This window comes from Streptomyces flavidovirens DSM 40150 (assembly GCF_000429085.1).
GTDB classification, from domain to species: Bacteria; Actinomycetota; Actinomycetes; order Streptomycetales; family Streptomycetaceae; genus Streptomyces; species Streptomyces flavidovirens.
The window spans coordinates 1-114,029 of record NZ_AUBE01000007.1 but is presented as its reverse complement, the minus strand read 5'-3'; the positions used below and the strand labels follow the sequence as shown (position 1 = coordinate 114,029).

At 68.7% G+C, this 114,029-nt stretch carries 103 protein-coding genes and 10 pseudogenes (1 of these 113 running past the window's edge); 68 read left to right on the top strand and 45 right to left on the bottom strand.

Translation table 11 applies throughout. From position 1 onward, the window contains the following. The 5 genes in view from G412_RS0113650 to G412_RS0113630 are tightly spaced (at most 44 nt apart) and all read right to left on the bottom strand, a layout consistent with a single transcriptional unit that may run on beyond the window. Nucleotides 1–822, bottom strand: the 5' portion of a protein-coding gene (locus G412_RS0113650) for an MFS transporter (RefSeq protein ID WP_028812583.1). Its footprint begins 456 nt before the window's first position; only the first 822 of its 1,278 coding nucleotides appear in the window; it begins with the start codon at nt 820–822; the stop codon falls past the left edge of the window. Beyond that, the gene (locus G412_RS0113645) at nt 819–1,877 is read right to left on the bottom strand and encodes a mandelate racemase/muconate lactonizing enzyme family protein (RefSeq protein ID WP_028812582.1); all 1,059 of its coding nucleotides are present in this window, start codon (nt 1,875–1,877) and stop codon (nt 819–821) included. Before G412_RS0113645 ends, G412_RS0113650 begins: the two co-directional genes overlap by 4 nt. Beyond that, nucleotides 1,874–2,917: a PLP-dependent cysteine synthase family protein gene (locus tag G412_RS0113640; protein ID WP_051338358.1), complete on the bottom strand. Its 1,044-nt coding sequence runs from the start codon at nt 2,915–2,917 to the stop codon at nt 1,874–1,876. Before G412_RS0113640 ends, G412_RS0113645 begins: the two co-directional genes overlap by 4 nt. Nucleotides 2,918–2,961: 44 nt before the next feature. Beyond that, nucleotides 2,962–3,795, bottom strand: coding sequence for a Rossmann-like domain-containing protein (locus G412_RS0113635; protein WP_028812580.1), 834 nt, complete (start codon nt 3,793–3,795; stop codon nt 2,962–2,964). Beyond that, on the bottom strand, nt 3,792–5,048 hold the full coding sequence (locus G412_RS0113630; protein ID WP_028812579.1) for an ATP-grasp domain-containing protein: 1,257 nt from the start codon (nt 5,046–5,048) through the stop codon (nt 3,792–3,794). Before G412_RS0113630 ends, G412_RS0113635 begins: the two co-directional genes overlap by 4 nt. 298 nt (nt 5,049–5,346) lie before the next feature. Between G412_RS0113630 and G412_RS0113625 the strand changes: the two genes are divergently transcribed. Next, a complete protein-coding gene (locus G412_RS0113625; RefSeq protein ID WP_028812578.1) occupies nt 5,347–5,895 on the top strand; it encodes a GNAT family N-acetyltransferase in 549 nt (182 codons plus the stop codon). 46 nt (nt 5,896–5,941) lie between these two features. On the opposite strand, the gene hpnR is transcribed toward G412_RS0113625, so the two are convergent. Beyond that, a complete protein-coding gene (hpnR, locus tag G412_RS0113620) occupies nt 5,942–7,453 on the bottom strand; it encodes a hopanoid C-3 methylase HpnR (protein ID WP_028812577.1) in 1,512 nt (503 codons plus the stop codon). Between the two features lie 370 nt (nt 7,454–7,823). Here hpnR and G412_RS0113615 point away from each other — a divergent pair, with 370 nt between their 5' ends. The 5 genes from G412_RS0113615 (at nt 7,824) to G412_RS0113595 (ending at nt 12,637) form a co-directional block, all read left to right on the top strand. After that, nucleotides 7,824–8,252 (top strand): VOC family protein, encoded by a 429-nt coding sequence (locus G412_RS0113615; RefSeq protein WP_028812576.1) that lies wholly within the window; start codon nt 7,824–7,826, stop codon nt 8,250–8,252. Between the two features lie 150 nt (nt 8,253–8,402). Then, entirely contained in the window at nt 8,403–8,651 is a 249-nt protein-coding gene (locus G412_RS0113610; RefSeq protein ID WP_028812575.1) for a hypothetical protein, read from the top strand. A 19-nt stretch (nt 8,652–8,670) separates the two neighbouring features. Then, on the top strand, nt 8,671–8,793 hold the full coding sequence (locus G412_RS41400) for a hypothetical protein (protein ID WP_279626771.1): 123 nt from the start codon (nt 8,671–8,673) through the stop codon (nt 8,791–8,793). Nucleotides 8,794–8,877: 84 nt separating this feature from the next. Continuing rightward, nucleotides 8,878–11,265, top strand: coding sequence for a SpoIIE family protein phosphatase (locus G412_RS0113600; protein ID WP_028812574.1), 2,388 nt, complete (start codon nt 8,878–8,880; stop codon nt 11,263–11,265). Nucleotides 11,266–11,389: 124 nt separating this feature from the next. Continuing rightward, complete coding sequence (locus G412_RS0113595; RefSeq protein ID WP_028812573.1) at nt 11,390–12,637, top strand: alginate lyase family protein; 1,248 nt, start codon at nt 11,390–11,392, stop codon at nt 12,635–12,637. A gap of 5 nt (nt 12,638–12,642) precedes the next feature. Here the strand turns inward: G412_RS0113595 and G412_RS0113590 are convergent, their stop codons facing one another. Then, on the bottom strand, nt 12,643–13,632 hold the full coding sequence (locus G412_RS0113590) for a LacI family DNA-binding transcriptional regulator (RefSeq protein ID WP_078606980.1): 990 nt from the start codon (nt 13,630–13,632) through the stop codon (nt 12,643–12,645). Nucleotides 13,633–13,911: 279 nt separating this feature from the next. Here G412_RS0113590 and G412_RS0113585 point away from each other — a divergent pair, with 279 nt between their 5' ends. The 6 genes from G412_RS0113585 to G412_RS0113560 all read left to right on the top strand — a co-directional run bounded on the left by G412_RS0113585 (nt 13,912) and on the right by G412_RS0113560 (nt 21,764). Then, entirely contained in the window at nt 13,912–14,838 is a 927-nt protein-coding gene (locus G412_RS0113585) for a carbohydrate ABC transporter permease (protein ID WP_028812571.1), read from the top strand. Nucleotides 14,839–14,841: 3 nt separating this feature from the next. Further along, a complete protein-coding gene (locus tag G412_RS0113580; RefSeq protein ID WP_028812570.1) occupies nt 14,842–15,801 on the top strand; it encodes a carbohydrate ABC transporter permease in 960 nt (319 codons plus the stop codon). Nucleotides 15,802–15,846: 45 nt separating this feature from the next. Then, on the top strand, nt 15,847–17,184 hold the full coding sequence (locus G412_RS0113575; protein ID WP_028812569.1) for an ABC transporter substrate-binding protein: 1,338 nt from the start codon (nt 15,847–15,849) through the stop codon (nt 17,182–17,184). A 10-nt stretch (nt 17,185–17,194) separates the two neighbouring features. Further along, a complete protein-coding gene (locus tag G412_RS0113570) occupies nt 17,195–19,237 on the top strand; it encodes a beta-galactosidase (protein ID WP_028812568.1) in 2,043 nt (680 codons plus the stop codon). Between the two features lie 31 nt (nt 19,238–19,268). After that, complete coding sequence (locus G412_RS0113565; protein WP_028812567.1) at nt 19,269–21,365, top strand: RICIN domain-containing protein; 2,097 nt, start codon at nt 19,269–19,271, stop codon at nt 21,363–21,365. A 186-nt stretch (nt 21,366–21,551) separates the two neighbouring features. Next, nucleotides 21,552–21,764, top strand: coding sequence for a hypothetical protein (locus tag G412_RS0113560; RefSeq protein ID WP_028812566.1), 213 nt, complete (start codon nt 21,552–21,554; stop codon nt 21,762–21,764). Between the two features lie 59 nt (nt 21,765–21,823). Here G412_RS0113560 and G412_RS34325 read toward each other — a convergent pair whose 3' ends face one another. The 12 genes and pseudogenes from G412_RS34325 to G412_RS0113505 all read right to left on the bottom strand — a co-directional run bounded on the left by G412_RS34325 (nt 21,824) and on the right by G412_RS0113505 (nt 33,200). After that, nucleotides 21,824–22,957: a cytochrome P450 family protein gene (locus G412_RS34325; protein WP_051338357.1), complete on the bottom strand. Its 1,134-nt coding sequence runs from the start codon at nt 22,955–22,957 to the stop codon at nt 21,824–21,826. Continuing rightward, complete coding sequence (locus G412_RS34320; RefSeq protein WP_028812565.1) at nt 22,939–24,363, bottom strand: cytochrome P450; 1,425 nt, start codon at nt 24,361–24,363, stop codon at nt 22,939–22,941. Before G412_RS34320 ends, G412_RS34325 begins: the two co-directional genes overlap by 19 nt. Then, nucleotides 24,360–24,968 carry a GTP-binding protein gene (locus G412_RS0113545; RefSeq protein WP_028812564.1) on the bottom strand — a complete coding sequence of 203 codons (609 nt, stop codon included), beginning with the start codon at nt 24,966–24,968 and terminating at the stop codon, nt 24,360–24,362. The genes G412_RS34320 and G412_RS0113545 overlap by 4 nt, the downstream gene beginning before the upstream one ends. After that, complete coding sequence (locus G412_RS0113540; RefSeq protein WP_037648742.1) at nt 24,946–25,305, bottom strand: DUF742 domain-containing protein; 360 nt, start codon at nt 25,303–25,305, stop codon at nt 24,946–24,948. The genes G412_RS0113545 and G412_RS0113540 overlap by 23 nt, the downstream gene beginning before the upstream one ends. Further along, nucleotides 25,302–25,736, bottom strand: a complete 435-nt coding sequence (locus G412_RS0113535; RefSeq protein ID WP_028812562.1) for a roadblock/LC7 domain-containing protein — start codon at nt 25,734–25,736, stop codon at nt 25,302–25,304. Before G412_RS0113535 ends, G412_RS0113540 begins: the two co-directional genes overlap by 4 nt. Continuing rightward, nucleotides 25,733–27,133, bottom strand: a complete 1,401-nt coding sequence (locus tag G412_RS0113530; protein WP_028812561.1) for an ATP-binding protein — start codon at nt 27,131–27,133, stop codon at nt 25,733–25,735. The genes G412_RS0113535 and G412_RS0113530 overlap by 4 nt, the downstream gene beginning before the upstream one ends. A gap of 216 nt (nt 27,134–27,349) precedes the next feature. Beyond that, nucleotides 27,350–27,592: pseudogene (locus tag G412_RS41750) on the bottom strand (endonuclease); the annotation flags it as partial. Nucleotides 27,593–27,836: 244 nt separating this feature from the next. Continuing rightward, the gene (locus G412_RS34315; RefSeq protein WP_051338331.1) at nt 27,837–29,063 is read right to left on the bottom strand and encodes a serine hydrolase domain-containing protein; all 1,227 of its coding nucleotides are present in this window, start codon (nt 29,061–29,063) and stop codon (nt 27,837–27,839) included. Between the two features lie 357 nt (nt 29,064–29,420). Further along, nucleotides 29,421–31,832 (bottom strand): ATP-binding cassette domain-containing protein, encoded by a 2,412-nt coding sequence (locus G412_RS0113515; protein ID WP_028812559.1) that lies wholly within the window; start codon nt 31,830–31,832, stop codon nt 29,421–29,423. Between the two features lie 285 nt (nt 31,833–32,117). Next, nucleotides 32,118–32,303: a YybH family protein gene (locus G412_RS37160; RefSeq protein ID WP_051338330.1), complete on the bottom strand. Its 186-nt coding sequence runs from the start codon at nt 32,301–32,303 to the stop codon at nt 32,118–32,120. Between the two features lie 68 nt (nt 32,304–32,371). Beyond that, on the bottom strand, nt 32,372–32,791 hold the full coding sequence (locus tag G412_RS37155) for a hypothetical protein (protein WP_157839094.1): 420 nt from the start codon (nt 32,789–32,791) through the stop codon (nt 32,372–32,374). Between the two features lie 94 nt (nt 32,792–32,885). Then, nucleotides 32,886–33,200, bottom strand: coding sequence for an SDR family NAD(P)-dependent oxidoreductase (locus tag G412_RS0113505; RefSeq protein ID WP_028812558.1), 315 nt, complete (start codon nt 33,198–33,200; stop codon nt 32,886–32,888). Nucleotides 33,201–33,793: 593 nt separating this feature from the next. Between G412_RS0113505 and G412_RS34305 the strand changes: the two genes are divergently transcribed. Continuing rightward, the gene (locus G412_RS34305; protein ID WP_425274477.1) at nt 33,794–35,668 is read left to right on the top strand and encodes a transglycosylase domain-containing protein; all 1,875 of its coding nucleotides are present in this window, start codon (nt 33,794–33,796) and stop codon (nt 35,666–35,668) included. A 47-nt stretch (nt 35,669–35,715) separates the two neighbouring features. Here G412_RS34305 and G412_RS0113495 read toward each other — a convergent pair whose 3' ends face one another. Both G412_RS0113495 and arfA read right to left on the bottom strand, forming a co-directional pair. After that, nucleotides 35,716–37,032 (bottom strand): polysaccharide deacetylase family protein, encoded by a 1,317-nt coding sequence (locus G412_RS0113495; RefSeq protein WP_078606955.1) that lies wholly within the window; start codon nt 37,030–37,032, stop codon nt 35,716–35,718. Between the two features lie 376 nt (nt 37,033–37,408). Beyond that, on the bottom strand, nt 37,409–38,923 hold the full coding sequence (gene arfA, locus G412_RS0113490) for an arabinosylfuranosidase ArfA (RefSeq protein ID WP_028812556.1): 1,515 nt from the start codon (nt 38,921–38,923) through the stop codon (nt 37,409–37,411). 339 nt (nt 38,924–39,262) lie between these two features. Here arfA and G412_RS0113485 point away from each other — a divergent pair, with 339 nt between their 5' ends. The 4 genes from G412_RS0113485 to G412_RS0113470 are packed head-to-tail and all read left to right on the top strand — an operon-like array spanning nt 39,263 to nt 43,430. Beyond that, entirely contained in the window at nt 39,263–40,615 is a 1,353-nt protein-coding gene (locus tag G412_RS0113485) for an extracellular solute-binding protein (protein WP_028812555.1), read from the top strand. Then, entirely contained in the window at nt 40,612–41,559 is a 948-nt protein-coding gene (locus G412_RS0113480) for a carbohydrate ABC transporter permease (protein ID WP_028812554.1), read from the top strand. Before G412_RS0113485 ends, G412_RS0113480 begins: the two co-directional genes overlap by 4 nt. Beyond that, entirely contained in the window at nt 41,556–42,431 is an 876-nt protein-coding gene (locus G412_RS0113475) for a carbohydrate ABC transporter permease (protein ID WP_037648737.1), read from the top strand. The genes G412_RS0113480 and G412_RS0113475 overlap by 4 nt, the downstream gene beginning before the upstream one ends. A 27-nt stretch (nt 42,432–42,458) precedes the next feature. Further along, complete coding sequence (locus tag G412_RS0113470) at nt 42,459–43,430, top strand: arabinan endo-1,5-alpha-L-arabinosidase (RefSeq protein ID WP_037648734.1); 972 nt, start codon at nt 42,459–42,461, stop codon at nt 43,428–43,430. Here the strand turns inward: G412_RS0113470 and G412_RS34300 are convergent. Together G412_RS34300 and G412_RS0113460 are read right to left on the bottom strand one after the other, a co-directional pair. Next, nucleotides 43,349–44,007, bottom strand: a pseudogene (locus G412_RS34300) (SigE family RNA polymerase sigma factor). The gene G412_RS0113470 and the pseudogene G412_RS34300 sit on opposite strands and share 82 nt — an antisense overlap. Further along, entirely contained in the window at nt 44,004–45,713 is a 1,710-nt protein-coding gene (locus G412_RS0113460) for an RNA polymerase sigma factor (protein WP_028812551.1), read from the bottom strand. The pseudogene G412_RS34300 and the gene G412_RS0113460 overlap by 4 nt, the downstream one beginning before the upstream one ends. A gap of 244 nt (nt 45,714–45,957) precedes the next feature. Here G412_RS0113460 and G412_RS39085 point away from each other — a divergent pair. The 12 genes and pseudogenes from G412_RS39085 to G412_RS0113400 all read left to right on the top strand — a co-directional run. Continuing rightward, nucleotides 45,958–46,254, top strand: a pseudogene (locus G412_RS39085) (hypothetical protein); the annotation flags it as partial. A 187-nt stretch (nt 46,255–46,441) separates the two neighbouring features. Beyond that, nucleotides 46,442–47,566: a PP2C family protein-serine/threonine phosphatase gene (locus tag G412_RS0113450; RefSeq protein ID WP_051338328.1), complete on the top strand. Its 1,125-nt coding sequence runs from the start codon at nt 46,442–46,444 to the stop codon at nt 47,564–47,566. Between the two features lie 196 nt (nt 47,567–47,762). Then, nucleotides 47,763–49,322: an ABC transporter substrate-binding protein gene (locus G412_RS0113445; protein WP_028812548.1), complete on the top strand. Its 1,560-nt coding sequence runs from the start codon at nt 47,763–47,765 to the stop codon at nt 49,320–49,322. A 2-nt stretch (nt 49,323–49,324) separates the two neighbouring features. Then, nucleotides 49,325–50,272 (top strand): ABC transporter permease, encoded by a 948-nt coding sequence (locus G412_RS0113440; protein ID WP_028812547.1) that lies wholly within the window; start codon nt 49,325–49,327, stop codon nt 50,270–50,272. Next, a complete protein-coding gene (locus tag G412_RS0113435) occupies nt 50,269–51,087 on the top strand; it encodes an ABC transporter permease (protein ID WP_051338327.1) in 819 nt (272 codons plus the stop codon). Before G412_RS0113440 ends, G412_RS0113435 begins: the two co-directional genes overlap by 4 nt. Then, nucleotides 51,084–52,682 (top strand): ABC transporter ATP-binding protein, encoded by a 1,599-nt coding sequence (locus G412_RS0113430; protein ID WP_028812545.1) that lies wholly within the window; start codon nt 51,084–51,086, stop codon nt 52,680–52,682. The genes G412_RS0113435 and G412_RS0113430 overlap by 4 nt, the downstream gene beginning before the upstream one ends. 60 nt (nt 52,683–52,742) lie before the next feature. Further along, nucleotides 52,743–53,510: a class I SAM-dependent methyltransferase gene (locus tag G412_RS0113425; RefSeq protein WP_051338326.1), complete on the top strand. Its 768-nt coding sequence runs from the start codon at nt 52,743–52,745 to the stop codon at nt 53,508–53,510. Nucleotides 53,511–53,530: 20 nt separating this feature from the next. Beyond that, nucleotides 53,531–54,565 carry a pyridoxal-phosphate dependent enzyme gene (locus G412_RS0113420; RefSeq protein WP_028812543.1) on the top strand — a complete coding sequence of 345 codons (1,035 nt, stop codon included), beginning with the start codon at nt 53,531–53,533 and terminating at the stop codon, nt 54,563–54,565. Between the two features lie 61 nt (nt 54,566–54,626). Next, nucleotides 54,627–55,406 carry a phytanoyl-CoA dioxygenase family protein gene (locus tag G412_RS0113415; protein WP_028812542.1) on the top strand — a complete coding sequence of 260 codons (780 nt, stop codon included), beginning with the start codon at nt 54,627–54,629 and terminating at the stop codon, nt 55,404–55,406. A 56-nt stretch (nt 55,407–55,462) separates the two neighbouring features. After that, nucleotides 55,463–56,308, top strand: coding sequence for a Rossmann-like domain-containing protein (locus G412_RS0113410; RefSeq protein WP_425274473.1), 846 nt, complete (start codon nt 55,463–55,465; stop codon nt 56,306–56,308). Continuing rightward, nucleotides 56,305–57,573: an MFS transporter gene (locus G412_RS0113405; protein WP_037648730.1), complete on the top strand. Its 1,269-nt coding sequence runs from the start codon at nt 56,305–56,307 to the stop codon at nt 57,571–57,573. The genes G412_RS0113410 and G412_RS0113405 overlap by 4 nt, the downstream gene beginning before the upstream one ends. A gap of 40 nt (nt 57,574–57,613) precedes the next feature. Further along, entirely contained in the window at nt 57,614–57,997 is a 384-nt protein-coding gene (locus tag G412_RS0113400) for a Fur family transcriptional regulator (RefSeq protein WP_051338325.1), read from the top strand. Between the two features lie 72 nt (nt 57,998–58,069). Here the strand turns inward: G412_RS0113400 and G412_RS0113395 are convergent, their stop codons facing one another. Continuing rightward, on the bottom strand, nt 58,070–59,218 hold the full coding sequence (locus tag G412_RS0113395) for an alkaline phosphatase PhoX (protein WP_028812538.1): 1,149 nt from the start codon (nt 59,216–59,218) through the stop codon (nt 58,070–58,072). 152 nt (nt 59,219–59,370) lie between these two features. Then, nucleotides 59,371–59,535: pseudogene (locus G412_RS38000) on the bottom strand (pirin family protein); the annotation flags it as partial. Nucleotides 59,536–59,657: 122 nt separating this feature from the next. Between G412_RS38000 and G412_RS0113385 the strand changes: the two are divergent. From G412_RS0113385 to G412_RS40140, 12 genes and pseudogenes are all read left to right on the top strand, one after another. Beyond that, nucleotides 59,658–60,788 carry a tyrosine-type recombinase/integrase gene (locus G412_RS0113385; protein ID WP_037648726.1) on the top strand — a complete coding sequence of 377 codons (1,131 nt, stop codon included), beginning with the start codon at nt 59,658–59,660 and terminating at the stop codon, nt 60,786–60,788. 107 nt (nt 60,789–60,895) lie between these two features. Next, complete coding sequence (locus G412_RS41615; RefSeq protein WP_341860588.1) at nt 60,896–61,819, top strand: competence protein CoiA family protein; 924 nt, start codon at nt 60,896–60,898, stop codon at nt 61,817–61,819. Nucleotide 61,820: 1 nt separating this feature from the next. Next, nucleotides 61,821–62,330: pseudogene (locus G412_RS41610) on the top strand (tyrosine-type recombinase/integrase); the annotation flags it as partial. Further along, the gene (locus tag G412_RS41605; RefSeq protein WP_341860585.1) at nt 62,327–62,824 is read left to right on the top strand and encodes a transposase; all 498 of its coding nucleotides are present in this window, start codon (nt 62,327–62,329) and stop codon (nt 62,822–62,824) included. The pseudogene G412_RS41610 and the gene G412_RS41605, both read left to right, overlap by 4 nt. A 52-nt stretch (nt 62,825–62,876) precedes the next feature. After that, the gene (locus tag G412_RS37150; RefSeq protein ID WP_051338324.1) at nt 62,877–63,740 is read left to right on the top strand and encodes an alpha/beta hydrolase; all 864 of its coding nucleotides are present in this window, start codon (nt 62,877–62,879) and stop codon (nt 63,738–63,740) included. Next, nucleotides 63,737–68,071 (top strand): AAA family ATPase, encoded by a 4,335-nt coding sequence (locus G412_RS0113365; RefSeq protein WP_028812536.1) that lies wholly within the window; start codon nt 63,737–63,739, stop codon nt 68,069–68,071. The genes G412_RS37150 and G412_RS0113365 overlap by 4 nt, the downstream gene beginning before the upstream one ends. A 292-nt stretch (nt 68,072–68,363) precedes the next feature. After that, a pseudogene (locus G412_RS34275) lies at nt 68,364–69,024 on the top strand (M15 family metallopeptidase). Further along, entirely contained in the window at nt 69,021–69,170 is a 150-nt protein-coding gene (locus G412_RS39650; RefSeq protein WP_157839093.1) for an endonuclease/exonuclease/phosphatase family protein, read from the top strand. The pseudogene G412_RS34275 and the gene G412_RS39650 overlap by 4 nt, the downstream one beginning before the upstream one ends. A gap of 77 nt (nt 69,171–69,247) precedes the next feature. Further along, nucleotides 69,248–69,373, top strand: a complete 126-nt coding sequence (locus G412_RS41395) for a hypothetical protein (RefSeq protein ID WP_279626770.1) — start codon at nt 69,248–69,250, stop codon at nt 69,371–69,373. Nucleotides 69,374–69,411: 38 nt separating this feature from the next. Continuing rightward, complete coding sequence (locus G412_RS40830; RefSeq protein WP_244282949.1) at nt 69,412–70,044, top strand: hypothetical protein; 633 nt, start codon at nt 69,412–69,414, stop codon at nt 70,042–70,044. After that, nucleotides 69,933–70,304: pseudogene (locus G412_RS41600) on the top strand (tyrosine-type recombinase/integrase); the annotation flags it as partial. The gene G412_RS40830 and the pseudogene G412_RS41600, both read left to right, overlap by 112 nt. Before the next feature lie 278 nt (nt 70,305–70,582). Next, on the top strand, nt 70,583–71,281 hold the full coding sequence (locus G412_RS40140) for a hypothetical protein (RefSeq protein WP_244283001.1): 699 nt from the start codon (nt 70,583–70,585) through the stop codon (nt 71,279–71,281). A gap of 75 nt (nt 71,282–71,356) precedes the next feature. Here the strand turns inward: G412_RS40140 and G412_RS0113335 are convergent, their stop codons facing one another. After that, entirely contained in the window at nt 71,357–72,847 is a 1,491-nt protein-coding gene (locus G412_RS0113335; protein WP_028812533.1) for a SulP family inorganic anion transporter, read from the bottom strand. A gap of 429 nt (nt 72,848–73,276) precedes the next feature. Between G412_RS0113335 and G412_RS0113330 the strand changes: the two genes are divergently transcribed. Then, entirely contained in the window at nt 73,277–73,684 is a 408-nt protein-coding gene (locus G412_RS0113330) for a MerR family transcriptional regulator (protein ID WP_028812532.1), read from the top strand. Between the two features lie 13 nt (nt 73,685–73,697). Here the strand turns inward: G412_RS0113330 and G412_RS0113325 are convergent, their stop codons facing one another. Further along, nucleotides 73,698–74,045, bottom strand: a complete 348-nt coding sequence (locus G412_RS0113325) for a hypothetical protein (protein WP_028812531.1) — start codon at nt 74,043–74,045, stop codon at nt 73,698–73,700. Nucleotides 74,046–74,133: 88 nt separating this feature from the next. Here G412_RS0113325 and G412_RS0113320 point away from each other — a divergent pair, with 88 nt between their 5' ends. Next, complete coding sequence (locus tag G412_RS0113320) at nt 74,134–74,562, top strand: heavy metal-responsive transcriptional regulator (protein WP_028812530.1); 429 nt, start codon at nt 74,134–74,136, stop codon at nt 74,560–74,562. An 87-nt stretch (nt 74,563–74,649) separates the two neighbouring features. Continuing rightward, nucleotides 74,650–74,961, top strand: coding sequence for a DUF427 domain-containing protein (locus tag G412_RS34265; protein WP_244282945.1), 312 nt, complete (start codon nt 74,650–74,652; stop codon nt 74,959–74,961). 14 nt (nt 74,962–74,975) lie between these two features. Here G412_RS34265 and G412_RS0113310 read toward each other — a convergent pair whose 3' ends face one another. After that, a complete protein-coding gene (locus tag G412_RS0113310) occupies nt 74,976–75,647 on the bottom strand; it encodes a CDP-alcohol phosphatidyltransferase family protein (protein ID WP_028812529.1) in 672 nt (223 codons plus the stop codon). A gap of 149 nt (nt 75,648–75,796) precedes the next feature. Here G412_RS0113310 and G412_RS0113305 point away from each other — a divergent pair, with 149 nt between their 5' ends. Together G412_RS0113305 and G412_RS0113300 are read left to right on the top strand one after the other, a co-directional pair. After that, nucleotides 75,797–76,366 (top strand): SRPBCC family protein, encoded by a 570-nt coding sequence (locus tag G412_RS0113305; RefSeq protein WP_028812528.1) that lies wholly within the window; start codon nt 75,797–75,799, stop codon nt 76,364–76,366. A gap of 146 nt (nt 76,367–76,512) precedes the next feature. Continuing rightward, nucleotides 76,513–77,475, top strand: coding sequence for a sigma-70 family RNA polymerase sigma factor (locus tag G412_RS0113300; protein WP_051338323.1), 963 nt, complete (start codon nt 76,513–76,515; stop codon nt 77,473–77,475). A 39-nt stretch (nt 77,476–77,514) separates the two neighbouring features. On the opposite strand, the gene G412_RS40820 is transcribed toward G412_RS0113300, so the two are convergent. Together G412_RS40820 and G412_RS34260 are read right to left on the bottom strand one after the other, a co-directional pair. Next, nucleotides 77,515–77,988 (bottom strand): hypothetical protein, encoded by a 474-nt coding sequence (locus G412_RS40820; protein ID WP_244282943.1) that lies wholly within the window; start codon nt 77,986–77,988, stop codon nt 77,515–77,517. Next, nucleotides 77,871–78,932 carry an FAD-dependent oxidoreductase gene (locus G412_RS34260; RefSeq protein WP_244282941.1) on the bottom strand — a complete coding sequence of 354 codons (1,062 nt, stop codon included), beginning with the start codon at nt 78,930–78,932 and terminating at the stop codon, nt 77,871–77,873. The genes G412_RS40820 and G412_RS34260 overlap by 118 nt, the downstream gene beginning before the upstream one ends. A gap of 268 nt (nt 78,933–79,200) precedes the next feature. Between G412_RS34260 and G412_RS0113290 the strand changes: the two genes are divergently transcribed. From G412_RS0113290 to G412_RS0113280, 3 genes are all read left to right on the top strand, one after another. After that, complete coding sequence (locus tag G412_RS0113290; protein WP_028812526.1) at nt 79,201–79,656, top strand: MauE/DoxX family redox-associated membrane protein; 456 nt, start codon at nt 79,201–79,203, stop codon at nt 79,654–79,656. A 325-nt stretch (nt 79,657–79,981) separates the two neighbouring features. Then, nucleotides 79,982–81,556 (top strand): radical SAM protein, encoded by a 1,575-nt coding sequence (locus tag G412_RS0113285; protein ID WP_028812525.1) that lies wholly within the window; start codon nt 79,982–79,984, stop codon nt 81,554–81,556. Further along, on the top strand, nt 81,553–82,356 hold the full coding sequence (locus G412_RS0113280) for a class I SAM-dependent methyltransferase (RefSeq protein WP_028812524.1): 804 nt from the start codon (nt 81,553–81,555) through the stop codon (nt 82,354–82,356). Before G412_RS0113285 ends, G412_RS0113280 begins: the two co-directional genes overlap by 4 nt. 34 nt (nt 82,357–82,390) lie before the next feature. On the opposite strand, the gene G412_RS0113275 is transcribed toward G412_RS0113280, so the two are convergent. Beyond that, on the bottom strand, nt 82,391–82,714 hold the full coding sequence (locus G412_RS0113275; RefSeq protein WP_028812523.1) for a TfoX/Sxy family protein: 324 nt from the start codon (nt 82,712–82,714) through the stop codon (nt 82,391–82,393). Nucleotides 82,715–83,393: 679 nt separating this feature from the next. Between G412_RS0113275 and G412_RS0113265 the strand changes: the two genes are divergently transcribed. The 3 genes from G412_RS0113265 to G412_RS39645 all read left to right on the top strand — a co-directional run bounded on the left by G412_RS0113265 (nt 83,394) and on the right by G412_RS39645 (nt 85,499). After that, a complete protein-coding gene (locus tag G412_RS0113265; RefSeq protein ID WP_028812522.1) occupies nt 83,394–83,876 on the top strand; it encodes a hypothetical protein in 483 nt (160 codons plus the stop codon). 188 nt (nt 83,877–84,064) lie between these two features. Then, a complete protein-coding gene (locus G412_RS0113260; protein WP_244282938.1) occupies nt 84,065–84,784 on the top strand; it encodes a Crp/Fnr family transcriptional regulator in 720 nt (239 codons plus the stop codon). 334 nt (nt 84,785–85,118) lie between these two features. Beyond that, entirely contained in the window at nt 85,119–85,499 is a 381-nt protein-coding gene (locus G412_RS39645) for a hypothetical protein (protein ID WP_157839092.1), read from the top strand. A 257-nt stretch (nt 85,500–85,756) separates the two neighbouring features. On the opposite strand, the pseudogene G412_RS34250 reads toward G412_RS39645, so the two are convergent. Together G412_RS34250 and G412_RS0113240 are read right to left on the bottom strand one after the other, a co-directional pair. Beyond that, nucleotides 85,757–86,562, bottom strand: a pseudogene (locus tag G412_RS34250) (NAD(P)H-dependent glycerol-3-phosphate dehydrogenase); the annotation flags it as partial. Between the two features lie 200 nt (nt 86,563–86,762). Then, entirely contained in the window at nt 86,763–87,272 is a 510-nt protein-coding gene (locus G412_RS0113240; RefSeq protein WP_157839091.1) for a DUF2238 domain-containing protein, read from the bottom strand. 258 nt (nt 87,273–87,530) lie between these two features. Between G412_RS0113240 and G412_RS0113235 the strand changes: the two genes are divergently transcribed. Continuing rightward, nucleotides 87,531–88,043 (top strand): gluconokinase, encoded by a 513-nt coding sequence (locus tag G412_RS0113235; protein WP_028812519.1) that lies wholly within the window; start codon nt 87,531–87,533, stop codon nt 88,041–88,043. 689 nt (nt 88,044–88,732) lie between these two features. Here the strand turns inward: G412_RS0113235 and G412_RS0113230 are convergent. The 7 genes from G412_RS0113230 to G412_RS0113195 all read right to left on the bottom strand — a co-directional run bounded on the left by G412_RS0113230 (nt 88,733) and on the right by G412_RS0113195 (nt 96,252). Beyond that, nucleotides 88,733–89,158, bottom strand: a complete 426-nt coding sequence (locus G412_RS0113230) for an SPW repeat domain-containing protein (RefSeq protein ID WP_078606953.1) — start codon at nt 89,156–89,158, stop codon at nt 88,733–88,735. Between the two features lie 264 nt (nt 89,159–89,422). Next, nucleotides 89,423–89,623 carry a hypothetical protein gene (locus G412_RS39640; protein ID WP_028812517.1) on the bottom strand — a complete coding sequence of 67 codons (201 nt, stop codon included), beginning with the start codon at nt 89,621–89,623 and terminating at the stop codon, nt 89,423–89,425. 36 nt (nt 89,624–89,659) lie between these two features. Further along, nucleotides 89,660–89,962 carry a hypothetical protein gene (locus G412_RS39635; protein ID WP_157839090.1) on the bottom strand — a complete coding sequence of 101 codons (303 nt, stop codon included), beginning with the start codon at nt 89,960–89,962 and terminating at the stop codon, nt 89,660–89,662. Between the two features lie 333 nt (nt 89,963–90,295). Further along, nucleotides 90,296–90,787: a 2'-5' RNA ligase family protein gene (locus tag G412_RS0113215; protein WP_244282936.1), complete on the bottom strand. Its 492-nt coding sequence runs from the start codon at nt 90,785–90,787 to the stop codon at nt 90,296–90,298. A gap of 1,280 nt (nt 90,788–92,067) precedes the next feature. Beyond that, nucleotides 92,068–93,081 (bottom strand): PP2C family protein-serine/threonine phosphatase, encoded by a 1,014-nt coding sequence (locus G412_RS0113205; RefSeq protein ID WP_051338355.1) that lies wholly within the window; start codon nt 93,079–93,081, stop codon nt 92,068–92,070. Nucleotides 93,082–93,423: 342 nt separating this feature from the next. Next, entirely contained in the window at nt 93,424–94,647 is a 1,224-nt protein-coding gene (locus tag G412_RS0113200) for a cation:proton antiporter (RefSeq protein ID WP_028812512.1), read from the bottom strand. Nucleotides 94,648–95,205: 558 nt separating this feature from the next. Further along, nucleotides 95,206–96,252, bottom strand: a complete 1,047-nt coding sequence (locus G412_RS0113195) for a glucose 1-dehydrogenase (RefSeq protein ID WP_028812511.1) — start codon at nt 96,250–96,252, stop codon at nt 95,206–95,208. A gap of 1,098 nt (nt 96,253–97,350) precedes the next feature. On the opposite strand from G412_RS0113195, the gene G412_RS40815 reads away from it, so the two are divergent. From G412_RS40815 to G412_RS41390, 4 genes and pseudogenes are all read left to right on the top strand, one after another. Beyond that, nucleotides 97,351–98,010: a hypothetical protein gene (locus G412_RS40815; protein WP_244282935.1), complete on the top strand. Its 660-nt coding sequence runs from the start codon at nt 97,351–97,353 to the stop codon at nt 98,008–98,010. Between the two features lie 363 nt (nt 98,011–98,373). Then, nucleotides 98,374–98,535 (top strand): annotated as a pseudogene (locus G412_RS41745) (DUF2188 domain-containing protein); the annotation flags it as partial. 705 nt (nt 98,536–99,240) lie between these two features. Next, entirely contained in the window at nt 99,241–99,684 is a 444-nt protein-coding gene (locus G412_RS0113185) for a DUF6328 family protein (protein ID WP_244282987.1), read from the top strand. A 713-nt stretch (nt 99,685–100,397) separates the two neighbouring features. Continuing rightward, nucleotides 100,398–100,520 carry a hypothetical protein gene (locus G412_RS41390; RefSeq protein WP_279626768.1) on the top strand — a complete coding sequence of 41 codons (123 nt, stop codon included), beginning with the start codon at nt 100,398–100,400 and terminating at the stop codon, nt 100,518–100,520. A 325-nt stretch (nt 100,521–100,845) separates the two neighbouring features. On the opposite strand, the gene G412_RS0113180 is transcribed toward G412_RS41390, so the two are convergent. Continuing rightward, nucleotides 100,846–102,177 (bottom strand): DUF2254 domain-containing protein, encoded by a 1,332-nt coding sequence (locus G412_RS0113180; RefSeq protein WP_028812509.1) that lies wholly within the window; start codon nt 102,175–102,177, stop codon nt 100,846–100,848. Between the two features lie 737 nt (nt 102,178–102,914). On the opposite strand from G412_RS0113180, the gene G412_RS0113170 reads away from it, so the two are divergent. Continuing rightward, entirely contained in the window at nt 102,915–103,328 is a 414-nt protein-coding gene (locus tag G412_RS0113170) for a hypothetical protein (protein WP_157839089.1), read from the top strand. Between the two features lie 305 nt (nt 103,329–103,633). Here G412_RS0113170 and G412_RS0113165 read toward each other — a convergent pair whose 3' ends face one another. Further along, nucleotides 103,634–104,074, bottom strand: a complete 441-nt coding sequence (locus tag G412_RS0113165; RefSeq protein ID WP_028812507.1) for a PRC-barrel domain-containing protein — start codon at nt 104,072–104,074, stop codon at nt 103,634–103,636. After that, complete coding sequence (locus G412_RS0113160) at nt 104,074–104,640, bottom strand: PRC-barrel domain-containing protein (RefSeq protein WP_028812506.1); 567 nt, start codon at nt 104,638–104,640, stop codon at nt 104,074–104,076. The genes G412_RS0113165 and G412_RS0113160 overlap by 1 nt, the downstream gene beginning before the upstream one ends. A 324-nt stretch (nt 104,641–104,964) precedes the next feature. On the opposite strand from G412_RS0113160, the gene G412_RS0113155 reads away from it, so the two are divergent. Beyond that, nucleotides 104,965–105,849 carry a universal stress protein gene (locus G412_RS0113155; protein WP_028812505.1) on the top strand — a complete coding sequence of 295 codons (885 nt, stop codon included), beginning with the start codon at nt 104,965–104,967 and terminating at the stop codon, nt 105,847–105,849. Nucleotides 105,850–105,909: 60 nt separating this feature from the next. Here G412_RS0113155 and G412_RS37975 read toward each other — a convergent pair whose 3' ends face one another. Further along, complete coding sequence (locus tag G412_RS37975) at nt 105,910–106,116, bottom strand: DUF2180 family protein (RefSeq protein ID WP_078606951.1); 207 nt, start codon at nt 106,114–106,116, stop codon at nt 105,910–105,912. A gap of 391 nt (nt 106,117–106,507) precedes the next feature. Between G412_RS37975 and G412_RS0113150 the strand changes: the two genes are divergently transcribed. Both G412_RS0113150 and G412_RS0113145 read left to right on the top strand, forming a co-directional pair. Further along, complete coding sequence (locus G412_RS0113150; protein WP_028812504.1) at nt 106,508–106,939, top strand: PRC-barrel domain-containing protein; 432 nt, start codon at nt 106,508–106,510, stop codon at nt 106,937–106,939. A 464-nt stretch (nt 106,940–107,403) separates the two neighbouring features. Then, nucleotides 107,404–108,627 carry a cation:proton antiporter domain-containing protein gene (locus tag G412_RS0113145; RefSeq protein WP_037648718.1) on the top strand — a complete coding sequence of 408 codons (1,224 nt, stop codon included), beginning with the start codon at nt 107,404–107,406 and terminating at the stop codon, nt 108,625–108,627. A 178-nt stretch (nt 108,628–108,805) separates the two neighbouring features. On the opposite strand, the pseudogene G412_RS41740 reads toward G412_RS0113145, so the two are convergent. Beyond that, nucleotides 108,806–109,244 (bottom strand): annotated as a pseudogene (locus G412_RS41740) (helix-turn-helix domain-containing protein); the annotation flags it as partial. A gap of 44 nt (nt 109,245–109,288) precedes the next feature. Between G412_RS41740 and G412_RS0113135 the strand changes: the two are divergent. The 7 genes from G412_RS0113135 to G412_RS0113100 form a co-directional block, all read left to right on the top strand. Next, entirely contained in the window at nt 109,289–109,813 is a 525-nt protein-coding gene (locus G412_RS0113135) for a DUF421 domain-containing protein (RefSeq protein WP_028812502.1), read from the top strand. A 112-nt stretch (nt 109,814–109,925) separates the two neighbouring features. After that, the gene (locus G412_RS0113130) at nt 109,926–110,591 is read left to right on the top strand and encodes a hypothetical protein (RefSeq protein WP_037648796.1); all 666 of its coding nucleotides are present in this window, start codon (nt 109,926–109,928) and stop codon (nt 110,589–110,591) included. Nucleotides 110,592–110,668: 77 nt separating this feature from the next. Then, nucleotides 110,669–111,160, top strand: a complete 492-nt coding sequence (locus G412_RS0113125) for a YflT domain-containing protein (protein WP_028812500.1) — start codon at nt 110,669–110,671, stop codon at nt 111,158–111,160. Between the two features lie 990 nt (nt 111,161–112,150). After that, nucleotides 112,151–112,603, top strand: a complete 453-nt coding sequence (locus G412_RS0113115) for a DUF4383 domain-containing protein (protein WP_028812499.1) — start codon at nt 112,151–112,153, stop codon at nt 112,601–112,603. Between the two features lie 265 nt (nt 112,604–112,868). Beyond that, entirely contained in the window at nt 112,869–113,516 is a 648-nt protein-coding gene (locus G412_RS34235) for a cobalamin-dependent protein (RefSeq protein WP_028812498.1), read from the top strand. Beyond that, entirely contained in the window at nt 113,441–113,725 is a 285-nt protein-coding gene (locus G412_RS40475; protein WP_244282979.1) for a radical SAM protein, read from the top strand. The genes G412_RS34235 and G412_RS40475 overlap by 76 nt, the downstream gene beginning before the upstream one ends. Beyond that, the coding region (locus G412_RS0113100; RefSeq protein WP_106964092.1) for an IS5 family transposase at nt 113,725–114,029 on the top strand (305 nt) is incomplete at its 3' end. The genes G412_RS40475 and G412_RS0113100, both read left to right, overlap by 1 nt.

Genomic DNA, 114,029 nt, shown 5'->3' with positions numbered 1-114,029 from the left:
TCTGCTGCCCCGCTCCTTCAGTGCGCGGGTGATGCGTAGCTGAAGCCAGAGGTGGGTGAGGGTGCCGACGAGGAAGATGAGCCCGGCCGCGCCGTCCCAGCCGGTGGCCCGCCGGGCGCCGTCCGGCAGCAGCAGGTAAAGCTGGTTCTCCATGGTGAACAGGCCGACCATGGCCAGGGCGAACGCCATGAATCCCCGGTTGCCGACCACCTCCCGCCAGTCGGCGACGACGCTGTTCCCGCTCGGTACGGCCTTCCGGGCCGGGAGCACCATCGCTTGAGCGACCGTGAGTACGGCGAATATCCCGGCCGCGATGAGCGCGGAGGCACGGAAGCCGACGAGGAGCAGGGCGCTGCCGAGCAGCGGCCCGATGAGGGCGCCGGTGGAGGCGAAGACGTTGAACAGGGCGAACGCCTCCGCCTTGCGCTCCCCCGCCTCCAGGGCGAGATACGCCCGCACGGCCGGGTTGAACAGCGCCCCGGCCAGTCCGCTGAGCACGGAAGCGGCGAGGAGTACGGGCAGTCCGTCGCCGAGCGCGAACAGCCCGAAGCCGACGGTGCGCAGGGCGCATCCGGCGATGATGACGCCGCGCGCTCCCAGCCTGTCCGATGCCGATCCGCCGATGAGGAACAGCCCCTGCTGGCTGAGGTTGCGTACGCCGAGCACGATGCCGACGACGGCCGCCGACATTCCCAGGTCCTCGCTCAGGTGCAGCGCGAGGTACGGGATGAGCAGGTAGAAGCCGGTGTTGACGCCGAGCTGGTTGACCAGGAGGAGCCGGATCGCGACCGGGAAGCCGCGTATCTCGTGCCACGTCTTCACGCCCGCGCCTCCTCGCCGCCGTACGGACGCACTCCGAGACCGGGGTTCCGGCTCGCCCGTACGGTGCCGTCGGTCCCGCCGATACCGGTCCACGGGTCCTTGGCGAGCAGCAGATGCCCGTCGAGGTCGACCCAGCGGGCACGGTCGGCGAGGTGGACGGCGGGGGCGATGCCGAGCGTGCTGGCGGTCAGGCAGCCGAGCATCAGCCCGGTGCCCGTGCCGGAGATCAGTTCGGCGATCCGCAGAGCGGCGCTCACCCCGCCGCACTTGGCGAGTTTGACGTTGATGCCCTGGACGCGTCCGGCGAGGCGGCGGGCGTCCTCGTAGTCGACGGCGTCCTCGTCGGCGATGACGGGAAGCGGTGAGCGTTCCGCGAGCTTCGCCAGTGCCTCGGGGTCACCGGGCGGCAGGGGCTGCTCGACGGCCTCGACGCCCAACTCCGCGAAGCGGTCAAGCAGTTGCTCCGCCGTGTCGGTGCTCCACGCTCCGTTGGGGTCCAGCAGCAGCCGTGCGTGCGGAGCGGCGGCGCGTACGGCTCGTACGCGTTCCAGGTCGTCGGCCGGGTCCGGGGCGCCGGCCTTGAGCTTGAGGACGGAGAATCCGTCCCGTACGAGCCGGGCGGCCTGGGCTTCGGCCCGCCCCGGTGTGGTGATGCCGATGGTGCGGGCGGTCGCGGCGGCGGGCGGGGCACCGCGCGCGCCGAGGAGCTGGTGGACCGGGACGCCCGCGCGCTTGCCCACGAGGTCCAGCAGCGCGGACTCCACGGCCGCCGTCACGGCGGGCGGAGCGGCGCCCTCCCGGTCTCCGCCCCGGAAGGCTTCCAGCGCGGTCTCCGGGTCGGTGAAGCCGGCCAGCCACTGGGACTCCACCTGCAGCAGCCGCCCCAGCGTCACGGCGTCGAGGCCGTAGTACACGCTGGTGACCGCTTCTCCGTGGCCGCGCTGCCCCTCGTGCTCGACGGACAGCCACACGGCCTGGCGGGACGCCATGGTGGAACGGGAGATGCGCAGCGGCTCGGTGAGTTCGAGATGTACGGTACGCCGGCCTGCCTTCACGGGTTCTCTTTCCCAGGGGTGTCGAGTGGATCGGTGACCGCGCCGCACCGGGCCCATCCGGTGGCCTCCACCGCCCGCGGGTGCGGAATCTCGACGGGGCGGGTGACGGCGGTGGCCGGGTCGATGCCGTGGGTGGCGGCGAAGTCGTCGTCGTACACGCTGCCGAGATAGCGGTGCGGTCCGTCGGGGAAGACGGTGGCGACGACGGCCCCCGGGTGGACGCGGGCGGCCCAGGCCGCGACGAGCGCCGCCGCCCCGGAGCTCCAGCCGCCGCTGACGAAGTTGCCGACGGCCATCCGCCGGCAGGCGTCGGCGGCCTCGGCGGGGCCGACCCAGTGCACCTCGTCGAAGGCGTCGTAGGCGACGTTGCGCGGGTGGATGCTGCTGCCCAGGCCGCGCATGAGCCGTGATCTGGCGGGCTGTCCGAAGATCGTCGAGCCGGTGGCGTCCACGCCGATGAGGCGCAGCTCCGGCCAGTGCCGCCGCAGCGGTCCGATGATGCCCGCGCTGTGGCCGCCGGTTCCGACGCTGCACACCAGTACGTCGAGGTGGTCGAGCTGCGTGGCCAGTTCGGCCGCCAGGGACGCGTAACCGGCGGTGTTGTCGGGGTTGTTGTACTGGTCGGGCCAGTACGCGTCCGGGAGCAGCGCCAGCAGTTCCCGCAGCCTGGCGAGTCTCGCGGCCTGCCAGCCGCCCTCGGCCGCCGGGCGGTCGACCAGCTCCAGGCGGATGCCGTACGTGCGCAGCAGTTGCCGCATCGAGGGCTCCAGCTCGATGTCGCCGACCAGCACGATCGGGTGGCCCAGGGCCTGCCCGGCGAAGGCGAGGCCGATGCCGAGCGTCCCGGACGTGGATTCCACCACCGGTGCGCCGGGCCGCAGTTCGCCGCGTTCCTTGGCGCCGAGCAGCATGGAGACGGCGGCCCGTGCCTTCATGCCGCCGACGCCGAGTCCTTCGAGCTTGGCCCAGAAGCCGGGCTGCGGGCACGGCAGGTCGACGGTGACGCGGGCGAGCGGGGTGCGGCCGAGCAGGCCGAGCATTTCCCGGTTGCCGGAGGTGCTTGCGGAGCTGAGGACGGCCGTGGTCACAGGGCGGCTCCGTAGCGGTGGATGGTCCCCGGCCCGCCGTCCAGCCAGAAGAAGGGGTACGGCTCCGCGCACACCGCGCTCACCCCGGCGCCGATCAGGCGGGGCAGCACGGCGCTGCCGGTCTGCGCGAACATCACCAGCGGTGTGCCGTGGCGCTGTGCGTGTTGCCGCAGGGGCTCGAAGCTGCCGTTGCCGAGGGTCATGCCGGAGGCGAGGACCGCGTCGCAGCGCTCCAGCTCCGCCAGGGCGTCGGTGCGTACCGGCTCGCCCCACTCGGTCGTGCCGCCCTTGAGGTCGCAGGGTACGTACGCCAGGCCGCGCGCCCGCAGCGCCTCCAGCAGCGAGTTGACCACACCGACCACGAGCACGGTGGCGCCGGGCGCGGCGTCGATCAGCTCGACGACGGCCTTGGCCCTCGCCCGCGACTTCTCCAGCGACGTACCGGCGGGCAGCGGGCAGGACCGCGCTCCGTTGACGGGGGTGTGGGGCAGGGCGTGCATCAGGTACGCGTCGAGGGCGGCGACCCGTACCGGCAGCAGTTCGTGTTCCAGGAGGCGGGCGATGTCCGCGCCGACACAGTCGTCCACGGCGCCGTCGGGCAGCCCGCCCGGCTCGACCGCGCAGGAGCCCACGGCTTCGGCCAGGCGCAGGCTCAGCACTTCGTTGCGGTAGCCGCCGCTGCGCCCCTCGTGCCGTACGGCCTGACGGGTGGTGAACGCCACCGCGATCCGCTCGGTGCGCGGGTCGGGGCCGATGGCGCCGCCGAGGACGAGTGCGACGAGTTCGTCGTACGAGGGGGCCGTGACGCCTATGTCCGTGAGGGTGGTCATCGGGTCACCACCCGGGGACGAAGCCCGGCGAGGAGGGCTTCGACGCGGTCGCGGGCCCCCAGGCCCCGCGCGTCACCGGCCATGACGTGGCCGAGGTACTCGTTGTTGCTGCCCGCGGCCTTGACCGCCTTACCGGGGTCGGCGAGCTGGAGTTCCAGCAGGCCGTCCGCCGCGCGCACCGTGTCGGCGCCGTCGATGGCCTCCAGCGCGCCGTCCGTGTCCGGCACCAGGAAGCCGATGGCCGCACTGCTCAGGCCGGTGGGCCGGCGGCGCAGGTCCGGTTCCCGGCCGATCGCGACGTCCACGCAGGCGGCGGCGAGGTCGATGCCGGTCACATGACGTACGAGCTCGGTGATGCGGTTGCCGGCGGGGCGCGGGTTGACCTCGACCACGCGCGGCCCTTCGGCCGTCAGCTTGATCTCGGTGTGGGCCACGACCCCGTCGAGACCAAGGGCCTTGAGGGCCAGGCGTGCGGTGTCCACGGCGGCTTCGGTGTCCGCCGGGGGCAGCGCGGCGGGGAACATGTGGCCGGTCTCGATGAAGGCCGGGGCCCCGCCGACGCTCTTGTCGGTGACGCCGACGACATGCGCCGTACCGCCGTACGACACGGTCTCGACGCTGACCTCCGGTCCTTCGAGGAGTTCCTCCAGCAGCACAACGGGATCGCGGCGCTGTCCGCGGGCGTTGACGGGGAAGCCGGCGAGCGCCCGGTAAGCGTGCGCCAGCGCGGGCTCGTCGTCGACGCGGCGTACGAACATGCCGGCGCACAGGTCCACGGGCTTGAGCACCAGCGGGTAGCCGATCTCGCGGGCCGCGTCGGCGGCCTCGGCCCAGTCCGCGCACACCGCGAAGCGCGGTCCCGGCAGACCGGCCTCGGCCAGGACCCGGCGGGTCACATCCTTGCGGCACGCGTTCTCGACGGCCTCGGGTGCGGGGCCGGGCAGCCCCAGACGGCCGGCGATCCGCGCGGCCGTCCGCAGGTAGTAGTCGCAGGACGTGATCACTCCGTCGAAGCGGAGCAGTTCATGGGCCCGCTCGGCGAAGGACAGCAGCGCCTCGGTGTCGTTGGTCTCGGCCGTCAGCACATGGCGGGCCGCGAGCAGCGGATGCGAGGCGCCCTCCGGCGCGGAACGCAGGTAGTGGTGCAGGTCTCTGGTCAGGAACGTGAACTCGTGACCGGACTCGCGAATGGACCGCGGCAGCAGTCTGCTCATCGATCCGACCCAGCTCTCGACCATCAGCAGATGAGCCACAAATCCCCCTTCTGACAGCACGGTTGAAGCCCTGTCGCGCGGCGGCGCCCCGAAAGGGGCAACCCCGCTTGACCGAGGAGGACCTTATCGGCAATCGTTTTCATTGTCAGCTGATGTGACGTCGCTTCTCCGAATGTGAGACTCGTGCCTCCCGCCGTACGCCCCCGAAGTGCGCTGTGCGCCCCTGCCACCACCGTCGCCTGAGCCGCCCTGGCCGGCGGAACGATGCCGGCGGCAAGTTCATCGCGCCGGGCCGGACTGCCCACTCCCTGACCCCCTGAGCAACAGGAGAATCACGATGAGCCACCCCACGCACCTGTCCCACACCGTGCGCCCCGCCACCACGGCCGACGTGGACGGCGCACGGCGACTCATGCTCGACACCTTCTACCGGGACTTCGGATACGGCTACGTACCCGCATGGCACCGTGACGTCGTCGACATCGAGAACACCTACCTGAACGACCCCCGCCACCTGTTGCTGGTCGCCGTGCACGACGGTGAAGTGGTGGCGACGACCGGCGTACGGTCGGCGGGGCCGGCGCATCCGCCGCACCCCCGCTGGCTCGCCGAACGCTACCCCTCCAAGACCACCGCGCAGCTCGTCCGGGTCTACGTACGGCCGGAACACCGGCGGCACGGCCTGGCACGGACACTGGTGCGCCGGGCATGCGACTTCGCCGCCGCGACGCCCGGCTACGACAGCATCTACCTGCACACCAACGTCGACGTGGAGGGCGCCGAGGCCTTCTGGCGCAGCATGGCCAAGGAGATCTTCGACGCCCGCACGACGGGCGAACACGGCCCCGGCGTCGGCACCGTGCACTTCGAGATCCCGATGCCGTAGCGCGGCCGCGCCGGCCCGCCCCTGGCCCACCGCCCGGCAGGCTGCCTCAGCCGGGCTCGGGCTCGGGCTCCGCCTGCTTGCGCGCGTGGGTGGCCGCCTTGGTGTGGATGTACAGGTCCTGCCGGCCCGGAGGGGCTTCGCGGCGCGGCGGCAGGGGCAGTTCGTACCGCACATGCCGCCGGTGGTCCGCGAGCTGACGCTCGACGTTGTAGACCCTGCCGAACTTCCAGAGCATGCGGGCGAAGTTGGTCTGACCGTGCATGAGGTTGCGGCCGAGCACCCCGAGCGCCCCGAAGGCGGTCCGCAGGCCGAGGTGCTTGCGGTTGATGACCGCCTGGGTGCGTACCAGCTCCCGGTAGAAGACGTCGAGCGGAAGCTTGGTGGGAACGACGGCGTGCTGGATGTCGAAAAGCCGGTAATCACGCGTCGTGAGCTGGCGGGCTTCCGTGTGCCAGATTTCCGTGCCCGGATACGGCGTCATGACGGTGAGGTGCACGATTTCCGGCACGGCGAGCGCGAATTCGCGCACCACGCGGAACCGTTCCTCGTCCCACGCCGGGTCCACGATCAGGTTGATGGCCACCATGATGCCCATACGGCGTGCCAGTTCCAGGGCCCGGAAGTTGTCGTCGGGGGTGACTCGCTTGCGGTAGAGGTCCAGCCCCTCGGCGTCGATCGCCTCCATACCGAGGAACATGTACCGCAGCCCGAGCCGGGCCCACCGTTCGAAGACCTCCTGGTTGCGCAGCAGGACATCGCTGCGGGTCTCCAGGTAGTAGCGCTTACGGATCTTGCGGCGCTCCAGCTCGGCGGCGATGCCGTGGCCGTGTTCGGGCCGGATGAACGCCACGTCGTCGACGATGAAGACGTTCGGTTCCCGGATCGACGCCATCTCCGCCCCGGCGGCCTGCGCGGACGCCTTGCGGTAACTGCGACCGTAGAACGTCCACGCGGAGCAGAACGAGCAGTCCCAGGGGCATCCGCGGGTGAACTCGATCGAGGCGCACGGGTCGAGCTCGCCGATGAAGTAACGGTTGCGCTTTCGCATGAGTTCGCGGGCCGGCCGCGGCTCGTCCAGGGTGTCCAGCAGCTTGGGGGCAGGTCCCCGGCCTTCGGCGCAGACCACGCCGGGGACGCTCTTCAGCCCGCCGTCGCGTGCCGCCTCCAGCAAGGGCGCGACGGCCGGTTCGCCTTCGCCTCGTACGATCGCGTCGACCGCGCCGTCGGCCTGTTCCAGGACGTGTTCGGCGATGAACGAGATGCTGTGCCCGCCGAAGAAAACGAAGCACTCGGGCAGCATCGCCTTGGCCTGGTGGGCGATTTCGATCGCCTCGGGAATGTTCGCGAGGTAATTCAGCGACAGGCCCAGGGCCTCCGGGGCGAATTCGGCCATCTCGCGGTCGAGCAGGGAGCGGGAGAGCACCTGCAGGTCCACCACTCGCACTTCGTGGCCCGCGTCGCGGGCCGCCGCGGCCACACGTTCCAGACCCAGCGGCTCCAGCCGCAAAAAGATCTCCGAATACATCAGCGCACTCGGGTGAACGAGCATCACGCGCATCTCAGTCTCCAGCCGACGGCAGCAAAATGGCCCCTCCGGTACATTTCACCCCTTTACGGCCGCCTTCCCTCCGGCGGCGCGCCGCATCCCGCACACGCGCCGCAAACACCTTCATCCGGCCCCGTAGGCAGGCGCCTTCCTTACGGCAAGCGCGCGAGCCCACGCCGCCGTTGCCCCGCGCCCATGGTGGCCACTAGGGTCGTTCGGGTGACTGCCGGGTCGGCCATGGGCCATGAGCGAGTGAGGGTCCCGGCCTCGGCGTGAGCGCGAGGCGGGCAAGAGCCCCGCCGTCGCCCCGTGTCTTTGCTGCCGGCGCCCGCGTGCGGCGCCCCCTCCCAGCGGATCCAGAAGTCACGGAGACACACCACTGATGTCGTACGAACAGCAGCACCCGCACGCCTCCGAGCGGCCGGTGACCGCCGTACAGCTGAACCACACCGTCGTCCACGCCAGCGACCGGCACCTGTCGGCGGAGTTCATCGCCACCATCCTGGGGCTGACGGTCGGTGCTCCGTTCGGGCCGTTCCTTCCCGTCGACCTCGGCAACGGCGTGACGCTCGACTACTACGAGATGAGGGACGAGCCGATCCAGTCGCAGCACTACGCGTTCCTCGTGCCCGACGCGCGGTTCGACGCCATGACCGCTCGTCTTGAGGCGGTCGCAGTCACCTATTACGCCGATCCCAGCCACACCGAACCCGGCAGGATCAACCGTCTCTTCGGCGGTCGTGGCGCGTACTTCGCGGATCCGGACGGCCACAACATGGAGATCATGACCCGGCCCTACGTCCGCCCCTAGCAGGCCGTCCGGCGGCGATCCGCCGAGCCCTCCTCGCCGGACGGCCGGGTCGTCGCCAGGACGGAAGTGTTGACGTGTTCTCGCCATGGCCCTACTTTTCCGACCTACAGGTCAAACCACGTTCGACATCTCGAACGAAATGAGGAGTCCATGGCGCCGCCCCTCGACCGACGAAACTTTCTTCGCGGCGCGACACTCGCCGCGACGGCGCCCCTGGTGCCGTCCCTGCCCGCGTGGCAGGCGACCGGGACGCCCCGGAAGTTCGCCGCCGGTGGTGAAACGGGGCTCGGGCTGCCGGCGCCGGCAACCTGGACGGTCCAGCCGTTCCCGCTCAAGGACGTGACCCTCGGCGGCGACGGTGTCTTCGCCGCCAAGCGCCGGCTGGCCCTCCCCCGCTAAGCCGGTCCTGGTGCGACACGTGGAGTCCACGGTGAACGCCTGGGTGGCCGAGGGGCTGCTCGGCGCGGCCGACGGCCGGAAGGTGGTGAGTACGGCGAAGAGGGCTTCCTACCGGGGCGGTCCCCCGGCGGCGTCGTCCTGACCGGCACCGGCCTGGCTTGAAGCCGCTCTCCGATGGGATCATTCTTGTACATAGGGTGACACCCGCGGGCGAGAGCGAGCGGCGATGACCAGTGACGCCACGGTGGTGGTCGATCGGCGGGGCGTCGTCACGGGCTGGAGTGAGGGGGCGCGGAGGCTGACGGGGTACGCCGCCGCGGAGGTGTTCGGGCGGCCGGCTCGGGCGCTGCTCGGGAGCGGACCGCCCGGCGATGCCTGGCGGGCGCTGGAGGAGGGCGGCGGAACGGTGGCTGTTCGCCACCGGGACGGGCGGCTGGTGGAGCTCGCGGTCCGTGCCTGCCCGCTGCTGGGAGAGCACGGGGAGCGACTGGGCTTCGTGGTGACCGTGGCGCCGGACGATCAGGACCGGCTGATCGGAGAGGCGGCATTCCAGCAGGCATCGGTGTCCATGTCCGTCTTCGACACCGAGCAGCGCTATCTGCGGGCCAACGGCACGGCGTGCCGGGTCATGGGCGCGGCGGAGGCGGAGCTGCGGGACCGGTTCTTCCTCGACATGTCGGAGAACGCCGAGCACAGCCGGGGGTTCCTGCGCCATCTGCGCGAGGTGGTGGAGACGGGAGCGCCCGTCCACTACGAGAGCTACACCCGCGCCCCCTCCGGGATGCGCGAGCACGCGTGGAACACCGAGATGTGGCCGGTGCGGGACACCTCCGGGCGGCTGCTGGGCACCGCTCTGGCCGCCTTCGACAGCAGCGAGCAGCACTGGGCGCGGCAGCGGCTGGCCATACTGAACGAGGCCGCCACCGCCATCGGCACGACGCTGGACGTGGTCCACACCGGCCGGGAGCTGGCAGAGCTCGTGGTGCCCCGGCTGGCGGACTTCGTCAGTGTGGATCTGCTGGACTCCGTACTCCAGGGAGAGGAGCCCGTCGTCGGCCCGGTGGGCGCCGATGTGGTGATGCGCCGGGTCGCGCACCATTCCCGCAGTCCGGGGGTGCCGGAGGCGGCGATCGACCTGGGCGCGGCGGACCTCTATCCGCCCTTCTCGCCGCCCGCCCGCGCGCTGGCCACCGGTCGTGCCGTGCTCACCGGAGTGGGCGAACCAGGGCTCGACACGTGGATCGCACGGCACGACGACCGGGCCGCCAAGCTGCGGGAGGCGGACACCGCCGACTTCTCGATGATGGCCGTACCGCTGGTGGCGCGCGGTACGACGCTGGGGGTGGCGGTCTTCGTACGGCAGCTCACCCCACAGCATCCCGATCCCTTCGACCAGGACGATGTGTCCCTGGCGCAGGAGCTGGCGAGCCGGGCGGCCGTGTGCGTCGACAACGCGCGCCGGTACACGCGGGAGCGCACCACCGCGCTGGCGCTGCAGCGCAGTCTGCTGCCGCAGGCGATGACGGCGCAGGCAGCGGTCGAGTTCGCCTCCCGGTATCTTCCGGCGCGCTCGCAGGCGGGCGTGGGCGGGGACTGGTTCGATGTCATCCCGCTGTCCGGGACCCGCGTGGCGCTGGTCGTCGGCGACGTGGTCGGGCACGGCATCCATGCCTCCGTGACTATGGGACGGCTGCGTACGGCGGTGTGGACACTGGCCGATGTCGATCTGCCGCCGGACGAACTGCTGACGCACCTGGACGACCTGGTCGGGCACCTGGCGACCGACGAGGGCTCGGTGGGCGGGGAGATCGGGGCAACCTGCCTGTACGCGGTGTACGACCCGGTGTCCCGCCGCTGCACGATCGCCTCGGCCGGGCACCCGCCGCCCGTAGCCCTGTTCCCCGATGGCACGGTGGAGGTCGTCGAGGTGGCGGCGGGTCCGCTGCTCGGCGTCGGTGGGCTCCCGTTCGAGGCCACCGAGCTCGCTGTGCCCGAAGGCACCGTACTGGCTCTGTACACGGACGGCCTGGTCGAGGCCCGCGATCTCGACGTGGACGCGGGCACCGCCGCACTGGGCACCGCTCTGACGGCCCCGGCCGCCACCCTTGAGGACGTCTGCGACAACGTGCTCAAGACCCTGCTTCCCGACGGCGCCGACGACGCCCCCGACGACGTGGCGCTGCTGCTGGCCCGTACCCGCGCCCTGGACGCCGGTCAGGTGGCCGTGTGGGACGTCCCCTCCGACCCCGCGGTGGTCGGCCGCGTGAGGCAGTACGCCACCGAGCAGTTGACGGACTGGGGACTCGACGAGGCGTCGTTCGTCACGGAACTCGTCGTCAGCGAACTGGTCACCAACGCCATCCGCTACGGCGGCGCCCCCATTCAGCTGCGGCTGATCCGCGACCGCTCCCTCATCTGCGAGGTGTCCGACGCGAGCAGCACCTCGCCCCACATGCGCCGCGCCCGCGTCTACGACGAGGGCGGCCGTGGACTCCTGCTGGTCGCCCAGCTCACCGACCGCTGGGGGTCACGGCCCAGCGGCAGCGGCAAGACCATCTGGGCCGAGCAGAAGCTCCCGGTGGAGGGAGCCTCGTTCGACGGTCTTTTCGCCTGACCCGCGTCGCCGTCACCGGCCTACCAGGCTCGTATGGGCGGCGCCGCCAAGTTTTTGTTATCCGGGGGTCTCCCCGCGCGTCTCCTGAGTGTTTCCGTCCCTCCGCGAACAACAGGAGCCCCCCATGGGTCACGACAACAAGCACCGCGCGCTGAGCCGCCGCAGCATCCTCCAGATCGGTGGCGGGCTCGCGGTCGCGGGCGTGGCCGGTGGTGCGGCGGCCGCGTTTTCCGGCGACGCCGCTGACGCCGCCGGGGCCGATCCCACGCCCGCGCGCACGTTCACGCATCCGGGCATGCTCCACGCGTCCGGTGAGCTCAATCGCGCGAAGGTGAGGGTGGCGGCGGGCGCCCAGCCGTGGTGGTCGGGCTGGAACCGGCTCACCGCCAACCGGCACGCCCAGTCCACCTGGAAGGCCAACCCGCAGGCGACGGTCGTCCGGGGCGGGACCGGGCAGAACTACACGATTCTCTTCAACGACATCCATGCCGCCTACCAGAACGCCCTGCGCTGGAAGGTGGCGGGCACCGGGGCACACGGCGACGCGGCACGCGACATCCTCAACGCCTGGTCGGCGACGCTCACCACGGTCACCGGCAACGCCGACCGGTTCCTGGCCGCCGGCATCTACGGCTACCAGTTCGCCAACGCCGCCGAGCTGATGCGCGGCTACCCCGGCTTCGACCTCGCCCGGTTCCAGCGCATGCTGCGAGAGGTCTTCTACCCCCTCAACAACCAGTTCCTCACGCAGCACAACGGGGCCTGCGTCACCAACTACTGGGCCAACTGGGACCTGTGCAGCATGGCGTCCGTGATGGCGATCGGCATTCTCTGCGACGACACGGCGAAGTACGACCAGGCCGTGGACTACTTCAAGAACGACGCGGGCAACGGCTCGGTCAAGAAGGCCGTGCCCTTCCTCCACCCGGACGGGCTCGCCCAGTGGCAGGAGTCCGGCCGCGACCAGGGCCACACCATGATGGGCATGGGGCAGATGGGCGCGATCTGCGAGATGGCGTGGAGTCAGGGCGACGACCTGTACGGCTACGACGACAACCGCTTCATGAAGGCCGCCCAGTACGTCGCCAAGTACAACCTCGGCCAGGACGTGCCGTTCACCACGTACACCTGGGGCACCGGCACGAACTGCGCGTACCGCGAACAGACCGTGATCTCCGCGCATGGCCGGGGCCAGGTCCGCCCCGTGTGGGACCTCCTCCACTACCACTACGCCCGGCGCCGCCGGCTCTCCGTCCCGTACATCACGGCCATCGCGGAGAAGGTGCGCCCCGAGGGCGGCGGCGGGGACTACGGCCCCAGCAGCGGCGGTTACGATCAACTGGGCTTCGGCACGCTGATGTACGCCAAGTAAGGCAGTCAGCGCCGTGGCGGCGGGGCGGTGCTGACGCGCACCACCAGTCGCGTGGGGACGAGCGTGGTGCCGTGTTCCGTCGCCTCGTGACGCATCTGCCGCAGGACACCCTCGACACAGCGACGGCCCACTTCGGCGAAGTCCTGGTGAACGGTGGTCAGGGGAGGCAGGAAGGAGCCGGACTCCGGGATGTCGTCGAACCCGATGACGCTGACGTCCTTGGGCACCTTCCGGCCCCGCTCGTGCAGGGCTCGCAGGAGCCCCAGCGCCATCTGGTCGTTGGCCGCGAAGACCGCTGTGCAGTCCTTGCGGGAAGCGAGTTCCAGTCCGGCCCGGTAGCCGGACTCCGCCGACCAGTCGCCCCGTACCAGGGGCGGCGGCGTGAGGCCCGCCCCGGTGAGTTCGGCGCGCCAGGCGTCGGTGCGGCGCTGCGCCGCGTAGGACTCCTCGGGGCCCGCGAGGTGCCAGACCGAGCGGTGGCCGAGGTCCAGCAGGTGGCGTACGGCGGTACGGGTTCCGCCTGCCTGGTCGGTGTCGACCACGGTGTACCGGTCGCCGGCGTCCGAGTCGGCCACGACGACCTGGACGTTGGGCGGCAGGGAGAGGGTCACCGCGTCGAGCAGGTGCACGTCCTGGATGACGATGACGGCGTCCACGGCCAGTTCCCCCAGCCGTGAAAACGCACCGCGCACCTCGTCCTGCGTGGGGACGGCGACGGGCAGCAGCGTGACCGCGTACCCCTCGTGCGCCGCGGAGGTGGCGATGGCCTCCAGGGTGCGCACGCTGCCTGTGGTGGAGAGGCCGAAGGTGATGACGCCGATGGTGCGGAACTCGCCGCGCTTGAGTGCGCGGGCGGCGCTGTTGGGCCGGTAGCCCAGCTCCTTCATGGCCGCCAGGACCTGCTGCCGGGTCTCTTCCGTCACGCCCGCGTAGCCGTTGGAGACACGGGAGACGGTCTGCGAGGAGACGCCGGCGAGCTGGGCGACGTCCGCCATGGACGCGCTCTGCGTGCGGCCCGGGGCCCGCTTTCCGGTACGTGCTCGCACCTGGGGCCCGGCCGCCGAGGTGCTGTCCGCTGTGTCCACCCGTCTCCCTCGCTGCCTGAATCGCGGTTCCCAGTGACCCTTGACCACCGTCTTCGGGGCAGTGTAGACATGCCGCCATCAGGTGTTTACGTAAACATAACAAACCCGGTAGCCGTTCGCGGACGGGGATGTTTGCGTAAACATCGCGGCTCATGACGCCGGTTCCAGGATGGATGAGCGAGGAACGACATGACGACGCCACAACCGCCGGCGACCGCGGAGCGGAGCCCGGCCAGGCCTTCGGCGAAACGGGACCGCCGCTCCTGGACGGGCTGGGGGTTCATCGGCCCCTTCGCGGCAGTCTTCGCCCTTGTCTTCCTGGCCCCCATCGGCTACTCGGTCTATCTCAGCCTCTTCCGTGACCAGCTGATCGGCGGCACCACCTTCGTCGGCCTGGACAACTACCAACAGGCGCTCCAGGACGACCAGTTCTGGGCCTCGCTGGGCCGGGTCTCCGCGTTCCTGGCGGTGCAGGTCCCGGTCATGCTGCTCATCGCGCTGTTCGTGGCCCTCGCCCTGGACAGCGGGCGGCTGTACGGGAAGGACTTCTTCCGTATCTCGATCTTCCTGCCGTACGCCGTGCCCGCCGTGGTCGCCACACTGATGTGGGGCTTCATGTACGGCAGCCAGTTCGGCCTGGTGGGCGACATCAACGACGCCCTCGGTGTCTCCCTGCCCGACCCGCTCTCCACCGAACTGGTCCTGGCGTCCATCGGCAACATCGTGACGTGGGAGTTCGTCGGCTACAACATGCTGATCTTCTACTCCGCGCTGCGGGTGATCCCGCACTCGCTGTACGAGGCCGCGGAGATCGACGGCGCCGGACAGTTCCGCATCGTCACGGCCATCAAGCTCCCCGCGATCCGCGGCGCCCTGGTCATCGCGACGATCTTCTCCATCATCGGCAGCTTCCAGCTTTTCAACGAGCCGGTCATCCTGCGGGACCTGGCGCGCAACGCCATCACGACCGACTACACCCCGAACTTCTACACGTACTCGCTGTCCTTCGACGGCCAGCAGCACAACTACTCCGCGACGGTCGCCATCGTCATGGGTCTGATCACGATGGTGATCGCCTATGTCGTCCAGCTGCGCGGCATGCGCAAGGGAGCGTGAACGATGAGCAGCCCCGCCACCACCGCTTCACCCGCCTCCCTGCCCGCTCGCCCGCCGGCCGGCACATCCGGCTCCGCGCCTCGTCTGCGCACACCCCGCACAAAGCGGCACTCTCCCGGACGCCCCCGGCGCAGTGTGCTGCTGACCGTACTCACCGGCCTGGTCGTGCTCTACGCCCTGGTGCCGCTGCTGTGGCTGGTCATCAGCACCACCAAGACACAGGAGGGACTGGCCGGTTCGTTCGGGCTCTGGTTCGACGGCGACTTCGCCCTCTGGGACAACATCAGCACGACGTTCACGTACAACGACGGCGTCTTCACCCGCTGGCTCCTGAACACCCTGATGTACGTCGGTCTCGGCGCGGGAGGTGCCACCTTCCTGGCGGTGCTGGGCGGTTACGCGCTGGCGAAGTTCGCCTTCCCCGGCAAGCGCGCCGTGTTCGCCGTCGTCATCGGCGCCGTCGCCGTACCGGGCACCGCCCTGGCCGTGCCCACCTTCCTGATGTTCAGCAAGATGGGGCTGACCGACACCCCGTGGGCGGTCATCATCCCCTCACTGATCTCGCCCTTCGGGCTGTACCTGATGTGGGTCTTTGCCACCGAGGCCATCCCCACCGAACTGATGGAGGCCGCCCGCATCGACGGCGCGGGCGAGGTGCGCACCTTCTTCCAGGTCGGCCTGCCCCTGCTGGCGCCCGGCATGGTGACCGTCCTGCTGTTCACGATGGTCGCCACCTGGAACAACTACTTCCTGCCGCTGATCATGCTCAAGGACCCGGACTGGTATCCGCTGACCCTGGGCCTGAACAGCTGGAACGCCCAGGCCGCGACGGCCGGCGGCGAACCCGTCTTCAACCTGGTGATCACCGGCTCGCTGATCACCATCCTGCCGCTGATCGCGGCGTTCCTGCTGCTCCAGAAGTACTGGCAGTCCGGCCTCGCCGCCGGAAGCGTCAAGGAATAGTCCGATTCGGCCACGTGTGGGCCACGAAGAAGTGGAAGCGCCACCATGCCCATGAACACCCGCCGCCTGCTGCGCGGCATCGGCATCGTCTGCGCCCTCGGCCTGGGGGCGACCGCCTGCGGCTCCGACGAGGGCGGCTCGAGCCAGAAGCAGGTCTCCGCCGAGAACATACAGGCGGCCCTGAAGAAGGGCGGCACGCTCACGGTCTGGGCCTGGGAGCCCACGCTGAAGCAGGTCGTCGCCGACTTCGAGAAGAAGTACCCGGCCGTCGACGTCAAGGTCGCCAACGTGGGCACCAACAGCGACGCGTACACCGCCCTGTCGAACGCCATCTCGGCGAAGAAGGGCGTCCCCGACGTCGCGCAGATCGAGTACTACGCGCTGGGCCAGTACGCACTGACGAAGGGCCTCGACGACCTGGCCCCCTACGGCGCCGACAAGCTGGCCGGCACGTACTCGCCCGGCCCCTGGAACTCTGTCACGTCCGGCAAGGCCGTCTACGCCCTGCCGATGGACGCCGGACCCATGGCCATGTTCTACAACAAGAAGGTCTTCGACAAGCACAAGGTCAAGGTGCCGGCCACCTGGGACGAGTACGTCGAGGCCGCCCGCGCCCTGCAGAAGGCCGACCCCAAGGTCTACATCGCCAACGACACGGGCGACGCGGGCATGGCCACCAGCATGCTGTGGCAGGCCGGTTCACGTCCCTACACGGTCGACGGCACCAAGGTGAAGATCGACTTCTCCGATGCCGGTGCCAGGAAGTACACCGAGACCTGGCAGAAGCTCCTCGACGAGAAGCTGCTCGCGCCCGTCACCGGCTGGACCGACGCCTGGTACAAGGGTCTGGGCGACGGTTCCCTCGCGACCCTGACCACCGGCGCCTGGATGCCCGCCAACTTCACCACCGGCGTGAAGAACGCCTCCGGTGACTGGCGCGCGGCGCCGCTGCCGCAGTGGACCGCGGGCGACAAGGCGAGCGCGGAGAACGGCGGCAGCGCCCTGGCGCTGCCCGCGCTGGGCAAGAACAAGGAACTCGCGTACGCCTTCACCGAGTTCGCGAACGCCGGCGAGGGTGTGCAGGCCCGTATCAAGGGCGGCGCCTTCCCGGCGACCACCGCGGACCTCCAGTCGGACGCGTTCCAGAACGCCGAGTTCCCCTACTTCGGCGGGCAGAAGGCCAACAAGATCTTCGCCGAGTCGGCCGCGAACGTCGCGGACGACTGGTCGTACCTGCCCTACCAGGTGTACGCGAACTCGATCTTCAACAACACCGCCGGCAAGGCCTACATCTCCAAGACCACCCTCGCCCAGGGCCTGAAGTCCTGGCAGGACGCCTCCGTCAAGTACGGCACCGAGCAGGGCTTCACCGTTGAGAAGTAAAGGGACCGACATGATCTCCACCCTTGTCTCCAAGCTCCACGGGCCGGACGGGGACTCCACCCCACGCCTCGCGTACGGCGCGGACTACAACCCCGAGCAGTGGCCGCGCGAGGTGTGGGGGGAAGACGTCCGGCTGATGCGCGAGGCCGGTGTCAACATCGTCTCCGTGGGGATCTTCTCCTGGGCCCGCATCCAGCCGTCCGAGGACGTGTGGGACTTCGCATGGCTCGACGAGGTCATGGATCTCCTGCACGCGGGCGGTATCGGGGTCGACCTGGCCACCGCCACCGCGTCCCCGCCGCCCTGGCTCACCACGGCTCACCCAGAGATCCTCCCGGTGACCGCCTCCGGCGAGACGGTGTGGCCGGGGGCGCGGCAGCACTGGCGCCCCACCTCACCGGTCTTCCGCACGCACGCGCTGCGCCTGGTGCGGCGGATGGCGGAGCGGTACGCCGGCCATCCGGCCCTGGTGGCCTGGCACGTATCCAACGAGCTGGGCTGCCACAACATCTACGACTACTCCGACGACGCCGCCACCGCCTTCCGGGACTGGCTGCGCGCCCGCTACACCACCGTGGACGCCCTCAACCAGGCCTGGGGAACGGCGTTCTGGTCGCAGCGCTACAGCGGCTGGGACCAGGTCCTGCCGCCCCGGCTGGTCACTTCCCACCCGAACCCCACGCAGCAACTGGACTTCAAGCGTTTCTCCTCGGACGCGCTGAAGGAGTATCTGCGCGCGGAACGCGACGTCCTGCGTGAGATCACACCGGACGTACCCGTCACCACGAACTTCATGGTGATGGGCGGCATCAAGGGCATGAACTACGCCGACTGGGCGGGCGAGATCGACTTCGTGTCCAACGACCACTACGTCCATCCCGGCCCTCAGGGCCGCGACGAGCTCTCCTTCTCCGCCAACCTCACGAGTTCGATCGCCGGCGGACGCCCGTGGTTCCTCATGGAACACTCGACCAGCGCCGTCAACTGGCAGCCCGTCAACCTGCCCAAGGGCGAGGGGGAACTCGTCCGCGACTCCCTGCTGCACGTGGCGCACGGCGCCGACGCCGTGTGCTTCTTCCAGTGGCGTCAGTCGGCCGCCGGCGCGGAGAAATACCACTCGGCGATGGTGCCGCACGCCGGATCCGACACTGAGGTCTTCCGCGCGGTGACCGGTCTCGGGCGCACGCTTCAGGCGCTGGCGCCGGTCGCGGGGACCGAGCGGGAGCCGGCGCGGGTGGGCATCGTCTTCGACTGGGAGTCGTGGTGGACGAGCGAGCAGGACTCGCACCCCACCAGCCGCCTCGACTACCACCAGGAGGCCCTCGACTGGTACTCGGCTCTCCTCGCCCTCGGCATCCGGGCCGATGTCATCACCACCACGGCCGACCTCGACCGATACCAGCTGCTGATCACACCCGTGCTGCACGTGATCCCCGCGGCCCTGGCAAAGGAACTCACGCGGTACGCCGAGAACGGCGGCCACCTGGTCACCACGTACTTCTCCGGTGTCGTCGACGAGAACGACCACATCTGGCTCGGCGGTTATCCGGGCGCTCTGCGCGACCTGCTCGGCATCCGCATCGAGGAGTTCGGCCCGCTGCTCGCCGAGGACACCGCCGAACTGGACGACGCGAGCACGGGCACCCTGTGGACCGACCGGATCACCGTCACGGACCCGGAGGTGGAGGTACTCGCCCACTACCGCACGGGTACGTACGCCGGCCGCCCCGCCGTCACCCGCCGCGCCGTGGGCCGCGGCTCGGCCTCGTACATCTCCACCCGGCTGGGTACGGACGGCCTCGCCGGCCTGCTGCCGCGACTGCTGGACACCGCCGGGGTCGAGAGCGAACTGCCCGCTCCGGCACGGGGACTCGTCGAGCAGGCCGTACGCCGCGGCGCCGGCAGCCGCTTCCTGTTCCTGGTCAACCGGACCGACGAGCCGGTGCCGCTGCCCGGACTCACCGGGGAGCTCCTGGTGGGCCGGGCGGACACCGACGGCGTACTGGTCCTGGCGTCCAGGGAGGTCGCCGTACTGCGACAGCCCACCCCCTGACACCCCCCGAACCACGAGTTGGGAGCACACGATGGCACGCCGCACCCGCACGCGACGACTCCTAGGGGTCATCGGCATCACCGCCCTGGCCACCGGGACCGCCCTGGTCACCGTCCCGCCGCCGGACGCACAGGCCCGGACCGCGGCGGCGGCCTCCGCGGCGGCCCCCTCCGTCACCGTCCGGCCCGACCCCTCCTACCAGCACGAGAGATTCCAGGGCTGGGGCACGAGCCTGGTCTGGTTCGCCAACGCCACCGGTGACTATCCCGAGGAGATACGTCAGAAGCTCGCCGGCCTCCTCTTCGGCGACGACGGGCTCGCCCTGAACATCGCCCGCTACAACATCGGCGGGGGCAACGCCCCGGACGTCAAAAACTACCTCCGTGCCGGAGGAGCGGTCGAGGGCTGGTGGAAGGCACCGGAGGGCACCACGCGCGAGGACACCGACTGGTGGAGCGCCGGGGACGGGGCCGACTGGAATCCGCGGGCCGACGCCACTCAGCGCTGGTGGGTGGACCGGATCAAGAACGACATCGACCACTGGGAGACGTTCAGCAACTCACCGCCCTGGTTCATGACGACCAGCGGTTACGTCTCCGGAGGCTTCAACGCCACCACCGACCAGCTCAAGCCCGAATCCGTCGACGATTTCGCCGCCTACCTGGCGGGGGCGACCGAGCGGCTGGAGAAGGCACACGGTATCAAGGTCGACACCATCGACCCGTTCAACGAACCCAACACCGACTACTGGAGCACCCGCCTGGGACCCGACGGCCAGCCGGTCGGCGGCCGCCAGGAAGGAGCCCACATCGGCCCCGAGCTCCAGCAGAAGGTTCTTCGCGCACTCGCCCCGGCACTGCGGCAGTCGGGGACCGGCGCGAAGATCTCCGCGATGGACGAGACCAACCCCAATATCTTCGCGCAGAACTGGAACACGTACCCGCGGGAAGTGCGCGACCTCGTCGACCAGATGAACGTTCACACCTATGGCACGGCGGGCCGCACCTCCGTGCGTGACCTGGCCAAGGCGGACGACAAGCCGCTGTGGATGAGCGAGGTCGAGGGCGACTGGGGCGACGGGCAGAGCTTCAAGGACATGAGGCCGGGCCTCGGTCTGGCCCACCGCATGGTCGACGACCTGCGGGAACTTGAGCCGAAGGCCTGGGTGTTCTGGCAGCCCGTCGAAGACTACGACAACATGAAGCCCGGCGGGGAGTCGGCCAAAGGCGGCAACTGGGGGAGCATCCAGCTTCCGTTCAGCTGTACGCCGAAGGACACGCTCGCCACCTGTCCCATCCGTACCAACACGAAGTTCGACACGGCACGCAACTTCACCCACTTCATCAAGCCCGGTGACCGGCTGGTGAGCGTCGACGACACCTCCAGCGCCGCCGCCGTTTCCAGGAAGGGCGACGCGGCGACGGTCGTCCACGTCAACAGCACCACCGGCGCCCGTACGGTCACTGTCGACCTGTCCAAGTTCGGCCACGTCGCCCGCCACGCCACCGTCACCCCCGTCGTGACCAGCGCCGCAGGCAAACTCGAACGGCACGAGGCCGTCGCGGTCAGCGACGGGAAGGCCACCTTCACCGTACCCGCCGAGTCGGTGACCTCCTTCGTCGTGAAGGGTGTCTCCGGTGTCGCGAAGGACGCGGCCCTGCTGCGGAAGGACCACACGTACCGCCTGACCGGCGTCCAGAGCGGCAAGGCACTCACGACCGCCGGCAACGGCACCCGCCTCGTCATCAGGACCGCGAGCACGGACACGGCCGACCCCGCCCAGCAGTGGCAGCTGCGGCAGATCAGCGGTGACACCGGCAACCGGAAGCGGTACGTGTTCACCAACCCGGCGGAAGGAAAGCGCCTGGCCGTGCGCGACGGCGCCCCGGTGCTGGAGGCCGACAGCGGCCCCCGCGACAAGGCCACCCAGTGGATCATGTCGACGACCGGCGACGGCACCTGGACCCTCGTCAACGCCGCCACCGGACGACTGCTCGAAGTGGGCGGCCAGGCCACGCACGACGGGGCGGCCGTGACGCTGTGGACGCCGAACTCCGGTCCCAACCAGCGCTGGAAGGTGTCCGACGTAACGGCCCACACCGGTCACACCGGTACCCAGCCGAAGTAGCCGCCCAGGCGAGACTGCGACCATCGATCACGCACCTGCGCGCGCGTACTCCGTGGTGGGAAACCTCCGGTTTCTCGTTTTCCCCCGGATGGCCTACGCCGATTCGCCCCTTCAGACGCGACGGCTTCTCATGGACTCAGCGAACGGGCCGGTCCCCGCTCGTCGTGAGCGCAGAAAGGCACGCCGATGTACGAGATGCGCGCCGAGTCGACAGTCGGCAGAGGCGAACTTGTCTGGCATGTCATCCGCAAGGATGTGGCCGCCAGCGCGCTGTGCGGGCGCTATCTGAGGCACCCCTCCCCCGCAGCACTGCTCGCCCAGATCGAGGCAGCCGCGGAACGCTACTGCCCCACCTGTATGACCGCCTTCGGCTCGGCGGTCCGGGGCCACGGGCGCTGAGGCGGCTACCGGCGGTGGGGCTGCCGCTGTAGCCGTCCTCAGTGCCTGTGGAGGCGACGTCAGCCGACCTGCGGCGTTCCGCCGGTGAGGTGGACGGGCAGGCTGCGGTGGCCGTTGGAGATGAACGACTCCATGGGCAGCAGACTGTCCGCCGGGGCGGCCGGCGCCAGTTCGGGGAAGCGCTCGAAGAGTGCGGGCAGGGCGATCTGGGCTTCCAGCCGGGCCAGCGGTGCTCCGAGACAGAAGTGGACACCGTGCCCGAACGCGAGGTGTTCCTTGTTCAGCCGGGTTACGTCGAACCGGGCCGCGTCCTCGCCGTGGAACGCGGGGTTGCGCCCGGCGGCGGCGTACGCGGCGAGGATCGCCTCACCCTTCTTGATGGTCACTCCCCCGGCCTCGATGTCCTCCACCGCGTAGCGCAGGGGCAGGTTCGCCACCGGCGAGTCGGCGCGCAGCGTCTCCTCGATCACGTCGTTCCAGGTGGCCCTGCCCGTGCGGACCAGTTCAAGCTGGTCGGGGTGGGTGAGCAGGGCGTGCACCGCGTTGTCCAGCAGGTTGACGGTGGTCTCGTGCCCGGCGCTGATCACCAGGAGCAGGGTGTCGACCAGTTCGGCCTCCGACAGCCGGGAGCCGTCCTCCTCACGGGCGGCGATCAGGACGCTGGTCATGTCGTCGCCCGGCGTCTGCCGCTTGAGGGCGACGAGGCCGGACAGGACGGTGTGGACCTCCTGGAAGGTGGCCGCGGCCTCCTCCGCGGTGGTGGCGGTGTTGAAGATGCTGTCCACGAGACGGCGCAGATCCTTGCGCGTGCCCTCGTCGCTGACACCGAACAGCTCGCAGATCACCTGGATGGGGATCGGATAGCAGTACTCCTCGCGCAGATCCACCACCTCCCCCCGAGGGGCGGCTGCGAGACCGTCGAGCAGGTCCGCGACCATACGCTCGATACGCGGGCGCAGTGCCTCGGTGGCGCGCGCGGAGAAGGCCGTGGAGACCAGCTTCCGCAGCCGCCGGTGGTCGCCTCCGTAGGCGGTGAACATGTTCGTCACGGCGACCCAGGTGAACAGCGGCCACTGCGGGGTTATCTCCCCGTTGATCCACGCGGACCAGTGCCGGCGGGGGTCCTTCGACACGCGAGGGTCGGTGAGCAGCTCCTTGAGCAGCGCGTGGTCACTTACTGCCCACGCCACCACCTGGCCAGGGAGTTCCACCAGCGCCGCCGGTCCCCGTTCCCTGATGCGGGCTCCCTCGGCGTGGATGTCCGCGCCGGAGGTGTCGATGACGAGGGGACGGGGTTCGTGTTCCATGTACGGGCTCCAGAGGTCTCGTCCGTGGTGACGACCGGCACGCTGATCGGTGGGAAGCGCACAGGCAGGGCGGCCAGCGCCCGGTGGAAGGGCCCCTGCCGCCACTCCAAGCGGCCTACCCCGACGGCGAGTTCGGCATCCGGAAGCCGGTCGAGGAGTTTTTCCACGGCGACCGCGGCGATCAGCCGGGCGGGGCTCTTCGCCGGGCAGGTGTGCGCGCCGGCGCTCCACGCCAGGTGTGCCCGGTTACCACCGCGCCGGTCACCGGCCAGGGAGGGGTCGGTGTTCGCCGCTGCCAGGCTGATCAGGATGGGCTCGCCCTCCCGCAGCGCGGTTCCGTCGAGCTCCAGGTCGTGGAGCGGGTAGTGGATGGCGTAGTTCGCCATCGGCGGGTCCGTCCACAGCACCTCGTCGAGCGCGTCCTCGACGGGCAGGCTGCCGCCGGCCAGGTCGCCGCCGAACCGGTCGTCGGACAGCAGCAGCCGCAGACCGTTGCAGATGAGGTTCTGCTGGGGTTCGGTGCCCGCGCCCATGAGGACCACGAGCTGATGCATCATCTCCTCGTCGGTGAGCTGCGCGGGATGGGCCATCAGCCAGGACGTCACATCCGCTCCGGGCCGCTCCCGCTTGAGAGCGACGAGTTCGGCGACGCCCTCGGTGAGAACCGCGTTCGCCTTCTCGGAGTCGGCGTTGGCGTCGAAGATCCCGGACATGCCCTCGACGAGCTTGTCCCCGGTCTCCGGCGGGCAGCCGAAGAGCTGGTTGAAGACGAGCAGCGGCAGGATCGCCCCGTACTCGCCGAGAAGGTCGGCCTGCCCCTTGGGGCCGAACCGGTCGATGAGGGTGTCGGCGCTCTGCTCTACGTAGCCGCGCAGGGCGTTCGGGTCGACGCGACTCAGGCTGTCGGTGATCGCGCCGCGCAGCCGCGCGTGCTCCTCGCCGTCGGTGAACAACGCGTTCGGCCGGTACATCATCATCGGTACGACAGGGCTGTCCGCGGGCACCGTCCCGTCGGCGAGGGCCCGCCACCGGCGCGGGTCCTTGGAGAACCGGTCCGGGCTGCGGAGCACCTCCAGGGCGGTCTCGTAGCCGGTGACGAGCGAGGCGCGGACGCCGGGGGCGATCTCCACCGGTGCGATGGAGCCGTGTGTGCGCAGCCGTGCGTACGTCGCGGCCGGGTCCGCGGCGAATTCCGGTCCGTACAGCGACTCAGCCGTACGAGCACCGGCCGTGCCGGCGTGCGCCGGGCAGCCGGGCGGTGCGGCGCCCGGCGCGGGCTGGGGAGTGGTCATCGGTGCTCCTGAGAGGTGCGGGTCTGGAGGTACTCGACAAGGGAGATCAGCGCCTCGGTGGAGGATGCGGCGTCCCGTGCGTCGCAGGTGATGAGGGGGGTTTCGGGGAGGAGATCGAGAGCTTCGCGTATCTCCGCCACAGGGAAGAGCGGTGCGTCGTCGAACTGGTTGACGGCGACCGCGTACGGCATGCCGTGCTCCTCCAGCAGGCCCATGATGTCGAAGGACTCGTCGAGTCGCCGGGTGTCCGCGAGCACCAGTGCGCCCAGGGCCCCGTTCAACATGTCTTTCCAGAGCGTGGTGAAGCGTTTCTGCCCAGGGGCGCCGAACAGGTACAGCACCAGTCGCTCGCTGAGTGTGAGGCGGCCGAAGTCCATGGCGACGGTGGTCGTGGTCTTGTCCGGACTCCCGGCCAGGTCGTCGATCAGCTCACTGGCCTGCGTCATGGTTTCCTCGGTACGCAGCGGCCGGATCTCGGACAGCGTGCCGACGAAGGTGGTCTTGCCGACCGCGAAGTGACCCACGATCAGGATCTTGACGGCGGCCCTGACCGTGTCGGAGACATAAACCTGGCCGACCTGGTCAGAGCCTGGAGCGGAGACCATCGAGCACCTCCTGCAAAAGCTGGTCGTCGGGGAGTTGGGCCCTGGGGATGGGGGGCCGAGTGGAGATGTGGCCGCTGTCGATCAGATCGCTGAGCAGGACCTTGGTGACGCTGATCGCCAGCGCCAGGTGTCCCGCCACTTCGGCGACCGACAGGGCTCCTCCCCGGCACAGCTCCATGACGCGGCGCTTCTCCGGGCTCAGGCCGCTGAGCGGGCGGCCGGACGCGGCCGTCACGAGCGTCACCAGGTCGAGCGTGTTGCGCGTCGGGTGCGCACGGCCGTCCGTCACCACGTAGGGGCGCACGAGTCCGCGTTCACGCCGGTGGGGTGGGCTCATGCGGTACGGCTGGTGCCTGGCCGGGCCGGTACGGAGTCCTGGCGGGGCGGACTGGTCAGTTCCTTGCCCAGCCGGTCGACGAGCTTGTGCATTCCATAGGTGACCGCCTCCATGTCGACGTTCTGGGTGGCGGAGACCGCCAGGTACGCGCCCGCCCCCGCCGCGACCAGGAAGACGTACCCGTCGGCGAACTCGACGAGTGTCTGCTGCCACGGCGAGGATTCCTTGGCGCAGAACTCCGCCGTGCTGCGGCTGATCGACTGGAGGCCGGACAGCGCCGCGGCCTGCCGTTCCGCCTCGTCGCGCGCGATGCCCTTGGAGTGCGCCCGGAGCATGCCGTCGGCGGACAGCAGGATCGCATGGCGGGCTTCCGGGACCTTGAGGACCTCGTCGAGCATCCAGCCCAGCTCGTTGGCCATGTGGTCGTTCATCCCTGCGGATTCCCTTCGTCGTCTTGCGAGGCGGCGCGCCCGTACCGGGTGCCGCGGGCGAACGCGCCCATGCGGGTGGCGGTCTCGGCGGCCGGGCGGGCCGGGGTGTGGCCGGCGCCGGGCGGTGGCGCGGCGGCTGCTGCCTGGTCGCCCGCCGCGTGGTCCTGGGCGGCGGCGCGGCGGCGGCGCTTGGGCAGGCCACCTGTGGTGGACGCCTGAGCGGTCACGGGAGCGGGCTCCTTCTCGGGACCCGGCCGGGCTTCCGGAGCGCCGGATGTGTGGTCCGCCCGGGGAGCGGCGGCCGGAACAGACACCGGCGCGGGGGCCGGCGCGGGGGCGGGAGCGGGGAGCGGCTCGGGGGACGGCTCGGTCTCCGGGGGAATCGCCGTCTTGGGGGCGCGTACGCGGTTGAGGAGTTCATGGGGGAGGAACAGCACAGCGCGCACTCCCCCGTACGGCGACCGGGTGTCGACCGAGACGGTGAAGCCGTACCGGGCGGCGAGCACACCGATGACGGCGAAGCCGAACTGCGGCGGGTCGCCGAGCCGGTTGATGTCGATGTCCTCACGGCCCGACAGGCGCCGGCCCGCCTCCTCGGCCTCGCGCGAGTCCATACCGACTCCGGCGTCGTCGATGACGACGCAGACGCCGTGGTGCGCGGGCTGGATGCTGACCTCGACCGTGGTGTTGGGCTGCGAGTGGCGCGCCGCGTTGTCCAGGAGTTCGGCGACCGCGAGGACCACCGGCTCCACCGCGCGGCTCACCACGTCCATGTCGACCCGCGAGTGGACCTCGACACGCCGGTAGTCCCGGATGCGCGAGGTGGCGCCGCGTACGACGTCGATCAGCGGTGAGGCGACCCGCTGCCGCCCCGGCCACGACCCGCACAGAACGGCGATGGCCTGCGCCCTGCGGCCGAACTGCGCATTGGCGTGGTCGATCTCCAGCAGGTCCTGGAGCACCTCGGGACTGTCGTGCCGGTCCTGCATGTCGGAGATGGACAGCTGCTGTTCGTTGGCCAGGGCCTGGAGTGCGCGCATGGCCGCCTTGAGCGTCGCTCTCGCCGACTGGTCGGCTCGGGCCCGTGCCGTGTCGACAGCTTGGGTGAACAGGTCCTGGACCTGCTGCAGGCTCCGTCCGTACGCCGTCGCGGCCAGCCGCGGGTCGAGCAGGCCGGGCACGGGCACGGGCTGCTGATGCGCCTGAGCCAAGAAGGAGAGACGAGCCTCGACCAGGTGGGCGGCCTCCGCGTCACGGGCGCGCAGGGTGTCTTCCAGCGCCGTCAGGCGTCGGCGCAGGGCGGCGGTGAGCCGGCGTTGGCGTACCAACAGGACCAAGCCTGCGAGCAGACCCGCGGCAAGGCACCAGATCACCGCCTCCAGTATGTGTTGGGTCATCAATTCCTCATGAGGGGGGAGGTGGAGCGTAGGACTGGGTCAGCGCGATACGAGGGGGGAAGGGCCTGAACTCCCGCGCCCACCACGGGCACTGGAGCCGCTGATCATCCTAGGAATGGCAGGCGGCTTCAAGTCGCGTTACGTATCGGGCCATACTCACCCTGTCCCGCCTGCCCGCTCCATGGCGTCCGAACGCTCGGGCTGTGACGGCGGTGCTTACCAGATGGACTCGACCCATTCGGGGTGGTCAATGAACGGGTTCCGGTTGTGCTGGTAGGTGCTGTAAATGACTTCGTTGCGGCGCTGTTCGAACGTGTCCGGCGGGTCCTGGTCGCCGGCGTTGCCGCCGTTGCGGGTCTTGGCGATGGACTTGCCCGTGTACAGCTCGATGACGTTGGCCGCGTTGGCCGGGTCCTGGTCGGTGTTCTTCAGCGCCGTCCACACCTGGGCGTACGAAACACAGCCTGCCAAGTCGCCTCCAGGCGTACGCCGACGCGTGCGCCGGCGGCCGCCTGGACTTCGAGCGGCTCGCCGGCTGGCAGCGGACCGTACTCGGCATACCGCAAGCAGCGTTCCGTACCGGCACGGCCTTCGCCAGTCCTGCTGACCGTTGGCGAAACGATGGACGCCCTGCGCAAGGCTGAAGAGATCCAGTACCGACCGCCTGGCGCCTGACGGCAGCACACTTGAGCTTGACAGCCGACTAGTGGGGAAACGCGGCGAGGGAGTCGGCAAGCGGCCCCGTCGCAGACGGCGTCTTGCCGGTCGGGGGCGGGATCTTGCCGCAGAACTCCGCCTCCATCACGTTGACGTAGAGCGACCCGTCCCGCAGCCAGTCACCGTTGATGCTGAACGTCAGCTGGTGCTTCCCGTCCTCCGTGCCGACCATCGCGGACAGGGAGCCGTTCGTACGGCCACTCTTGCCCACTACCTTCACGCCGCAGGACAGCTTCGCGAACTCGACCCCGAGCCCGTACCCGATCCCGTCGTCCGCCGGCACCTCGTCGAGCATCTCCTTCGTCTGCGCGGGGGCCAACAACTCGCCCCGCATCAGGACCCGGTGGAAGCGGTTGAGGTCGCCGCTGGTGGAGATGATGTCGCCGGCCGCGCCCAGCCAGGTCATGTTCTGCTCGGTGGCGTCATGGATCTTGGCGTCGGGAGCATCCTGGTGGAGGCGGGAGTAACCGATGGCGTGCGGGTTCGGCATCTGTGGCGCCGTGCCGGGGAACGACGTCCCGCGCAGTTTCAACGGCTGGATGATGCGGCGAATGGCCTCGCGCTCGTACGAATGGCCCGTCGCCCTCTCGATGACCATCCCGGCGATCACAAAGTTGGTGTTCGAGTACGACGGCGCTTTCTCCGGATCGGGCTTCGGCGGGTACTTGAGCGCGATCGCCACGAGTTCCTCGGGCGTATGGGTGTCGTACCGGTGCTCGGGAAAGCCGAGACCGGCGGCGTTGTGCAGGAATGCGGGATCGTCGGTGTAGTTGGCGATGCCGCTGGTGTGATTGAGGAGTTGGCGCAGAGTTATCCTGCTGCCGTCGTACCCGTTGCCCTGCACCAAGCCGGGCAGCCATGTCCCGACTGTGTCGTCCAGGCTCAGTCTCCCTTCCGCCTCCAGTTGGAGCAGTACGGTCGCGATGAACATCTTGGTGATGCTGGCCCCGCGGAAGTGGTCGCCTGCCGAACGCTTGCGGCCCGTGGCCGTGTCCGCGTAACCCGCCGCGCCGAACCACGTCCCCTTCCTGTCCTGGACCTTGGCCGCCACACCGGGCAGTCCGCCCTTCTCGACCAGGTCACGCAGCGCGGTCCGGGTCACCTCGTGTCCGCGCTCTGATGACGCCGCGTGCGCGGACGGGGTGAGCGTGGCTGCTCCCAGGGGTACGGCCAGTGCCAGAGCGAGTGAGGCGGTACGTGCCGTCTGCTTCATAGGTGGAGCCTCCGGGTGACTCACGGAGGGGCCGGTCAAGCCCCTGTGGTGTGAGTGACGCGAACGGAGGCTCCAGGGTTGGTTGTTGAGGGAAGGGAGCGGGGCAGGCCTTGCAAGGAGCACTGCCGCGCCATGAGGAAGGGCGGCAGTTGGCGCAGCAGTCGAAGGGCACGCCTACCGATGCCGGCGCGGGCCCTTCACATGTCGTCGGCGTAGGTCTCGGTCGGCGCGAGGCGCGGCGACGTAGCCGTGTGGCAGGTACGACTCGTACGACTTGCTTCTTGGCGTCGGCCACCGTCTCGGGCAGGTTCGGCCTCGACTCACTCGGGCATGCGCCGGTCGGCCAGTGGGCCTCGGTCAGGTGCCGACGTACGCCGCCAGGTGCTCGCCGGTGAGGGTGGAGCGGGCGGCGACGAGGTCGGCGGGTGTGCCCTCGAAGACGATCCGGCCGCCGTCGTGGCCGGCGCCGGGGCCGAGGTCGATGATCCAGTCGGCGTGCGCCATGACCGCTTGGTGGTGCTCGATCACGATGACCGACTTGCCGGAGTCGACGAGCCCGTCGAGCAGGCCGAGGAGCTGCTCGACGTCGGCGAGGTGGAGGCCGGTGGTCGGCTCGTCGAGGACGTAGACGCCGCCCTTCTCGGCCATGTGGGTGGCCAGCTTGAGCCGCTGCCGCTCGCCGCCGGACAGCGTCGTGAGCGGCTGGCCGAGGGTGAGGTAGCCGAGCCCGACGTCGGCGAGCCGGCCGAGGATGCGGTGCGCGGCCGGCGTGCGCGCCTCGCCGGCGCCGAAGAACTCCGCGGCCTCGCTCACCGGCATCGCGAGCACCTCGCTGATGTCGCGGCCGCCGAGGTGGTGGTCGAGCACCGATGCCTCGAACCGCTTGCCCTCGCACTCCTCGCAGGTGGTGGCGACGCCGGCCATCATCGCCAGGTCGGTGTAGATGACACCGGCGCCGTTGCAGTTGAGGCAGGCGCCCTCGGAGTTGGCGCTGAACAGCGCCGGCTTCACACCGTTGGCCTTCGCGAACGCCTTGCGGATCGGGTCGAGCAGTCCGGTGTACGTCGCCGGGTTGCTCCGTCGCGAACCGCGGATCGGGGTCTGGTCGACTGACACCACACCCTCGTCGGCGGCCCCCGGCTGGTGTGGCAGCGACCCGTGCACGAGCGAACTCTTTCCGGAGCCGGCGACGCCGGTGACGACGGTGAGCACTCCGAGCGGGATGTCCACGTCGACGTCCCGGAGGTTGTTCGCCGTCGCGCCACGGATCTCCAGCGTGCCGGTGGGCTTGCGGACCGTGTCCTTGAGGGTGGCCCGGTCGTCGAGATGGCGGCCGGTGATGGTGTCGCAGGCCCGCAGCCCCTCGACGGTGCCCTCGAAGCAGACGGTGCCTCCTGCCGTGCCGGCGCCGGGGCCGAGGTCCACGACGTGGTCGGCGATCGCGATCGTCTCCGGCTTGTGCTCCACGACGAGCACCGTGTTGCCCTTGTCGCGCAGCCGCAGCAGCAGGTTGTTCATCCGCTGGATGTCGTGCGGGTGGAGGCCGACGGTGGGTTCGTCGAAGACGTACGTGACGTCGGTGAGCGAGGAGCCGAGGTGGCGGATCATCTTGACGCGCTGCGCCTCGCCGCCCGACAGCGTGCCCGAGGACCGGTTGAGCGAGAGGTAGCCGAGACCGATCTCCACGAACGAGTCGAGGGTCTGCTGCAGCGCGGTGAGCAGCGGCGCCACCGACGGGTCGTCGAGGTCACGGACCCACTCGGCCAGGTCCCTGATCTCCATCGCGCAGGCATCGGCGATGCTGACCTTGTTGATTTTCGAAGACCGGGCGGCCTCGCTGAGCCGGGTGCCGTCGCACTCGGGGCAGGTGGTGAAGGTGACCGCCCGCTCCACGAACGCCCGGATGTGCGGCTGCATCGCCTCCTTGTCCTTGGACAGGAACGACTTCTGGATCTTGGGGATCAGTCCTTCGTAGGTGAGGTTTACGCCGTTGACCTTTACCTTCGTCGGCTCCCTGTAGAGGAAGTCCCGCATCTCCTTCTTGGTGTACTCGCGGATCGGCTTGTCCGGGTCGAGGAAGCCCGACTCGGCGTAGAGCCCCACGGTCCACACGTTGTCCGACTTCCAGCCGGGGATGGTGAACGCACCCTCGGCGATCGACTTGGAATCGTCGTAGAGCTGGGTCAGGTCGATGTCGGAGACCGTGCCACGGCCCTCGCAGCGCGTGCACATGCCGCCGGTGCGACTGAAGGTCACCTTCTCGGTCTTGGTCTTGTCGGCCCCGCGGTCGACCCGGAGCCCGCCGCTCGCCTGCACCGAGGCGACGTTGAAGGAGTACGCGCCGGGCGGGCCGATGTGCGGCTTCCCGAGGCGGCTGAAGAGGATGCGCAGCATCGCGTTGGCGTCGGTGGCGGTGCCGACTGTGGAACGGGGGTCGGCGCCCATCCGCTGCTGGTCGACGATGATCGCGGTGGTCAGCCCGTCGAGTACGTCGACCTCGGGCCTCGCCAGCGTCGGCATGAAGCCCTGCACGAACGCGCTGTAGGTCTCGTTGATCAGCCGCTGCGACTCCGCGGCGATCGTGTCGAACACGAGCGAGCTCTTGCCCGAGCCCGAGACACCGGTGAACACCGTCAGCCGGCGCTTCGGGATCTCGATGCTGACGTCCCGGAGGTTGTTCTCGCGCGCGCCGTGCACGCGGATCAGGTCGTGGCTGTCGGCAGCGTGCGGCGCAGGCGACTGGGTGTCCGTCCTCGGGGCCATGCTTATCGTGTCTCCATCTGTTGGGGGGGCGCCTTCGCGGTCTCCGTCCGTGCCGCCCGGCTCGATCCGACAGCTTCGAGCAGCACGTCCGGTCTACTTCGTCGGCGCGGTCGAGGCAACGGTTGGCCGTCCACTTGATCGGCGGTGTCGGCCGGGATGGCGCTCGGCGGAAAATCAGGGTCACGCTAGCTGTGGCTCGGTGATCGCGCTTCTTCATTCCTGATCGGTTTCTGGTCACCTGATCATGCCGAAGAGCGCCACACCCGCAGGTGTGGCGCTCTCGTGAAGGGGTTACTTCGTGGGCAGCTCGTCAGCGAGCGGACGGTCGATGGCCATGATCCAGCGGTTGTCACCAGTGCGGCGCATCACGTCGGTGCAGGTGCCGGAGATCTTCTGGCGGCCGCCCTGTTCGTCGGTGACCTCGAGGTGGAACTCGACTATCACCAGGGAGACGTCTCCGGCGACGTAATTGTGCACAACCTTGGAGTCCAGAGTCGGCCCCGTCTTCAGCAGGTCGATGATTCCCTGCGTACGCTCGGCGCCGGTCAGCGGACTGCCCGAGAGGTTGGAGATGGCGTCGTCGCGGTACAGCTGGTCGAAGATGGAGCCGTCACCCGAGTTGAAGAGCGGGCACTCGACCGCGGTGCCCGCCAGGGCCGCGCGGGTGTCGGAAACGTCCTCGGCGGATAGAAGCCGTCGCTGTTCGCGGTCAGCATCTCGAAGGCGTCGAGCAGCGGAACCATCGCGTTGTCGCGGTCGGACGTCACCCGCTCCAGCCAGGCGTCGCACCGCAGTTCGACCCGGGGGTAGCCGAACGACCGCAGGGGTTCTGCCGCCTCGGCGAAGGTCGGCTCGTCCGGGTTGTAGAGGTGGAACGTCCGGCCGGCGGCCTCCTCCTTCCGGGAGATATGGAGGGTCGCGGCGCTGACGTAGTCGACCGGCATCAGGTGGACCGGTCCGGCCATGCCCTCGGGGACCGCACCGGCCTGCAGGATCCCCTTGACCCGCGGTCCGGGGGGCACCACCGCCGGCCGCGCGAGGTCCCTGCCGCGTCGTGGGCTACTGCGGGGGAACGGGCTGGATGTGCTGGGTGAGGCCACCGTCGACGGCCAGCTCCACGCCCGTGGGCGTGCCGTGGCGCTTCATCGGGGTCAGCTCGTCGCCGAGCTTCGCGATGTCACCCATGTCGGCCACATCGGAGCGTACGACGTGCGCCTTTGCCCCCAGTTCGCGCCGGGCCGTCTCGATGTTCTTCTCGTTACGTCCGGTCAGCAGCACCTCGGCGCCCTCGTCGAGCAGCCCCTGCACCATGGCGAGGCCCATGCCGTGCGTCCCGCCGATGACAACGGCCTTCTTGCCTGCGTACTTTCCCATCACAGCTCCTTGAGACATAGCGCAAATACGGGTCGGAAAGGAGAGGCTGAGCAATGCGGGGACTGCACAGGCTTTTCAATCCGGAACAGACCGTAACCGGGCGTACCTCATCGCGTGATAACCGCTGAGTAATGGGCCGCTAACCGCCGCGGCCGTCAGCGGCGCCCGGGGCAGCGTCGAACGGGCCGCACCGGTACGTAATAAGGTGCATCCGTCGGGAGTGCGCTGGGACCGTGGGGGCCCGACTCTTTGGTACGTGCTTGGGGGGACGATGTCGGCTGCGGCAGTTGAGTATGACGTCATACGGGTCGTGGTGATGTCTCGTGGGTAGGCGGGGCAAGCCGGCCGGGCGCGGACGCCGGGGGGCGTCCTCCGGTTCCCGGAGGGAGGTGCGGCCCGCGCGCGGGCCGCACCTCCCCTCGATTCTCGACCGGTCGCCGCGCACCCGGATGCTCACGTCCCGGCGGCTGCCGTCCTGGGTGCCGGTCCAGCGGCTGCGCCCGCTGCTGCGGCGTATACGGCCGCACTACCCGCGACCGGGCAGGCAGGGTTATGCCCGCTGGATTCCGAGCTGGCGACAGCTGTTGTGCGCGATGCTGATCGGCACAGGTCTACTGTCCGCCGGCGTGGTGATCGCGTACTGGCGTACCGACATACCCGAGAACCTGAACTCCTTCGCCACCCAGCAGGACAACATCTACTACTGGGCCGACGGTTCGAAAATGTCACGGACGGGCTGGGTCAGCCGGCAGGAGATGCCGCTCGACAAGGTCCCCGACGATGTCCGGTGGGCCGTGCTCGCAGCGGAGAACGCGAGCTTCTACGAGGACCCCGGCATCGACCCCGCAGGCATCGTGCGCGCGCTCACCCGCATGGTCGGCGGCGGCGAGACGCAGGGCGGCTCCACCATCACCCAGCAGTACGTCAAGAACGCCTATCTGAACCAGGAGCAGACGTTCTCCCGCAAGTTCACCGAAATGATGCTCGCGCTCAAAGTGGACAGCAAATTCAATAAGGACGAGATCCTGGAGGGGTACCTCAACACCAGTTGGTTCGGCCGTGGCACCTACGGCATCCAGCGCGCGTCACAGGCTTACTACGGCAAGGAAGTCTCCGAGCTGAACGCGAGCGAGGGCGCGTTCCTGGCGTCCCTGCTGAAGGGCGCCGGGCTGTACGACCCGGCGCTCGGCGGCGGAAACCGGGCGAGGGCTGTGGAACGCTGGAAGTGGACGCTGGACCGGATGGTCGTGATCGGCAAACTCTCACCGGCGGAGCGGGCGAAGTTCACCACTTTCCCCGAACCCACCAGGATGACCGGCGGACGGACCGACCTGAGTGGCCAGCAGGGCTATCTCGTCGAACTCGCCAAGTCGTACATCACCCGCAACGCAAAGGTCTCGGACGCCGAATTCGACCTCGGTGGCTACCAGATCTACACCACCTTCGACAAGAAGAAGACAGAGGCCCTCGACAAGGCCGTGCGCAGGGCCCGCGAGAAGCTCGACCCGAAGGGGCGGAAGGCCGACACCTTCGTCAGGACCGGCGCGGCGACCGTCGGCACCGACGGGAAGATCCTGGCCCTGTACGGCGGGCCCGGCTTCCTCAAGCAGGGGTTCAACGAATCCAACGCCGTCACCGTCCCGGCAGGGTCCGCCTTCGCGCCCTTCGTCTACGCTGCCGCGCTCAGCGACGGAGTCCTGCGTGACCGCGACGGGCCGCGCCAACCCGTCACGCCCTCCAGCCTGTACGACGGCCGGCACAACGCCTCCGTGATGACCCCCGAGGGTCCGTACTGGGACCGCAACGGCAAGATCGTGAAGGGCAAGAACGACGGCGGCAAGTCGTGGGGCAGCAGGATCAGCCTGCGCAAGGCGATGGCGAACTCCGTGAACTCGCCCTTCCTCCAGCTCGGCATGGACGTCGGCCTGGACCGGGTGCGCCACCACGCCCAGAACGCCGGGCTGCTGCCCTCCAGCCTCGGCCCGCAGGTGCCCGCCTTCTCGCTCGGCAACTCCACGCCCAGTGCCATCCGCATGGCCACGGCGTACCAAACCTTCGCCGCGGAGGGCCAGCACACCGAGCCGTACTCGGTGGTCCGGGTCACCCGCAACGCCGACGAGATCCCGCTGCCCGACGTCCGCCCGCGGCGCGCCTTCACCCCCGAGGTGTCGCGGCAGGTGACCGACGCCCTGAAAGGTGTCGTCGAGGAGGGTACGGGCAAGAAGGCCCGGGTACCGGGTCTGCGGCCGGCGGGCAAGACCGGAACGACGCAGGACAACAAGGCCGCCTGGTTCATCGGGTACACCGGGCAGGAGGCCACGGCCGTCGTGCTGTACCGGATGGACCTGCGCAAACTGGACCTACTGCCGCTGGACGGTGTGGCCGGCTCCTCCGGCGAGGAGCCCGGCAGCCCTCTTCCCGTCGACATCTGGCGGGATTACATGAAGGCGGCGGCGCCGGCGCCGTGAGCCCGTACCGCCACGGCCGGCCCCTCGTACCGGGGGGTCGGCCGGCCCTACTTGACCAGCGTTTTCCACGCGGGCGCCTGCCCCGGATCCAGTGAGCGCAACTGCTCCAGCACCTGCGGGTCCTGGACGTCCATCCAGTCGGCCAGTTCCTTGAAGGACACGCACTCGACGTCCTTGCGCGGGCAGACCTCCCGCATCAGGTCCTCCACGGCGTCCATGTATATGCCGCCGTTCCACTGCTCGAAGTGGTTGCCGATGAACAGTGGTGCCCGGCTGCCGTTGTAGACGCGGTTGAAGCCGTTCATGTAGGCGCCCTTGGTCGTCTGCTTCCAGGCGTCGTACTGGGCGGGATCGCCGTCGGTCTCGCCCTTGGACTGGTTGTAGAGGAAGTTGAAGTCCATGGAGAGCACCTGGATGTCCTTGCCGGGGTACGGCAGCAACTGCAGCGGGAAGTCCCAGACGCCGTCCTTCTTGCTCGGCCAGGTCTGGAAACCGCCGGGCGAACTGGCGTCATAGCGCCAGCCGAATTGCTTGCTCGCCGGTATCAGCGTCTTCTGGCCCTCCAGGCAGGGGGCGCGGCCGCCGACGAATTCCCGGTCGGGGTCGAAGGGCAGCGGCGGCATGTCGCTGAAGCCGGTGTTGGTCTTCCACTTCTTGACGAAGTCGTACGTCTGGTCGATCTCGCTCCTCCACTCCTCGACGCTCCAGTCGTCGCCGCCGCCGGAGCCGCAGAAGTGACCGTTGAAGTGCGAGCCGATCTCGTGCCCGTCCTTCCAGGCACCGCCGAGCTGCGTCAGCGTGGTCCTGACGTGCTCGTCGGTGGGGTAGGAGATCGCGGCGGAACCCCGGTCGTGCTGCGGCGGGAGATACAGGTCACTCTTCGACTTGGGCAGCAGGTAGATGCCGGTCAGGAAGAACGTCATGTGGGCGTCGCTCTCCTGCGCCACCTGACGGAAGTGGGAAAAGAGGTGGTCGTCGCCCTCAAGCGCGCCGTCCCAGGAGAAGACCACGAACTGCGGGGGCTTCTGCCCCGGTTTGAGCTTCTGCGGCTTGAGCTGGTCCCGCTGTGGTCCGGTGTACGACGTCGAACCGTCCCCCAGCACCTTGACCTTGCCGTCCCAGGGCTCCTCACGCTTGCGTGAGCCCGCCCGCGCGCCCGGCTTGTCGCTCTTCGCGCTGGCTGCCGGGTCCTCGTCGGGGACGCCCTTCGCCGCGGCCGGGCTGTCCGGGCCGCCGATCAGCGTCCTGCCGAGCAAGTACATGACCGACACGACCAGCAATGCGGCCACGGTCATCAGGGGAGTGCGGATGCGCTTGCGGCTGTGAGCGCGTCGTCGGCCACGGCTGCGGGCACTTCGGGTCATCGGTGCGGCTTCTCTCGGAGTGAGGGAAAGGCATACTTTCATCCAGCATGACAATCTGAAATATAGAACGTGCGATCGGTCCCCTTAGTGCCGCGCCCGCATGACGGCTTTGCACGCACCGTGCGCTCCGTGTACCGCGCGCCCGCGTCCAGCACCTTCAGTAGGCGACGGGCCATCCGGTGCTCGAGATGTCGGGCGCCCACGCTTCCGTGGCATACCCCAGACCGCGCGCCTTGAGGCTTGAACGAGCCCCTCTTCGAGCCCGAGGGGCGGGCCGGTGTGCACACACCGGCCCGCCCCCCTCACCCGCCGGTCCGCCCGGGACCCTCAACCCGGGGGCGGACCTCATCTCGGCCGCGTGGAGCGGCCGAGGGCCTCAACCGAGCCGGATCACGTTCCAGGACATCGGCTCCAGGGTGGCGCTCAGGGTGCCGCCGGCAAGGCGTGTGCCGGTCACCGTGTGCGGGGAGACCCGCTCGGGCTCGTCAAGGGTGTTGCGGGCGTCGGGGTCGTCGTCGGCCAGCGCGCTGTGCTCGATGAGCACCTTCAGCCCCAGCCCCTCCAGTGCGATGTCCAGCGGCAGCGGCTCGCTCTGACTGCGGTTCACGGCGAACACGGTCACTGTGCCGTCCTCCGCGCGTACCGCCGTCGCGTGCAGCAGCGGCACCTCGCCGTACCTCTTCGTCTCGTACGTCGGTGAGTCCACGCGTGCGTCGAGTACCTGCCCGCGTCCGTGCCGGGACGCCTGTGCGAAGGGGAAGAACGTGGTCTGCTTCCAGGCCGGGCCGCCCGGCTCCGTCATGATCGGCGCGATGACGTTGACGAGCTGAGCGAGGCAGGCGACGGTCACCCGGTCCGCGTGGCGCAGCAGCGCGATGAGCATGGAGCCGAAGACCACGGCGTCGGTGACGGAGTAGTTGTCCTCCAGGAGACGGGGCGCCTCGGGCCAGTCGAGGGGGTTCTCCTCGGCTTCGCGCTGGGTCTTGGAGAGGTACCAGACGTTCCACTCGTCGAAGGAAAGGTTAATCCGCTTCTTCGACTTGAGGCGCGCCCCCACGTGGTCGCAGGTCGCCACGACGTTCTCGATGAAGGACTCCATGTCGACGGCCGAGGCGAGGAACGAGTCGCGGTCGCCGTCGAGTTCCTCGTAATAGGCGTGCAGCGAGACGTAGTCGACGAGGTCGTACGTCTCGGCGAGTACCGTCGCCTCCCACGCGGCGAAGGTGTCCATTGACTGCCCCGACGAGCCGCAGGCGACGAGTTCGACGGAGGGGTCGATCTGGCGCATCGCGCGTGCGGTCTCCGCTGCCACGCGCCCGTACTCCTCGGCCGTCTTGTGGCCGGTCTGCCAGGGCCCGTCCATCTCGTTGCCCAGGCACCAGAGCCTGATCCCGAAGGGGTCCTTGTCGCCGTGCGCGGCACGCAGGTCCGCGAGGGCCGTGCCCGAGGGGTGGTTGGCGTACTCCTGGAGCTCCAGCGCCTCGGCCACTCCCCTGGTGCCCAGATTGACGGCCATCATCGGCTCGGCCTGCGGCCCGATCTTCTTCAGGAACGCGATGTACTCGCTGAGCCCGAAGCGGTTGCTCTCGGTGGAACGCCAGGCCAGGTCGAGGCGGCGGGGGCGCTCCTCGGCCGGCCCCACGGAGTCCTCCCACTTGTAGCCCGAGACGAAGTTGCCGCCGGGGTAGCGGATGGCGGTGACGCCGAGTTCACGGACCAGGCCGAGTACGTCGGTGCGCAAACCCGCGTCGTCAGCCGTGGGGTGGCCCGGCTCGTAGATGCCGGTGTACACGCAGCGGCCGAGGTGCTCCACGAAGGAGCCGAACAACCGGGGGTCGACCTCGCCGACGGCGAAGTCGGGGTGCAGGGTGAAGCGGGCTGAACTGGTCATGACTCCCTCAATGTGGTTCTGCGGAGCGGACGCTGAATGAACCGCGCACACCCCCCGCCGCCGTTCGATATTCCAGACACTGATCAGAGCTTCGAACGGCAACTTAGGAAGTACGGGATCACCCGTCAACGGTTTGCGCAGGACCGGCGAGATTGACCCGCCCGCAGTTCGATCCGCCGCACAAGAAACTGATTTTCCAGGCGAGTTGGGCTCAGCCGTTGACGCGCATGGCGTGCGACCTTACGGTCCGTTCGAAGTTGCGAGCAGCATTCGAAATCCCGAACACACGTCTCGCCGGGCCGTGCACTCCGACACGCCCTGAAGAAGAAACGAGCCGCCATGCCACCACCTCTCCCGAGCCGCCGCACCGTGCTCGGCGGACTAGGAACCCTCGCCGTAGCCGGCAGCTTCGGGCTCGCCGCCGCGAACCGCAGCGCCTCCGCGATCGCCTCGGACGCCGACGTACGCGTCCGCTACTGGAATCTCTTCAGCGGCGGCGACGGCGTGAACATGATCGCGATGCTGAACGCCTTCCGCCGGGCCGATCCCCGTGTCGACGTGAAGGACTCGACCCTGCAGTGGGGCAATCCGTACTACACGAAACTGGCCATGGCGGCCTCCGGCAACCGGGCCCCCGACCTGGCCGTCATGCACCTGGGCCGGATACCGGGCTTCGCACCCGGCCGTCTGCTCGACCCCTGGGACGTGGGGCTTCTCGGCAAGTGCGGGGTGCGGGAGGCGGACTTCAACCCGGTGCTGTGGAAGCGGGCGGTGGTCGACGGCAAGCTGTACGGCCTTCCACTCGACATCCACGCCCAGCTCTGCTTCTACCGCCGCGACGTGTGCGGGAAGGCCGGCCTGCTCGGCGACGGCGGAAACCTGGCGGCCGTCTCCTCGCCCGAGGAGTGGTTCAAGGCCCTGAAGACAGCCAAGAAGGCGGTCAAGGGGAACCTCCAGGTGCTCGGCATGAAGGCGAGCGAACCGAACTTCTCGTGGTGGTTCTTCCTGTCCTTCTACACCCAGCTCGGCGGCACCTGTCTGAGCGCCGACGGCCAGGACGTCACCTTCGACACCGACAAGGCGACCCGGGTACTGGAGTTCCTGCGGCAGCACGTGACCGACGGCTACACCGCCCCGGTCGGCATCGCAGACGGCGAGATGTTCCTCAACGGCTCGGCATTCACCTGGGAGGGCAACTGGTCGGTGCCGGTCTTCAACGACGCGAAACTCGACTACGGCGCCACCGAACTGCCGCCTGTCTTCGGCCGACCCGCCACCCACGCCGAGTCGCACTGCTTCGTCCTGCCCCACCAGGCCGCACGTGGCGGCGCCGCCAACGAGGGCGCCCACCGGCTGGCCGCGTACATCGTCAGGAACGCCCTGGCATGGTCGCAGGGCGGCCACATCCCGGCGTACGCACCGACGCTGGAGGACAAGGACTATCTGGCCCTGAAGCCGCAGGCCGAGTACGTCTCCGCGATGGATCACATGGCCGTGGAGCCGAGCGCCTGGTTCGCCGGGTCGACCGGCCTGCTCGCCCAGCGCATCGGCCCCGCCGTCGCCTCCTCCAACGTCGGCTCCGCCCGGCCCGACGCCACGGCCCGGCGCATGAAGGACGTACTGGAGAAGCTGCTGACCATGAAGAACCCGATGGCGGGCGAGGCCATCGTCGAGGAAGGTGCTGCGACATGAGCGCCGTCGACACCACGCTCACCCCGGCCGTCGTACGTCCCGTGCCGGCGGTGTACGCCGATTCGGCACGGGTCCGCCTGGCGCGCGGGTTCCAGCACGGCGGCTGGTTCGTCGCCCCGTTCCTGGCGCTGTTCGCGCTGTTCGTGCTGCTGCCGATCGGGCGCGGCCTGTGGCTGAGCTTCACCGACGCCAACATCTCCGGTGTGGGCGAGCGATTCGTCGGCCTGGACAACTACCGGGAGGCGCTCGACGACCCGCTGATGTGGGACTCCCTCGGTCACAGCGCGTACTTCACCTTCCTCGTGGTGCCCTGCATCGTCCTTCTGGCGTTTGTGCTCGCGGTGCTCGCCCATCACATCGAGCGCGCAAAGTGGCTGTGGCGGCTGTGCTTCTTCGCCCCGTTCCTGCTGCCGTCCACGGTCGCCGCGAATCTGTGGCAGTGGCTGTTCAATCCGGGCACCGGCATGATCAACCATGTCTTCGGCCTGGAGACGCCCTGGCTGACGCAGAAGTCCACCGCCATGATCGCCATCGTAATCACCACCCTGTGGTGGACGGTCGGCTTCAGCTTCCTGCTGTTCCTGGCGGCGCTGCAGAACATCCCGCGGCATCTGTACGAGGCGGCGGCCCTGGACGGTGCGAACGCCTGGCACCGCATGGTGCACATCACGCTGCCGATGCTGCGCAACATCACCGGCCTGGTGGTCACACTGCAGATCCTGGCCTCGCTACAGGTCTTCGACCAGGCCGTGGTGATGCAGGACTTCGGACCCGGGCCCGAGGAGAGCACCCGGACCTTTGTCCAGTTCACGCTGGAGGAGGGGTTCACCGCGTACCGCGTGGGCTACGCCTCCGCGATCTCCATCATCTTCTTCCTGATCATCGCGGTCGTCGCCCTCGGCCGTATGTGGCTGCTGCGCAAGCGCGAGGAGGGCGCACGATGACCGCCGTTTCCCAGATATCTCCGCGCGTACGACGCCGGGGTCCGCGCAAGAAGTGGACACCGGGGCAGATCGTGCTCACCGCCATCGGCGTGCTCGTCTCCGGGGTGTTCACCGCTCCCTTCGTGTGGGCGGTGTTCACCTCCCTGAAGTCGGAGACGGAAGCAGTCGCCGTGCCCACGCACTGGGTGCCGCAGGAGTGGACGATCCAGGCCTGGCAGGCCATCTTCGAGACCGGCAACATCACCAACTGGTTCGTCAACTCCGTGGTCGTCTCCGTCTGTGTCACCTTCGTCGTGGTCCTGGTCGGCGCGCTCGCCGGCTACGGATTCGCCCGTACCGGCTTCCGTGGCAAGAACGCGCTGCTCGGCCTGGTCATGGCCGGTCTGATGGTGTCACCCGCGGTGCTCGGGGTGCCGCTGTTCACCACCGTGCAGTCGATGGGGGTGGTCGACACGTACTGGGGCATGATCCTGCCGCAGTGCGCGCCGGCCGCGATGGTGTACATCCTCTACAAGTTCTTCCAGGGCATCCCGAAGGAGCTGGAGGAGGCGGCGTTCATCGACGGCGCCGGGCGTTGGCGCGTGTTCTTCACCATCGTGCTTCCGCTGTCGCGTCCGCCCCTCGCGGCGGTCGGGATCTTCACGTTCATCGCGTCCTGGAACAACTTCCTGTGGCCGTACATGGTGACCAACAACCCGGACCTGATGACGATGCCGAACGGCATCGCGACCGTCATGAACTCCTACGGCATCCAGTGGGCGCAGCTGATGGCGGGCGGCCTGGTGGCCGGGCTTCCGCTGATCATCGTGTTCGTCTTCTTCCAGCGGCAGATCGTCAGCGGTGTGGCGCACACCGGCCTGGCCGGACAGTAGCGGCCGGACAGTAGAGGGAGTCCTCCTGTGCAGCGTAAAAGGCTCACTGTGGCGGCGCTGGCCGCCGCGTTCCTGCTCCTCGCGCCGTCCACCGCGACGGCCGCCGACTACCCCGGACCTCAGCCCGTCACCGGGGACACCGTCATCCACGACCCGACGATGATCCGCCTGAGGGACGGGAGTTACGTCGCCTATTCGACGCACGGCCGCCTGGAGGCCCGTGTCTCGAAGGACCGCAAGCACTGGGAGCGGGCGGCGGCCGACGCGTTCGCCGAGCCGCCGGCGTGGTGGTACGAGTACAACGGCACGGCCGACCCGTGGGCGCCCGAGATCACTTACCGGGCGGGCAGGTACTGGCTGTACTACGCCGTCTCGTCCTGGGGTTCCAACCACTCGGCGATCGGCCTTGCCACATCCGCCTCCGGGCGTCCCGGCACCTGGACGGACCACGGCAAGGTGTTCGCGAGCGAGCGGGGTGACGCGTGGAACGCCATCGACCCGTACGTGGTCGAGGACGGCGGCAGGCTGTGGATGGCGTTCGGCTCGTACTGGACCGGCATCCGCATGATCAAGCTGGACCGGCGCACGGGCCTCGCTGACCCCTCCGACACCACCGTGCGCCATCTGGCGACCCGTCCCGACCTGCCGTACGCGGTCGAGGCGCCGACGCTCGTGAAGCACGGAGCGTACTGGTACCTCTTCAACTCCTACGACGCGTGCTGCTCGGGCCTGACCGCCACGTACAAGATCAAGGTGGGGAGGTCCGCGAACATCGAGGGCCCCTATGCCGACAGCAGCGGCAAGCCGATGCTGGAGGGCGGCGGCGACCTGGTGCTCGCCACGCACGGCCGGTACATCGGGCCCGGTGGCCAGTCGGTGATGCGCGACCGCGGGCGCGACGTGCTCGTCCACCACTACTACGACGGGCAGGACGAGGGGACGCCCAAGCTGGGACTCAACACCCTGTCATGGGAGGGCGGCTGGCCCGTCGTGTCCTGAGCGCCGACAGGATCCTCCGCGACGGTCATCTGTATGTGCTGCCGTGCCGGCTGCGGCCCGGTCAGACGCTGCAGCTCCGCCATCCCCTTGGACGTCTGGCTCTTCACCGTACCCACCGAGATTCCCAGGGTCTGGGCGACGTCCTTCTCGGAGTGGTCGAAGGCATGACGCAGCACGACGCAGGCCCGCTGCGGAACGGCAGTGCGCGCAGCGCCTCCCGCACATCGACCACGGCCGCTACGTCCGGGCCATCGGTCTGCTCGCTGTGGCCGGCCCAGAAGAGCGTCACCCGGCGGCGCTCCCGCACAGCGCCGCGGATGCGGCTGCGCGCCATGTTGGCGAGTACGCCGCGTGCGTACGCCGCCGGGTGGTCGGCGGCGCGTACCCGGTCCCAGCGGTGCCACAGCGCCAGCAGCGCATCGGCGGCCAGGTTGTCCGCGCCGTCGGCGTCGCCGGTCAGCAGGTGGGCGAGACGGGCCAGGGCGGCGTGGTGCTGTCCGAAGAAGGCGCGGAACTCCGCGGCGGCGTCGGCGGCGACCCCGGTGGGCGGGTCCGTCTGGTGCGTGGGCGCTTTCACCGGACCACCCGCGAGCGCCGGTCCACCCCTGCGGGGTCCGGTGGCGTGGCGCCCGTGAGGTACTGCGGGACGGGCGCCGTGTCGGTACCGCTGTCGCGCACCATTCCGTAGCGCACGATCCCCTCGTCCGGCGCGGGCGGCCGGCGCAGGTCGTCGTCGATCCCGGCCCGCGTGGCGGGCTCGACGATCAGGTTGTAGTCGGCGCCGCGCTCGTTCTGGTGCAGCGTGACCTTCCCGTCGACGTAGAAGTACTCGTTCTGCCACATCTGTTGAGCACCGGCCGGGAGCACCGTGAAGCCCGTGCTCCGCGCGCCCATCCAGGTGTGCGGACGGTCCGGCACACCGGGCATCTGGTCGTCCATGCGGCGGCCGCCGCCGGAGGCGACGTGGAAGAGCTTGCCGTCGAGGCCGGTCCAGGTCGGCATGGCCAGGGATCCAGGGCGTTCGGCGGGCAGGATCTGCCAGCGCACCCGGAAGTAGCCGCGGCCGGACAGGGTCACGTTGTCGCCGCGGTGTTCCATGACGGCCTTGGGCCCGGCCGAGGTGTTCAGTCCGGACTCGGGGCGGTACGGCAGGGCGGCGGGCGGCGTGCGGGGGGCCGGTGCGCGGTCGGCGGTGTCGACGACGGTGCCGTAGCGCCCGGCCGGTGTCCGCGACGAAGTGGCGTTGGCCGGGGGCGAGTCCGTTGCGGTGGGGGCACGGGAGGACGTCGGGGCCAGGGCCGCGCGCGGCGGCCGGGAGGCCCCGTCGTCGTGGTCGTACACGATGAATGCCCCACCGGCCACCAGGGTGACTCCCGCGGCCGCGACCACGGCGGGCTTGGCCAGCAACTGCACGAGCTGAGCCGGCCATCCCACCGGGTCCGCGGCCAGAGGCGCGGGTGCGGCGGCCAGTTGGGCGGCGGTGCCGCCGGAGCCCAGTACGTGCGGGGCGTGCAGGGCGAGCCCGGCGGGCAGCGGGACCAGGCCGAGCCCCACCAGCAACCGCTGCGCCGGAACCGTGTCGGCCGCCGGCCGTCCGCAGCGTGGACAGTCCCGCAGATGCCGGGCGATACGTTTGCGCCACACCGAATCGGGGGTGCCGTCCCAGTCTGCGGTGACCTCCGACAGGTCGGGGCACGGCGGCGCGGCACCCAGCGCCCGCACCAGGCAACGCGCTGTCTCCAGGCGCTCCTTGAGCCGCTGGACACGTACCGCGGTGTGCTGCCTGGTCCAGCCGACCGCCTCGGCGAGTTCCTGCCGGTTCAGCTCGCCTGTGAGTTCGAGCCACCACAGCGACAACAGCTGCCGGTCGTCCGTGTCCAGCCAGCGGGTGGCCTCCGCCACCTCCTGGCGCTGCCCTTGAAGGCCCAGCCGCAGGATGGTGAGGTCCACGAAGTCGGCGCCTGCGCCGGCCGGTTCGCGTTCATCGGCCAGGACCGAGAGGAGGGGCGCGGTCTGCCGGGCACGGGCCCGGTCGCGTATGCAGCGCATGGCGATGGCCACCAGCCAGGAGCGGAAGCGGGCGGGGTCCCGGAGCTCGCCGAGGGAGCGGACGAGGCGGAGCATCGTCTCCTGGACGATGTCGTCGACGTCCGGGTGGCCGTTGAGGGCGCGGCCGACGATGTTGTAGACGATCGGCATTTCGGCGGCGACGAGGTCCTCCATCGCCTGCCGGTCCCCTGCCCGCGCCGCCTCGACCCGCCGCCGTACCGCCCGCTCGTCCACACCGTCTCCGTAGCTCTGGGCCGGCCCCCGCGCCGTCCTCCCAACACTCCGTCAAATCGTCCGGTATTTCGTACGCCGTATGTCATTCCGAACGACGAACGCGAAACGTTAGAGGCGCACACTTCAGCGGTCAACTATCCGGAGAGAACCGGCCCGGTACGCCCCTGTTCGCGCGTCAGCACCCGCCGAACTCCGGGACATGTTCCTGCGGACGTCCCACTCCGACGGCCGAGGTCCCGCACCCCCTGGCGTCGTCATACGCCAGATGCTTCGGAGCCGGTGGGACGACGTCGTCGCGAAGGGCGACACTCCGCGCATAGTGCGGCGCCGCTTCGACCTGCTCACCGAGGTCCTCGGCCTGGACCGCGCACGTGCGACCCGCTGGACGTCGGGGCGGTTGCTGCAGAACGTGTACGGGGAGGACGGCAGGTACCCGCCGACGGTCCGGAACGTGCGGCGTCTCGCCGACGCGCAGGCTTCCCGCAACCAGTCCGCCGCCCGCGCCTCGCGCCGCCCGCCGTCAGCGGGGAGCCGGTCATGATCATCCACGCCCAGCGGTGGAACGACCGGCGCCAGGTCGCCATTGTCGAGCTGAGCCGCCACACCCCGCACCCGCCCGCAGCCGGTCAGAGCCTCCACGCCGCCCCACTGGAGGAATCCCGGGGCCCAGGGTGCGGTGATCCTCGGCAGCGGAGGTGGACGGCCACAAGTGGGTGTATCCAGGAGTCATGGGTTCTGGACGGCTGCCCCGCGGTCGCGCCTGGTCATGGGAGCCGGGGCATGCGCTGCTGGCAGTACCCCTCGCCCTCATCGTGCTCGTCACGGTGCTCGACATCCTCGCCCCGCCCGAGGTCCACCTCGGCCCCTTCCTCGCCGCGGCCCCCGCCATCACGGCGTCGTTCGCCGGTCCGCGCACCACCGGCTTCGTCGGCGCGGTCGCCATCCTTGCCCAGGCGGTCGTCGCGATCGTACGCACCAGTCTCACCGACCTGAACCACACCTCCCAGCTCATCGCCCTGATCCTGATCTCCGTCTTCGTCACCTTCTTCGCCCACCTGCGCGAACGGCACGAGAAGCAAATGACGCAACTGCGCTCCGTCGCCCGGGCCGCCCAAGAGGTCGTGCTGCGGCCACTGCCGCCCCGGATCGGCCCCCTGCGGGTGGGCTGCGTCTACCTCGCCGCCGAGGCCGAGGCTCAGATCGGCGGTGATCTCTTCGCCGCCGCCCGTACGGCACGGAGCACCCGGCTCATCATCGGCGACGTACGCGGCAAGGGCCTGGAGGCCGTCGGGGACGCCGCCCTCGTCCTGGGTGCCTTCCGGGCCACCGCACACCAGGAGACCGACCTCCCGACGCTCGTGACCTATTTGGAAGGAACGGTCACTTCGGACCTGGACGACCCCGCGGCAGCCGGCGCCGGCAGGGCAGACCACAGCGAGGGATTCATCACCGCGGCCGTGCTCGACGTCCCCGACGACGTACCGGCCCTCCACCTGATCAACTGCGGCCACCCACCGCCGCTCCTGCTGCGCGACGGACAGGTCATCCCCCTCGACGTGTCCCACCCCGCCCCGCCGCTCGGGCTCACCCAATTCGCGGACTCCTTCCTCGCCGCGGAGACCTTCACCTTCGAGCCGGGCGACACCGTTCTCCTGTACACGGACGGCGTCATCGAGGCCCGCGACGCATCGGGCGCCTTCTATCCCCTGTCCGACCGGATCACCGCCTGGCCCGGTGTCGGACCGGGCGACCTGCTGCGCCACCTGCGCGAAGACCTGCTGGCCCACACGCCCAAGGGTTACCTGGGCGACGACGCGGCGATGGTGGCGATCACACGCATGCCGCGTGGCTGAGTTCGGTTCCCGCCTCGGGACCGAGTGCGCCGGCGCCGTGCCGGACCGGGTGGCGGCCACGCCTGCCCCACGAATCAACAGGCTGCATTGACAATCATTTTCATTTAGGTAAAGCTTTCGGCGCCGCGGCCCCGTTGCGCCTTCTGCTTCCGGGAGTTCCGTGCGCGTCGTCCACGCCAAGTGATCTGGGAGCAGCATGTCGATATTCCGGAACCGCCGAGAGTTCCTCGCCCTGGCCGGTGCCGCCGGTACGGCCGGAGCCCTGGCCCTCACCGGTTGTGGAACCGGGGCCGGGAGCAGCCCCGCGGCCGACGGGAAGGCGGCGCCCAGGCGTGGCGGCCAGTTCCGTGCCCTGTTCACGGGCGGCGGCGAGCAGGAGACCATCGACCCGCACGCCGAGGCCCTCGCCATCGACATGGCGCGCACCAAGGCCCTGTTCGACCGGCTCGTGGACCTGGACGCCGGCATGGCGCCGGTGCCCCGGCTCGCCCAGAAGTGGGAGGCCAACGCCGACGCCACCCTGTGGCGCTTCACCCTCCGGGAGGCGCTCTTCCACGACGGGAAGAAGCTCACTCCCGAGGACGTGCTGTTCAGCTTCGGCCGCATCCTGGACCCCAAGGCGACCAACCACTTCGCTCAGAGCCTGCTGTCGGTCATCGACCTGAAGAAGAGCCGGGGCGTCGGCAAGAACACCGTGGAGGTCGCCCTCAAGAGGCCCAGCGCCGAACTGCCCGCGCTGCTTGGCACGCTGGGCACCGCCATCGTCAGTGCCCGCTACAGCGACCCGGCCAAGCCCGTCGGCACCGGGGCGTTCCGGCTGAAGTCCTTCCAGGCCGGCCGGTCGTTCGTCGCCGAGCGGTTCGACGACCACTGGGACGGCGGGGCGTACGTCGACGAGCTGCGCATCCTGTCCGCCGACGCCGACGCGCGCGGCAACGCCCTGCGGGGAGGTGAGGCGGAGTACGGCTACGAGATGACGCCGACCTTCGCCCGTACCGCCGCCGCCGACAAGTCGGTGCGGATCGTCGCCGCCAAGGGCAGCACGGCCCACGCCATCGTCATGAAGTGCGACCAGGAACCCTTCGACAACCCCGATGTCACCCTGGCGTTCAAGCTGCTCGCCGACCGCGAGAAGCTGGTCGAGGTCGTCCTGGCCGGCCAGGGCGTCGTCGGCAACGACATGTTCGGCAAGGGCTACCAGTACTACCCCGAGGACATCCCGCAGCGTAAGCGTGATGTCGCCGAGGCACGTTCCTTGCTGCGCAAGGCAGGGGTGCTCAACAAGACGTTGTCCATCTACACCTCCTCGGTGGCCACCGGGTTCGTGGAGGCGGCGACCCTCTTCGCCGAGCAGGCGGCTGACGCGGGCCTGCGGATCAAGGTCACCACCGGTTCCTCGGAGACGTACTTCAAGGACCAGCTCACCAAGGGCGTGATGGGCAGCCACCGTTCGGGCGCCATGACGATCCCGACGTACCTCAACGACCGGCTGCTCACCAAGTCGGCCTTCAACGCGTCCGGCTGGCGCCGCAAGGACTTCGACGCGGCCTTCGCCAAGGCGCAGTCCACGACCGACGAGGGCGAGCGCACCCGGCTGTACGGGGACCTCCAGCGCACCGTCCACGACGAGGGCGGCCTGCTGATGTGGGGCCACCCGGACTGGCTGAACGCGGTCTCCTCCCGCGTACGCGGCGTCGAGGAAGCCCCGCCCAACACCCTCGACTCCGCCCGCTTCGACAAGGTGTGGCTGGTCTGACGATGCGTGGGTACGCCCTGCAACGCCTCGCCCTCGGAGCCGTACAACTCGCCCTGCTCACGGTGTTGGTGTTCCTGCTGACGTCGCTGCTGCCCGGCGACGCGGCCGACGTCCGCAACAACGAGGACGCCACACCCGAGCAGGTGGCGGCGCTGCGCGAGCAGCTCCGGCTGGACCGCCCGGCCCTGGAACGCTTCACGGACTGGGCGCAGGGCGTACTCACCGGTGATCTCGGCACGTCGCTGGTCAGCGGCGGCCCGGTGCTGGACATCCTGGCCGAGTCGGCCGGCATCACGCTGGTGCTCGCCGCGGTGACCCTCGTGGTGGTCGTCCCCCTCGCGGTGCTGCTCGGCATCGTGTCCGGCCTGCGCGAAGGCGGCCGCCTGGACCGGTCGGTCACCTCCGTGACGCTCGCGCTGAACGCCGTACCCGACTTCGTCCTGGCCCTGCTGCTCGTGGCCGGTCTGTCCCTGCAGCTCGGCTGGCTGCCCGCGACCTGGGTCGGGGTGGGCGCGGCCGACCTGCTCGGGCAGCCCGCGCTGCTGGTCCTGCCGGTCGGAGTGGTGGCGGCCCGCATGATCTGCCTGCTGTCCCGGCAGGTACGGGCCGGCATGGTGACGGTCCTCAAGGCCGAGTACGTCACCCAGGCGCGACGCCTGGGTGTGCCGCGCCGGACCCTGCTGCTGCGGCACGTCCTGCCCAACGCGGCGGTGCCCGGCATCCAGGAACTGGCCCGCGTGGGCGACAACCTGGTCGGCGGCGTGCTGATCGTCGAGGCGGTCTTCGCGATCCCCGGCGTGGCGACCGCGCTCGTCAGGGCGGTCGAGGCGCGGGACGTACCGACGGTGCAGGGCCTGGCCCTGGTGGTCGCCGCGGCGGCCCTGCTGTTCAGCCTGGCGGCCGATCTCGTCTGCCATCGACTCGTACCACGGACGGAGGTGCTCCGGTGAAGCGTGTGAACCTGCCGGCGGCGCCGGTCGGCGTGGCGCTGCTCGCGCTGCCGCTGGGCGTCGCCCTGCTGGGCCCGTGGTTCGCCGGGCCCGCCCGTCCGGGCGTGTTCGCCCCGTACGCGGGCAGCGGCGGCCCACACCTGCTCGGCACCGACGGGCTGGGCCGTGACGTACTGGATCTGCTGCTCCACGGCGGGCGCAGCGCGCTCGGCATGGCGCTCGGCGCGGTCGCGGTCGCCTACCTGGTGGGCGGGGCCGTGGGCCTGCTCGCGGCCTCCGCCCGGCGCCGCTGGGCCGACGAGCTGCTGATCCGCCCCCTCGACGTGCTGCTCCCGCTGCCCACCCTGTTGGTGATCAGCGTGGTGGCGGTGGGCTGGCGCGGCTCCCCCGTCGCCATCGCCCTCGCCGTCGCGGCCGTCAACGTCCCGCCCGTGGCGCGCCTGGTGCGGGCCGCCGCCCTGGACGCGGCGAGCGGCCCCGTCACCGAAGCGCTGCGCGTGCAGGGCGAGTCCCGGTCCCGTATCCAACTCGACCACGTGGCACGCTCGGTGCTCTCCCCCGTCGCCGCCGACATCGGCACCCGCATCACCCTGGCGGTGTTCCTCGTCGGCTCGGCGAACTTCCTCGGCCTCGGCCTGGACCCGACGGCGCCCGACTGGGCGGTGAGCATCTCCCGCAGCCGCGAGGCGCTGCTGCTCCAGCCGTGGGCCGTACTGGCGCCCGCCGCGATGCTCGTCATGTTCACCGTGGGGCTCAACCTGCTCGCCGACAGCCTGCTGGCCCGCACCCGCCGTACGCAGGAGGCCGTGCGATGACCTCGAAGACACCTTCGCAGACACCCCTCGTCACGGTGCGCGGGCTCACCGCGCGGGCCGGTGACACCATGCTCCTCGACGCGGTCGGCTTCGACCTGTACGAGGGCCGCGTCACCGCACTCGTCGGCCCCTCCGGCAGCGGCAAGACCACGGCCGCCCTGGCGCTCCTCGGCGAGTGCGGCGCCGGGGTGCGCCTCAGCGGGCGGGTGGAGGCCGGGTCCGTCAGGGTCGTGGACGGGGACGGGATCACGAAGGAGGCGGCCGGCGGACTGCGCGGACGCCTGGTCGCGTACATGCCCCAGCATCCGGGCAGCGCCCTCAACCCGGCCCGCCGCACCGGCGCTGTCCTCGCCGAACTCGCCCGGCTGCACCACCCGGCCGACCCGGCTCGGGCCCTTGCCGCCGAAGCGCTCCGGGCCGCGCAACTGCCCGCCGGGCGGGACACCGAGCGGCGCTTCCCGCACCAGTTCTCCGGCGGCCAGCGCCAGCGCGTCGCGCTCGCCCAGACCCTGGTGTGCCGGCCACGGGTCCTCGTGCTCGACGAGCCCAGCACCGGGCTCGACACGGTGACCAGGATGCGGCTGGCCGGGGAACTGGCCGCGCTCGCCCGCACCGGCCTGGCGATCCTGCTGCTCAGCCACGACCACGACCTGGTGCGCGCCCTCGCCGACCACGTGGTCGTGCTGCGCCACGGACGGGTGACCGCGCAGGGCGCTCCGGCCGACGCCCTGCCGGCCCGCCGCCGGGTGACCGCCGTACGGCACACGCCCACCGCCCCGGACGGCCGGCCCCCGGTGCTCGACGTACAGGACCTCTCCGCCCACCTCCACAGCCGAGGGCGCGGCCCGGTGCTGCACGGGGTCGGCCTCCAACTGCCCGCCGGGGCCTGCGTCGGCGTGGCCGGCCTGTCCGGCAGCGGCAAGACCACCCTTGCGCGCTGCGTCGCCGGACTCCACGAACGCCACGTCGGCCAAGTCCTTCTCGACGGCACCCCCCTGCCGGTGCTGCGCCGGCGCAGCCCGGAGCAGAAGCGCCGGGTGCAGTACGTCTGGCAGGAGGTACGCAGCTCCTTCGACGAGCGGCGCCCGGTGGCCGAGCAGGTCGCCCGTACCGCCGTACGGCTGCGGGGCCTGGATGCCGGGGAGGCGCGGCGCGAGGCCCTGGACCTGCTGGGCCGGCTCGGACTGGACGCGGGCACCGTCGAGCGGCGCCCCGGCGGGCTGTCCGGCGGCGAACTGCAACGCGCGGCGCTCGCCCGCGCCGTACTCGCCGCCCCGGACGTGCTGGTCTGCGACGAGATCACGACCGCCCTGGACACCGGCGCCACCGCAGCGGTCCTCGCCGAACTCGCCAGGCTCCGCGACCAGCACGGCACGGCACTGCTCTGGGTCAGCCACGACCTGGAGCTGCTCGCCGCCGTCGCCCACCACATCGTCGTCATCGACGGCGGTCACGTCGTCGAGACCGGCACACCCGAGCAGATCCTCGACGCTCCCCGGGCCACCCTCACCCGGCAGCTCGTACGCGCCATGGATCTCGGTACGGCTCTGACAGCCACCGATCTCGCCACCGCCCCGTCCGTGTCCGGCGCCTGACCCGACGCGTCCGCGACTCCCACGACTTCCACCCATCACATCCCCGACCACGGAGGACATATGAGTGACCCGACCGCAGCCGGCGCCGCGGCGACCCGGGCCGACGCCCGGGCCCTGCTCGCATCGCTGCCCGACACGCTGCCACGGGACGAGATCCTCGCCATCAACAGCTCCAAGTCCGACATCCACACCCAGCGCACGTACGCGTACAACGGCTGGACGTTCCACCTGCCGCCCGGTGTCTTCAAGCCCGGCGACACCAGCCGCATCGTCCACGACCGGCTGCTTGACGGCACCATCCCGCTGGAGGGGCGGTCGTACGCGGCCATCGGCGCCGGGCTCGGTGTCGAGGCCGTGATCGCGGGCGTCAAGGGCGCCCGCGAGATCTACGCCGCCGACATCCACCCGGACAGCGTCGCCACGGCCGCCGCCCACTACGACCTCATCGTCGGCGACCGCCCGGGCACGGTCTTCCGCCCGCTGGTCTCCAACCTTTTCGAGGAGTTCCCCGCCTCGGCCCGGCTGGACGTCATCACCTTCAACCCGCCCGCCGTGAGCACGAAGACCAGCGACGACCCGACGGTCGTCCGCAACGTCTGCGTGGGCATCGACATCGTGGCGCGCTTCTTCGACCAGATCGTCGACCGCGATCTGCTCGCGCCCGACGGCGAGGTGCATCTGATCGTGTCCAACACCTCGGAGCTGAAGAGCATCGTCAAGTACGCCATCGAGGCCGGGTTCGCACCGCAGATCACGCACCGCCAGACCTGGGAGGGCGACAACTGTCAGGCGTACCTCTTCAAGCTGCGCCGCGACCACGCCGCCTGACGACCCGGAGGAAAAAAGACATGCACGAGCACATAGCGGAAGCGGTCAAGGAACCCGACGTGGTGAGCGTTCCGCCCGGCGCGGTCTGTCTGCGCTTCGAGACGATGAAGCTCTACTCGGCCCTTGGTGCCGTACGCCACCTGCTGGACACCGGCCAGGTGAAACCCGGTGACACGCTCATCGACAGCTCCAGCGGCATCTACGCCCACGCACTGGCCCTCGCCTGCCACCGCTACGGACTGAAGTGCCACATCGTCGGCTCGACGACGGTGGACCGCACGCTCCGCGTCCAGTTGGAGATCCTCGGCGCGACGCTGGAACAGGTGCGCCCCTCCAAGAACCTGCGCCTGGACCAGAACCTGCGTGTGGAGCGGATCGGCGAACTGCTGCGGGAGAACCCCGGCTACCACTGGATGCGCCAGTACCACGATTCCATTCACTACCTCGGTTACCGGGACGTCGCGGACCTGATCGGCAAGGAGGTCCCGGAAGGGCCGCTGGCCCTGGTGGGCGGAGTCGGCACCGGGGCGTCGACCGGCGCCATCGCCACGTATCTGCGGGAGGCGGGCCGTGATGTGACGCTCGTCGGCGTCCAGCCGTTCGGCAGCGTCACCTTCGGCGCCGAGCACGTCCTGGACCCGGACATGATCATCGCGGGGATCGGCAGCTCCATCCCGTTCCAGAACGTCCGCCACGAGCTGTACGACCGCATCCACTGGGTCAACTTCGACTACGCCATGTCCGGCGCCGTCCAACTCCTGCGCGCCAGCGGCATCTTCGCCGGACTGTCGGCCGGCGCGGCGTACCTGGCCACGCTCTGGGAGCGGGAGCGCGACGACTCCAGGACGTACGTCTTCCTCGCCGCCGACACCGGTCACCGTTACGTCGACAGCGCCTACGCCAACCACCCGCAGGCCATCGGCCTCGGCGCCATGCGGCCCCACGAGGTCACGGAGCAGCACGAGTTGCGGCACCCCTGGTCGACGATGGACTGGCCGCCCAGCGACAGCGCACTGCTGCGCGGCGAACCGCTGCTGGTCCCCGGCGCGGTCTGAGCCTCTGCGTCCCTGTCCCTCTGTTCCCCTGTCCCCGTCCTCACCCGAAAGGTGCCGTGCCGTGTCCTTCGACGACGAGCGCACCCGCGGTTACGTACTGCTTCCGCGGCTGTTCACCCCAGCCGAGACGGCGGTTCTGAGCGAGGCCGCGGAGTCCGCTCTCGCGCGGGTGACCGGGCACGCCCTGGAGGGCAGGACCGAGGTCACCGTGTGGCCGGACGGGCACCGGCTGGAAACGGTGGACGGCACGACCGTCCACTGGGAGCCGGACGCCCGCCCGCCCGCGGTGCGCAGCCTCGCGCCGGTCACGCACCTGGAGCCCGCGCTGGACGCCCTGTGGGCCGACGAACGGCTCACCGGGCCCATGCGCCGGCTGCTGGACGCCGACCGGCTGGGGCCGTTCACGTCGAAGCTCAACTTCAAGCGGGCGGGCGTCGGTTCCGCGTACCAATGGCACCAGGACTACCCGTACTGGTACTGCTGCGCGGGCCCGGACGCCCAGGACATCGCCACCGCGATGATCTGCCTCGACGATGTGACGGCCGGCAACGGTGCCTTGACGCTCGTTCCGGGAAGCCACCTGGCGGGGCCCGCGCCGCGTGACCGGGCCGAGCCGACCGGGCTGCTGGTCGACGCCGCGCGGACCGATGTCAGCGGCGCGGTGACCATCGAGGCCCCGGCCGGCTCCGTCCTGATGTTCCCCGGCCTGATCGTGCACCGCTCAGGGCCCAACACGACCGACCGGGACCGCCGCTCCCTGCTGCTGTGCTTCCAGCCCGCCGGGCGTCCGACGCTTGCGCGACTGCCGTACCGGTCCGGGCTCCTGGCCGACCTGCCCTGATCCACCCCCTGTCCACCCCGTATCCACCCATGGCCCAGAAGCCATGCTCACCAGCCATGACTCAGAAGAAAGCACCCCTCATGTCTCCTCTCCAGCCGCACTCCGTGCCCGATCTCCAGCAGGCCGTCCTCGACGGTGCCTACGGACCGCCGCCCCAGGAGCTGACCGTCACCAGCGCGTTCTGGCTCCACCACACCACCCGGCTGGCCGGCAGCCAGGTCACCTACCGCAACAGCTACCTCCTGCTGCGGTCCGGCGACGCCTTCGGCGCCTGCTCGTTCGAAGCCGGCGAGCTCGCCCCCGACTTCTGCGCGGAGGCCTCCGGCCACACCCTCGACCACCTCATCCGGCACGAGGCGGCGCCCGTACGCATCGCCGCCCTCGACGCCTACCTGGGCCGCGTCCAGCCGCACCGCAACTCCCCCGCCGCCGAGTCCGTCACGCTGCCGACCGGCACGCCCGAGACCCGCGCCCAGGCCCGTGACGCGGCCGTCGCCGGACTGCTCGACATCCCCGCCGGCGCCAAGGTCGCGCTGATAGGCGTCGTCAACCCGCTCGTCGCGGCGATACGCGAGCAGGGCGGCGTACCCCTGCCCTGCGACTTCAACCTGCGCGCCACCCAGTGGGGCGACCCCGTCACCGACGACATGGCCCAGGTGCTCGCCGAGGCCGACGCGGTGGTCGCCACGGGCATGACGCTCAGCAACGGCAGCTTCGACGTCATCGTCGACCACTGCCGCAAGCACGAGCTGCCGCTCGTCGTGTACGCGCAGACGGGCAGCGCCGTCGCCCGCGCCTTCCTGGGCTCCGGTGTCACCGCGCTCTCCGCCGAGCCGTTCCCCTTCTCGCAGTTCAGCGCCGACGAGACCGCGCTGTACCGGTACCGGACGGCAGGCGCATGAGCAGCGAGACGAAGAACCCGGCGGTGAACGCGGCAGCGAGCACCGAAGCAGTCCCCAGTGATCTGCGGATGACCCGCACCTTGTGGCCGTTCATGCTCGCCTCCGCAGTGGGGCTGGTGCCCTTCACCATCTTCAGCACCTTCCTCGTCCCCATCGCCGACGCGTCGGACAGCGGCGTCGCGGCCATGGGCCAGCTACGCGGCCTCGGCGGCCTGGCCGCCCTGGCCGTGGGTACGGCTCTGGCTCCGCTGATCGACCGGGTGCGCAAGGACTGGGCGGCCGCGGGCGGTCTCGCCGTGCTGGCCCTGTCCGCTGCGCTCGGCGCCACCGGCGAGTTCCTGCTGCTGGCGGCGTTCTGCCTGCTCGTCGGTGCGGGTACGGCCGTACTCAACCCGGCGCTCACGGCAGCGGCCGCCGACCGCTTCGACAACGACGCCGCCGCCGGCCGGGCGGCGACCCTCATCACCGCCACGCAGTCACTCACGGCTCTCCTGGCCGCCCCTCTGGTGGCGCTGCCGGCCGTACTGTGGGGCTGGCAGGGCGACTTGTGGGCGATCGCCGCTGTCGCGGCAGTACTCGCCGTGCTCTTCGTCCTCCGAGGCCGCCGTGCCGAGCTCCCGGAAGACAAAGCCGAAGGGGGTACGGAGAAGACGGCGCGCCCCGGCTATCTCGCCTCGTTCAAGCTGCTGGGCGCCCTCCCCGGAGTTGTGCCACTGCTCTTCGTCGCCATGCTGCGGACAGCGGCCTTCATGGGGTATCTCGCCTACCTGGCGGCCTTCTACGACGAGCGCTTCGGCCTCGCCCCCGGACCCTTCGCCATCGTCTGGACGCTGAGCGGCACTTCGTTCTTCCTCGGCAATCTTGTCGCCGGGCGACTGCTGAGCGCCGAGCGGCCGAAGGTGTCCAGTGAGCGGCTGATGACGCTGGGCCTGCTGGTGGCTTTGTCGGCCCTGGTGGGCGTGTTCTTCGCCCACTCGCTGTTCCTCGCCCTGCCGCTGACCGCGCTCATCGGCGCCGGTCACGCGACGGTGGCCGCGTGCGTCACCACGCTGCTGGTACGACGCTGCGGCCCGCTGCGCGGCACGGCGCTGAGCCTCAACGCCGCCGGGATGAGTTTCGGCGTGTTCGTGGGCGCGGGCCTCGGCGGCGTCGGTCTCGCGCTCGGCGGGTACCCGGGCACGGCCGCGGCGCTGGGCGGGCTGACCCTCGTGGCCCTGGTCTTCGCCCGAGTGGCCGCGCGCTCCACCCCCGCAACGGAGGAGTGAGGGCTCGGTTGTGACGGGAGTGGCGAAAGGGGGCGAGCGTATGACACGTCAGCGTGCCGCTGTCGTCCAGGCGCTCGCCGAACGCGCCGACTTCGTGTCAGCCCAGCAGCTCCACGCGTCGATGGCCGAGGCGGGCGTCCGGGTCGGGCTCACCACCGTGTACCGCGCCTTGCAGGGTCTGGAGCGGGCCGGCGCCGCCGACGTCGTACGCGACGAGGTGGGGGAACGGCTCTACCGGCACCGGCCGGCCGTCGGGCACCGTCACTACCTGATCTGCCGCTGCTGTCGCCGTGGCCAGCCGCTGGACACCGACATGGTCGAGCACTGGATCGCCGGCGTGACCCGGACGACCGGGTTCGCCGAAGTCGAGCACACCCTGGAGCTCACGGGTGTGTGCGCCCGCTGCCGCTCCACCGTCGGCTAGGCGCGCACGGTCGGTCCCCAAGATCCCGCTCGGTTCTTGGGGACCGACGCGTTCACCGGCCGGCCACCACCCTCACAGGGAGGTACGGAAAGGGCCGGTCACCTCGTAGGTGATGCCGCCGCTGCTGGAGCCGGACGTGCCGCGCTGGGAGGAGAAGTACAGGCGGTTGCCGGCGGGGTTGAAGGCCGGGCCGCAGATCTCGGAGGAGGACTGGCCGGTGATGCGCAGGAACGGGGCGACGACGTCGCCCGGCGTGATGATGCAGATCTCCATGTTGCCGCCGTCCTCGGCCACGTACAGGTCGCCGACAGCGGCGGCCGTGACGTTGTCCACGCCGGTCAGCGGGGCGCCGGAGACGTTGTCGTCGTACACGACGGAGAGGGTGTTGGCGGAGGCGTTGTAGGCCCAGACGCGGTTGTCGCCCTTGGTGGTGAAGTAGCAGATGTCGGCACGGTAGTGGCACCCCTCGCCGCCGTTGAATATCTTGGCGCCGGCGACCTGGTCGCGGGTGGGGGTGGGCGAGCCGTCGGGGTCGGGGACGTTGGCCCAGGACAGGACGCCGGAGACCTCCTTGAGCACCTGGAGGGTGCCGCTGGAGAGGTCGCCCCAGGTGGTGGGCACGAACCGGTAGAAGCACCCGTCGCTCTTGTCCTCGGTCAGGTAGATGACTTCGCGTACGGGGTCGGCGGCGGCGGCCTCGTGGTTGAAGCGGCCCATCGCGGCGCGGCGGACGGCCGGGTTCACACCCCAGGGGTCGGTTTCGTAGACGTAACCCGTGTCGACCTCCTCGCACGAGAGCCAGGTGTTCCACGGGGTGGCGCCGCCCGCGCAGTTGCGGTTGGTGCCGGACAGGATGCTGTACGCGCCGGTGACGGTGCCGCCGCTGTTGAACTTCACCGCGCTCGCACCGCCGCCGGCACTGCCGACCTCGGCGTTGGAGACGTAGATCCATCCCGTGCCGTCGGCGAAGCAGGCTCCGCCGTCGGGGGCCTTGTGCCAGGTGTAGCCGGTCCCGGACACGGTCTTGGTGGAGCGGGCGACGACCCGGCTGGTGAAGCCGGACGGGAGCATGATCCCGTTGGCATCGGCCGCCTGGAGGGCACCGTACGGGCTGGTGCCGGGGAGGGCGGGGTAGGCGGCGGCCTGCCGCCAGAGGGAACCGGAGAAGGCTGCCGTGCCGACGCCGAGGGCGGCGGCACGAAGAAGACTACGGCGTTCCATAACTACTCCTTCGTCGAGGACGAACGGTGGTGGTTGAGCGCCGCCGACTGGTCAACCGGCAGATTAGGGGGCCCGCGCGGAGCGGATAAGGCACCGGCACATGAACTGTTTCCGTCAAAGCGGTTAGCGAAGATCAGACGCATCACCGTAGGTCAGCGCACCCGCCCCCGCGGTTTCAGCACCACCGGCGGGAGTTCGGGAGCGGGCAGCCGGCTGCCGGCGTAGCCGTGGACCTCGCCGAAGCGGGTGCCTTCCATCCAGTCCTTCCTGGCCTGCTCGATTTCCTCGTGCGAGCGGCCCACGAAGTTCCACCACATACTGCATCCTCAGCGCGTTAGTGCAGGTCAGGTACGTCGTGGACCGCTGGCGGTCAGCAAACCGTCAGCATCGGTCCCCGAGGAGTCGCCGACACATGGTGAGTAGGTCTTTGGCCCGCGGTATGGGCACGTTCTTCAAGGACTGCGAGCATCCGCGGTCCAGGTGGTCGAAGTGCCCGCACCTGTACAAGGTCCGGTACCGGGACGCGGCCGGGAAGCAGGCGGAGGAGTCGGGGTTCGCCACCCAGGACGAGGCAATCCAGCGGTTGGCGGATGTCTACAACGCGAAGAAGGCGACTCCGCGTGGTCGGGCTAAGGCCGAGCGGGTGGCGAAGTACGGGGCGATGCCGTTCGGGGAGTACGCGGCCGAGTGGAGGGCCGGCCAGCGTGACCTAGCTCCAGCGTCCGTGCGGCACCTGGACTCGCTGCTGGAGCATCACCTGCTCCCTGCTCTGGAAAGCCGCCGGATGAGCACCTTCGACCACAAGGTCGTGGACGGCTTCATCCGCACGATGGAGCGCAACGGCGCTGGTCTGGCCACGCAGTCGAACGCCTTCGACAAGCTGAAGGCGATCCTCCTGGACGCCCACCGGCTGGGCATCTACGACGACAACCCCCTGGAGGGCGTCAAGCCACCCCAGTACGACCCGAAACGCGCGGTCATCCCCTCCGTCGCCCAGCTACGGCAGATACGCACGGCCGGCGACGACACGTTCCTGCTATTCGCCGACCTGATGAGCGGCTGCGGCATGCGCAGCGGAGAAGCCGCCGCCGTCAACCTCAACAACATCGTCGCCGGCGACGTCTACCGCATCACCGAACAAGTCAACCAGACCACCGGCCAGTACGGGAGGTTGAAGCACCGCAAGGTCGGCGACTACCGAGACGTCCCACTGCCGCCACGAGTGAAAGAGACCATCGAGTGGTACGCAGACAAGCACGGCACCACGGACGGCTACCTCCTACGACACCCAAGGGACTCCACCAGAGCCTTCCCTTACTACTACTTGGGCAATCAATGGCAGAAGATCACCAAGAAGGCCGGCCAAGCCGACACCCCTGAAGGAATGGTGCTCTACAGTTTTCGCCACTTCTTCGCGTCGAACTGCCTCACCCACGGAATCCCGATCACCGACGTCGCCGAGTGGATGGGCCACAGAAGCCTCGACATCACCTTCAGGATCTACCGGCACCTCATGCCAGGCTCCATCGGAAAGGCCGCCAAGATCCTCGACCTCGGTCTCGTCACTTGATCACCAGTTACCCAGGCACGACGACCGAGCCGGCCACGCGCGCTGGTGGCAAATTGGTTGACCCTGCGCTCTTTCGACATTCCTGACGAGTGCTTACCGTCGATTGCATGGCCAATGGGGTGTTCCATACGAAGTACGGCATTGAGATGAACTTGACCTACGAGGATCTCGGTCACCCCAACCGGCCGGGGTTGCTGGAAGAGATCATTCGGCCCGTCGGGCAGCGTGACCGCACTTTGCTGCAGTGCCTCACCGACCAGCGGGGCGGCCAGTGCCAGTGTGCCTTGGCGGACAAGACCCCGTGGATGTTCATACGTCGGCAGCGGCGTGGCGGCCAGGTTGTCCTGGTCGCAGCGCACCTGCCGCTGACGCATGTGGCCACTCCGGAGGAGAGCGACAAGCACAAAGCGATGAAGGAGCGTATCGCCCGATCCGCCTCCCGGCACGGCCTGGACGTGCAGGTTGAGGCGCGATCCGCTGACGGACGGGTGATCTCCGATGTTCTGGTGTCCGGGCCGGCCGGGCGGGTGGGATGGGAGGCGCAGTACTCACCCATCAGCGCGAGCGCTGTGAGGCGACGCTCGGCGAAGGCGCGCGACAACAACATCGCCCCGCTATGGGTGACCGGCGACGGGGCCTCGGCGTTGATCGACCGAGCACCCTGGGCCCGCGTCGACGACGTGCCCTGGCAACGAATCGTCTCTCCTCTCGCGATGATGATCCGTGGTGGGGTGCGCCACCTCGCAGACCGGCGCGCGCTCCTCGCCGTGGCGGTCAGCGAGATGGGCCAGGGCATCGCCGCGGCCGTCTGGCTACTGGCCACGCCCACCACAACCCCGAGCAGGAATACCGGAAGCAGCGCACGGGCCTCTACCGGCCCAAGGTGCCCAAGCGGATCCCGCGACGCATCCCCAATGGGAAGTACACCGAGGTCTTCGCGGGTCTCCGCTCGCACCGCGACCGTGCTCTGCTGGCTTCTGGGTCGCCACCGGCGCCCGCGCCGAGGCACTCCTCACTTCCAAGCAGAATGACGCGATCGTGGGCCAGCAGACCATCGGCGTGATCCGTAAGGGCAGCCGCGAGTACCAGGAACTTCCCGCCACCCCCGACGCGTTCGTCTGGCTACGGCTCTACCGGAAGAAGCCTGGAAGAAGGGGGGCCCGCAGCCGCAAGCAGTCGCTGTGGTGGACTCTGCGCCGCCCCTGGCGGCCGCTGGAGTACGACGCGGCCCGCATGATGTTCAACCGCGGGAACGAACTCCTGGGCGCCAACTGGACCCTTCACGACCTGCGGCACACCGCGAGCTTCTTGATGCTCGACGACCCGGCGATGCCCCCGGCCTACGTCCAGCACATCCTCGGCCACAAACACCTGTCGACCTTGGACATCTACAACCGCCCCACCCAGGGACGACGTCATCGCGGAGGTCTTGCCCACCACGCTCGGCAGCAGCAACAGCGCGACAACCCGCCACCGGCCCTGCCCTCGCCGACCTACAGCCCCGACTCCCTCACCGTCCTGTTCGGAGGCCCGCTCCGATGACGGACCTCCTGCCCGCACCGGCTGCCCAGACGGCAACCAACCTGCGGGGAGAAGAGGTCGCGGCCCTGCTCCGAGCCTTCCCGCCGCGCCCCCGAGCAACGTCCTGGCCAGCAACCCAGCTATCCGGAGAGCCGTTCTCGACCAACTTCAGCAACCGCGTGGAGGGCACCGTCAACGAGTTCGCCCATGGACACGGCATGCGCCGCCGCTACCGGGGACAGGTGAAAGCCCACCTGCAGCACGTGTTCACAGCTATCGCCGTGAACATCGAGCGCGGTCTGCCACCGACCGGTGAGCCAGCCCCGTCCCGGCACCTACCGCCTTCCAAGACTGCCTGGACCAACACGCGATCCGCCCGGTTGCGGATGGGCCATCGGCGGTGTCTGGGAAGGGGTCCGGCTGCGTGTTGGTGGGCACGCGGCCATACCTCCGCGGTAACAGCGTTTCCGTTTCGATGCGGTCACACTGAGCGATGTGCTACCAACAGGAGGTAACACAATTTGGGTGCCTGGGTCGCTCAGGCGCCGGAGTGTAAGAGGAAGGGCCATGGGTGTGATCGTCGGGGTACACGGTGTCGGGCAGCAGCAGCTGGGGCGTCAGCAGCTATTGCAGGCGTGGCGGCCGGCGCTCGGGGACGGTTTGGAGCGGGCCTGTGGTCAGCCGGTGCCCGAGGTGCCGTTGGACTTGGCCTTCTACGGAGATGCCTTCCTTTCCGCGCCCGGCACGTCCATACCTGGCAAGAGCACGGCGATGGGCGCGGCTTGGTGGGAGAGGCTGGATGAGGAGGATTACGTAGAGCTGGAGAGGGCGGCGCGTGAGGTACTGCCCGAACGCTCCATCGAGGAGGAGCAGACGGCATCCGACAAGGCGCGCACGCGGGTGCCGGGATTCCTGCGTGCGGTAGACCGGCACTTCCCCGCCGGAGGCATCCTGGCATTCGGCGACCTGATCCAGGTGCGCCGTTATCTGGTAAACCCGGTCGTCAAGTCGCGGGTCGACGCGGCCGTCGACGCCGCTGTCACGCGGCAGTGCCAGGTTCTGATCGGCCACTCCCTGGGCTCCGTGGTCGCGTTCGAGTACCTGCGTCGCCACCCCGATGCGCGGCTCGAACTGCTGGTGACTTTGGGTTCGCCGCTGGGACTGCGCCTAGTGCGCGAGCGTATGCCCCACCCGGCTTATGGAACCGGCTTTGGTGTTCCTCCGGCGGTACGGGCGTGGGTGAATGTCTACGACACCCGGGACCCGGTGGCGTGCGCGGGACCGCTGGCACGCTGGTGGGCTGGCGTCCGCGACTGCCCACCGGTGGACAACGGCCGCGACGCGCACGCTGTGACCGCCTATCTGGGAAAGCAGGCCACCGGACATGCTGTCTTGGGAGCACTGCCGGACCTGGCTGCGAAGCCGCGGTGAGCGCTCCGGAAGTCGACGCAGAGATCCTGCGCAGGCACTTCGTGGCAATTGCCACCGGCCACTACGACGCACCGCAGTGGGACCAGTTACCGGTGGACGACGAGGTGCAGGCGCTGCGAGACTGGCTTTGCAGCGACCAACTCGGCGACCGCCGTTTTAGCCACGCCCACCCTGAACTGGCTGACAACCCTGACCGACACCAAATCCGCGAAACCCTGGAGCAGTTGCCCTGGCGTTCCGCGGATGCGGCGGTGGTTTTCATCACGGGACATGGCGAGTTGGCCGAAGGCGCGCACTGGATCGTGTTGCGTCAGACCGAACCGGGACTCTGGCACCGCACAGCGCTGCGGACGGCGGATGTGGTGGGCTGGCTGAAGGATACTGGCGTTGAGCACCTGCTGCTGATCGTGGATCTGTGCCACGCAGGGAACGTCACCGCACAGACCGCCGTCTTCGATCACGACATCCCACCGAGTTGGCTGGTACTGCCCAGCGCTGCCAAGGACCAACGGGCCGTTCCACGAGCGCTCACGGACGCCGTCACCGCGGTGCTGGCCGAGCTCGCCACTCCTGAAGGCGAACGATACGGCCGCCACAACCGTCTGCTGGACGTCGCGTTATTTCTCGAAGCGGTCCAGGACAAGCTCGGCGACCACCAACGCCTGATCCCGCTGCCCGGCAGCCAGTCGTGCGGGCCGCACGTGTGCCTGCCCAACCCGCACTACCGTCCACAGCCGCGAGTGAAGGTCGCCGAGGCACGAAGCGATCTGGCCCTACCGCAAGCAGATGTGGACGCCCATTGGGAGCCACGCTCCCGCGGCGTAGCCCAGGTTGACGACCCAGGCTGGCTGTTCACCGGCCGCGCCCGCCTTATGACCGACCTGACGGCGGCAGCCCAGAGCGGAAGCGGCACGGTGCTGGTCACCGGCAGGGCCGGGACCGGAAAGTCGGCCGCGCTCGCCCGCCTGGTGACCCTCGCCGATCCCGCCTTCCGTACCGCCCACCAAGCGCACATCGACGCCATTCCCGACGGCCTGAAGCCCTCACTGGGGGCGGTTGACGTCGCAGTGCTGGCCACGGGCAAGACCGCTGTGGAAATCGCCCACCAGATCAGCGGTGGCCTCGGCGTCCAGCCTCCTTCCAGCACCGACCCACACCTGCAGCAATGGGCCACTGCCTGGCAGAACTGGCTGGCTCGTCGCAGGGCACCGGTCACTGTGGTCATCGACGCGGTCGATGAGGGAGACGACCCCCACCACCTGCTCCGCCACCTCTTGACCCACCTGTCGGCCGGCTCTGGCCAAGAGCGGCTGCGACTCATCCTTGGGGTGCGCTCACCCAGTGGTCCCGACCACCCCGCTGCCCCGCGGCAAGCGCTGCCGCTGGCCGACCTCATCGAACAACAGCTCCGGGCCCGGCGTCTGCGCGTGGATGAAGCACCCTGGTTCGATCCTAATGACCTCGGCGCCTACGCCGTCCACATCCTCACCCAGTCCCCCGCCTCCCCTTACGCCCGGGCCAGCAGCCAAGCCGAGCCCGTCGCCCGCAAGCTCGCTGCCCACGCGCAGCGTTCCTTCCTACTCGTTCGCCTCGCCGCCGCCTCCCTGGCCCGCAAGCCCCATCTGGTGACGCCCGACGACCCGGACTGGCTTCGCATGGTCGACGACGGTATCCGCGGCGTCTTCCGCTCCGACCTCCACCTGGTTTTTCGCGACCCGCTTGAACGCCTGCGCACCCTTCACCTACTGCGAGCCCTCGCCTTCGCTCGCGGCCACGGACTGCCCTGGAACCGCATCTGGCCCGCCGTCGCCGACGCCGTCGCCGACGACCCCAACCTCACCATCGGCGACAGCGACATCGCCCGGCTACTCGGCTCCCCCCTCAGCGGCTACCTCACCACCGACATCGACGACGAGACCACTGTCTACCGCCTCTTCCACGATGCTCTGCGCACCACCCTGCGCGATCACTGGCACACCCTCGACGACATCAGCCCCGAGCCCCGGCCCGCCGCCACAGCGCTGGAGAACCACGCCGCCGAGTCCCGAATCGCCCACTCGCTCGCCCACCTTGCCGGTCGGGCCCTGGACACCATCCCACCTCGTTCCGTCGCGGCCTATATCCGCCGCCACCTCGCCGACCACGCAAGTGACGGTCACACCCTCAACGACCGCGTCCTCGCCCCACGCCTGCTGCCTCATCTCGACATCGCCCGCCTCCGCACCCGGCTCAACACCCCTGCCGCCGCGCTGAGCCCGCACACGGCGGCGCTCCTGCGACGTGTCACCCACTTGTGGACTTTCGACCGCCCGCAGGACAACGCCACCACCCTCAACCTTTGGGCTGCCACGCTGGGAGCCCCTCTCCGACCCGGCGACACCGACAGCTCATGGGCCACTTCCTGGGTCCACTGGCCACTGGGCCACTCGGAAATCCTCGGCTGCCACGGCGGCATACGAGCAGTGGCAGGTGTTGTGTTGCCCGACGGCCAGGTCCTGGTTCTCGCCGGCGGCGACAACGGCGCCGTACGCGTGTGGGACCTGGTCAGCGGTCAGCCCGCTCTGCCACCTCTCACCGGCCATGGCGGAGGGGTGTCCGAGATGGCGGGCCTGGAGCTGCCCGATGGCCGGGCGCTTGCCCTCGTCGGCTGCCGTGACGGAACGGTGCACGTGTGGAACCTGATCGAGGGGCAACCTGCTTCACACCCACTGTCCGCCCCCGGCCTCTTCATAGTGCATGCAGTGGCAGGTGTCGTCTTGCCCGACGGCCGGGCGCTGGTCCTCGCCGCCGGCGACAGCGAGGACCACGCCGTACACGTGTGGGACCTCGACAGCGGTCAGCCCCTGCTACCCCCGCTCACCGGCGCGCTGCACTCGGTACGGGCGGTGGCGGGTCTGGTATTGCCCGACGGCCGGCCCCTGGCCTTCGCCGGCGACACAAGGGGAACCGTAATGGTCTGGAATCTGGACAGCGGTCGGCCCGCCCTACCCCCGCTGAAAGACCCTGACGGATGGGTGTCCGAGCTGGCAGGTCTGACCTTGCCCGACGGCCGCGCGCTCGCCTTGGCCAGCTCCCTTGGAAAGGTGCTGGTGTGGGACCTGCAGAGCGGCTGCCCCGCTCTGCCGCCCCTCGACGACGTCGGTATGGCGACGGGCTTGGTGCTGCCCGACGGCCGGACGCTGGCCATCACTGCATGCCAGGATGATGCGACGATCCATGTGTGGGACCTGGACAACGGTCAGCCCGCCCTGCCGCCTCTGACCGGTCACGAGGTGCGGGCAGATACGGTCGTTCCCGCGGTACGGGCGGTGACCGGGCTGGCGTTGCCCGATGGCCGGGGTCTGGCTATTACCGGCGGCCACGACACTACGGTCCGAGTATGGGACCTGAGTAACAGCCAGCTCGCTCAGTGGTCCCCAGCCGGCGGTTACAGCAAATGGACGTATGCGGTAGCCGGGATGGTACTGCCCGACGGCCGGGCCCTTGCCCTCGTCGGCGGTGATGATGACATGGCCCGAGTACTGGACGTCGAAAGCGGCCAGTCGACCCTGCCGCCCATGGCCGCTCAGGGTGTCGGCGGGGTGCGGGCGGTGGCGAGTCTGGTGCTGCCCGACGGGCGATCTCTGGGTCTCGTCGGCAGTGGCCGGACTGTACGGGCATGGGATCTGGACGGCGGTCGGCCCGTCCTGCCCCCTCTCTACCCAGCCGGATGGCTGCACGAGGTGGAGGGAGTGGTCCTGCCTGATGAACGGGCTTTTGTCCTCACCCTCAGTGACCACATTGTACAAGTCTGGAATCCGCACACAGGCAAGCCTGCCCTGCCGCCTCTCCTGGGTATGGGAGGGCTGGCTGCGGTAGTACTGCCCGACGGCCGAGCTCTTGCCATCACCGGTGCCTACAGGACGGTGCAGGTGTGGGACCTGGACAGCGGCAAACCTGCCCTACCGGCCCTGCCCTCGCACTCCTTGCCTCAGTCGGTGGCGGGGGTGGTGCTGCCCGACGGCAGGGCCTTGGCCCTGGTATGCGACGACGACGGAACGACAGTGCAGGTGTGGGACCTAAGCAGCGGCCAACATGCCCTGCCGCCTCTGATCGGCAACAAGATGCGGACGGTGGTGGGGGCCGTGCTTCCCAGCGGCCGGGCCCTGGCCCTTGCCGGCAGCCTGGACAATACGGTCCGGGTATGGGACCTGAAGGACGGCCGACTGATCTCAGTCATCCACACCCCCGGACATGTCGCCGCCCTGAGCACCGTCCTTCTCCAGGACGGCCGCCTCGCACTGCTCATCGGAGGCGCAGGAGGTTCCTGTGCCATGACCACAGACCTGTAACTGAATCAGTGGCGCCGTATCGGCCCGCCGCCTTGCCGCCCGACAGTGCGAGGAGGAGACCGGGCTCGCAGTGTCCGGACCCCCGAGGTTGTTGGCGGCGGTGTTCGGTCTGCCCGGGGCCGCGTGGCCGTACGCCACGGCAGGCTACGTTTTCGACGGGGGTCGGCTCACCGCTCGACAGATCGAGAGGATCCGGCTTGCCCCGGACAAGCACGAGTTCGCGCGCTGCCGCAGCGGCACGACGGCGTACTTAGGCTCCTGGGATTGGGAGGGCTAGGTGAGCATCATCCTGATGTCCGATCCGCGCGTGGCGGCCGTCCCCGTCGCAGACTGCGGGGAGCGCCTCGTGGACGTTCGTAGCAGCGGAGCGCTGGTGGTCGACGATCGCAGAGCCGACGCGACCGGCGCCTTCGCCCATCTCCGCCAAGGAGTCCTCGACCGGCTGCTGCACGCTCAGTCGGTCCTGCCCGACGGGCTGCGTCTGCTCTTCGTCGAGGGCTACCGGACACCCGCCCTGCAACGCACATACTCCGAGCAGTACGCGGACAAGCTGCGCGGACAACCCGGCGTGGAGCCGGGAACAGGTCCGCCAGGCTGCCAGCCGGTACGTCTCACCACCGGAGATCGCGCCGCACAGTGCAGGCGCCGCCGTCGATCTCACCGTCGTGGACGCCGACGGCGTCGAGTTGAACATGGGCACGCGGGTGAACGCGAGCCCGGAGGAGAGTGCCGGCGCCTGCTACACGGACGCCGACTCGATCAGCCGCCAGGCCCGTACGAACCGAAGCATGCTGACTGCCGCCCTGTCCGCGGCCGGACTGATCAATTACAGCACCGAGTGGTGGCACTGGAGCCACGGGGACCGGTACTGGGCGCTCATGACGAACCAGCCGGCCGCCCTGTACGGCCCCATATCCCCGCCCAGCGATGAGTCAATCCAGGAGCCCTCATGAGCACCGTACGCATCGTCACCTTCAACACGCTGTTCGGCCGGTGGGATGGGCAGATGGAGTTCCTGCGCTCGTTGCGCCCGGACATCCTGGCCGTGCAGATTTCCGGCCGGTCCCTGTGGTGTTCGGGACGTTCGCGGAGGCGGTGACCGCGGACATCCCGCTCTCGTTTGCCGATCGGCGTCGTGGTGTTCGCCATGTTGCTGTTGGTCGGCGCGGAGGGTACGTGGCACGCAAGTTGCTGCTCGGTCAGATGCGGGTGCAGGAGATCAGTCACCGCGACGACCGGGTGTCGTACACGATTGTTCAGCCGGGCGGGAGTGTCCTCGATCCCGCGGACCCTTCCTGGTGAGGTACGCGGGGGCGGGCACTGACCGTACGTACGCCTACTTGCTGGTGGATCATCTGCGGTGGCTGGAGAGCGAGGGGGTGTCGTTCGAGAGCGTGGGGTTCCAGGATCTGCAGCGGTATATGGGGGCGGTCGGTGCCGAGGTGCCGATTCCGTTCGGTTCGCCGTGGCGCGTGGGTAAGAAGCCTTACGGCGACAGCGCCCTGGCCGGTGCAGCCTCGTGTATGAAGGGCTTCTATCTGCATCAAGCAGGCTTGGGCTTCGATCGGGAGCTGGCCAAGGAGCTGAATCTGCGGCGGCTGCCGACGAAGGCTGATCGCTCCCGCTCCCTGCTCGGCCATGCGGCCCGCAGCATGGCGTCGAATCCGCTCGCCCGCCGGAGGTGTCGCCGGCACCCGAAGATGCTGCCCGACGGCGCTCGCGGCGAGCTCCAGAGCGTCGTGTCTTCGCTTCGCGACGGCATGGCCGTCGACTGGCTGAGCGACGGCGGCTTCCGCGCCGGGGAGCTGTGCGGTCTGCACTTGAGCGATCTGCATCTGCGGGAGAACGCCGAGTGCGGGCAATGCCGGGGTCCCCATGCCATGTCTGTCACCGGGAGCGACTGTCCAACCGGGCGCGGGCGAAGACCAAATGGCCGTGGCGGCTCGAGGGCGGGGTTATGCGCGGCGGGCTGATCAAGCGCGTCAGTCCGGCGATGATCCACTCGTGCTTCGCGTACATGATGTCCGAGTACCCGCGCGATGCCGCCCACGGGATGCTGATGGTCCAGCAGCACGGCCAGGGGTGCGGTCTGCCGTGGGCGGCCGAGGGCCTGCGCAAGATGATCTCGCGGGCAGGTGTCCGTGCCGGGCTGGGCCAGACTCGGCCCCACCAGTTCCGGCACTCCTGCGCGACCGTAGTGCTGGACGCGGCGAACGGGAATCTCGTGGTCGCCAAGGACGCCGGCGGGTGGGCGTCGGTGGAGACCGTGGACGAGATCTACGCCCACGTCGACATCCACGATCCGGCCTTCCACGCCGCGCTTGCGCGCGGTCGGGTGTGGCATGAGTACGCCGCTCCTCCTCCCCGTCGTGCCGGGGCCGGACCGTCGCCAGGGGCGGGACCGGTTGGAGGTCCTCCAGGCGTTGCTCGCCGGCCCCACCGTCGACGCCTTCTACACCCAGGACCTGGTGCGGTTTCCCGAGGACCATCCCGTCTACGGGTGGAAGTGCCGTGTGGCCGCACCTGGACCTCGACGCGGCCCCGCTGCCCCCGTCCCGAAGCGGCATCGGCACCGCGCTGCTGTACCGCAGAGAGGTGCTGGGCCGGTGGGTCCGCCACAACGCCGACTTCGGCCTCGAAGTCCTGCACGGAATCGCCGTGACCAGCTTCGACATTCCCGGCCTGCCAGCGCCCTTGAGCTTCATGCCCGTCCACTTCACGCCCATGTCCGCCGAACAGGCACTCATCGAGGCCGACTACGCCCCCTCCCGCTGCTACAAGTACGGGCCGTTCGCCGTCCTGGGCGGGGACGTCAACTACGCGCCGGCCTCGTCCAAGTACCCGCTGCCAGACTTCTCCGAGATGAGACCGTACAACCTGGACTCGCGCACGCTCCTGCCCGACGGCGGCTTCGACCCGTCTGCTGCCCCCGAACCCGACCGCCGCGTCGCGCGCAAACTCGCCCAGAACGGATACGTCGGCGTCGCTTGGCGCCTGTTCGAGAAGTCGCAGGGGAAGGACACGGCACTGCTCGCACCGACCGGAACGGACGACCGGATCGATCAGGCATGGGTGTCCGCCCCGCTGGCAGACGCCGTCTCCGACTACCGTCTGCTCGACGACCCGGAGGGTGCCAGCGACCATCACGGTCTCGTCTTCCGCATCGACATCAACGCCATCGACCCAACCAGCCCCTGGGCATACCGCTGAGGGCTGCCGCACGGACGTGAATACCGCAGGACCCGGCGGGTGGGCCGGGGTCCTCTCACGTGGAGCGGGGGCCGGTCAGTGACTGCCGGCGAGTTCCCCGGTGAGCTTGCCGTGGAGGTCGGCACTCGGCTCGTTCAGGCCGGTGATCTCCACGGTCTTGCCGCGCTGGGCGTACTTGGTCTCGATCGCGTCCAGGGCGGCGACGGAGGAGGCGTCCCAGACGTGCGCCGCGCTGAGGTCGATGACGACCTTCTTCGGGTCGCCTGCGTAGTCGAACTGGCCGACAAGGTCGTTGGAGGAGGCGAAGAACAGCTCGCCGGTGACCCGGTAGACCACCGTGCTGCCGTCGGGGTCGACCACGGCGGTGACCTCGGCGAGGTGGGCGACCCGCTTGGCGAAGATGACCATGGCGGTGATCGAGCCGACGACGACGCCGATGGCGAGGTTGTGGGTGGCGACCACGGCCACGACAGTGATGACCATGACGGCGATCTCGCCGGCGGGCATGCGCTTGAGGGTCTTGGGGGCGATGGAGTGCCAGTCGAAGGTCGCGAACGACACCATGATCATGACGGCGACCAGGGCGGCCATGGGGATGTCGGAGACCACGGGGCCGAAGACGATGCACAGCACCATCAGGAACGCACCGGCCAGGAAGGTGGACAGGCGGGTGCGGGCGCCGGAGACCTTCACGTTGATCATCGTCTGGCCGATCATGGCGCAGCCACCCATGCCGCCGAAGAAACCGGTGACGATGTTCGCAATGCCCTGGCCGATGGACTCGCGGGTCTTGTTCGAGTGCGTGTCGGTGATGTCGTCCACCAGCTTGGCCGTCATCAGCGACTCCATCAGGCCGACGAGCGCCATGGCGAAGGCGTACGGGGCGATCGTCGTCAGGGTGTCGAGGGTGAACGGCACGTCGGGCAGGCCCGGCACGGGCAGGGAGGGCGGCAGTTCGCCCTTGTCGCCGACGGTCGGAACCGCGATGGCCGCGCCGACGGTGATGACAGTGAGGATCACGATGGAGACCAGCGGCGCGGGGATCACGGTCGTGATCTTCGGGAAGAACACCATCAGTGCCAGCCCGCCGATGATCAGCGGATATACCGTCCAGGGCACGTCGGCCATCTCGGGGGCCTGGGCCATGAAGATCAGGATGGCCAGGGCGTTGACGAAACCGACCATCACTGAGCGGGGGATGAACCGCATCAGCTTCGCGACCCCCAGCGCGCCCAGGACGACCTGGAAGACGCCGGCCAGGATGACGGCGGCGATCAGGTACCCGAGGCCGTGTTCACGGTTGAGCGGGGCGATGACGAGGGCGATGGCGCCGGTGGCGGCGGAGATCATCGCCCGCCGGCCGCCGACGATCGAGATGACCACGGCCATGGTGAAGGAGGCGAAGAGGCCGATCGCGGGGTCGACACCGGCGATGATCGAGAACGAGATGGCCTCGGGGATCAGCGCGAGGGCGACGACCAGGCCGGCGAGGACCTCGGTGCGCCAGACCTTCGGGTCGGCGATCCAGTCGGGCTTCAGGCCGCGCAGGCGCGCGGCCGGGGACACAGCAGTGGCAGCGGAAGACAAGGGAAACGGAACCTGTCGTGCTCGGGCACGCCCCGTTCGGCAGGCCGGGGTGTGCGGGAGGAGGCGGAGGGGCCGGGCCGGCGCTCCGCGGGCGGCGCCGCGAGATGCGGCGCCAGAAGTCGAAAGAGGACGGAGTGGGGCCCGCGTGGCAGCGCGGCCTTCTCTCACGTCCGGAGGCGAAGAGTCACGGTGGGCAGGCGGCGGCGCCGGGCGTCATGGGCTCGCGCACGCTTCTCTCCTGCAAGAATCGGAACTTCGCCGGGGGCACCATCGGCCCCGACACGGCAACAGCGGGGCGGCGGACCGCCGCCCTCACCAAAAGCAACTCTACCCTAACGTTAGAGTAGAGGTCGGCGGCGCCCACCCGGACCCAAGTGCCGACGATGAGAAGGGCTAAGGATCACGGGCGTGGACGGCAAGCACATGCAGATCGGCGAGGTCGCCGCACGGACCGAGCTGTCCCTGCGCACCATCCGCCACTACGAGGAGACCGGCCTCGTCGTCCCCTCCGCCCGCTCCCAGGGCGGCTTCCGCCTCTACACCGAGCAGGATGTCGACCGCCTCATGGTCATCCGCCGGATGAAGCCGCTCGGCTTCACCCTGGACCAGATGCGCGACCTGCTGGACGCCACCGACCGCCTGGATGGTGGGGAGCCGACTCCGGACGAGCGAGAGGCCCTGCTGCAGCGTGTCCGCGGGTACGAGCAGGATGCAGCGGAGCAGGTGGCCAAGCTGCGGGTCCAGCTCGCACGGGCCGAGGAGTTCGCGCGGACGCTGCGCGAACGGGTGGAGCGGAACGAAGACGTCACGAGGTGAGCGAGGTGGCACCTCACCCCTTCTCGGTGCTCCGCGAGGGTCTGGTGGCTGCCAGGGCCTGGCGCAGGTCGTCGACGGCCGGGGCGCCGTCGGTGGTGCCGTCGGCGTGGCGGTAGAGCCGGCAGGACAGGCTCGGTGATGCCACACCGTCGTGGGCGAACGGGTCGGTGCCGTCCAGCAGGAGGGTGGGCGAGCCTGTCATGCCGTGCCGGACGGCCTCGTCCGCGTCATGCACCTCGACCCATTCCACCGGCACGGTCCGGCCTTGGAGAGCCTTGGTGATCCGGTCACGGATGAGCGGGGCGTTCGGACAGTCGGGCACGGTCAGCACTGTGACGCGCGGCGTCTTGGAGGAGTTCATGGCGGCCCCCTTTCCTGGCCTGGGTTGTCTTGCTGTGTGGACGGTAGACCTTCCACTGCACTGGAAGGTCAAGGGCTAGCCTCGAGATATGCGCATCGGTGACCTCGCCGCCGTCAGCGGGGTGACGGCGAAGACGCTCCGCTTCTACGAGCAGGCCGGGGTGCTGCCCGCCCCGCCCCGCACTGCGGGCGGTTATCGCGACTACCCGGAGCAGGCGGTGAAGCGGCTGGCGTTCATCCGTGACGCCCAGGGCGCGGGTCTGAGTCTGGCCGAGATCCGTTCCGTGCTCGTTCTGCGTGACGCCGGCGCCTCGCCCTGCGCCCACGTGACGGCTCTCGTCGACCGGCATCTCCGGGACATCGAGCGGCGTCTGGCCGAGCTCCGTGCCACGAAGGCGATGCTGCGGGGGCTGGCGGAGCGGGCCGCCGTGACGGATCCGGCCGACTGCACGGATGCCGAGGTATGCCGGATCCTCACTGGGCCGACGAGTCGGCTCCATGGTGGGCGTCCTCACTGAACCGGCCGGGCGGGCCTGCCTAGCGTGAAGCCACCTGGGGCTTTCCGCCCCGTTCACGGTGAGGAGCAGGGTCATGCTGCGTGCGGTGTGGAACGGCAAGGTGATCGCGGAGGCCCCGCGTACGGTGATCGTGGAGGGCAGGGCAACCACTATTTCCCTCCCGAGTCGCTCGACTGGCAGTACGTCAGGGCGAGCAAGACCAGGTCGCTGTGTTTCTGGAAGGGAATCGCGCACTACTACAGCCTTGAGGTCGACGGGCGGACGAATCCGAACGCCGCCTGGTACTACCCCAAGCCCAGCCCGCTGGCCCGGAAGATCAAGGACCATGTGGCGTTCTGGCAGGGCGTGTGCGTGGAGGGAACGCCGGAGCTCGACCTTCCCTCAGACGGCGGGAAGTGACGACGGGCGGGCAGTCAGCTGCGGGTGAGGTGCCGGACGGCGACGACGGCCTGTAGGGCGGCGGCTGGCCGCAGCCAGGCGGGGCGTGGCCGCTCGGGCATCGCGCCGCGCCGCACGGCGACGCCGGTGAGGGCGACGACGGGGAACGCCCAGGCGGCGATGGCCGCCGTTCGTACGGTGTGACTGGGTTCGTGGCGCGAGGTGAGCCACGTCCAGTAGGCGGCGTCGGCGAAGGTGTCGGCGTAGTCGCCGAACGGGGTGACGGTGCCCTGGCGGCGAGCCAGGCGTCCGTCGGCGAGATCGAGCCCGATCGCCAGTACGCCGGAGGCGCGGCCGGCTCCGCCGGGCAGGGCGGGGAGGTTGGCGCGCAGCAGTGTCAGGACGTCCGCGGTGGCCAGGCGGGTGCGGTGCTCCAGGAGTCCCAGGTGCAGGACGGACAGTCCCCAGCTGGTGGTCACCCAGCGCCGTCCGGGCCGCCTGCCGGCGGCCAGCGCGTACAGGCCCGCGTGCAGGGCGGTGAGCTCGGCCAGGGCCCGCGGGCGGCGCACGGCCTGGTGCACCGACCGGCGGGCAGCCTGGTCGAGGAAGCGTACGAGGGCTGCCGGGGCGAGGCGTCCTTCGCGCAGTTCGCTCAGAAGCGCGTTCGTGGCAGCGCTGCTGTCGGTCATCTCGGCTACGGGCTGCACGCTCCTCCTTCCTCCGGATCGTGATGGCGCTCAGGCTAGGGGCTAGGGGCCGACCTGCGGGGAGGACGGTGAGCGCGCTCACGGATCGCCGGGGCTGCCGGCCTTAGCGTCGGAGGGGTAAAGCGACGGACACGTGGAGAGGTCTCGCGATGGTGTGGATCGGTGCTCTGGCGACGGCGGCGGTGGCGGGTGCGGGGGCCGCGGCCGGGTATCTGGGGCTGGTGACCGGGGCACTGCCCCTGGACGTGGGCGTCGGCCGGCGCACCCGGCCGCTGGGACCGCAAACCGTGGATGTCGCCGCGCCGCGCGAGGTGGTGTTCGATGTCGTCGCCCAGCCCTATCTGGGGCGGGCCACGCGGGCGATGCGGGAGAAGGTCCAGGTCCTTGAGCGGGGCACCGACATGGTGCTCGCCGCCCATCGCACGCCGGTCGCGGGCGGACGGCTGACCGCGAAGACGACGGAGACGGTGCGGTTCACCCGCCCGGAGCGGATCGACTTCCGCCTTGTGCGCGGGCCGGTTCCCACCGTCACCGAGTCGTTCGTCCTCACCGAGCACGGGTCGGGTACGCGGCTGGTGTACGAGGGCGGACTCGCCACGGACCTGTGGCGGGCCGGCCAGTGGTGGGGCGACCTGGTCGCCCCACGGTGGGAGGCCACCGTCGCCACGTCCCTGGCCGCGATCCGCCAGGAGGCCGAGCGACGGGCGCAGGCCGCCTGATCCGGGCATTGGCATTCGGCGGGGCGTAAGGCTGACTTGGGGCGGAGAAGTGACCGGGGTCACTGTCTCGGCTACGTATCCGGCCGCCGGGCCGTCACGTCGTACGAGGGTGTACAGCCAGTCACCGTGCAAGGAATCGTGAAGCGATGTCTCAGCCCCATCCCTCGCCGTCGGCCGGCGGTCTGCCCCAGCCCATGCTGGAGGCCGCACAGGCCGCGCACCGTGAATTCCTGACCGTGCTGGAACCGCTGCGGGGTGAGCTGTTCCGGTACTGCCGGCGCCTGACCGGCAGCATGTGGGACGCCGAGGACCTGGCGCAGGAGACGCTCGCCCGGCCGTTCACCCGGGCTGCGCAGACCCACCAGCCGGTCGAGCGCCCAGTGGCGTGGCTGGTGAGGATCGCGACGAACGCCTACCTCGACCAGGTCCGCCGTCCGGCTCCGCTTCTCGTGGAACCGGCCGAGCGCGCCGCCCCGCCTGCCGTCGATCCCGTCGAGGTGCGGGACGCGCTCGCGGAGGTGACGACGCTGCTGGCGCCGCAGGAGCGTGCCGCCATCGTTCTCAAGGACGTCTTCGACCTGCCGTTGAAGGAGATCGCCGCAATGCTGGGCACCACCGAGGGGGCGGTCAAGGCCGCACTGCACCGTGGCCGCGGGCGCCTGGCCGCGCCTGAGCGGGCCACCGCGCTCGCCCATCGCACGGCTCCCGACCGGGACACGCTCGATGCGCTCGCTGCAGCGTTCACCGCCTATGACCTGGACGGGCTGACCAAGCTCTTCGTCGAGGACGCGGTCAGCGACGTCATCGGCGTGGCCCACGAGGTCGGGCGGGACCAGATCGCCGCCGGTTCACTGCACCACACGCTGGTCCTGGAGGCGTCGGTCCGTTGGCGTGCCGAGGTCAGGAAGGTGGACGGCGACCCGCTGGTGCTGATGTGGGCCACTCCGGCCGACGGCAGCGGGCCCGAGGCGGTCGAGGACGTCCTGCGTGCGGAGACAGCCGACGGCGGCATCACGCGCCTGCGGTGGTACTACTTCTGCCCCGACGTCCTTGCCGAGGTGGGCGACCGGCTGGGCGTCCCTTACCGGACCCGCGGCTATCACGTGTAGGCCACCCGGGCCCGGCTCTGCCAGGCACCCTGGGTGCTGCTACGACCACGAGGACCCGAGCGGATGCCCCTTTCCACGGGTCCTGGTCAGCCGTCGTGGCGCAGGTCGGCGAGGGCGTCTTCGACTCCGCGGTGGAAGGTGGGGTAGGCGTAGATCATGTGGCGGAGCCGGTCGACGGGGATCTTCGCTGTGGACGGCGACGGCCAGTCCGTAGAGGACTTCGCCGCCCGTGGGTCCGGCCGAGGTGGCGCCGACGAGGACGCCGCGCTCACTGTCCTCGACGAGTTTGATCAGGCCGTGGTTGCTGGCCTTGTGGATCCAGCCCCGAGCCGAGGACGGCACTCGTGCGGTGCCGGTCCGCGCCCTCAGTCCCTGCTCGCGGGCTGCGTGTTCGCTCAGGCCGACGGAGCCGACCTCGGGGTCGGTGAAGGTGACCCGGGGCAGGGCCCGGCAGTCGGCGGCCGGGCCCGGCAGGCCCAGGATGTCGCGTACGGCGATCTCGGCCTGGTACATCGCCAGTGCGTGAACAGGCGACGTCCGGTGAGGTCGCCGGCGCCCCACACGCCGTGGGCGGCCCGCATCTGCCCGTCCACGTCCAGCGCGCGGGCCGTGGGGTCGAGACCGATGGTGTCGAGGCCGAGCCCGCTCAGGTCGGGTCGGCGTCCGGTGGCCACCAGCAGGCGCTGCCCGGTGACCTCTTCCCCACCGTCGAGCGTCAGCCGGAACATGTCGTCCGCGTGGCGGACGCCGGTGGCACGCGCTCCGGCTCGTACGGTGACCCCTTCCCCCTGCAACACCTCGGCCAGCAGCTCGCCGGCTTCGGGCTCTTCCGCAGGCAGCAGCCGCTCGATCGCCTCCACGACGGTCACAGCGGTGCCGAAGCGGGAGAACCCCTGCGCCAGTTCGACGCCGATGGCGCCGCCGAGCACCAGCAGCGAGGCGGGCGGCTCCTTGACGGATACGGCCTGCCGGTTCGTCCAGTACGGCACATCCGCCAGACCCGGCACCGGCGGGATCTGCGGGCGGCTGCCGGTGGCCAGCACCACTCCCCGCCGTACGGCGAACGACTGGCCGTCGACCTCCACGCGGCCGGAGCCGGCCAGGCGGGCACGGCCGCGCACGAAGTGGCCGCCCTTGCGGGTGAACCGGTCGACGGCGACCTGGTCGTCCCAGTTGTCCGTGGCCTCGTCCCTGATCCGGGCGGCGACCGGCGCGAAGTCCGCGTGGACCTGGGTCTCGCCGTCCATGCCCGGCACCCGCCGGGCCTCGGCCAGGAGGTTCCCGGCACGGATCATCACCTTGCTGGGGATGCACGCCCAGTACGGGCATTCGCCGCCGACCAGCTCCGCCTCCACCCCGACCACGTCCAGCCCTTCCTCGGCCAGCCGCTCGGCGACATGCTCACCGCCCACCCCCATCCCGATCACCACAACGTCGACTTCCTGTTCCCGCGCCATGAGGGCCTCCTCGATCAGACGTGCCCAGGGATCTCGGATATGCGTACCGCGGGGCGAAGGGGGTGCTGGTGCCGCCACGTCCCGGCGTCGCCCTGGGTGGTGGTATCGCCACCCGAGTCGGCCGCTTGCCACGATCGTGAGCCCCGAGAGCGAGATCGGGACGTCGGCCCGGCCACCTTTCGCACCCTTCGAGCGTGCCGCGAGGAAGGAGGCGGTTCGGTGAGCGCGCTTACAGTTCTCACCCTGCCCGACGGCCTACGTTCAGATCATGGTGCTCAGGATCGTTCTCGGGGCCGTGTACTCGGCGATGGCCATCGCCCAGCTCGCCTCCCTGCCGCACATGTCCGGGATTCTGTCCGCGTACGGGCTGGTGACCGGCGCCGCCGCGACCGCTCTGGCCCTGGCGCTGATCGCGGGCGAACTGGTGAGCGGGATCTGGTTCCTGGCCCGACCGCGGTCGAAGGCCCTGGCCCCGGTTTGCGTCTACACCGGCGTGTCGGTGGCGTGGACGGTGCTGGCCGTGCAGGCGTACGCACGGGGCCTGACCGTGGACAACTGCGGCTGCTTCGGGATCTACCTCACGCAGCGGCTGAGCTGGTTCGTCCTGCTCCAGGACGCCCTGCCCCTCTTCTACGCCGCCCCGCTGTTCCGCTCCGCCCGCACCACGCCCGCCCCCTCCAAAGCCGACCGAGTGGAGGTGAAGGACCGTGCCGACAGCCCGTGAACATGCTCGTCTCGGTGGCATGGCGGCGGCCGTGGGCGCCGGGCTGCTGATGGTGGTGTGCTGCGCCGGCCCCCTGTTGGTGGCCGGCGCAGCACTCGGCGTTGTCGGCGGAGCCCTCGCCAAAGCGTGGCTGATCACCGTCGGCGCGGTCGTCCTCCTGGCCGGCGCCGCCTATGCCCGATGCCGGACCCGTCGCCGCCGGGGTGCCGGACCGGAGGACTGCTGCACGACGGTTCCTGCCCGACCTTCGCCCCACGAAGACGAAGTCCCCGGCCCTGACGATTCCCAGGGGGGCAAAGGAAAACGACTCACCAAGGAGCTCCGCGTGACTCAGGAAGCCGCACCCCAGGCCAAGGCCGAACGCGACGAGGTGTTCGTGGAGTTCACCAAGTCGATCTGCCCGCTGTGCAAGACACCCGTCGACGCACAGGTCAACATCCGCAACGACAAGGTGTACCTGCGTAAACGCTGCCGTGAGCACGGCGAGTTCGAGGCGCTGGTCTACGGGGACGCCGAGGAGTACCTGTCCTCGGCCCGGTTCAACAAGCCCGGCACCATCCCGCTCACCTTCCAGACCGAGGTGAAGGACGGCTGCCCGAGCGACTGCGGGCTGTGCCCAGAGCACAAGCAGCACGCCTGCCTAGGCATCATCGAGGTCAACACCGGCTGCAACCTGGACTGCCCAATCTGCTTCGCCGACTCCGGCCACCAGCCGGACGGCTACTCCATCACCCACGAGCAATGCGAGCGGATGCTCGACACCTTCGTCGCCTCGGAGGGCGAGGCGGAGGTGGTGATGTTCTCCGGCGGCGAGCCCACCATCCACAAGCACATCCTGGACTTCATCGACCTCGCCCAGGCCCGCCCGATCAAGAACGTCAACCTCAACACCAACGGCATCCGCCTCGCCACCGACAAGAACTTCGTCGCCGAACTCGGCAAGCGCAACCAAGCTCCGGGCAAGTCGGTCAACATCTACCTCCAGTTCGACGGCTTCGACGAGCGGACCCACCTGGAGATCCGGGGCCGGGACCTGCGCACGTTCAAGCAGCAGGCCCTGGACCACTGCGCCGAGCACGGCCTGACCGTCACCCTAGTGGCCGCCGTCGAGCGCGGTCTGAACGAACACGAGGTCGGGGCGATCATCGAGTACGGCATCGACCACCCCGCCGTCCGCTCGGTGGCGTTCCAGCCGGTCACCCACTCCGGCCGGCACGTCGAGTTCGACCCGCTGAACCGGCTCACCAACCCCGACGTCATCCGGCTCATCAACGAACAGCGGCCCAACTGGTTCCAGAAGGGCGACTTCTTCCCCGTCCCCTGCTGTTTCCCCACCTGCCGCTCCATCACCTACCTCCTCATCGACGGCGAACCGGGCAACCGCACCGTCGTCCCCGTCCCGCGGCTGCTCAACGTCGAGGACTACCTCGACTACGTCACCAACCGCGTCATGCCCGACGCCGGCATCCGCGAGGCCCTGGAGAAACTCTGGTCCGCCTCCGCGTTCATGGGGACGGAGACGACCAAGGAGAAGCTGCGGGCCACGGCCGAGGCCCTGGACTGCGCGGACACCTGCGGCATCGACCTCCCTGAGGCCGTGAAGGACCTCAACGACAAGGCATTCATGATCGTCGTGCAGGACTTCCAGGACCCCTACACCCTCAACGTCAAGCAGCTGATGAAGTGCTGCGTCGAGGAGATCACCCCGGACGGGCGCCTCATCCCCTTCTGCGCCTACAACTCCGTCGGCTACCGCGAACAGGTCCGCGCCGAGATGTCCGGCGTCCCCGTCGCCCCGGTCACCCCCAACGCCCTTCCGCTCGCCAGCCGACTGACGGAGACCCCGTACGGATCGAAGACCGCCAGCAGCTCGGACACTGAAGGGAGGCGCTCGTCATGACCGGTACGCCCAGCGGCGAGGAGCTGAAGGCGTGCTGCGCCGCCGCGTACTCCTCCGACGTCGTCGCCCTCCTCCTCGGCGACTCCTACCACCCCGGCGGCACCGCGCTGACCCGCCGACTCGCCGACGGCCTCGGTCTCACCACGGGAGCGCGGGTCCTCGACGTCGCGTCCGGGCGCGGCACCACCGCCCTCCTCCTCGCCGACGGCTACGGCGCCGAGGTCGACGGGGTGGACTACGCGCCCGCGAACACCGCCCTCGCCCAGGGCGCCGCGCAGGCAGTCGGCCTCGCCGACCGGGCACGGTTCACCACCGGGGACGCTGAGCACCTCCCATACCCGGACGGCGTCTTCGACGCCGTGGTGTGCGAGTGCGCCCTGTGTACGTTTCCCGACAAGGCGCGGGCCGCGGCCGAGTTCGCCCGCGTCCTGGGGCCCGCCGGCCGCCTCGGCATCACCGACGTCACCATCGATCCCACCCGGCTGCCGCCCGGGCTCACCGGCCTCGGCGCCCGCATCGCCTGCATCGCCGACGCCCGGCCGCTCCAGGACTACACCGAGATCCTGGCCGGCGCGGGCCTGCACACCCTCCACACCGAGCGCCACGACCATGCGATGCTGCGGATGATCGACCAGATCGAGGCGAGGCTGAACCTGCTGCGCATGACCGCCGCGGCCCGCCTCACCGCCGCGGGCGTCGACCTCGACGCCGCCCCCGCCGTCCTGGCAGCCGCCCGCACGGCGGTCGCGGACGGCGTCCTCGGCTACGCGCTGCTGATTGCCGAGCGCCCGCCGCAGTAGGGGGCCTGGAGCGTAGGCGTCTGCCGCGACAGGGCTACCTGTGCGGCAGGCTCGCCGCGAAGGCGTGTCCCTGGTCGATCCAGTCGGCCAGGGCCTGGTCCTCGGACACGGCGGAGGAGGCCACGACGACCCAGCCGCGCATCGGGCGTCCGGTGAAGGGCCGTGTCCCCGGCTTTGCCAGGGCGGCTTCGGTGGCGTCCGGGCCGACCCGGACCATCAGCTCGTCCCCGATCACGCCCACGGCCATGTTGCCCTCGTGCAGGAACGTAAGGCCGCTGAACATCCGCTTCTCTGTGATGCCCGGGTCCGCACCCAGCCGCGCCCTGACGCGTTCCACCAGTCCTTCGTCGAACGCCATGGCCGCCCTCACCCTCCATGTGTCGGCTCACCTGCCGCTGAAGGTCCCGAAGATCCTTGACCAGCGACGAGCGCACCTTGCGCCCCATCATCGGTCCCGCCAGCCGGTAGAGGCCGGAGGCGCCGCCGCGTACGCGGATCCGGGCGAGCGTGCCGCCGTCCGGGGGGGCGAAGGTGTAGGTCACGTGCATCGGCATCGGGCCGGCGACCGAGACCACGTCCAGCAACCTCGGCGGCTCGTACGCGGCGATCCGCAGGACGTAGTCGATCCGCTGCCCAGGAAGTACGCCGTCCGCGTCACCTCCGCCCCGAGAAACCGCCCGCATCCGCCTGCCGCGTCAGCTCCGCCGTCCGGATGCCCTGGTCCTCCCCCATAACCCTGACATAACCCTGAACGGGCATGGGAGGTGCCCCCAGGCGTCGTGGCGCCAGTCCATCGCGTACGCCGCCACCTGCTCGCACGGCAGCGGGAGCACCCGCTCCACCGTCACGTCGATACCCATACGCGTCACGTTCCCTGGAGACAGTTCCATGGGCCCATCACGGGCGTTGACCGGCAACCGGACGCCGAGCGGGACTACCGGCGCGTACGTAAGGGTGCTCACATACCTGCCTGCACCACCCGGTCTAGCGTCGTCAGCGACAGCGGAAAGAACGACCCCATGGATGGGACGATCACCATGACCACGGCAGCACACGTCTCCCCCAAGATCGCCTTGATCCCCGTGCACGCCGTCTGGGGCGCTGCGGCCGGCCTCGTCGGCGGCGTCGGCATGGGCATCTGGATGTCCGTCTCCAGGCCCGTCATGGACACCGCGATGATCACGATGGTGGCCGGGCTCCTCGGCTCGACCAACGCCTTCGTCGGCTGGCTGATCCACCTCTCCATCGCGCTGTTCGCCGGCACCACCTTCGGCATCGTGCTCGGCCCCCTCGCGCAGCGCCTCGCACCGGCCGTCGTCCTCGGCCTGGTCTACGGCGCGGTGTGGTGGACCGTCGGCGCACTGTGGATCATGCCTGCCAACATGGGCATGCCCGTCTTCGAGTGGAACGACGTCACCTCCTCCAGCCTCGGCGCCCACCTCGTCTTCGGTCTGCTCGCCGGTGTGACGTTCGGGTTCATCGCCCAGGCCATGGGCAAGCGCACCGGCCCGGCCCGATGAGCAGCCAGGCTCCCGCGCCGCCCCCTCACCCGGCCGCCCCACCACCGGGCGCGGCGCCGCGGCGCAAAGGCCAGGTCGACGGTTCGGTGCCCTACTGTCTGGCCAGCAATGCCGAGGCACTGGGCAGCCCGGCATGGGGCGCCGCACCCCCACCGTGGGCCCCTGGACGACGCGAGGAGACGCACACCATGACCGACGCCGCAGCAGGCCACGAGGGTGCGGAACGGACCTGGTGCCTGGCCGAGGTCGACATCTTCTGCGACCTGTCCGAACGGGAGATGGAAGCCATCGCCGCCGCAGCGCCGATGAAGTCCTACCACGCGGGCGAGATCTTCTACTCGCCCACCCAGCCCTCCGAAGTGCTGTTCATCCTCAAGAAGGGCCGGATCCGCGTCTTCCGGGTCTCCGCCGACGGCCGCGCGCTGACCACCGCGATCATCAGCCCCGGCACCATCTTCGGCGAGATGGTCCTGCTCGGACAGCACATGTACGACAACTACGCCGAAGCCCTCGACGACACCGTCGTCTGTGTGATGAGCCGCGCCGACGTCAACCGGCTCCTGCTCGCCGACGCCCGCATCGCCACCCGGATCACCGCCATCCTCGGCCGCCGCCTGGCCGACCTCGAACAACGCCTGTCCGACAGCGTGTTCAAAACCGTCGCCCAACGCATCGCCACCACGCTGACCACCCTCACCAGCGCCCAACCCCCGGCCAGCCCCCTGCGCCCCGTCGGACGCCACCCGCAGATCGCTCTCACCCACGAACAACTCGCCGCCCTCGCCGGCACCTCCCGCGAAACCTGCACCAAGGTCCTGCGCGAGTACGCCGGCCACGGCCTCCTCCGCCTCGCCCGCGGACGCATCACCGTCCTGGACTCCGAACGACTCAGAGACGCCGCTGGCTGAACCCGCCCGAGCTGCCGCAGTGCCGCTCGCCACTCGAAAGAATGGAATGACGCACGCCGGCTAACCACGTCACGGACATGTCCGCTGCGTTGATCGGCAGCCAGCGTCACCGCGAACACTCCCGCGGCTGGAAAACTCCAGGAGTGCCATAGCTGGGAACAGCTCGCTCGCCGCCGTTTGCACCGCGCGGTCAACGCGCTGGGCTTGGCGCGGGGGCTCCTCGCCGAGGCCAACCCCGACCACGGCGGGCCACCGGTTTCATTCGGCGATCCTGCTCAGCGACCGGATCCGGGTGGACGCGGAGGGCGCAGACAGCACCCGTTACCACCACGTTATGGGCTGGGCCCACCTGATCCTGCCGGGCGTCGAGCGGCTGCTGGAGGCGCGCACCTGCGCCTGGACTCCTTCGGCCCGCGCAACAGGGCCCGCAGGTGGCCCCATTGGCAGTTCTCGCCGCGCCCGACCGACTGTCGCACTGCTGGGAAACGTCAACGCGATCGGCCTCGGCTTTCCCGGAGCCGGACTCGTCCCGGCTGCCGGCGCACCTGCTGAACGGACACCTGCGCTCACCCGGCGAGGAGACGGTGTCCGATATTGGGAGGCCGTCGAACTGCTGGCTCGTGCGGGCTTCGTCGACACAAGTTTCGCCGGGAAGGAGGCCGTGCCAACGGCGGCGTTCGCCGACGGCGACGTGCCCCGCCGCCAGGACCTCTGATCTCGCTCCCGCAGTGACGGACTACCAGGTCTACCAAGAGCCGGTCGACACGGGCCTGTCCGACCACGGCGCCGTCAGCATCAACCTCGATGCGTCGACGACACGTCGTAGGACAACCGTCCCCCGGCCCACCACAGATCACGTATGTCTGCCATGCCCACCAATTACGGACCACCGTGTTCCCCGTCCGCCGAACGATCGCTCTCTGCCCCTCCGGGTGGCACGGTGGCGAGACGCAACGGAAACTTGCGATCAGGCTACGAATGCGAAGCCGCCTCGTCGAGGGTGACCTTCTCGTGTAGCAGGGCGGGGATTACTTCCGTGATCGGCATCTCGACGCAGTGGCATGAGCCAGGGCGAGGATCGCTTCCGCGGACTTGATTCCCTCGGTGGTCTGTCGTGTGGCGGCCGTCGCCTGCTCGACGCTCAGACCGTGACCGAGGTGGGTGCCGAAGGTGAGGTTGCGGGAGAGCGGGGAGGAGCAGGTAGCCACCAGGTCGCTCAGGCCGGCCAGGGTGGCGGGGTGGGCGCCGAGGGCAGTGGCCAGCCGTCTGGTCTCCGCCAGCCGGCGGGGTGATGAGCATCGCCGTCGCGTTGGCGCCCAGGCCCATGCCCGAGGCGATGCCGACCGCCAGGGCAATGACGTTCTTCACCGCGCCGCCCAGCTCGCAGCCGATCACGTCGGTGCTGGTGTAGGGCCGGAAGTAGGGAGTGTGGCACGCCGACTGGAAGCGGCGGGCGGCGTCCTCTTCGGGGCAGGCGACGGTGGCGGCGGTCGGCTGGCCGTCCATGATCTCGCGCACCAGGTTCGGTCCGGACGGCACCGCGACCCGGTCCGCGCTCACGCCGGTTACCTCGGTAATGACCTGGCTCGCCCGAGCCCGTTGCCCAGTTCGATGCTCTTCATCATCGACACGATCACGGTGTCGGGCCCGATGTGCACCGCCCACACGGCGAGGCTGGCCCGCAGGGACTGCGCGGGGATACAGAGCACGAGGAAGTCCGCTCCCGCCAGTGCAGCGGCCGGGTCGGTCTTCGCCGTCAGGGAGGCGGCCAGCTCGATGTCTGCGCCAGCAGGTCAGAGGCGGCGATTTCATCAAGATCACCATGCGGTTCCAGGATGCCGGGTCGATCACCTTCAACATCCAGTCACAGATCCCGGTCTACGACCAGAGCCCGTCCCCAAACCGCTGAGCCGCCCGCACTGCGTCATGCCGCCGCGCCTAAGCGCGCGGGGCGGGAAGTGGTCAGCGCGTATTTGGGTCAGTCTTCGCTTGCGTGAGACAACCGGTGACGCGACGCAACGGAAAATAGGAGTCCCGCTACGGCAGAACCTGCCACCCCGGCGACTAGGTCCGCGATCGTATCGCTGTAGCTGACCCGCATAGACTCCGGTGCCAACTGTTCCACTACCCACTCGTAGATTTCCCACAAGGCAGCGGCGGCAAGCCCGAGCATGGCGATTAAAAACACGAGGGCCCAGAGGGGCAGGTACCGGGATGCCGTCCGCATTTCCTTTCCGCTCATTCGCAGGAACCCGAACAGAACCACGATGGAACCGCAGCCTGCCATAGCAAAGTGGACTGCTGTATCCAGCTGATTCACCTGCGCATACCAGTGGCCGACGTCGGACCACATGCCCAGGAGCACCACGGAGATGAATGCAGCTTCGTACGGCTTTGGTGTACCCGTCCAAGCCACGGCTGTAAGCAGCACCAGGCCAAGGAGAAACCGCAGCCCGGAAGACCACTGACCCTGCACCAGGAAGAACACAGCGCTGACGGGAAAGCCAAGACGGACTAGTGTGCAGGCTCTGGTAAAGGCGACCTCTAGCGCCACCGGAGCGTTCCTAGCCATGCGTCTTCACCGACGCACGTGAGCGCTCAAGAGGGGACTGGTACCGCGCTTCAAGCGTCCGGATTTCAACGACAACCGTATCTCCCTATGTTGATGAGCCAGTGCAGCGCTCTGTACAGAACGCGTGGCCGAGTGCCTAGCCGTCAGTTCCTGGAACTGCGCTAGCCTGTCGTGATGGCACAGGATGAAGATGCTTCGTTGATCGTAGTGATGGGTGTGTCAGGATCCGGCAAGACGACCGTAGGGCAGTCCCTGGCCCAGTCTCTGGGCGTGCCCTTCGCAGAAGCTGACGACTTTCACTCCCCGGGCAACGTAGCCAAGATGCGGGCTGGCATCCCTCTGGATGACGAAGACCGGGCGCCCTGGCTCGACGCCATCGCGAAGTGGCTGCTCGAGCATGGCCGCCAAGGCGGGGTGATCACCTGCTCGGCACTGAAACGGTGCTATCGCGAACGGCTTGTGTCGGCATCGCCGTCTGTGTTCTTCATCCATCTGCACGGCTCGGCGAAGCTTATCGCCGAACGCATGGCTGCGCGTCGCGGGCATTTCATGCCGGTATCCCTCCTTCAATCACAGTTGGACGCACTGGAGCCGTTGGCCGCCGGTGAACAAGGGGCGCTTATTCCCATCAGCGGTACGGTCGATGAGACCACACAGCTAGCACTTGCGGCTGTACAACAGGGGTGACGCTCCATCCCGCACACAGTCTGCAGCCGGGGCGAACCGAGCCAGGCCGATGGGTTGTCTGCGCGGCGTGGAATTGACACCCAGGGGTCGCTGGTTGGTACTTGTGCGAGACGCCTCGCGTTGTCGGGACCTGTCAGGACTCTCGCCAACCGAGTTTGACGAGCACGTTTCTGGGCTCCTCGGCTACCTGGGCGTCGGCGACCACGTCGTAGCGTGCAGCAGGGATCTGGCTGCGCGCGAAGTGAAGTCCCGTTGACCGTTGGTGAAGGCGGGCCAGCGAATTCGAAGACGGACCCGAAGGCTGCACCGTACGTCCGCTGAGCAGGAGCACGACCACGTGTGGGGACCGGCGGCGAACACCATGAGTAGCAGACCAACCAGTACTCCGAACCACCCCCAGTGCCGGCGCCTGCCAGGGCGGCTCTGCCGCGGGTCAGGGGACCCAGGACCGTCTCCACCATGCGCAGGGTCCCATCCGATGATCGCCGTCCGTTCTAGGGGAAACTCGTTGTCGGAAGGGAAGCCGACGGCGCGCTGCGCGCCTTCATAGGTTAGGTACGGGGCGGTCGACTGCCGTGGATGGGTGCTCGGAGGTCATGGAGTTCCTCTCGTCGGGAGTGCGTCGCGATGTGCCGGCCCGCGCGATAGCGCTCACACGTAGCGGCGCTACATCTTGTTGAATTTTCGGCTCAGGCTCGCCGCTCCCGTGCAATCCACAGAGAGATCACGGACAGCACAATCACCACTACGCCGGTGGCTACGTCGTTAATCCGAGCCGCGTCCGCCTTTGAGGAGTCGCCGTAGCTCACCACGAACGGTGCGGCAATAATCCACGCCCCTGCCGCCGTGACGACGAGGTCAGACACCGGCCCGCGTCGGCGCACCAGGCGGGCTACGGCCACAAGGAAGACGACGACACCGACAGCCATCTCGTTCAGGTGCGCATCGACCGCCGGCTCGTTGAACGGGTACCCGATGACCCAAGCCGCAACAAACAGCCAGACGCCCGCAAGCAGCATCAACACGCTGATGAGGGAGTTTCTCACCCCTCCGGCGAGTTCCGGCCCAGACGGCCGGGGGGCCGCGCGCTTAACGGTGGGACGATTACGCTTCATGGGTGCCTCCTGGCTGAGCTCGCCCCAGGGACGGCGGCGACCGATGCCACCATGGGTCGGGCGAGGGGGACGACGCCTGGTTCATGCTGCTGTTGGCAGCCGAACACAACCTCCGCGCGTTCACGGGTTGCCACGGTCACAGTGGGCAAACGTCACCGCAGGATTCACGAAGGCGGCCCAGCAGCATGCTTGCAGCCGTAGCGCTGAAGTACCGGATCAGCACCATGCGTTACGTGGGATAAACGAATACTGAGCTGCTGCGGTCTAGTCCTGCGCCGGAGCTGGGACGACTCCCACGGGGCACTGGGCCGTGTGCGGAAGAGGCTCGATCGGAGCGGGAGGCACGGGGCCGAAGACTGGCGGCACCACGCCGGCCGGCACCGGAGGTGCGAGACGCACGTCGTCGGCGTACACCAGGTGCAGTTGGGCTCTGCGGCGGTCGGCCTCAGCGTAGGCGAGTTCCATTGCCCCTTCGTACACGTCGTTGACCGCAAGATCACGTCATGGATCATGCGGCCTCGCGTGTCCGTCACCGAGAGCCAAGGCGAGCGGCTGCTCGAAGTCCGCCTCGCCTGCCCGGACATCACCCGGGCTTGCGACCTGGCACGATCCTTCGCCGATCTGGTCCGCAACCAGCGCGGACACCTCCTGCACCACTGGATCCGCCAGGGGAAACAGGACGCACCCAAGCCCATTAGCGGCTTCGCCGAATTCCTCCGCCGTGACCTCGACGCTGTCACCGCCGGTCTCACCCTCACCTGGAGCCATCTTCGAAGGCCACGTCAACAGGGTGAAAACGCTCAAGAGAGCAATGTACGGCCGCGCGTCCTTCACACTCCTCCGCACCCGAATCCTCACCCAGTCATGAGATTCACGGAACTGATGCTGTTGGTGATCTCCAGGTGGAACCACGGTGCGTGCGAATAGCCGCTGGTCGCGTGACGCGCGGTTGAGCCGGGCCGTTGGCCGGGGGCAGTCGAGAGCACGTCCAATGGCTGCAAAGGCAGCCCCAGGGGGTGCAACACCGCCGTGCCAACGGGCCGCGACAAGATCACTGGTCCTCGGGATGTGGCCGAGGACGGGCTGCCGGCCTCGGGCTGTGCTCGCGGCCAGGGGCGAGGGACTGGCAGGCGGTGTTTACGGCCCGTCCGGGACGCCGAGCGGCACGGTGAACCGCGGCTGCCAGCCTTCCTCCGTCAGCACCACCAGCTGGACCGCCGCCGCACGGGTGTGCAGCGGCAGCAGGCTGCCGATCGCAGCGCGGACATGGGCGGCAGCTGTCGGGTTGTCCGCACCCATAGCGACCGTGACATGGGCGGCGGGCCGCGCCCCGAAGCGGCCCCTGTACGGGCGCAATTTGGGCCACTGGGCGCGGAACGCATCGACGATCGGTTGGAGTCCCGGAACGGTGACGGAGACGAAGCCGGACGCCGTCACCACCTCCTCCAAGAGGAGATCAGCTGCCGGAAAACTCGCAGCCAGGGAACGCACGCCCTTCTTGTCCTGATCTGTCAGCGCCGTTTCCGGCACGAACGGGTAGAGGAGCGAGACGTGCGCCGGCACCCCACGACGCACCAGAGCTGGGTCGATACGCCACGCCGCCTCGAGGAGCGGGGCGGCATCGGGCAAGACAATGACGACGGCAGTGGTCCCTGGCTCTGGCACGCCGTCATCATCGCAGGCCAGTCCGCTGCTGCGCCCGTTGCACTGGGAGGTGGACGAGGACAACGAGTTGGGCGTGGTCGAGGCGGTCGCGGCTGCGTGTTGGCTGGTGGTCCACGCCCCGTACGGTGCTCGCTTCCGTCCGGGACGTTCTCGATGCGGGCTCGTCCGGCGATGCCGCCCTCGTGTGTGGCTCCGGGTTTGGATTCTGACTCACTTTCCGGATGCTGTTGGTGATCTTCAGTCGCCGGCGCGGTTGCGTTCCAAGGGGCCCGGTTCGCCTGCCGCAGCCCGGCAATCCAGGGTGCCGGCCCGGCGCTACACAAGAGGCGCTTACGGGCTAACCGACCCGCGGCGCCCAATAGGCACTGAGCGCGGCGCGGGAGCATCGGCAAGATCACCGAAAGCATCCGGAGCTCCGGACAGAGCCGTTTTCAGAGATCCCCATCAGAAAGGTGCAGCAGCTCATGAACTGCTTCGAGTGCCGCGAAACGAAGGTCGCCGTAGTCGTCTGCACCCACTGCGGGGCCGCGCTATGCCATGACCATGTGCGAGTCCACAGGAAGAAATGGTCGACTTGGCCAGCATGGGTAAGCCACCAGTGAGGCACTTGCTCGGGGAATCACTTGCGAGGTGTGCCGCCGGGCTCACCTCAGCGTCTTGGGATGAGCGGTTCACAATGGACGCGCAGCCAGTTAGGGATGTGGAGCGAACGACCAGCCCGCTCGGCGATTGGGGCCCGTGGCTAGCCCGCGACGAAGCCCCTGAGCACGCCCATGAGAGGCATCATCGGTCGCAGCCGAAGCGCCGCTCAGATATGCGCGAGCTGCGTACTCCCTGCGCGGGCCACAGCCTTCAAGGAGCAGGTGCTGACACGGAACACGAGAGGGACGACGGGCGCATCCTCTGCCAGATCGAACGAAGCCTTGTCCACGACGGCCCCGGCCTCGCCTTCTGCATGGCGGTGCTTAACCAGCAGTTCCTCAAGGCCGGGAGGACCACGACCAGCAGGATGAGTTTCGGCGCAGCGGGACGGGGGGAAGGTAGTTGACATTTGCCTGGCCCTCCTCGCCTTGGTGGCCTTGCTTGTGACGGCGGCGTACGCCGCCATCTGACGAAGGAGCCCCTGCCTCGCCTATGCCGTTCGGCCTTTTCACGGGCGTCGTGCAGGTCGAGCGATTGTGATGGCCCCGTCCGCATTCCATTCCCCGTGCCGAGCGGCGCGCTATGGGAAACGGGCTGGGCGCTTAACTGGCGTGTGGTAGATCGTCGTAGCGCAGCAGGAGCATGGCTGCGTCGTCATGGAGGGGGCCTTGCGTGTACCGGATAAGGTCGGCTCGCACAGCGTCAAGGGCTGCATCAGCTTCGTCGGCCCTGAGCAGTGAGACGCGCTCATGAAGGGGGTAGAAGCGGCCGTCGTTGTTCCGAGCCTCTGTCACTCCGTCGGTATAGAAGAACAGCTGGCTGCCGGGTGGCAGGGGAACGCCGAAGGGTTCTGCAGCATCGGGTGCTTGGTCGCTGAGCCCCAGAGGGGGAGCGTAGGAGGGCGGCTCGGCGAATTCCACGGACCCGTCAGGGCGGGTGATCAGGGGCGGTGGGTGTCCGAAGTTCAGGAAAGTCGCGTTGTGCTCTGTGCGGACTTCGGCCAGTACAGCAGTCACGAATTTCTCACCGTTCCCCTGGCGCTGTACGGCCCGTTCCAATCGGATGCCGATTGCCGTCAGATCAGGCGCGTCGTGAGCCGCTTCCCTGAAGGCGCCTAGGACGGCAGCTGCGGTCTCTACCGCTTCCAGACCCTTGCCTTGCACATCCCCGACGATGATCCGTACACCGGCCGATGACCTGACGACTTCGTACAGATCGCCGCCGATATGTGCTTCGGCGGTCGCGGATGTGTACGAAACGGCGATCGAAAGGTTCCCGGCGTGGCGTGGGACTGGTCTGAGCAGAACCCGCTGGGCGACCTCGGCGATGGACCGGACGTTGGCGAGCTCTGCTTCACGGCGCTGGCGCATTGCGGCGGCTGCCAGACCGGCCGCCGTCACTCCGGCAACAGAAGCCATGGCGGTGATGCCACGTCGACTGTCGAACAGCCCGTCGTACAACCCGAGTGCGGCACACAGCCCGAGGGCCATTGCTCCGATGATCGCGGTGCGGCGCCATCCCCCGACGAGGCTGGCGAACGCCGGCCCGAGTGAGACCAGCGGCAGGAAGCCCACGTCCGGGCCGGCCGTGATGTCCACCGCTGCTACGGCTGCCATGACGCAGAACGGCAAGGCAGAGAGCACCGTGGGCTTTGGAGTGCTTGCGCCAGTCAGTGCATCTCCCCCGAAGTAATGGCGGCGGGCAGGCGTGGCGTGGCAGCCGACGCCGAAGACAGAGCTACAAACCCGCGTTGCGCAGCCTGGCGAGCAGCCCAGCCCACGTACCTCTCAGCGGCTTCAGTCCGTCAGGATCAAGGATATGCGCATCTTGCGCTGGCCAGCGGACAACGTTACAGATTCGAAGCGCCCAGGTTCGCACAGAGCGCCTGCCGCGCCAACTGCGGCCACCACCAACGGTCCCCGTAACCAGGGTGATACGGCGGCCCTGTTTCCGTGTACTCATGCCGATGGCGAACTGGGCAGCGGGCTTTCCTTGTGGCTAGGGATGCCGACGAGGTCGTCGACATCAAAGGCACGGGCGACGGGTACATCGGTGCTGCTGTGAGCAGCGATCGAAAAGGCGATGCACACGGCGATCACGGTGAACGCCTGCTCGGCCTGGGGGATGCCCGATTCCAAGACAAGCAAGCCATAGACGACAGAGGCGAATCCCTTCGGCCCGAACCAGGCCGCTGCCAGTCGTTCGCGTCGGTTGAAGCGGGTGCCGATCAAGGAGATGAGCAAGGAAGTCGGCCGGACCAGCAGAATCGACAGGACACAAACGACATAGCCTCCCAGCGGGAGGTCGCCGAAGAGGTGAGGGGTGAGGAGGGCACCGAAGACAAGAAGCGCAGCGAATTTCGCCAATTCGGACAGCGCGTCGCCCAACGGGCCGAAGGCCCTGGCGCTCTCCGGTGATACGGAGGCGAGAACCGCGCCGGCCGAGAACGCCGCCAAGTAAGGGTTGGCGTGAGTGAGGTGACAGACGGCGTAGAGCAGGATTCCTGTTGCCAGTGGCAGCAGTGGTTGCAGCCTGGGTTCCGCTCCTAGAAGGCGGAACCGAACCAGCCAGTTCACGATGAGTGGCAGGGCGATTCCGAAGGCCAGACCCACGCCGAGCTCCAGCACGATTTTCGATGGTGAAGCTTCGGCTGCATGTGAAGTCGGGCCGGCGGCAGCGATCAGCAGAAGTACTACAGGCAACGCCAGACCGTCATTGATGCCGCTTTCGACGTTCAGGAGCTGCCGCAATCGTGCGGGGACCTCCTTACGTCCCACGATGGCCGAGGCGAAGACCGGGTCAGTCGGTGCCAGTACCGCCCCGACGAGGAAGGACGTAGTCCAGTCCAGCCCGAGCAGGAAATGCGTCAGCAGTGCCATTCCGACGAACGCCAGAGGCATGCCGAAGGCCAGTGCACGGGCGGGATTGCGCCAGGCGTTGCGCAAGGCCGGGAACGAGACGTGCATGCCGTCGGTGAAGAGCACGGTGAACAGGGCGAGGTCTGCTGTGACAGCGACAATAGCGCTGTCCGCTGTGATGTGGATCAGACCGAGGAACCCGTCGCTGACCAAGGCGCCGGCGACGAGGAAAAGCAGGGACGTGGATAGGACGGAGCGAGCCGCGAGACCGGAGACCAGTACCGCGACCAGCAATGCGGCGCCGAAGACGGCGACAAGCACCATGACAAGGCCCCATTCAATAGCGACAGGTCTTCCACGCCTGATCGGGGATCAGGTTTCATTTGTGTGCCGCCGATCTGCGGCAGTGAGCTCCACCCTGACCATCGACTTTCAGGTCAGCGCCGCGGAAGACTCGGGAGACGGGCGGCCATTGATGAGTGCTGCGCAGTTCGACGCACCGGCTTCGTCGCTTCTGAGCCGGATCGGGAACGAAGGATCACGCTGAAGCTGCCATCCGTTCCCAGCACCACAGCTTCTACCTGCTCTAGTGCCCCGGTCACTTGGGATGGCCTGACGCACTTTGTCCCGAGTGACACGTGCGCGTCGCATCGCCTCATAACGCATGCCAGCCGTCGTGCAGGAGCAACGTCGACCAGATCGAAGACGTTCATCCTCGACAGCGCCCGCTTACCCGACGCGCGTACCGCGGCAATCAGAACCGGGTACGCAAGCCCCGCCATGACCAGTACGCAAACCAGTTCACCCCAGGAGTCCAAGAACATGGATCAACTGGTACCCCGCGCGAGCATTCCTCCCACAAGGAGGGTCCCGGTTGGGCTCTTACAGGTCGATGACGACTTTGACGTCATCCGGCTGCCTCTGGAACGCCTCGATGGCATGCTCCAGGGGCACCCGCCTGGTGATCAGGCGCTCCAGCCAGGTCAGTTCAGCCTTCGCCAGGGCGTCGGCGGCTTGCTGGTAATGCTGAAGGTTCGCGTTGACAGATCCCACCACGGCGTCGTTCTCCAGAACGATGTCCCGATTGACGGAGCCGGCGTCCACGGTGATGCGGCGGCCGACGGGCGACACGCCGGTCAGGCACACCACCCCGTACGGGGCGGTCCCGGTCAGCGCTGCGAAGACGAGGCCGCTGGCTCCAGTGGCTTCGATGATGATATCCGGGCACACTTTGTTGATCACCTCCGCGACGTCCTCGGTGTGGTAGCTGGCGCCCAGATCCCGTACCAGCGGAGGCTTCGGCCCGTCGCTCACGCGGTCCAGGACATGTACTTCCAGGCCGCGCTGCGTACCGAGCAGAGCGGCCAGCAGGCCGATCGGTCCGGCGCCAGTAACCAGAACTCGCCGCGGCTCGAACCACGAGCGCCCCCCGACACGCTCCACCTGTTCCCATGCCTTCGCCACGACGGAAGTGGGTTCCATCAGCACGCCGACATGCTCGAGATACGGCTGCAGCTTCACCGCGTAGGCGGGCTCCACGCACCACAGCTGGGCGCCGTAGCCGTCGATCTCTTTGATGCCACGCTCGGTGTAGCGGCCGTTGCGGCACATATCGAACTCACCATGGGCGCATGCGCCGCACGGGACGGGATCCGGTCGGCGTACCACCCCGGCCACCAGATCACCGGCCGAGAACCCGCTGCCGGGAACGGCCTGCTCCACCCGGCCCAGTGACTCGTGCCCGAGGATCATCCAGTCGCGGCCGGGCGGCGACCACCCGTAGTCACCGCGCGCGATCTCGCGGTCCGTCCCGCAAACACCCATCGTCAGGCCCCGTACCAGTAGTTCCCCGTCCGCCGGGGATGGCTGCGGCAGTTGCCGTTCTTCCAGTGAGTTCTTCTGGCCGGGCCGTACGGTCAACGCACGCATCGGTTATCCGCCTCTCTCATCGCTCGTTCGTCATGCCTGTCCGTTCGCTACCTCAGCTGCGGCCTATCGAGCGGGTTCCGGCCAATACGTGTCGCAACCAGTTTGCGGATGCAGATCACGGCCGCCGCGCGGGCGATGCTGCCCACAATGGTTCGTCCGCAAGCCTGATCAGCCTGCAGCGGTGAGCAACCCGAGCAGCACGCCCAGCGAGACGCATACCTGTTTGGTGGACAAGTACGCCACGCATGCGCCAGCAGCCCCACGGTCGGCTGTCTGCAGCCAGGCGGTCATGATGTGGCGGCCTTGTTGTTCTCGTCGAGTTCGGCAAGGTGGTTGGCACTTCCGGCCGCAGGCCGTAGAGGGCGACAGTCTCAAGATCCACCATCGACCCTTCCACCTGTGGAGCCCTCTTGTCGAGTTTCGCACCGATCTTATGGTTATGTGGCTTTGTGGTTCTGGTGCCTCCCGTGCGATCCCATGCTGGCCCGGGCAGTACCGCGTCTGCCCGGGCACGTCTTCGAGGGGCGATCACTGGCAACTGATGACGCATCTTGAATCTCCCCACTTGCTGCTAAAGGGTGGAGCAAACCTGCTCTGTTGATCTCCCATCCATCGTGTGATCTTGCCCGGTGGGTCGTCGTATCTGGCGGTTGGTCCGGAAAGCCTGCGTGCGCAAGTTCGGCCTGTTCGGGGGCCTGGATGCTCATGCACTACGTCGGCAAGGATGGACGATCTCGGCGATCGCCCGGCATCTGGGCGGGACCGCAAGACGATCCGTGCCTATCTGAACGGTGAGCGGACCGCCGGCCAGCGGCTTCAGGCGCCCGACGCGTTCGTGCCGTTCCTTCCGTACTGCCGGCAGCGCCTTGCTGACGATGCGCACCTGTGGGCATCCACGCTGTTCGACGAGGTGGTGGGGCTCGGCTATGAGGGTGCGTACTCGACGTTCACTCGCGCCCTTCGCCGCTATCCCGTCCGGCCGCACTGCGAGCCTTGCCATGCCTCGACCGGCCGCAATGTCGCGATGATCGCGCATCCGCCGGGCGAGGAGATCCAGTTCGACTGGCTGGAGCTGCCCGATCCTCCCGAAGGTTGGGGGTGGGTGAGCACGCGCATCTGCTGGTCGGGGCTCTCGCGCATTCGGGCCGGTGGAGGGCGGTGCCGGCGGAGTCGGAGGACTTCCCCCATCTGGTCCAGGCCCTGGACGATGTCGTGCGCAAGCTGGGCGGGACAGCTCGGCGGTGGCGCTTCGACCGGATGGCGACCGTCTGCTATCCCTCCAGCGGTCAGGTCACCGCGGCGTTCGCCGCCGTCGCCAAGTACTACGGGGTCGGGGTTGACATCCGCCCGCCTCGCCGCGGCAACCGCAAGGGAGTGGTGGAGAAGGCCAACCACTCGGCGGCTCAACGTTGGTGGCGCACGGTTCCCGACGGCCTCACGGTCGTCCAGGCCCAGTCCGGGGTCGACAAGCTCTCGCTCCGGATGGATGACCGGCGCCGGCGGATCGACGGAGCGGTCACCACCGTCGGTGAACTCGCCGCGGCCGAGCCGTTGCTCGACAGTCCGGTGCGGCCCTTTCCGGCCGAGTTACAGGCCGAGCGGCCCGTCAGCCCGCAGAGCTGCCCGGCGTCACGGTCAAGGTCCTGCACCGGCTCGGCGAGGACGACCTTCGGATCGTCATCGCCGGCCGGGCCGTCCACCACACTGCGAGACCAGCTCGCCAAACGCATCCACCCGGCGCGGACACCCGTGGACTGATATGCGGGTCACCTTCCACTGGAGAAGCCGCGACCCCCTCTACTTCACTTGCGTCAACCGGAGCTCGTCGCCGAGTTCTACGGCGACACGGCCGTCGACTGCGGCCGATGGCGCCACCCCGTACGCCTCCACCGCCTGCGCACCGACATAACGCCCCAGGATCTCCCCACCATTCAGGTCGCTCGCTCACCGCCAGCCGATTCACCGACAGGCGCGACCGCACACCCCACAAAGCGAGGAGTCATGGCAGCGAAGCCCAAGCGCACCGTGTACCACATCACCCCCGCAGACTCTCCTAACCCAGCTGAAAAGTGGCAGGTAGAGCACAGGCAAGGCCGCCGCTAGGTCCGCGAGCCTCACCGCACACAGAAGGAAGCGGTCGACGAGGCCCGCCATCAGGCCGAAGAACACAAGCCGGCGCAGGTGGTCGTCCACGGACGTGACGGTCGCATCCGCACCGAATACACCTACGGCGACGATCCCCGCAACATCCCTGGAACGATGGCTACGGTGCAGTCGGCGTAGAGCACTCGACTGCGCCGTAGCCTCGCACGGCATCAGTCGGTAGCGCGTGCCACGCCGCAGTAAGTGGCCCATCTGCAGACGGCCCCACCTTGGCGCGCTTCATGCACGTGCCCGCACGGCCGTCGGCCAGGAGCTCGCTCACTTGTTAGGTTCGACGGCGCTGATGTCCCCCAATGCGGGCCTCGCGTCTCGTTCGATGGCCAAGTCGCTCAGGGAAATGACACCCAACATTACCGGGCCGAGATACCGGGTCGCATGCGCTTCGAAACCTATATGCGGTAACGTCCCTCTCGCAGTGCGGAAGGCGGGCACTTCCCTTCCTAAACACCGAGCAGCGCCCTAAAATCGCATCCGCGGTACGGGAAGCACTTGAGTGGGCATAGCGCTGAACCTGCGGACCGAATGGCACAGTCATTTATGAGCGCGCGACGTGTGGCGTTTGGGTAAACGACAGCTCTGAGTCCTGGACGAGGACTGGAAGCTTCGTCAACCTACCCAAGGAGATCGGGAGCTGATGGACAATGAGATCAGGTCTCCAGTCGCATATGCCCAGAGTCGGCCAGGCCGGGACGGCCAAGAGCCCCAACGAAGTGCGGCCATAAAGCGACGGGTGCTGTCAACAGTCAGGAGAGGTTCGTTGTGGCGGCAGAGGGCAGTGAGCAGGATGAGTGGCACTCCAGGCCCGGCCACGAGGAAGGTGCGGAAATGCGTGCCAATCGGCGGTGGGGTGAGCTATTGCAGGAGCTGCGCGTTGCGCAGACCGCCGTACAAATCCTCTTCGGGTTCCTCCTCGCGCTCGTTTTCCAGCCAGCTTTCCGGGACTTGAGCGAGACAGACCAGTCCATTTATGTGATCACCACACTTCTCGGTGCAGCTACCACTGGGGCGTTGGTCGGCCCGGTGTCGTTCCACCGCCTGGTGACCGGTCGGCGGATGAAGCCGCAAATACTGGTTTGGGCTTCGCGCATGACGCTTGTCGGACTTGTACTCTTGCTGTGCACGGTTACCTCGGCCCTGCTGCTTGTTCTGCGGGTCGCGCTGGACAACACCTTGGCCCTTTTTCTGGTGGCAGGCATTGTGGCGTGGTTCATCCTGTCCTGGTTCGTCTTGCCGGTGTGGGCGCGTATCACTCAGTCAGCCTCGCGCTGATTTGTGAGAATGTACTGCTTCAACCGCTTGAACACTGTGCGGCCCTGGTTCCGGTTACGCCAGAGTCCAGGAAGCCGTTCTCTTGGCTGACCGCAATGCGCGTCATTGCAGGCCCGCAAGGAACTGCGTAAGAAGCGGCTTTGGCAGGGTGGCAGATCTTACAAATGTCACTCGCATCGGTGGCTGAGCGGGCCATCCGGCCCAGACCGGGCGGTCAACTACGTCCGGCTGGACATGTAAGCGTGCGTAGTCCTTGACGCATCCCTACGACGCAGCGAGAGACGCCTGTGGCCTTGAAGAATAGTGCTCCCCACTGTTGGAGTAGGGCAGCAGCCGCGTCTCTCTGGCTGGATGCCTCATGGCTGCCGTCGGCTGCGACTCCACTCAAGACGAATACAACCCGCCGGGCACGAATGCCCGCATCGGTTCGATGCTCATCCTCTACGCCCATATCGCTCCCCCAACGGGCCCTGCAAAATGGGGAGATGACGCTCCGCTGTGCGTATGGCTATTCAACCAGGGCCAGCGCCCCGACAGGCTGCTGGGGGCAAAGACCACAAGGGCACGGTCCGTCGACATCGTCACCGCCGAAGGCAGCACCCGCGGCCCTGTGGACGTGCCCCGTCGGCAAGCTGGTCGCGCGGAGCAAAGAGCGGCCACACCTGCCGCTGCGAGGGCTACGCGAGCAACTGCGGGGCGGCGACTATGTGTGGGTGACTCTGCGCTTCCAACAGGCCGGGGAGGTAGCCCTCCAGGTGCACGCGGAGCTGTCGACCTATGTGGAAGAGGACATCACCAAGGCGCCGGGACTCGCCTCCCCCTCGCCAAGTTCCTGACGGGCGAGAGTTGTACATCCCGTTCAAAACTCTGCGCAGGCGCGCCACGCACCGCCCACTCATCCGCTTCCCCGCCCCGCCGTCGCCGTCGCCACAACCACTTCACACGCATACCGACGCCGGCCACGGACCGTTGAGACGCAGCAAGGAAGGGCGCCTGCGAGCCATTTGCGCCGGTCCCGCCGAACCCCGCTGCGGCGGCGACTCCTGGCGGTGCGGATGCGGGTCGCCGTCGGCCGCGACCGCTTGCCGTCGGTACGCCGGTTGGGGCACCGCTCCGCACGCCAGAATCGGTCCAGTGCTGTTGGTGGTCGGGACTGTGCGGTCAATGGCTCCGGTCGTTCGTCCAGCGTCCGGCCATGGCCTGCTCGACCTGCTGGGCCAATTCGGTGAGCCCGGCGCGCTCGGCGGCGTGGAAGTCTTGGGCGGTGGCAGTGGAGCGCAGCCGGGCGAGTGCGGCGACGATGGGGGGGTGCTGGTCAGGTGTGGTGTTCCAGGCGAGTTCGCGCAGCAGCATCAAGATGCGGGTCAGGACAGCGGGCTCGGCGGCGCCGTAACGCAGGGGCTGGGTCATGGCCAGATCGAGGAGATCGTCCAGGTCCGGTCCCTGTAGCACGACCCTGACCTGGTGTTGGCCGTCGCGCAGCAGCCGGGGGTGGAGGTCGCGGTGCGCCAGCTCGCACAGCAGCGCGGAGGAGTGGGACAAGGCGTGGACAGCGGTTGTGGGGTCGTTGATCCCAGGGGACAGCGCTTTGGCGATGATGTCGGTGAGCTGGCGGAGTCCGAAGGCGACGTCCTGGGCGTCGGTGCGTTCGGCGCCGGTCGAAACTGCTTCGGCGGCCTTTCGGGCCAGACGCGTCCCGGTCTCGGGAGAGAAGGACTCCCCCGTGCGGGGCCAGGCAGCTCCCATGGGCGTGTCGGCGATCAAAGAGCTGCCGGGATGGCGGTCGATGAGGAGAACGGCATCGGCCTCGACGGCTGCCTTCAGGAGAGCCTCCTCGTCCACGGCGATCAGGAAGCCGGACCTATCGGCGGGCAAGGGCAGTGCGTCGATGGGCGGTTGCAGTGAGGCGCTCGAGTCCCTTGCAGCGAGGTCTCTTGGGGAGAGAAGCCGGTGGATGGTGCGGTTGGCGGCGGAGTGGACGCTGCGCATCATCGTTTCCACCCGGATCTCGCGCGCGAGGTGCGACAAGAACAACACAAGTCCGAGCACGCTGGCCAGGGTGAGGAGGAAGGCCGCGGTGACCGACACCTGGGGGACGAACATGACTTGTCCGTCGTCACCGGTCCGCACGGTGCGCAGCACGGTCAGGGCGTAGGTGAACGTCGCGAGGAACAATGCCAGGGTCGTCTGGACGTACCGGTCTGCGGTGAAAGTACGCAGCAGACGCGGAGAGAACTGACTGCTTGCCAGTTGCAGCGTCACCACCGTAAGCGAGAAAGTCAGCGCCGTGACGCTGATCAGCGAGCCGGCGATCGCCTCCAGTACGGTACTCGCGGCGTCCGCGCTGCCTCCGAACAGGTAGTCCGTCAACCAGGGCGGGATGTCGTGGTGGATCCGTGCGTCCAGTCGGGGCAGTCCCACACCTGCGGTGACAGCGAGTACGACGCCCAGCGTCGGCAGCGGCCACAGCTGCGCGCGGACCATGTCACGCATGGGCGCAAGGGGTGTGGTCTGCGGCCCCGACCCGGACGCAGAGCACCACTGCAGAAGAGGGCCGCACGGCCCAGGGTACGTGCCCGCGAGGTTCTATGACGCGTCCCCCTTCGGGAATATGACAACGGTAGTGCCATCATGCGCTCGGCTGCGGACTCTGGGACTGACGACACACCGCCTTCCTTTCACTCCGTCGCCCCGAAACGCCTCGGATGGGCGTGCGCGTTCCGGGCAACCGCAGCCGATAGCGGCGCCTGTCGGGCATCCACAGCACTGGCGTCACCCTGTGTCTTCCTGTTTCTTTCGCGAGGGCGATGAGAAGTGGGGACGGTCCATGAGTTTCCCCTTCAGTGAGGTCAGCCACCGAAGGCGGAGACCGGCACGTGGCGAGCGGGTGCTGGAGAACGCGTGAACGGCAACGGGATCTCGGCCCCTCCGATCGGGTACTCCATGCACGTCCCCATGGTGCCCGGTTTCCCCAACGGCAGAGCCGCCGATCAACCCGCGCTGACCGGTGCGTAGCTCTCGCGCCCTGTTGTCGGACCAGCTGCGGGTGCGTCCGTCTGGATGGAGTTGGACGCTGAGCTGAGCAAAGCGATTAGTGCGGGTGGGATCCATAACTGCGCTGGTAAGGATCCTGTGGCCTATGGGAGTCCGATTCCGGTAACCGGAACGGAAGGAACCGATCTGCGAGGTGCACCGTACACAACTCGCACCGAGGGCTGTCCGCGTGGCTTGTGGCGACGCTGCTTGCCACAACGCCGGCGCTGACTGGATGCGGCGACTCGGGAGGCAAAGAGACCGGGCTGGACATCGGTGGGGTGCACGAGGCGTTCGAGCGCGGGGACTCTGACTCCGTAGTGGGGCAGGTAGGGACGTTCAGCGGCTACGTCAAAGAAGCCATCTCTCCCTGGGCCTTCACCATCGGAGGAGATGAGTTCAGCGGTGTCGAACCGCTCCTCATCATCGAGAAGGATCTGCCGGCCGTGAACGAGGACGAACTCGTTCACGTCACCGGGACTGTGCAGAAATTCGACCTGCCCAAGGTTCAGAAGGAACTCGGCGTGGACTTCGCGGAGACGCTGTACAAGAAGTTCCAGGGAGAGCCCTGTGTCAGGGCGCGGGAGATGACCAGGGACGTTGAGCAGTAGAAGGCTTGCCGCACGTCCCCAACCGGCGCACGCACAAGGAAGGCGATGGCCGCACCGCTCGAGGTTCTCGCTTTATCCCCACGCGCGTGAGGGAGGTCGTATGCCCGGTCGCGCGAGGCGCTGGGGCTTGAAGTGATGGCCGATCACGCCGACGATCCCCCATCCTCGCTGTCACCGGAGTCTCAACCCCTGACCTGGCGGCGTCTGAGGCGGACCGAGGTGGGTCAAACCGAACAGTCCGCGTATCAGGTGCGCTCGCCAGCTGGTTGATTGGAGCCATGCGAGCGTGGGAGCCGCCCTCGCGATCACGTCGTGGTAGACGTGACGACGGCGTAGCTACCGCTTCCCAGGAGCGTTTCTCCGGGCATGTCGCCTTCGGTGGCGACCAGCCGCTGGATGTGTCCGGTTTGCTGGTCGAAGTCGATGTCCTCGACGGTTCCGTGCAATTCACCAGTCTCGGTCAGTACGGGCTTGCCTATGGGGTCGTGGCTTGGATGGGCGGGATCTTGGCTGTCGATGTGCTTGTCGGGCCGGAGCTTTTCCATGGAGCGGATGATTACTGCGTCTTGACCGAAGGAGCGGACGTTGTCCCAGGTCAGTATGTGTCCACCGTGCCCGCGAGTGTTGAGATGGAGGGCGGTGATGCGGGCAGGCCGGCCGCTCACGAAGCATCCGGTCACCGTTCCGATGGTCTCGGCGGTGGTGACGTTGACGACGGGACGCCCAACAGCCTGGCTGAGCAGCATCACTTCTCCTGTTCCAGTCTGTTGTGCAGCCCTTGCGCCGCGGCGGTCAGGCCGGCGAGGTCACCGGCCGTGTACTGAGCGGTGGCATCCGGCACGACGACCATCTCTCCGGAAACGGACACCGGCTTGAGCACAGGCACGAGGATCTGCTGACGTGCCGTGTCTGCCGTTTCGATCTGATAACCGACGACACGTGGTCTCTTACCCGTCTGGACGATGACGTCGTTGATCTTGCCGAGGTCACTCCCGCTAGCCGTCAGCATCCGCGCCCCCAGCACGTTTCCTCCGCCAGGGCCATCCTGCGCCTCGGTAGCGGTTCCGGCGTCGTCCTCCATCGCTGTCTCGTCCGGGATTATGACCGCGTCCGGTCCCAGGGCGTGCACGTTCTTCCACGACAGAGCGCGCTTCATGGGCCCGGCGAGCAGTCCACGGCCGCTGAGCGTGAAGGCTCGGATGTCGCCCCGTGCGGCGTCGAACACTACGTCCTTGATCTGGGCGACTGCCTCCCCGCCCAGGGTGACCACCGGCTTCTTGATGATCTCCCGCGCCCGCAGGTAGTCGCTCATCTGGGGCCTCCCCGCCTGCGCCGCGGTGGGGCGCCGCCAGCGATGACGCCGCCCCTGCGACGTTGTGCCTGCACCATGACTACGGCGACAAACGCCAAGATCAAAATCACGGCGCCGATGATCAGCCATATCCACCAGTCCATAAGCCGCCCCTTACTGAACGACTGCGGAGGCTACCTCTCCTTCAGCTTGCGGCCGGATGCGTGGCCTGTCGACCCCGCACGGGCGTGGACCTCGGCATGACAGCAGCGGATTCTCCGGTTTGCCCTGGCGCATCCTCGGCCGTGTCATGGAAGGAAACTCCTATGTGGTGAGGAGACCGCGGTGACACCGTACGGCAAGGGCCGGACTGTAGTGGTAGGGGTGGCCGAGGCCGAGCATCAGGACGAGATCGTCCGTTTCGCGGCCGAGGAAGCCGCACGCCGCGGCTGGAGGCTGCGCATCTTGCACGCGGTGGAGTGGCCCATGCCACCGGGCGTGCACCGTGGAGGCCAGTCGGCTTCCTTCGTGGAACGGGCGGAACGGGTGGTCGCGCCGCTACAGGAAGCGGTATCGAGGGAGTTTCCGGAAGTCGATGTCTCGCCTGATCTCGTATCCGGTTCTCCGGCTCCGGCGCTGCTGGACCGATCCTCACAGGCATCACTGATCGTGGTGGGTCATCGCGGGGCCGGCGGGTTCGCCCGGCTACCGCTGGGCTCTGTGAGCTGGCAGGTCGCCACCCATGCCGAATGCCCGGTCGTGGTGGTCAGGCCCCACGGCACCGGGCGACTCAGGGAAAACCGCGTCGTCGTCGGCGTCGACCTGCCGGACATAAGATCCGACGTCATGCACTTCGCCATCGAAGCCGCAAGCACACGCCGGGCGGTCCTTGAGGCCGTCTACGCTGCCTTCCAGTCGCCCACACTCAAGACCGAACCCGCGGGGCCGGCCCTGCCGGATCCACGCGCCATGCCCGGCAACGCCCGAAAGATTTTCGACCAGGCCCTGCAGCCCTACCGGCTCGAGAACCCGGACATGGAGATCCGGACGCGGATCGAAGGGGGCCGCCCGGCAGCCGTGCTGACCAACGCCGCCAGGAAAGCGGCACTTCTGGTGGTCGGCTCCCACGGGCGTACCGGACTGAAACGGCTCATGCTCGGCTCGGTCAGCGCACAGGTACTGCACTCAGCCGCCTGCCCGGTCGCCGTTCTGCCCACCAATGACGCCTAGGGGCGGCAAACACGCGCGATAGGTCGCGGGATTTCCGGCATCAAGAGCAAGGTCGGCGCACTAGGGACTGCGTTCAGCCCTGGCGCACACCGGACAGACCACCCGCCGAGCCGACAACGCATGGGTGCTCTTGCCCAGCCCAGCGTCCTTGTGCAGTTCCTGCTTCTCGATATGTGCGTGCTGCTGGCACACGGCCACGCCGCACTGGCAGCAGACCGCCTCGGCCACCTGGTCTGCTCCCGATCGATGGCATTCAAAGCAGCGCATCCTTCAGCTCTCCGATCCGCGCGTCACTCCCGAAGCGGCGACATGATGCTGTCTCCAGCTTCACTCGACCAGCCGGTATCCGCACCAGGGCAGAGGGACCGCGATGCAGCTCTCGGATGCCCGCATGGGCGGATCACGCTGACACCCGAGGGGGGGGCGGCCGAGAGGTCATCTCGGTGAGGCAAGGCGGATCCTGTCGGCACAGAACGATCGCAGGACGCTGCTGGGCCTCGGGTACTGCCAGCCCGGACTACGCTGCGGCTGCCCGGAGCCACCCAAGGGCATTTCAGTCGATGAGTACCAATCGCTGTTCTGGGCACGCGGCATAGGAAAGTCAGCCAGTGTCCAGACGCGACACGCGAGCGCGCCTGAGCCCACCGAGGAGGGCCCCGTGGACAATGCCCGCATACCCACACTCACCAAGCTGAGCGATTCCGATCAGACCGTCGCCGCACAAGAAGAAGACATCCGCGGCCGGACAGTGACCGCCGCCGACGGCGAGGACCTCGGGAAGATCGATGATCTGCTGATCGACGATGACGAGGGCAAGGTCCGCTTCCTGCTCGTCGAGCACGGCGGATTTCTGGGGATCGGCCAGAAGAAGACGTTCATCCCCGTCGATGCCGTCACGCGGATCACCGAGGAGCACGTTTTCATCGACCGGTCCCAGAAGCAGGTGACCGACGCCCCGGCGTACGACCCGGACCTGGTTGAAGAAGAGGAGTATTTTGACAGGGTGTATTCGCACTACGGCTACACACCGTTCTGGGGCATGGGTTACATCTACCCGCCCTATCCCTTCCCCCGCGGGACAGCACACTGATCCATCCGCGCCACGCGGCGCTCAGCCCCTGCTAAGCAGGTCATTTGGTGCGGGGGCAAGTGGGGGCGGCGGCGCCTCTGCGGGGGCTCTCCCTGGGCCCTTCTCACGGTTCTCGCGTTAATGACCTTGAACTCGTGATGTCGTGTGGTTGTTCAGGCGGGTGTGACGGTCGGGCCGTCTCAGCAAGCAGCCGTCTACGCCGCGTCGGATGCGCTGGACAGGCGGTCTGGAGTGGTGAAGGCGACGTTGGAAAGCCAGCCGCGTCGCAGGAGGGACCAGCCTATTGCCCCCGGTCCCCGTCGCGCACGAGGACGGCGACGCCACCACCTGGCTGGTCAGGGACACATCACGGCCTGTTTCCGGGCGAGTTTCGTGCTCATCGGCAGTGTCACCAGCTTGGGCCGTCCGAGGCATTGGGCGTCCGGGTGGCACACGTCCGTGGCCGGAAAGGGTAAGTCGGGGGCATGGTGGACACTCTGCTGACTGTTGCCGGTGCGCTCGCCCTCGTGGTGGCGGCGCTCTCCGCGCTCATCCAACGGATACCGCTGAGCGGGCCGCTGCTGGCGCTGCTGACCGGGATCGTCTTCGGTCCGGCCGTGCTGGGTGTCATTGATCTGCCCACCGTGATGGAGGGACACGAAGAGCTGCACGAGGTCTCCCGCATCCTGCTGGCGGTCTCGGTGATGGCCGTAGCCCTGCGCTACCCGATACGCGCCGTTCGGTCACGGATCAGGCCGGTGGCTGTTCTTCTCTGCGTAGCCATGCTGGGGATGGTGCTGCTGACCACGGCGGTGTCGGCCGTCGCCCTGGGCATCGGCTTCGGCGCGGCGGCGCTGCTGGGAGCCGCCCTGACCCCCACCGACCCCGTCCTCGCCTCCAGCGTGGTCACCGGCGGACCCGCCGAGAAGGGCATCACCGCCCGGACCAGGCAGCTACTTTCCCTCGAATCAGGTGCCAACGACGGACTGGGCCTGCCCCTGGTGCTCGCCGCCGTGGCCGTCGCCGGGCCCCTCACCGGCGCTGAGGCACTGCTGGAATCGCTGTGGCAGGTGCTGGGCGCGGTTGCCTTCGGGTTGGCGGCGGGATGGCTGGGCGGGAAGGCGCTGCGCGCCGCCGAGGAACGCCGCACCGTCGAGTCCGGCCCCCTGTTCATCTACACGCTTCTGCTGGCGCTGTTCGTGCTCGGCGCGTCGGGGCTGCTGCGTCTCGACGGCATCCTGGCCGTCTTCGTCTGCGGTTTGGCCTTCAACGCGACCAGTTCGGCGAGCGAACGCGCCGACGAGAACAAGATCGATGAAGCGGTCAACCGCCTCATGGTCCTGCCGCTGTTCACCGTTCTGGGAGCGATGATCCCATGGCGCGAGTGGGGCGAGCTGGGATGGTGGCGGGCACTGCTGATGCTCCTGGGCGTGCTGCTGTTGCGCCGGCTGCCGATCCTGCTCACGCTCAAGCGGCCCCTCTCCCTGACCTGGCGGGACGCCGTCTTCCTGGGCTGGTTCGGTCCCATCGGCGTCTCGGCACTCTTCTACCTGACCATGGAGGCCCACCGCCTCGGGGTGAACCCCCTGGTATTGGCCGCCGGAACACTGGTCGTCGCCGCCAGCACCGTCGTGCACGGCATCACCACGGCCCCTGGCCTAGCCCTGTATCGCAAGGCCACCGACCGGGCACCCGACACTGCGCGATGAGCCACGACGAGCCCTCGTCCGCCTTCCCGGCCGTGGTTGCCGACCACACCGAAATCCGACGTGCCCGCAAACGCCCACTCGGCGGCGTTCACCAGCGGGCGGTTGCCTTCCGTCCGGCCGGCTTCGCGACCGGCCGCTCGTCACGGCGCGACGTGAGGTGGCGTGGTGCACGGTGGTGGGTTCGACCGCGCTGCGACCAGGTCTGTGCCTGCGGCAACCATGGAGAACATGGCTCGTCCTCACGAAGATGAGCCAGGCCCCACAGGCCACGGCGAGTCTTCCGCGCAGGGCCACACTTCCCTGGATCCACCGGCCACCGCGTCGTCGTCCCGCTCCAGGACGCGTCGGGCGGGTACCTGGCAGGACCAGCCGTTGCCGACCAGCAGCTTCCACACACCCTGGATGGTGTAAGTGAGGCGGAAGCGTCGACCGATCACCGTCTCGACCCGTGCCAGCGTCCATCGCTGGTCCTCCCAGCCGTGTGCGGCCGGTCCCCCGGCCAGTTCCACCTCCAACTGCGCGAACTGTTTCTGGCTCAGCTTCGGCAGTGACGCCTGTCCTTGTGACCGCAGAGCTCGCCGACCGCTCTCATTCCGCGTTCGCCGCCACCGCTGTACGTCACCTTGTGCGGGCAACCGGCCCAGGGGGTAGCAGTGGGGACATGCTCTTCGACTCCTGGGATGATCTCGTCCGCGTTTTGATCATGGCGGGCCTCGCCTATCTGGTTCTGATCGCTGCGGTCCGCGCGTCCGGCAAGCGAGCCTTGTCAAAGATGAACGCCTTCGACCTGGTCGTTACCGTGGCGTTGGGCTCGACCCTGGCTACGATTCTGCTCAACCGCCAAGTCGCGCTCCTCGAAGGCACCACCGCCCTGGGCATGCTGGTGGGGTTGCAGTTCTTCACCGCTTGGGCGTCGGTCCGCTCCGGTAGGGTGCGGCGCCTGGTGAAGGCTGAGCCGACCGTGCTGCTGTATCAAGGCCGCATGCTGCATGAAGCGATGAGGCGCCAGCGGGTGGCACCCGATGAGGTGAGGCAGGCCGTCCGTGCTCAAGGGGTCGGCGCTATGGAAGACGTGCAAGCCGTCGTACTGGAAACGGACGGCAGCTTCAGCGTGATTTCCCGCTCCCAGTACGGCTCCGGTACCGCCTTGGGCAATGTCGAGCATGCCCATCGTGATCCTGCATAGGCCTGGCATTACGCTCAGGTCCCTGGCCTGTGGTCAGGCGTAGGGCGGACGCATGAAAGGCGTAGTGAGCGAGTGGGCGGCTGACGTGGGTCGAACTTCCGAGCACGACTCTGTGCGTGAGCGCCTGGCCCAAGAGCTGCTGGACCGGCTCACGCCAGTGATAAGCGCCCTGGGACTGCTGTTCCTTCTCGTCGTCATCGGTGAGCGCATGGCCAGGCCGGGAACGGCGATGCATATCGCGATGACGGTGACTGGCTGGCTGCTGTGGGCTGTCTTTGTCACCGAGTTCGTCGCCCGCCTGAGCCTGGCGGAGCACCGGGGAAGGTTCCTGCGCCGTAACTGGTGGCAGGTGATCTTCCTGGTCCTGCCCTTCCTGCGGGTGCTTCGCCTGATGCGCTCTCTCCGCCTCCTGCGTACCGGCCGGGTGCTCTCCTCGACCGTGCGGTCCTCACGGTCGGCGGGCCGACTGCTCAGCGACCGGGTGGCGTGGCTGGGCATGATCACCATGATCGTAGTGGTCGCCGCAGGGGAACTACTGTACGAGTTCGACCGGCCGACCGATTCGTTTGCGAGCACCCTTCACGCCACGGCGCTGATGGCGATCAGCGGCGAGCCGACGGGAGCCACAACCGCCTACGGCAAGCTCATCGAACTCTTGCTGGCCCTGTACGCCGTCACGGTGTTCGCCTCCTTGGCCGGCGCCTTTGGCGCCTACTTCGTGGGTAGCCACATCCGGATGCCACCCGCCACTCCACCGGCTGAAGAGAAGCGGCAATGACAACGGACAGGCGTGATCTGCTGCGCATGTCGTCGAGCACCAAGGGAACCCGTGCACCGAGCGAGGAAGGACTTGATATGCCTGAGATCGAGCCAAATCCCCCGAGCCCTGTCAGCCTGGCCTGGAACAGGGTGGCCAGCTACGACAGCTACGAAGAGGCGCAAGCCGCGGTCGACCGGCTGTCGGACAAAAATTTCCCGGTAGAACGTCTCGACATCATTGGCACCGATCTGCGGCTGATGGAGCATGTGACGGGACGGCTCACCAAGGGACGGGCCGCCGCCGCGGGGGCCGCCGGAGGCGCCTGGTTCGGTCTGCTCATCGGCTTGCTCGTGGGCTTGTTCACACAAGGCCCGGTATGGCTGGGGCTGCTCCTGGGCGGACTGCTCTTCGGCGCCTTGTGGGGTGCCGTATTGGGCTGGGCCGGTCACGCCGCGACTGGTGGCCGTCGTGACTTCTCGTCCACACGCGCACTGGCTGCCTCCCGCTACGACCTCATCGCACGGGACGGCCATGCCGAACAGGCCCGAACCATCCTGCAGAGCGAGGGCTTGTCGGGCATTGCGTGATACGCATCCTGGCCTTATGGCTACGTGGGCCCGCACCGAACGGCCAGCGACAGACCGACGAGCAGTGGCGCGTCCGCCCAGGCGACACCAGCGGCCCTCCGGACAATCGTGTCGTTGTCGGAGCGGACCCGGCCGGTGGTTCGCTGGAGGCGCTGGATTCGCGTATCACGAAGCTGACCTTGTGGGCGCGCACTTGGAGGTCGTTCACGGCGCCTACCACCCCGGACTGGTCCTCACCGGCCCGGTGATGGTGCCTCCCGACTTCGACGCGTCGTAACACGGGCCACGGGACTTCCTCGAAAAGGAGATCGCCCTGCGGCGCGACAGGTATCCGTCGGTGGAGGTAGACCTGCGCCTAGAGCACACCAGGCCGACAACGCTCCTTGCGGAGGTTGCAGGCAACGCAGCCCCTGCTGGTTGTGGGATCCCGGGGCCCGCTCCGGTGTGAAGAGGCTGCTTTTTGGGTCGGTGAGCCCGCGAGGTACTGCACACGGCCAAGTGCCCCATGGTCGTCGTCCCTGGGCAGGAGGGCGATGATTCCTCTTCCGACTCGTCAACCACCCAGGCTGGAGACGCAAGGCTGTACGAGCAACAGTGAGCTGAGGCGCCTGGAAGAACGTGACGGTTGCACTCCCGGAACGGGGCGTGGGTTACGTGGGAATGGTCGATCCGCGGTGCACCTGGGCGCACCATTACCCCTCGTCCACCCGGACCAGCTGACAGCGCCGTGGACCCGTGCCTTTCTCACCCCGCTGGCTTAGGCGACGGGAGTGGCTCTCCTAACCAGTTGAGCGACGGGAAAGCTGGGTCAGTATGCGGTTCCTCGCGCGCAGAAGGCCGAAATCGCCACTCCGGGAAACGCACTCGGCGCGGCGGACGGAAATCATTCGGCGCGCTGAACGATGAGGGACGGGGTAAACAGCCAGTCAAGAGGTAACGGTTACGCTGCGCGGCCCCGGCCGACTGCGCCCTTTGGAAAGGACCACCATCATGTCGACTCATCACGCCACCCCCGAAACCGGCCGCACCAGGGTGCAGCAGGCCGCGCTCGCCGTCGGCGCCGTGTTTCTCCTGGTCGGTATCCTCGGTTTCATCCCCGGCGTCACCACCGACTACGACACCATGAAGTTCGCCGAGCACCATTCTGAGGCCAAGCTCCTAGGCGTCTTCCAGGTCTCGATCCTGCACAACATCGTCCACCTGCTGTTCGGCATCGCCGGCATCGCTATGGCGCGCACCGCCTCGACGGCCCACACCTTCCTCATCGGCGGCGGTGCGATCTACCTGGTCCTGTGGATTTACGGACTGATCATCGACCACGACAGCGCCGCGAACTTCATTCCGGTCAACATGGCCGACAACTGGCTGCACTTCGGCCTCGGCATCGGCATGATCGCTCTTGGCGTTCTCCTCACTCGCCGCACCACACCCCCCACTCGCTGAACTGGGGCCCTCTCAGCTAATTGCCAGGCGACTGCGACGGGTGATGTCAAACAAGACGACCGGGGTGCCGGCTGACCGAGACGGAGGCAGGGCCATGCAAGTCCCTCCTGTCTGCACAGTGCCTGCGTAGAACACTGCCCCGTCGCGCGGAGCGCCGACTGTGACCCTGCATCGGATTGCTGGGGAGGAGTGGCCGTGAGGGGCTTCGTCCCCTGCAGGGGTATGCACTCCGATCTCAGGACCGAGCCACACGAGGAATAGGAATATGAGCAAACCCAGGAAGACCCTCTGCGTTTCTCCGAGGTACGCGCGCTCCTTTGGCACCTTTGACCATGCTTTTCCGCTGATCGGTGTCAAGGGCTTCATGCCACCGCAGGGCATCCTGGTGGTAGCTGCATGGCTACCGTCGCACTGGCAAGTGCGGGTCATCGACGAGAACGTGCGGGCCGTTTCTGATGAGGACCTGCGCTGGGCTGATGCGGTGTTTGTCTCGGGCATGCACGTCCAGCGGCACCGAATCAACACCCTTACGCGGCGCGCGCAAGCGCAGGGGAAGCTCGTAGTCCTGGGCGGGCCGTCGGTGTCGGCGAGTCCGCAGTGGTATCCGGAGCCCGACATCTTGCACGTCGGCGAGTTGGGCGACGGTACGGAGCAGCTCATCATGCGCCTGGACCAGGACGCTCGTCGTCCAGTTGCTCAAGAGGTGTACCGGACCACTAACCGCTTGTCGATGGACCGTTTCCCCGTGCCCGCCTATGACGCGATCGATGTTCGTGACTACTTCCTTGCAGCATTCAGTACTCCTCTGGCTGCCCTTACAACTGCGACTTCTGTGACATTCCCGAGCTCTATGGCCGCACCCCGCGGGCCAAGACACCTCAGCAGGTCACCGCCGAGCTCGACGCGCTACTGACCCAGGGCAGACCCGAGTCGGTGTACTTCGTTGACGACAACTTCATCGCCAACCCGCATGCGGCCAAACAACTGCTGGAGGAGCTGGTTCGGTGGCAAAAGGACCGCGGCTTTCCCGTGGACTTCGCTTGCGAGGCGACCATCAACATCGTCAAGCGTCCCGAACTGCTAGGTCGTGTCCGGAAAGTGGGTAAGTCGTTGGTCCGTTAGTGGTGCGTCGACATGAACTGACGGATGAGTCGTGGGCGTTGATCGCTCCGTTGCTGGCGCCGGGACGGATGGGCCGACCGGTCCGGGACCGGCGCCAGGTCGTGAACGGGATCTTGTGGAAGCTGTCCACCGGGGCCGCCTGGCGTGACCTGCCCGAACGGTACGGGCCGTGGAAGACGGTCTATGAACGCTTCCGGCACTGGTCCGCCGACGGCACCTGGGACCGGCTCCTCGCGCATGTCCAGCAGCACTCCGATGCCGTCGGAGCTGTCGACTGGACCATCGTGTGCGTCGACTCCACCAC

Excerpts from the sequence above, each read along its gene's own strand:
- G412_RS0113640 (WP_051338358.1), bottom strand. The coding sequence starts at position 2,917 with ATGCTCGGCCTGCTCGGCCGCACCCCGCTCGCCCGCGTCACCGTCGAC.
- G412_RS0113635 (WP_028812580.1), bottom strand. The coding sequence starts at position 3,795 with ATGACCACCCTCACGGACATAGGCGTCACGGCCCCCTCGTACGACGAA.
- G412_RS0113625 (WP_028812578.1), top strand. The coding sequence starts at position 5,347 with ATGAGCCACCCCACGCACCTGTCCCACACCGTGCGCCCCGCCACCACG.
- hpnR (WP_028812577.1), bottom strand. The coding sequence starts at position 7,453 with ATGCGCGTGATGCTCGTTCACCCGAGTGCGCTGATGTATTCGGAGATC.
- G412_RS0113615 (WP_028812576.1), top strand. The coding sequence starts at position 7,824 with ATGTCGTACGAACAGCAGCACCCGCACGCCTCCGAGCGGCCGGTGACC.
- G412_RS0113610 (WP_028812575.1), top strand. The coding sequence starts at position 8,403 with ATGGCGCCGCCCCTCGACCGACGAAACTTTCTTCGCGGCGCGACACTC.
- G412_RS0113600 (WP_028812574.1), top strand. The coding sequence starts at position 8,878 with ATGACCAGTGACGCCACGGTGGTGGTCGATCGGCGGGGCGTCGTCACG.
- G412_RS0113595 (WP_028812573.1), top strand. The coding sequence starts at position 11,390 with ATGGGTCACGACAACAAGCACCGCGCGCTGAGCCGCCGCAGCATCCTC.
- G412_RS0113590 (WP_078606980.1), bottom strand. The coding sequence starts at position 13,632 with ATGGCGGACGTCGCCCAGCTCGCCGGCGTCTCCTCGCAGACCGTCTCC.
- G412_RS0113585 (WP_028812571.1), top strand. The coding sequence starts at position 13,912 with ATGACGACGCCACAACCGCCGGCGACCGCGGAGCGGAGCCCGGCCAGG.
- G412_RS0113580 (WP_028812570.1), top strand. The coding sequence starts at position 14,842 with ATGAGCAGCCCCGCCACCACCGCTTCACCCGCCTCCCTGCCCGCTCGC.
- G412_RS0113575 (WP_028812569.1), top strand. The coding sequence starts at position 15,847 with ATGCCCATGAACACCCGCCGCCTGCTGCGCGGCATCGGCATCGTCTGC.
- G412_RS0113570 (WP_028812568.1), top strand. The coding sequence starts at position 17,195 with ATGATCTCCACCCTTGTCTCCAAGCTCCACGGGCCGGACGGGGACTCC.
- G412_RS0113565 (WP_028812567.1), top strand. The coding sequence starts at position 19,269 with ATGGCACGCCGCACCCGCACGCGACGACTCCTAGGGGTCATCGGCATC.
- G412_RS0113560 (WP_028812566.1), top strand. The coding sequence starts at position 21,552 with ATGTACGAGATGCGCGCCGAGTCGACAGTCGGCAGAGGCGAACTTGTC.
- G412_RS34320 (WP_028812565.1), bottom strand. The coding sequence starts at position 24,363 with ATGACCACTCCCCAGCCCGCGCCGGGCGCCGCACCGCCCGGCTGCCCG.
- G412_RS0113545 (WP_028812564.1), bottom strand. The coding sequence starts at position 24,968 with ATGGTCTCCGCTCCAGGCTCTGACCAGGTCGGCCAGGTTTATGTCTCC.
- G412_RS0113540 (WP_037648742.1), bottom strand. The coding sequence starts at position 25,305 with ATGAGCCCACCCCACCGGCGTGAACGCGGACTCGTGCGCCCCTACGTG.
- G412_RS0113535 (WP_028812562.1), bottom strand. The coding sequence starts at position 25,736 with ATGAACGACCACATGGCCAACGAGCTGGGCTGGATGCTCGACGAGGTC.
- G412_RS0113530 (WP_028812561.1), bottom strand. The coding sequence starts at position 27,133 with ATGACCCAACACATACTGGAGGCGGTGATCTGGTGCCTTGCCGCGGGT.
- G412_RS34315 (WP_051338331.1), bottom strand. The coding sequence starts at position 29,063 with ATGAAGCAGACGGCACGTACCGCCTCACTCGCTCTGGCACTGGCCGTA.
- G412_RS37155 (WP_157839094.1), bottom strand. The coding sequence starts at position 32,791 with ATGGCCGGACCGGTCCACCTGATGCCGGTCGACTACGTCAGCGCCGCG.
- G412_RS0113505 (WP_028812558.1), bottom strand. The coding sequence starts at position 33,200 with ATGGGAAAGTACGCAGGCAAGAAGGCCGTTGTCATCGGCGGGACGCAC.
- G412_RS34305 (WP_425274477.1), top strand. The coding sequence starts at position 33,794 with ATGCTGATCGGCACAGGTCTACTGTCCGCCGGCGTGGTGATCGCGTAC.
- G412_RS0113495 (WP_078606955.1), bottom strand. The coding sequence starts at position 37,032 with ATGACCCGAAGTGCCCGCAGCCGTGGCCGACGACGCGCTCACAGCCGC.
- arfA (WP_028812556.1), bottom strand. The coding sequence starts at position 38,923 with ATGACCAGTTCAGCCCGCTTCACCCTGCACCCCGACTTCGCCGTCGGC.
- G412_RS0113485 (WP_028812555.1), top strand. The coding sequence starts at position 39,263 with ATGCCACCACCTCTCCCGAGCCGCCGCACCGTGCTCGGCGGACTAGGA.
- G412_RS0113480 (WP_028812554.1), top strand. The coding sequence starts at position 40,612 with ATGAGCGCCGTCGACACCACGCTCACCCCGGCCGTCGTACGTCCCGTG.
- G412_RS0113475 (WP_037648737.1), top strand. The coding sequence starts at position 41,556 with ATGACCGCCGTTTCCCAGATATCTCCGCGCGTACGACGCCGGGGTCCG.
- G412_RS0113450 (WP_051338328.1), top strand. The coding sequence starts at position 46,442 with ATGGGTTCTGGACGGCTGCCCCGCGGTCGCGCCTGGTCATGGGAGCCG.
- G412_RS0113445 (WP_028812548.1), top strand. The coding sequence starts at position 47,763 with ATGTCGATATTCCGGAACCGCCGAGAGTTCCTCGCCCTGGCCGGTGCC.
- G412_RS0113440 (WP_028812547.1), top strand. The coding sequence starts at position 49,325 with ATGCGTGGGTACGCCCTGCAACGCCTCGCCCTCGGAGCCGTACAACTC.
- G412_RS0113430 (WP_028812545.1), top strand. The coding sequence starts at position 51,084 with ATGACCTCGAAGACACCTTCGCAGACACCCCTCGTCACGGTGCGCGGG.
- G412_RS0113425 (WP_051338326.1), top strand. The coding sequence starts at position 52,743 with ATGAGTGACCCGACCGCAGCCGGCGCCGCGGCGACCCGGGCCGACGCC.
- G412_RS0113420 (WP_028812543.1), top strand. The coding sequence starts at position 53,531 with ATGCACGAGCACATAGCGGAAGCGGTCAAGGAACCCGACGTGGTGAGC.
- G412_RS0113410 (WP_425274473.1), top strand. The coding sequence starts at position 55,463 with ATGACTCAGAAGAAAGCACCCCTCATGTCTCCTCTCCAGCCGCACTCC.
- G412_RS0113405 (WP_037648730.1), top strand. The coding sequence starts at position 56,305 with ATGAGCAGCGAGACGAAGAACCCGGCGGTGAACGCGGCAGCGAGCACC.
- G412_RS0113400 (WP_051338325.1), top strand. The coding sequence starts at position 57,614 with ATGACACGTCAGCGTGCCGCTGTCGTCCAGGCGCTCGCCGAACGCGCC.
- G412_RS0113395 (WP_028812538.1), bottom strand. The coding sequence starts at position 59,218 with ATGGAACGCCGTAGTCTTCTTCGTGCCGCCGCCCTCGGCGTCGGCACG.
- G412_RS0113385 (WP_037648726.1), top strand. The coding sequence starts at position 59,658 with ATGGGCACGTTCTTCAAGGACTGCGAGCATCCGCGGTCCAGGTGGTCG.
- G412_RS41615 (WP_341860588.1), top strand. The coding sequence starts at position 60,896 with ATGGCCAATGGGGTGTTCCATACGAAGTACGGCATTGAGATGAACTTG.
- G412_RS41605 (WP_341860585.1), top strand. The coding sequence starts at position 62,327 with ATGACGGACCTCCTGCCCGCACCGGCTGCCCAGACGGCAACCAACCTG.
- G412_RS37150 (WP_051338324.1), top strand. The coding sequence starts at position 62,877 with ATGGGTGTGATCGTCGGGGTACACGGTGTCGGGCAGCAGCAGCTGGGG.
- G412_RS39650 (WP_157839093.1), top strand. The coding sequence starts at position 69,021 with ATGAGCACCGTACGCATCGTCACCTTCAACACGCTGTTCGGCCGGTGG.
- G412_RS0113325 (WP_028812531.1), bottom strand. The coding sequence starts at position 74,045 with ATGAACTCCTCCAAGACGCCGCGCGTCACAGTGCTGACCGTGCCCGAC.
- G412_RS0113320 (WP_028812530.1), top strand. The coding sequence starts at position 74,134 with ATGCGCATCGGTGACCTCGCCGCCGTCAGCGGGGTGACGGCGAAGACG.
- G412_RS0113305 (WP_028812528.1), top strand. The coding sequence starts at position 75,797 with ATGGTGTGGATCGGTGCTCTGGCGACGGCGGCGGTGGCGGGTGCGGGG.
- G412_RS0113300 (WP_051338323.1), top strand. The coding sequence starts at position 76,513 with ATGTCTCAGCCCCATCCCTCGCCGTCGGCCGGCGGTCTGCCCCAGCCC.
- G412_RS40820 (WP_244282943.1), bottom strand. The coding sequence starts at position 77,988 with ATGTACCAGGCCGAGATCGCCGTACGCGACATCCTGGGCCTGCCGGGC.
- G412_RS34260 (WP_244282941.1), bottom strand. The coding sequence starts at position 78,932 with ATGGCGCGGGAACAGGAAGTCGACGTTGTGGTGATCGGGATGGGGGTG.
- G412_RS0113290 (WP_028812526.1), top strand. The coding sequence starts at position 79,201 with ATGGTGCTCAGGATCGTTCTCGGGGCCGTGTACTCGGCGATGGCCATC.
- G412_RS0113280 (WP_028812524.1), top strand. The coding sequence starts at position 81,553 with ATGACCGGTACGCCCAGCGGCGAGGAGCTGAAGGCGTGCTGCGCCGCC.
- G412_RS0113275 (WP_028812523.1), bottom strand. The coding sequence starts at position 82,714 with ATGGCGTTCGACGAAGGACTGGTGGAACGCGTCAGGGCGCGGCTGGGT.
- G412_RS0113265 (WP_028812522.1), top strand. The coding sequence starts at position 83,394 with ATGACCACGGCAGCACACGTCTCCCCCAAGATCGCCTTGATCCCCGTG.
- G412_RS0113260 (WP_244282938.1), top strand. The coding sequence starts at position 84,065 with ATGACCGACGCCGCAGCAGGCCACGAGGGTGCGGAACGGACCTGGTGC.
- G412_RS39645 (WP_157839092.1), top strand. The coding sequence starts at position 85,119 with ATGGGCTGGGCCCACCTGATCCTGCCGGGCGTCGAGCGGCTGCTGGAG.
- G412_RS0113235 (WP_028812519.1), top strand. The coding sequence starts at position 87,531 with ATGGCACAGGATGAAGATGCTTCGTTGATCGTAGTGATGGGTGTGTCA.
- G412_RS0113230 (WP_078606953.1), bottom strand. The coding sequence starts at position 89,158 with ATGAAGCGTAATCGTCCCACCGTTAAGCGCGCGGCCCCCCGGCCGTCT.
- G412_RS39640 (WP_028812517.1), bottom strand. The coding sequence starts at position 89,623 with ATGGAACTCGCCTACGCTGAGGCCGACCGCCGCAGAGCCCAACTGCAC.
- G412_RS0113205 (WP_051338355.1), bottom strand. The coding sequence starts at position 93,081 with ATGGCAGCCGTAGCAGCGGTGGACATCACGGCCGGCCCGGACGTGGGC.
- G412_RS0113200 (WP_028812512.1), bottom strand. The coding sequence starts at position 94,647 with ATGGTGCTTGTCGCCGTCTTCGGCGCCGCATTGCTGGTCGCGGTACTG.
- G412_RS0113195 (WP_028812511.1), bottom strand. The coding sequence starts at position 96,252 with ATGCGTGCGTTGACCGTACGGCCCGGCCAGAAGAACTCACTGGAAGAA.
- G412_RS0113185 (WP_244282987.1), top strand. The coding sequence starts at position 99,241 with ATGCGTGCCAATCGGCGGTGGGGTGAGCTATTGCAGGAGCTGCGCGTT.
- G412_RS0113180 (WP_028812509.1), bottom strand. The coding sequence starts at position 102,177 with ATGCGTGACATGGTCCGCGCGCAGCTGTGGCCGCTGCCGACGCTGGGC.
- G412_RS0113165 (WP_028812507.1), bottom strand. The coding sequence starts at position 104,074 with ATGCTGCTCAGCCAGGCTGTTGGGCGTCCCGTCGTCAACGTCACCACC.
- G412_RS0113160 (WP_028812506.1), bottom strand. The coding sequence starts at position 104,640 with ATGAGCGACTACCTGCGGGCGCGGGAGATCATCAAGAAGCCGGTGGTC.
- G412_RS37975 (WP_078606951.1), bottom strand. The coding sequence starts at position 106,116 with ATGCGCTGCTTTGAATGCCATCGATCGGGAGCAGACCAGGTGGCCGAG.
- G412_RS0113145 (WP_037648718.1), top strand. The coding sequence starts at position 107,404 with ATGGTGGACACTCTGCTGACTGTTGCCGGTGCGCTCGCCCTCGTGGTG.
- G412_RS0113135 (WP_028812502.1), top strand. The coding sequence starts at position 109,289 with ATGCTCTTCGACTCCTGGGATGATCTCGTCCGCGTTTTGATCATGGCG.
- G412_RS0113125 (WP_028812500.1), top strand. The coding sequence starts at position 110,669 with ATGCCTGAGATCGAGCCAAATCCCCCGAGCCCTGTCAGCCTGGCCTGG.
- G412_RS0113115 (WP_028812499.1), top strand. The coding sequence starts at position 112,151 with ATGTCGACTCATCACGCCACCCCCGAAACCGGCCGCACCAGGGTGCAG.
- G412_RS34235 (WP_028812498.1), top strand. The coding sequence starts at position 112,869 with ATGAGCAAACCCAGGAAGACCCTCTGCGTTTCTCCGAGGTACGCGCGC.